The 115,343-nt window shown below is 54.5% G+C and carries 96 protein-coding genes and 1 riboswitch (2 of these 97 cut by a window edge); of the genes, 54 read left to right on the forward strand and 42 right to left on the reverse strand.

Annotated features, from left to right (window positions below; all coding sequences use genetic code 11):
- Positions 1–609: the start of a peptidylprolyl isomerase SurA gene (gene surA / locus CNE01S_RS03730; RefSeq protein WP_008461725.1), read on the reverse strand. The gene continues 684 nt to the left of window position 1, outside the view; only the first 609 of its 1,293 coding nucleotides appear in the window; it begins with the start codon at positions 607–609; its stop codon lies off the left edge, out of view.
- Positions 610–667: 58 nt separating this feature from the next.
- Positions 668–3,031, reverse strand: a complete 2,364-nt coding sequence (gene lptD / locus CNE01S_RS03735; RefSeq protein ID WP_061273571.1) for an LPS assembly protein LptD — start codon at positions 3,029–3,031, stop codon at positions 668–670.
- A gap of 181 nt (positions 3,032–3,212) precedes the next feature.
- Here lptD and djlA point away from each other — a divergent pair, with 181 nt between their 5' ends.
- Positions 3,213–4,025 carry a co-chaperone DjlA gene (gene djlA, locus CNE01S_RS03740; RefSeq protein ID WP_061273573.1) on the forward strand — a complete coding sequence of 271 codons (813 nt, stop codon included), beginning with the start codon at positions 3,213–3,215 and terminating at the stop codon, positions 4,023–4,025.
- 30 nt (positions 4,026–4,055) lie between these two features.
- Here djlA and rluA read toward each other — a convergent pair whose 3' ends face one another.
- From rluA to polB, 3 genes are all read right to left on the reverse strand, one after another.
- Positions 4,056–4,715 carry a bifunctional tRNA pseudouridine(32) synthase/23S rRNA pseudouridine(746) synthase RluA gene (gene rluA / locus CNE01S_RS03745; protein ID WP_061273575.1) on the reverse strand — a complete coding sequence of 220 codons (660 nt, stop codon included), beginning with the start codon at positions 4,713–4,715 and terminating at the stop codon, positions 4,056–4,058.
- Between the two features lie 136 nt (positions 4,716–4,851).
- Positions 4,852–7,758, reverse strand: a complete 2,907-nt coding sequence (gene rapA, locus CNE01S_RS03750; protein WP_061273577.1) for an RNA polymerase-associated protein RapA — start codon at positions 7,756–7,758, stop codon at positions 4,852–4,854.
- A gap of 222 nt (positions 7,759–7,980) precedes the next feature.
- Complete coding sequence (gene polB, locus CNE01S_RS03755) at positions 7,981–10,341, reverse strand: DNA polymerase II (protein WP_061273579.1); 2,361 nt, start codon at positions 10,339–10,341, stop codon at positions 7,981–7,983.
- A gap of 198 nt (positions 10,342–10,539) precedes the next feature.
- On the opposite strand from polB, the gene CNE01S_RS03760 reads away from it, so the two are divergent.
- Complete coding sequence (locus CNE01S_RS03760) at positions 10,540–11,307, forward strand: DedA family protein (protein WP_061273581.1); 768 nt, start codon at positions 10,540–10,542, stop codon at positions 11,305–11,307.
- On the opposite strand, the gene thiQ is transcribed toward CNE01S_RS03760, so the two are convergent.
- The 4 genes from thiQ to sgrR form a co-directional block, all read right to left on the reverse strand.
- On the reverse strand, positions 11,304–12,002 hold the full coding sequence (gene thiQ, locus CNE01S_RS03765) for a thiamine ABC transporter ATP-binding protein ThiQ (protein ID WP_061273583.1): 699 nt from the start codon (positions 12,000–12,002) through the stop codon (positions 11,304–11,306). The genes CNE01S_RS03760 and thiQ overlap by 4 nt on opposite strands.
- Positions 11,986–13,596 (reverse strand): thiamine/thiamine pyrophosphate ABC transporter permease ThiP, encoded by a 1,611-nt coding sequence (gene thiP, locus CNE01S_RS03770; protein ID WP_061273585.1) that lies wholly within the window; start codon positions 13,594–13,596, stop codon positions 11,986–11,988. The genes thiQ and thiP overlap by 17 nt, the downstream gene beginning before the upstream one ends.
- Entirely contained in the window at positions 13,572–14,555 is a 984-nt protein-coding gene (gene thiB, locus CNE01S_RS03775) for a thiamine ABC transporter substrate binding subunit (RefSeq protein WP_061273587.1), read from the reverse strand. The genes thiP and thiB overlap by 25 nt, the downstream gene beginning before the upstream one ends.
- Before the next feature lie 31 nt (positions 14,556–14,586).
- A riboswitch (TPP riboswitch) is annotated at positions 14,587–14,688 on the reverse strand.
- A 49-nt stretch (positions 14,689–14,737) separates the two neighbouring features.
- A complete protein-coding gene (sgrR, locus tag CNE01S_RS03780) occupies positions 14,738–16,396 on the reverse strand; it encodes an HTH-type transcriptional regulator SgrR (RefSeq protein ID WP_061273589.1) in 1,659 nt (552 codons plus the stop codon).
- A gap of 87 nt (positions 16,397–16,483) precedes the next feature.
- On the opposite strand from sgrR, the gene sgrT reads away from it, so the two are divergent.
- Together sgrT and CNE01S_RS03790 are read left to right on the forward strand one after the other, a co-directional pair.
- Complete coding sequence (sgrT, locus tag CNE01S_RS03785) at positions 16,484–16,663, forward strand: glucose uptake inhibitor SgrT (RefSeq protein WP_008461749.1); 180 nt, start codon at positions 16,484–16,486, stop codon at positions 16,661–16,663.
- A 113-nt stretch (positions 16,664–16,776) separates the two neighbouring features.
- Positions 16,777–17,955 (forward strand): sugar efflux transporter, encoded by a 1,179-nt coding sequence (locus CNE01S_RS03790; protein WP_061273591.1) that lies wholly within the window; start codon positions 16,777–16,779, stop codon positions 17,953–17,955.
- Between the two features lie 38 nt (positions 17,956–17,993).
- Here CNE01S_RS03790 and leuD read toward each other — a convergent pair whose 3' ends face one another.
- From leuD to leuA, 4 genes are read right to left on the reverse strand one after another with little or no spacing between them, the layout of a single operon-like run.
- The gene (leuD, locus tag CNE01S_RS03795) at positions 17,994–18,599 is read right to left on the reverse strand and encodes a 3-isopropylmalate dehydratase small subunit (protein ID WP_061273593.1); all 606 of its coding nucleotides are present in this window, start codon (positions 18,597–18,599) and stop codon (positions 17,994–17,996) included.
- Between the two features lie 11 nt (positions 18,600–18,610).
- Positions 18,611–20,011, reverse strand: coding sequence for a 3-isopropylmalate dehydratase large subunit (gene leuC, locus CNE01S_RS03800; RefSeq protein ID WP_061273595.1), 1,401 nt, complete (start codon positions 20,009–20,011; stop codon positions 18,611–18,613).
- A gap of 2 nt (positions 20,012–20,013) precedes the next feature.
- Entirely contained in the window at positions 20,014–21,105 is a 1,092-nt protein-coding gene (gene leuB / locus CNE01S_RS03805) for a 3-isopropylmalate dehydrogenase (protein WP_061273597.1), read from the reverse strand.
- Positions 21,105–22,682 carry a 2-isopropylmalate synthase gene (gene leuA / locus CNE01S_RS03810; RefSeq protein ID WP_038475613.1) on the reverse strand — a complete coding sequence of 526 codons (1,578 nt, stop codon included), beginning with the start codon at positions 22,680–22,682 and terminating at the stop codon, positions 21,105–21,107. Before leuA ends, leuB begins: the two co-directional genes overlap by 1 nt.
- A gap of 615 nt (positions 22,683–23,297) precedes the next feature.
- Between leuA and leuO the strand changes: the two genes are divergently transcribed.
- The 20 genes from leuO (at position 23,298) to lpxC (ending at position 46,469) form a co-directional block, all read left to right on the forward strand.
- Positions 23,298–24,242, forward strand: a complete 945-nt coding sequence (gene leuO, locus CNE01S_RS03815; RefSeq protein ID WP_061273598.1) for a transcriptional regulator LeuO — start codon at positions 23,298–23,300, stop codon at positions 24,240–24,242.
- A 405-nt stretch (positions 24,243–24,647) separates the two neighbouring features.
- Positions 24,648–26,372, forward strand: coding sequence for an acetolactate synthase 3 large subunit (gene ilvI, locus CNE01S_RS03820; RefSeq protein ID WP_061273743.1), 1,725 nt, complete (start codon positions 24,648–24,650; stop codon positions 26,370–26,372).
- Between the two features lie 2 nt (positions 26,373–26,374).
- On the forward strand, positions 26,375–26,866 hold the full coding sequence (gene ilvN, locus CNE01S_RS03825; protein ID WP_008461768.1) for an acetolactate synthase small subunit: 492 nt from the start codon (positions 26,375–26,377) through the stop codon (positions 26,864–26,866).
- 176 nt (positions 26,867–27,042) lie between these two features.
- Positions 27,043–28,047 carry a catabolite repressor/activator gene (cra, locus tag CNE01S_RS03830; RefSeq protein WP_061273599.1) on the forward strand — a complete coding sequence of 335 codons (1,005 nt, stop codon included), beginning with the start codon at positions 27,043–27,045 and terminating at the stop codon, positions 28,045–28,047.
- A 562-nt stretch (positions 28,048–28,609) separates the two neighbouring features.
- Positions 28,610–29,068, forward strand: coding sequence for a division/cell wall cluster transcriptional repressor MraZ (gene mraZ / locus CNE01S_RS03835; RefSeq protein WP_008461772.1), 459 nt, complete (start codon positions 28,610–28,612; stop codon positions 29,066–29,068).
- A 2-nt stretch (positions 29,069–29,070) separates the two neighbouring features.
- Positions 29,071–30,012: a 16S rRNA (cytosine(1402)-N(4))-methyltransferase RsmH gene (gene rsmH / locus CNE01S_RS03840; RefSeq protein ID WP_061273600.1), complete on the forward strand. Its 942-nt coding sequence runs from the start codon at positions 29,071–29,073 to the stop codon at positions 30,010–30,012.
- Entirely contained in the window at positions 30,009–30,371 is a 363-nt protein-coding gene (ftsL, locus tag CNE01S_RS03845; RefSeq protein ID WP_061273602.1) for a cell division protein FtsL, read from the forward strand. The genes rsmH and ftsL overlap by 4 nt, the downstream gene beginning before the upstream one ends.
- A 15-nt stretch (positions 30,372–30,386) precedes the next feature.
- Positions 30,387–32,153, forward strand: a complete 1,767-nt coding sequence (locus CNE01S_RS03850; protein ID WP_061273603.1) for a peptidoglycan glycosyltransferase FtsI — start codon at positions 30,387–30,389, stop codon at positions 32,151–32,153.
- Complete coding sequence (gene murE, locus CNE01S_RS03855; RefSeq protein ID WP_061273605.1) at positions 32,140–33,627, forward strand: UDP-N-acetylmuramoyl-L-alanyl-D-glutamate--2,6-diaminopimelate ligase; 1,488 nt, start codon at positions 32,140–32,142, stop codon at positions 33,625–33,627. Before CNE01S_RS03850 ends, murE begins: the two co-directional genes overlap by 14 nt.
- Entirely contained in the window at positions 33,624–34,982 is a 1,359-nt protein-coding gene (gene murF / locus CNE01S_RS03860) for a UDP-N-acetylmuramoyl-tripeptide--D-alanyl-D-alanine ligase (protein WP_061273606.1), read from the forward strand. Before murE ends, murF begins: the two co-directional genes overlap by 4 nt.
- Positions 34,976–36,058, forward strand: a complete 1,083-nt coding sequence (gene mraY / locus CNE01S_RS03865; protein ID WP_039290277.1) for a phospho-N-acetylmuramoyl-pentapeptide-transferase — start codon at positions 34,976–34,978, stop codon at positions 36,056–36,058. The genes murF and mraY overlap by 7 nt, the downstream gene beginning before the upstream one ends.
- A gap of 2 nt (positions 36,059–36,060) precedes the next feature.
- Positions 36,061–37,377 (forward strand): UDP-N-acetylmuramoyl-L-alanine--D-glutamate ligase, encoded by a 1,317-nt coding sequence (murD, locus tag CNE01S_RS03870; protein WP_061273608.1) that lies wholly within the window; start codon positions 36,061–36,063, stop codon positions 37,375–37,377.
- Positions 37,377–38,621, forward strand: a complete 1,245-nt coding sequence (ftsW, locus tag CNE01S_RS03875; protein ID WP_039290282.1) for a cell division protein FtsW — start codon at positions 37,377–37,379, stop codon at positions 38,619–38,621. Before murD ends, ftsW begins: the two co-directional genes overlap by 1 nt.
- Positions 38,618–39,685: an undecaprenyldiphospho-muramoylpentapeptide beta-N-acetylglucosaminyltransferase gene (gene murG, locus CNE01S_RS03880; protein WP_061273609.1), complete on the forward strand. Its 1,068-nt coding sequence runs from the start codon at positions 38,618–38,620 to the stop codon at positions 39,683–39,685. The genes ftsW and murG overlap by 4 nt, the downstream gene beginning before the upstream one ends.
- A 70-nt stretch (positions 39,686–39,755) precedes the next feature.
- Positions 39,756–41,231, forward strand: coding sequence for a UDP-N-acetylmuramate--L-alanine ligase (gene murC / locus CNE01S_RS03885; protein WP_039300422.1), 1,476 nt, complete (start codon positions 39,756–39,758; stop codon positions 41,229–41,231).
- Positions 41,224–42,144 (forward strand): D-alanine--D-alanine ligase, encoded by a 921-nt coding sequence (locus CNE01S_RS03890; protein ID WP_061273610.1) that lies wholly within the window; start codon positions 41,224–41,226, stop codon positions 42,142–42,144. The genes murC and CNE01S_RS03890 overlap by 8 nt, the downstream gene beginning before the upstream one ends.
- A 1-nt stretch (position 42,145) precedes the next feature.
- Complete coding sequence (gene ftsQ, locus CNE01S_RS03895; RefSeq protein WP_061273613.1) at positions 42,146–42,982, forward strand: cell division protein FtsQ; 837 nt, start codon at positions 42,146–42,148, stop codon at positions 42,980–42,982.
- The gene (gene ftsA, locus CNE01S_RS03900; protein WP_008461798.1) at positions 42,979–44,235 is read left to right on the forward strand and encodes a cell division protein FtsA; all 1,257 of its coding nucleotides are present in this window, start codon (positions 42,979–42,981) and stop codon (positions 44,233–44,235) included. Before ftsQ ends, ftsA begins: the two co-directional genes overlap by 4 nt.
- A gap of 63 nt (positions 44,236–44,298) precedes the next feature.
- Positions 44,299–45,450, forward strand: a complete 1,152-nt coding sequence (gene ftsZ, locus CNE01S_RS03905) for a cell division protein FtsZ (RefSeq protein WP_008461800.1) — start codon at positions 44,299–44,301, stop codon at positions 45,448–45,450.
- A 101-nt stretch (positions 45,451–45,551) separates the two neighbouring features.
- Entirely contained in the window at positions 45,552–46,469 is a 918-nt protein-coding gene (lpxC, locus tag CNE01S_RS03910; RefSeq protein ID WP_061273615.1) for a UDP-3-O-acyl-N-acetylglucosamine deacetylase, read from the forward strand.
- Between the two features lie 8 nt (positions 46,470–46,477).
- On the opposite strand, the gene CNE01S_RS03915 is transcribed toward lpxC, so the two are convergent.
- Complete coding sequence (locus CNE01S_RS03915) at positions 46,478–46,993, reverse strand: DUF721 domain-containing protein (RefSeq protein WP_061273617.1); 516 nt, start codon at positions 46,991–46,993, stop codon at positions 46,478–46,480.
- A gap of 22 nt (positions 46,994–47,015) precedes the next feature.
- On the opposite strand from CNE01S_RS03915, the gene secM reads away from it, so the two are divergent.
- From secM to mutT, 3 genes are all read left to right on the forward strand, one after another.
- On the forward strand, positions 47,016–47,522 hold the full coding sequence (gene secM / locus CNE01S_RS03920; RefSeq protein WP_072279095.1) for a secA translation cis-regulator SecM: 507 nt from the start codon (positions 47,016–47,018) through the stop codon (positions 47,520–47,522).
- Positions 47,523–47,585: 63 nt separating this feature from the next.
- A complete protein-coding gene (secA, locus tag CNE01S_RS03925) occupies positions 47,586–50,291 on the forward strand; it encodes a preprotein translocase subunit SecA (protein WP_061273619.1) in 2,706 nt (901 codons plus the stop codon).
- Positions 50,292–50,353: 62 nt separating this feature from the next.
- On the forward strand, positions 50,354–50,743 hold the full coding sequence (gene mutT / locus CNE01S_RS03930) for an 8-oxo-dGTP diphosphatase MutT (protein ID WP_061273746.1): 390 nt from the start codon (positions 50,354–50,356) through the stop codon (positions 50,741–50,743).
- On the opposite strand, the gene yacG is transcribed toward mutT, so the two are convergent.
- Genes yacG through coaE form a run of 3 tightly spaced genes read right to left on the reverse strand, consistent with a single transcriptional unit; the run spans position 50,740 to position 52,310 of the window.
- Positions 50,740–50,937, reverse strand: a complete 198-nt coding sequence (gene yacG / locus CNE01S_RS03935) for a DNA gyrase inhibitor YacG (RefSeq protein ID WP_038475555.1) — start codon at positions 50,935–50,937, stop codon at positions 50,740–50,742. The genes mutT and yacG overlap by 4 nt on opposite strands.
- A 9-nt stretch (positions 50,938–50,946) precedes the next feature.
- Entirely contained in the window at positions 50,947–51,690 is a 744-nt protein-coding gene (zapD, locus tag CNE01S_RS03940) for a cell division protein ZapD (RefSeq protein WP_061273623.1), read from the reverse strand.
- Entirely contained in the window at positions 51,690–52,310 is a 621-nt protein-coding gene (gene coaE / locus CNE01S_RS03945) for a dephospho-CoA kinase (RefSeq protein ID WP_061273625.1), read from the reverse strand. Before coaE ends, zapD begins: the two co-directional genes overlap by 1 nt.
- A gap of 275 nt (positions 52,311–52,585) precedes the next feature.
- Here coaE and CNE01S_RS03950 point away from each other — a divergent pair, with 275 nt between their 5' ends.
- Positions 52,586–53,629 carry a GMP reductase gene (locus tag CNE01S_RS03950; protein WP_061273627.1) on the forward strand — a complete coding sequence of 348 codons (1,044 nt, stop codon included), beginning with the start codon at positions 52,586–52,588 and terminating at the stop codon, positions 53,627–53,629.
- 29 nt (positions 53,630–53,658) lie between these two features.
- Here the strand turns inward: CNE01S_RS03950 and hofC are convergent, their stop codons facing one another.
- From hofC to nadC, 4 genes are all read right to left on the reverse strand, one after another.
- Positions 53,659–54,867, reverse strand: a complete 1,209-nt coding sequence (hofC, locus tag CNE01S_RS03955; protein ID WP_061273629.1) for a protein transport protein HofC — start codon at positions 54,865–54,867, stop codon at positions 53,659–53,661.
- A complete protein-coding gene (gspE, locus tag CNE01S_RS03960) occupies positions 54,860–56,239 on the reverse strand; it encodes a type II secretion system protein GspE (RefSeq protein ID WP_061273631.1) in 1,380 nt (459 codons plus the stop codon). Before gspE ends, hofC begins: the two co-directional genes overlap by 8 nt.
- On the reverse strand, positions 56,236–56,691 hold the full coding sequence (ppdD, locus tag CNE01S_RS03965) for a prepilin peptidase-dependent pilin (RefSeq protein ID WP_061273633.1): 456 nt from the start codon (positions 56,689–56,691) through the stop codon (positions 56,236–56,238). Before ppdD ends, gspE begins: the two co-directional genes overlap by 4 nt.
- 184 nt (positions 56,692–56,875) lie before the next feature.
- The gene (nadC, locus tag CNE01S_RS03970; RefSeq protein WP_061273635.1) at positions 56,876–57,766 is read right to left on the reverse strand and encodes a carboxylating nicotinate-nucleotide diphosphorylase; all 891 of its coding nucleotides are present in this window, start codon (positions 57,764–57,766) and stop codon (positions 56,876–56,878) included.
- An 83-nt stretch (positions 57,767–57,849) separates the two neighbouring features.
- On the opposite strand from nadC, the gene ampD reads away from it, so the two are divergent.
- Positions 57,850–58,413, forward strand: coding sequence for a 1,6-anhydro-N-acetylmuramyl-L-alanine amidase AmpD (gene ampD / locus CNE01S_RS03975; protein WP_061273636.1), 564 nt, complete (start codon positions 57,850–57,852; stop codon positions 58,411–58,413).
- Entirely contained in the window at positions 58,410–59,264 is an 855-nt protein-coding gene (ampE, locus tag CNE01S_RS03980) for a beta-lactamase regulator AmpE (RefSeq protein ID WP_061273638.1), read from the forward strand. Before ampD ends, ampE begins: the two co-directional genes overlap by 4 nt.
- A gap of 51 nt (positions 59,265–59,315) precedes the next feature.
- Here the strand turns inward: ampE and aroP are convergent, their stop codons facing one another.
- Positions 59,316–60,686: an aromatic amino acid transporter AroP gene (gene aroP, locus CNE01S_RS03985; protein WP_169799396.1), complete on the reverse strand. Its 1,371-nt coding sequence runs from the start codon at positions 60,684–60,686 to the stop codon at positions 59,316–59,318.
- A gap of 537 nt (positions 60,687–61,223) precedes the next feature.
- On the opposite strand from aroP, the gene pdhR reads away from it, so the two are divergent.
- From pdhR to yacL, 6 genes are all read left to right on the forward strand, one after another.
- Positions 61,224–61,988 (forward strand): pyruvate dehydrogenase complex transcriptional repressor PdhR, encoded by a 765-nt coding sequence (gene pdhR, locus CNE01S_RS03990; RefSeq protein ID WP_039290334.1) that lies wholly within the window; start codon positions 61,224–61,226, stop codon positions 61,986–61,988.
- A 120-nt stretch (positions 61,989–62,108) separates the two neighbouring features.
- Positions 62,109–64,772 (forward strand): pyruvate dehydrogenase (acetyl-transferring), homodimeric type, encoded by a 2,664-nt coding sequence (gene aceE / locus CNE01S_RS03995; protein ID WP_061273643.1) that lies wholly within the window; start codon positions 62,109–62,111, stop codon positions 64,770–64,772.
- A gap of 14 nt (positions 64,773–64,786) precedes the next feature.
- Positions 64,787–66,667, forward strand: a complete 1,881-nt coding sequence (gene aceF, locus CNE01S_RS04000; protein WP_061273644.1) for a pyruvate dehydrogenase complex dihydrolipoyllysine-residue acetyltransferase — start codon at positions 64,787–64,789, stop codon at positions 66,665–66,667.
- A 175-nt stretch (positions 66,668–66,842) separates the two neighbouring features.
- Positions 66,843–68,267, forward strand: a complete 1,425-nt coding sequence (gene lpdA / locus CNE01S_RS04005) for a dihydrolipoyl dehydrogenase (protein ID WP_008461828.1) — start codon at positions 66,843–66,845, stop codon at positions 68,265–68,267.
- A gap of 617 nt (positions 68,268–68,884) precedes the next feature.
- Positions 68,885–71,482 carry a bifunctional aconitate hydratase 2/2-methylisocitrate dehydratase gene (gene acnB, locus CNE01S_RS04010; protein ID WP_096754157.1) on the forward strand — a complete coding sequence of 866 codons (2,598 nt, stop codon included), beginning with the start codon at positions 68,885–68,887 and terminating at the stop codon, positions 71,480–71,482.
- Between the two features lie 194 nt (positions 71,483–71,676).
- Positions 71,677–72,039, forward strand: a complete 363-nt coding sequence (yacL, locus tag CNE01S_RS04015; protein ID WP_061273651.1) for a protein YacL — start codon at positions 71,677–71,679, stop codon at positions 72,037–72,039.
- 91 nt (positions 72,040–72,130) lie between these two features.
- On the opposite strand, the gene CNE01S_RS04020 is transcribed toward yacL, so the two are convergent.
- The gene (locus tag CNE01S_RS04020) at positions 72,131–72,478 is read right to left on the reverse strand and encodes a YacC family pilotin-like protein (protein WP_008461833.1); all 348 of its coding nucleotides are present in this window, start codon (positions 72,476–72,478) and stop codon (positions 72,131–72,133) included.
- 143 nt (positions 72,479–72,621) lie between these two features.
- Between CNE01S_RS04020 and cueO the strand changes: the two genes are divergently transcribed.
- Complete coding sequence (cueO, locus tag CNE01S_RS04025; protein WP_061273653.1) at positions 72,622–74,214, forward strand: multicopper oxidase CueO; 1,593 nt, start codon at positions 72,622–72,624, stop codon at positions 74,212–74,214.
- A gap of 49 nt (positions 74,215–74,263) precedes the next feature.
- Here the strand turns inward: cueO and CNE01S_RS04030 are convergent, their stop codons facing one another.
- Positions 74,264–76,669: a glucose/quinate/shikimate family membrane-bound PQQ-dependent dehydrogenase gene (locus CNE01S_RS04030; RefSeq protein ID WP_061273655.1), complete on the reverse strand. Its 2,406-nt coding sequence runs from the start codon at positions 76,667–76,669 to the stop codon at positions 74,264–74,266.
- A gap of 181 nt (positions 76,670–76,850) precedes the next feature.
- On the opposite strand from CNE01S_RS04030, the gene hpt reads away from it, so the two are divergent.
- Entirely contained in the window at positions 76,851–77,387 is a 537-nt protein-coding gene (gene hpt, locus CNE01S_RS04035) for a hypoxanthine phosphoribosyltransferase (protein ID WP_008461837.1), read from the forward strand.
- A gap of 62 nt (positions 77,388–77,449) precedes the next feature.
- Here hpt and can read toward each other — a convergent pair whose 3' ends face one another.
- Positions 77,450–78,130 carry a carbonate dehydratase gene (gene can, locus CNE01S_RS04040; protein ID WP_038475498.1) on the reverse strand — a complete coding sequence of 227 codons (681 nt, stop codon included), beginning with the start codon at positions 78,128–78,130 and terminating at the stop codon, positions 77,450–77,452.
- Between the two features lie 97 nt (positions 78,131–78,227).
- Here can and CNE01S_RS04045 point away from each other — a divergent pair, with 97 nt between their 5' ends.
- The 4 genes from CNE01S_RS04045 to CNE01S_RS04060 all read left to right on the forward strand — a co-directional run bounded on the left by CNE01S_RS04045 (position 78,228) and on the right by CNE01S_RS04060 (position 81,810).
- A complete protein-coding gene (locus CNE01S_RS04045) occupies positions 78,228–79,154 on the forward strand; it encodes an ABC transporter ATP-binding protein (RefSeq protein WP_061273657.1) in 927 nt (308 codons plus the stop codon).
- Positions 79,151–79,921, forward strand: coding sequence for an ABC transporter permease (locus CNE01S_RS04050; RefSeq protein WP_008461840.1), 771 nt, complete (start codon positions 79,151–79,153; stop codon positions 79,919–79,921). The genes CNE01S_RS04045 and CNE01S_RS04050 overlap by 4 nt, the downstream gene beginning before the upstream one ends.
- 115 nt (positions 79,922–80,036) lie before the next feature.
- Positions 80,037–80,468 carry a PTS sugar transporter subunit IIA gene (locus tag CNE01S_RS04055; protein WP_061273658.1) on the forward strand — a complete coding sequence of 144 codons (432 nt, stop codon included), beginning with the start codon at positions 80,037–80,039 and terminating at the stop codon, positions 80,466–80,468.
- 91 nt (positions 80,469–80,559) lie between these two features.
- Positions 80,560–81,810, forward strand: coding sequence for a polysaccharide deacetylase family protein (locus CNE01S_RS04060; RefSeq protein WP_061273660.1), 1,251 nt, complete (start codon positions 80,560–80,562; stop codon positions 81,808–81,810).
- Positions 81,811–81,876: 66 nt separating this feature from the next.
- Here CNE01S_RS04060 and panD read toward each other — a convergent pair whose 3' ends face one another.
- The 9 genes from panD to thpR all read right to left on the reverse strand — a co-directional run bounded on the left by panD (position 81,877) and on the right by thpR (position 88,838).
- Positions 81,877–82,257, reverse strand: coding sequence for an aspartate 1-decarboxylase (gene panD, locus CNE01S_RS04065; protein WP_008461846.1), 381 nt, complete (start codon positions 82,255–82,257; stop codon positions 81,877–81,879).
- A gap of 92 nt (positions 82,258–82,349) precedes the next feature.
- Entirely contained in the window at positions 82,350–83,204 is an 855-nt protein-coding gene (panC, locus tag CNE01S_RS04070) for a pantoate--beta-alanine ligase (RefSeq protein ID WP_061273661.1), read from the reverse strand.
- 13 nt (positions 83,205–83,217) lie between these two features.
- Positions 83,218–84,012, reverse strand: a complete 795-nt coding sequence (panB, locus tag CNE01S_RS04075; protein WP_061273663.1) for a 3-methyl-2-oxobutanoate hydroxymethyltransferase — start codon at positions 84,010–84,012, stop codon at positions 83,218–83,220.
- 44 nt (positions 84,013–84,056) lie between these two features.
- Positions 84,057–84,536: a 2-amino-4-hydroxy-6-hydroxymethyldihydropteridine diphosphokinase gene (folK, locus tag CNE01S_RS04080; protein WP_061273665.1), complete on the reverse strand. Its 480-nt coding sequence runs from the start codon at positions 84,534–84,536 to the stop codon at positions 84,057–84,059.
- Positions 84,533–85,933 carry a polynucleotide adenylyltransferase PcnB gene (gene pcnB / locus CNE01S_RS04085; RefSeq protein WP_217495806.1) on the reverse strand — a complete coding sequence of 467 codons (1,401 nt, stop codon included), beginning with the start codon at positions 85,931–85,933 and terminating at the stop codon, positions 84,533–84,535. The genes folK and pcnB overlap by 4 nt, the downstream gene beginning before the upstream one ends.
- 57 nt (positions 85,934–85,990) lie before the next feature.
- Entirely contained in the window at positions 85,991–86,875 is an 885-nt protein-coding gene (gluQRS, locus tag CNE01S_RS04090) for a tRNA glutamyl-Q(34) synthetase GluQRS (RefSeq protein ID WP_061273666.1), read from the reverse strand.
- Between the two features lie 72 nt (positions 86,876–86,947).
- Positions 86,948–87,403 (reverse strand): RNA polymerase-binding protein DksA, encoded by a 456-nt coding sequence (gene dksA / locus CNE01S_RS04095; RefSeq protein ID WP_008460361.1) that lies wholly within the window; start codon positions 87,401–87,403, stop codon positions 86,948–86,950.
- A gap of 190 nt (positions 87,404–87,593) precedes the next feature.
- Positions 87,594–88,298: a DNA/RNA nuclease SfsA gene (gene sfsA, locus CNE01S_RS04100; RefSeq protein ID WP_061273668.1), complete on the reverse strand. Its 705-nt coding sequence runs from the start codon at positions 88,296–88,298 to the stop codon at positions 87,594–87,596.
- On the reverse strand, positions 88,299–88,838 hold the full coding sequence (thpR, locus tag CNE01S_RS04105; protein WP_061273671.1) for an RNA 2',3'-cyclic phosphodiesterase: 540 nt from the start codon (positions 88,836–88,838) through the stop codon (positions 88,299–88,301).
- A gap of 73 nt (positions 88,839–88,911) precedes the next feature.
- On the opposite strand from thpR, the gene hrpB reads away from it, so the two are divergent.
- The 6 genes from hrpB to fhuB all read left to right on the forward strand — a co-directional run bounded on the left by hrpB (position 88,912) and on the right by fhuB (position 100,241).
- Entirely contained in the window at positions 88,912–91,347 is a 2,436-nt protein-coding gene (gene hrpB / locus CNE01S_RS04110; RefSeq protein ID WP_061273750.1) for an ATP-dependent helicase HrpB, read from the forward strand.
- A gap of 147 nt (positions 91,348–91,494) precedes the next feature.
- Positions 91,495–94,056: a bifunctional glycosyl transferase/transpeptidase gene (mrcB, locus tag CNE01S_RS04115; protein WP_061273673.1), complete on the forward strand. Its 2,562-nt coding sequence runs from the start codon at positions 91,495–91,497 to the stop codon at positions 94,054–94,056.
- Positions 94,057–94,312: 256 nt separating this feature from the next.
- Positions 94,313–96,520, forward strand: coding sequence for a ferrichrome porin FhuA (gene fhuA, locus CNE01S_RS04120; protein WP_061273675.1), 2,208 nt, complete (start codon positions 94,313–94,315; stop codon positions 96,518–96,520).
- A 48-nt stretch (positions 96,521–96,568) separates the two neighbouring features.
- On the forward strand, positions 96,569–97,366 hold the full coding sequence (fhuC, locus tag CNE01S_RS04125) for a Fe3+-hydroxamate ABC transporter ATP-binding protein FhuC (RefSeq protein ID WP_061273677.1): 798 nt from the start codon (positions 96,569–96,571) through the stop codon (positions 97,364–97,366).
- Positions 97,366–98,265, forward strand: a complete 900-nt coding sequence (gene fhuD / locus CNE01S_RS04130) for a Fe(3+)-hydroxamate ABC transporter substrate-binding protein FhuD (RefSeq protein WP_061273679.1) — start codon at positions 97,366–97,368, stop codon at positions 98,263–98,265. The genes fhuC and fhuD overlap by 1 nt, the downstream gene beginning before the upstream one ends.
- Positions 98,265–100,241 (forward strand): Fe(3+)-hydroxamate ABC transporter permease FhuB, encoded by a 1,977-nt coding sequence (gene fhuB / locus CNE01S_RS04135; RefSeq protein ID WP_425430194.1) that lies wholly within the window; start codon positions 98,265–98,267, stop codon positions 100,239–100,241. The genes fhuD and fhuB overlap by 1 nt, the downstream gene beginning before the upstream one ends.
- Positions 100,242–100,294: 53 nt before the next feature.
- On the opposite strand, the gene hemL is transcribed toward fhuB, so the two are convergent.
- Positions 100,295–101,575 carry a glutamate-1-semialdehyde 2,1-aminomutase gene (gene hemL, locus CNE01S_RS04140; protein WP_061273681.1) on the reverse strand — a complete coding sequence of 427 codons (1,281 nt, stop codon included), beginning with the start codon at positions 101,573–101,575 and terminating at the stop codon, positions 100,295–100,297.
- A gap of 177 nt (positions 101,576–101,752) precedes the next feature.
- Between hemL and clcA the strand changes: the two genes are divergently transcribed.
- Together clcA and erpA are read left to right on the forward strand one after the other, a co-directional pair.
- Positions 101,753–103,174, forward strand: a complete 1,422-nt coding sequence (gene clcA, locus CNE01S_RS04145) for a H(+)/Cl(-) exchange transporter ClcA (protein WP_061273683.1) — start codon at positions 101,753–101,755, stop codon at positions 103,172–103,174.
- Between the two features lie 80 nt (positions 103,175–103,254).
- On the forward strand, positions 103,255–103,599 hold the full coding sequence (erpA, locus tag CNE01S_RS04150) for an iron-sulfur cluster insertion protein ErpA (protein ID WP_038475460.1): 345 nt from the start codon (positions 103,255–103,257) through the stop codon (positions 103,597–103,599).
- Positions 103,600–103,649: 50 nt separating this feature from the next.
- Here erpA and CNE01S_RS04155 read toward each other — a convergent pair whose 3' ends face one another.
- The 3 genes from CNE01S_RS04155 to mtnN are packed head-to-tail and all read right to left on the reverse strand — an operon-like array spanning position 103,650 to position 105,784.
- Positions 103,650–104,270 carry a TRIC cation channel family protein gene (locus CNE01S_RS04155; protein WP_061273685.1) on the reverse strand — a complete coding sequence of 207 codons (621 nt, stop codon included), beginning with the start codon at positions 104,268–104,270 and terminating at the stop codon, positions 103,650–103,652.
- A 22-nt stretch (positions 104,271–104,292) separates the two neighbouring features.
- Positions 104,293–105,093 (reverse strand): vitamin B12 ABC transporter substrate-binding protein BtuF, encoded by an 801-nt coding sequence (btuF, locus tag CNE01S_RS04160; RefSeq protein ID WP_061273687.1) that lies wholly within the window; start codon positions 105,091–105,093, stop codon positions 104,293–104,295.
- Positions 105,086–105,784: a 5'-methylthioadenosine/S-adenosylhomocysteine nucleosidase gene (gene mtnN / locus CNE01S_RS04165; RefSeq protein ID WP_061273753.1), complete on the reverse strand. Its 699-nt coding sequence runs from the start codon at positions 105,782–105,784 to the stop codon at positions 105,086–105,088. The genes btuF and mtnN overlap by 8 nt, the downstream gene beginning before the upstream one ends.
- A 94-nt stretch (positions 105,785–105,878) precedes the next feature.
- Between mtnN and dgt the strand changes: the two genes are divergently transcribed.
- Together dgt and degP are read left to right on the forward strand one after the other, a co-directional pair.
- On the forward strand, positions 105,879–107,393 hold the full coding sequence (gene dgt / locus CNE01S_RS04170; protein WP_061273690.1) for a dGTPase: 1,515 nt from the start codon (positions 105,879–105,881) through the stop codon (positions 107,391–107,393).
- A 141-nt stretch (positions 107,394–107,534) separates the two neighbouring features.
- The gene (gene degP / locus CNE01S_RS04175; RefSeq protein ID WP_061273692.1) at positions 107,535–108,977 is read left to right on the forward strand and encodes a serine endoprotease DegP; all 1,443 of its coding nucleotides are present in this window, start codon (positions 107,535–107,537) and stop codon (positions 108,975–108,977) included.
- Between the two features lie 57 nt (positions 108,978–109,034).
- Here degP and CNE01S_RS04180 read toward each other — a convergent pair whose 3' ends face one another.
- The 4 genes from CNE01S_RS04180 to map form a co-directional block, all read right to left on the reverse strand.
- Complete coding sequence (locus CNE01S_RS04180; protein WP_008456913.1) at positions 109,035–109,424, reverse strand: DUF3461 family protein; 390 nt, start codon at positions 109,422–109,424, stop codon at positions 109,035–109,037.
- Positions 109,425–109,534: 110 nt separating this feature from the next.
- Entirely contained in the window at positions 109,535–110,359 is an 825-nt protein-coding gene (dapD, locus tag CNE01S_RS04185; RefSeq protein WP_016534961.1) for a 2,3,4,5-tetrahydropyridine-2,6-dicarboxylate N-succinyltransferase, read from the reverse strand.
- Positions 110,360–110,456: 97 nt separating this feature from the next.
- Positions 110,457–113,129 (reverse strand): bifunctional uridylyltransferase/uridylyl-removing protein GlnD, encoded by a 2,673-nt coding sequence (gene glnD / locus CNE01S_RS04190; protein WP_061273694.1) that lies wholly within the window; start codon positions 113,127–113,129, stop codon positions 110,457–110,459.
- 64 nt (positions 113,130–113,193) lie between these two features.
- A complete protein-coding gene (map, locus tag CNE01S_RS04195) occupies positions 113,194–113,988 on the reverse strand; it encodes a type I methionyl aminopeptidase (RefSeq protein WP_061273696.1) in 795 nt (264 codons plus the stop codon).
- 313 nt (positions 113,989–114,301) lie between these two features.
- Between map and rpsB the strand changes: the two genes are divergently transcribed.
- Entirely contained in the window at positions 114,302–115,027 is a 726-nt protein-coding gene (gene rpsB / locus CNE01S_RS04200) for a 30S ribosomal protein S2 (protein WP_008456923.1), read from the forward strand.
- Positions 115,028–115,162: 135 nt separating this feature from the next.
- Positions 115,163–115,343, forward strand: partial view of a translation elongation factor Ts gene (gene tsf, locus CNE01S_RS04205; protein ID WP_008456925.1) — the 5' end (the start) only. It continues 671 nt past the right edge of the window; only the first 181 of its 852 coding nucleotides appear in the window; its start codon is at positions 115,163–115,165; the stop codon falls past the right edge of the window.

The following is a 115,343-nucleotide window of genomic DNA, read 5'->3' on the forward strand; positions in this document are numbered from 1 at the left end:
GACAACGTTACGTGCCTGCTTTTCTGCGTCATCAACTTGAGCAGAGCTTGGGTTTTCTGGCAGAGCAATCAGGATGTGGCTCAGGTTCAGTTCCGTACTGCTGTCGTTCTGGTTGCCGACCTGCTGTGCCAGGGCATCAACTTCCTGCGGCAGGATTGAGACGCGACGACGGACTTCATTGTTACGCACTTCCGAAATCGTCATCTCTTTACGGATCTGACTGCGGTAGGTGTTGTAATTCACGCCATCATAGGCCAGACGGCTGCGCATCTGATCCATCGTCATGTTGTTCTGTTTGGCGATGTTGGCGATGGCCTGATCGAGCTCATCGTCGGTGATCTTCACGCCCATTTTCTGGCCCATCTGCAGGATGATTTGATCCATGATCAGACGTTCAATGATTTGGTGGCGAAGCGTCGCGTCATCCGGAAGCTGCTGCCCCGCGTCGCGTGAGTTCATTTTGACGGACTGCATTAAGCCGTCAACATCGCTTTCAAGGACTACGCCGTTATTGACTACGGCAGCTACTTTGTCGACAACCTGTGGGGCTGCAAAGGTCGTGTTCGCCACAAGTGCGACACCAAGAAGCAGCGTTCTCCAGTTCTTCATACTTTTTCCATTTTACTTAGCCGCAAAGCGGATTATTTAGAGTATTCGTCAAAGTGAATTACATCGAGCTTTGGTACGGCAGAATGTTTGAACGCAACATCTGCGGGATGCCCAGGCCATAGTTGGAACTCAGGCCACGTAACTCGATGTTAAAGCCGATTACGTTATCGTATTTGCTTTGGTTATTTTCCCAACCGTTGATTTTACGTTCGACGCCCACGCGAATGGCATAACAGCAAGAGCTGTACTGCACGGCGAACATAGAGTCAGCGGACTGTCGGGCATTGGTATCGTAGTAGTAGGCGCCTACAACTGACCAGCGATCCACGATTGGCCAACTGGCGACCATACCGACCTGCGAAATCCCTTCTTTATACTGTTCATAGGTCGAGTAGCTAGGCAATGTTGCCTGAATATACTCGGGACTCGCATAACGATAGCTCAACTGCGCTACACGATCGGCATCACGGCGGTACTCAATGACACCGTTACCGTTAGCCACGCTGCCCAGGCGCGCATCATACTGTACGCCACCGCGCAGGCCCCAGCGATCGGTCATGCGCCAGTAGGTGTCGCTGGCCCAAAGCATGGATCCGGTTTTCTTATCTTTCTCCCAGTTGATGTTGTCATCCCCGGTACGGGACTGGGTGAAATAGTAGATTTGACCCGCGGACACGTTAAAACGTTCAACGGAAGCGTCATCATAAACGCGAGAAGTTACGCCGGTCGTCACCTGATTGGCGGAGGCAATACGGTCCAGACCACCGTAGGTGCGATCGCGGAACAGCCCGCTGTAGTCAGACTGCAGCAGCGATGAGTCGTAGTTGTTGATAGCACTTTGGTTGCGATACGGCACGTACAGGTACTGGGCGCGTGGCTCCAGGGTCTGCGTCCAGCCGGCAACAGAGTCAATATCGCGATCGAAAATCAGCTTGCCGTCCACTTTAAACTGCGGCAACGTGCGGTTGACCGTGTTTTCTAAGGTACTGGCACTATTGATATTCTGTTTGTATTTATCAAGATTGTCCTGCTGATAATGGGTCATCATCAGCTTGGTTTCGGTGTTCAGACTTGCCCAGCCGTTGGACAGCGGCAGGTTGATGACAGGCTCAAGGTGCAAGCGTGTCGCATTGGGCATATTGCTATTCACATTAGTGAATTTCACCGCCTGGCCATAAATACGAGTATCAAATGGGCCAACGTCGTTCTGGTAGAAGTTGACGTCTAGCTGTGGCTCAGCGCGGTAAGAGCTTGCGCCGCTGTTCAGCTGATTGGCAAAGACCTGAAACTGTTTAGCCGACAGTGTGGCATCGAAGTTTTGATTCGCATAGCCGACGCTGAATTTTTGCGTGGCGTAGCCGTCGGTACCGCTACCGTACTGCGAGGTAAAATCGTTGAAGTAGCGCGAATCGCTAACCTTGGTGTAGTCAATGTTGAAACGCCACACCTGATCCATGACTCCGCTATGGCTCCAGTAGAACAACCAGCGGCGATCTTTTTCATCCGATGAAACACCAGGCTCGTTCTTGTATTCGTCGTCCGACGGCAGATAGTCAAACTCCATCAGGCCCGTACCTGCCTGAGTCAGGTAACGGAATTCGTTCTGCCACTGGATGCCGCCACGCTTATCAATATAGTGAGGTGTGATAGTGGCATCGAAGTTTGGCGCAATGTTCCAGTAATACGGCAGTGAGAACTCAATACCGTTGTTGGTGCTGTATTTAGCGCTAGGGATCAGGAAACCTGAACGGCGTTTATCACCAATAGGAAGTTGCAGATAAGGACTGTAGAAGACCGGTACAGGGCCCAGTTTAAAGCGGGCGTTCCATATTTCGGCCACTTCTTCCTGTCTATCCTGGATCACTTCAGTACCGACCACACTCCAGGTATTAGAACCCGGCAGACAGGAGGTAAAAGTCCCGTTTTCAAGAATCGTGTAGCGGTTGTCGCCGCGCTGCTTCATGAGATCCGCGGTGCCGCGACCCTGGCGGCCAACCATCTGGTAATCACCGTTCCAGACGTTAGTATCTTTGGTGTTTAAATTTGACCATGCTTTCGGACCTTTCAGGATGACCTGATTGTCGTCGTAATGCACATTACCTAAGGCGTCCACGGTACGGACAGGCTCGGGTTGACCGTCGACCTGCTTCTGATGAAGCTGAACTTCGTCTGACTGCAGGCGGCTGTTGCCCTGCTGAACGTCAACATTCCCGGTAAACACGGCATTGTCCGGGTAGTCACCTTTGGCGTGATCGGCCAGGATTGTCACCGGTTGGCTATTGCCGTCGTCCTTAACCAATGGACGATTGTAGCTTGGGATACCCAGCATACACTGCGAGGCAAGGTCGGCAGCCATACCTTGTTGGCTATAAAGGGCTGAACCAATCAGGGTGGCCAGCAAGGTGGGAATACGTTTTTTCATACGTGTTATTTGTTGTTCCGTCATCAGGGTATAGCGAAGGCAAACGGTCAGAGACTAACTTACTCATCACCACAGCGCTAGTGTTAATCCAGCCCATTAGCAGTATGCCGTTAGGCAGCGCTATCAATGGCGGGTATGATAAAGCAAATTCTAGACGACAGCATGACGATTTGGGGAGTATATGCAGTATTGGGGAAAAGTACTCGGTGTTGCTTTGGGTTTAATCTCGGGCGGCGGCTTTTGGGGCGTGGTGATAGGTTTTCTTATCGGCCATATGTTTGATAAGGCCCGCAGCCGTCGTGGGGCCTGGTTTGCTAACCAACAGCAGCGTCAGGCGATCTTTTTTTCTACCACTTTTGAAGTGATGGGCCATCTCACCAAATCGAAAGGTCGGGTAACGGAAGCCGATATTCAAATTGCTTCTTTGCTAATGGACCGAATGCAGCTTCACGGTGAGGGCCGCGCCGCAGCCCAGCGTGCATTTCGAGTGGGTAAAGAAAATAACTATCCGCTCAGAGAGAAAATGGGCCAGATGCGAAGCGTCTGCTTTGGCCGCTCTGACTTAATTCGGATGTTTCTGGAAATACAGATCCAGGCCGCGTTTGCCGACGGTTCACTGCATCCGAATGAGCGTCAGGTGCTTTATGTTATAGCCGAAGAGCTGGGTATCTCTCGCGGCCAGTTCGACCAGTTCCTGCGCATGATGGAGGGCGGTCAGCAGTTTGGCGGCGGGCAGTATCAGCAATCTCAGGGCGGCTTCGCGCAGCAGCAAAGGGGGCCTACGCTGGAGGATGCCTGCAAGGTGCTTGGGGTAAAAAGCAGCGATGAGCCCACGGTTATTAAGCGTGCTTACCGCAAGTTAATGAGCGAACATCACCCAGATAAGCTGGTGGCAAAAGGCCTGCCGCCTGAAATGATGCAGATGGCGAAGCAAAAGGCCCAGGAGATTCAGGGCGCTTACGATCTGATTAAAACTGCAAAAGGATTTAAATAGAAAAAAGCCTCTCAAATGAGAGGCTTTTCTTTAGAAGTCCGCCGGAGCTTTAAAGGTCATTGGCGTGCCGTAGTTTGGGTGCGTGATGGTGAGCATCTCGGCATGGAGCTGAAGCCTTGGTGCCATTGCCAGCGCCTCCGGCGTGGCGTAGAAGCGATCACCGAGAATCGGATGCCCAAGCGCCAGCATGTGAACGCGGAGCTGGTGCGATCGCCCGGTAATCGGCTTCAGCTGAACGCGGGCGGTATTATCCGCCGCGTAGTCCAGCACCTGATACTCGGTCTGGGCAGATTTTCCCGTTTCATAACAGACCTTTTGCTTTGGCCGGTTAGGCCAGTCGCAAATCAGCGGTAAATCAACCAAACCTTCTTCCGGCAGCGGATGGCCCCAAACGCGAGCTACGTACTGCTTTTTAGGTTCGCGTTCGCGGAACTGACGCTTTAACTCCCGCTCTGCCGCCTTGGTCAACGCCACGACAATTACGCCGCTGGTTGCCATATCAAGCCGATGGACCGATTCCGCCAGCGGGAAGTCGCGCTGAATGCGCGTCATCACGCTGTCTTTGTGCTCCTCAAGTCGCCCCGGGACGGACAGCAGGCCGCTTGGCTTGTTAACCACCATGATGTGCTCATCCTGGTAAAGGATAACCAGCCAGGGATCGAGAGGCGGATTGTAAGGTTCCATCAGCATTTACTCTGCATCCTTCAAGCTGCAGCCGCGTTGGCTGCTCTCACTTATCCCAGGCACTTACTTTAGTAAGTGACTAGGAGTTCTCTCTTTTGTCGCCTTGCTGCAACTCGAATGATTTGAGTAAAGCGACGCATATTTACTGGTGCGTCACGACAATCAGGCGCAGCGCGTCGAGACGCCAGTTAGCCTGGCTCAGGGCTTCCATCACCTGCTGGCGATTGGTTTCAATAGCCGCAAGCTCGTCGTCACGAATGTTAGGGTTAACGGCCTTCAACGCTTCCAGACGGGACAGTTCCGCGCTGAGCTTCTCATCCGCTTCTTCACGTGCCGCGTCGATCAGCGCCTGTGCCGCATCGGCAACCTTCTCTTCCGCCACCTGCAGAATAGCGTGCACGTCGGACTGCACGGCGTTCACCAACTTGCTGCCGGTATGGCGGTTAACCGCGCTGAGCTGGCGGTTAAAGCTTTCAAACTCCACCTGAGCCGCGAGATTGGTGCCGTTTTTGTCCACCAGCATGCGCACCGGCGTCGGCGGCAGGAAGCGATTGAGCTGCAGCTGTTTAGGCGCTTTGGCCTCAACAACATAAACCAGCTCCAGCAGCAGCGTACCGACCGGCAGCGCCTTGTTCTTCAGAAGAGACAGGGCGCAACTGCCGGTATCGCCGGACAGGATCAAATCCAGACCGTTGCGGATGATTGGGTGTTCCCAGGTAACGAACTGTGCGTCTTCGCGAGACAACGCGACGTCACGTTCAAAGGTGATAGTACAGCCGTCTTCCTGCAGGCCCGGGAAATCCGGGACCAGCATATGGTCGGATGGAGTAATAACGACCATGTTGTCGCCGCGATCGTCCTGGTTAATGCCGACGATGTCGAACAAGTTCATCGCAAAGCTAACGAGGTTGGTGTCGTTATCCTGCTCTGAAATGGCTTCTGCCAGCGCCTGTGATTTTTCACCGCCGTTGGAGTGAATCTCCAGCAGGCGGTCACGGCCTTGCTCGAGCTGCTGCTTCAGGGCATCGTGCTGCTCGCGACACTGTTTGATCAGGGTGTCAAAGCCTTCGGTATTTTCCGGGGCAGCGAGATATTCGATCAGCTGCGGATAGACGCTGTCGTAAATCGTGCGGCCGGTCGGGCAGGTGTGTTCGAAAGCGTCGAGGCCCGAGTGGAACCAGTCCACCAGCACTGACTGAGCGGTTTTTTCCAGATACGGAACGTGGATCTGAATGTCGTGCGCCTGGCCAATACGGTCCAGACGACCAATACGCTGTTCCAGCAGGTCGGGGTTAAACGGCAGGTCAAACATCACCAACTGGCTGGCGAACTGGAAGTTACGGCCTTCGGAGCCAATTTCGGAACACAGCAGAACCTGAGCGCCGGTATCTTCTTCCGCAAACCAGGCAGCGGCGCGGTCGCGTTCGATGATGGACATGCCTTCATGGAAGACGGCGGCACGAATGCCTTCACGCTCACGCAGAACCTGCTCCAGCTGAAGCGCAGTCGCGGCCTTGGCGCAGATCACCAGCACTTTCTGCGAGCGGTGGCTGGTCAGGTAGCCCATCAGCCATTCAACACGCGGATCGAAGTTCCACCAGGTGCCGGTATCGCCTTCGAACTCCTGATAAATTTGCTCCGGATACAGCATGTCGCGGGCGCGATCCTCAACGGACTTACGCGCGGCCATGATGCCGGAAACTTTAATCGCCGTCTGATACTGCGTTGGCAGCGGCAGGCGAATAGTATGCAGTTCGCGTTTCGGGAAACCTTTCACGCCGTTACGGGTGTTACGGAACAGCACGCGGCTGGTGCCGTGCCTGTCCATCAACATGGAGACCAGCTCCTGGCGCGCGGCTTCGCTGCCATCGCGGTCGCTGTTGGCGGTTTGCAGCAGGGGCTCAATATCCTGCTCACCAATCAGTTCACCCATGGTATTCAGCTGCTCGTCTGTCAGGCGATCGCCCGCCAGCAGCAGGGCGACGGCATCGGCAACCGGACGATAGTTCTGCTGCTCTTCAACAAACATCGCGAAATCATGGAAGCGGTTTGGATCCAGCAGGCGCAGGCGCGCAAAGTGACTTTCCATACCCAGCTGTTCAGGCGTTGCCGTCAGCAGCAGGACGCCAGGAACATGTTCGGCAAGCTGTTCAATCGCCTGATATTCACGGCTTGGCGCATCTTCGCTCCACACCAGGTGGTGGGCTTCATCGACGACCAGAAGGTCCCATTCCGCTTCGCACAGGTTTTCCAGGCGTTGCTTGTTGCGGCGCACAAAGTCCAGCGAGCAAATGACAAGTTGCTCGGTATCAAATGGGTTGCTGCTGTCGTGCTGGGCTTCTGCGTAGCGCTCATCGTCAAACAGGGCGAAACGCAGGTTAAAGCGGCGCAGCATTTCGACCAGCCACTGATGCTGCAGGGTTTCTGGCACCACAATCAGCACGCGCTCGGCGCTACCGGCCAGCAACTGCTGGTGGATGATCATCCCGGCTTCAATGGTTTTGCCCAGGCCAACTTCATCCGCGAGCAATACGCGAGGCGCGTGGCGGCGGCCGACGTCGTGGGCGATGTTCAACTGATGTGGGATCAGGCTGGTGCGCATCCCGCGCAGTCCGCTCCAAATCTGGCGAGATTGTTCGCTCTGATATTTACGGGCGCGGAAACGCAGGGCAAAGCGGTCCATGCGGTCGATTTGCCCGGCAAACAGACGATCCTGCGGCTTGCTGAAGACCAGCTTGCTGTCGAGGAACACTTCACGCAGCAGAACGTCTTGTTCTTCGGTATCGAGACGAGTGCCGAAGTAGGCGAGTAACCCCTTTTCTTCCTTAACTTCATCAACTTTCAGCTGCCAGCCTTCATGGCTGGTAATCACATCGCCTGGGTTAAACATCACGCGGGTGATTGGGGAGTCATTTCTGGCGTACAGACGATTTTCACCCGTTGCCGGGAAGAGCAGGGTAACCATACGCGCATCCAGCGCCACCACGGTTCCCAGTCCCAGTTCGCTTTCGGTATCGCTGATCCAACGTTGACCAAGTGTAAAAGGCATAAGTTTTCGGCTCTATTTCAGTGACTTAAATTTGCAGGCAATAGCATGGCAACCGCGCACAGGCGTCGCAGTTGTTTAAAATTGGGTCTAAGGATTCGAAGAAAGGGCGCTATGGTACTGGATGGCAACGGATTCGTCACGCACTCGTCATGCTTCAAATTACGGCGGCGTGGGCTGCACTCTCTTAGCGCCTTACCGTAAGCTGAGTTATGTACAGTATTTTTAAAATAGCCCCATCTGCCCCGTCATCAGTGTAGCAAAGTCGTCCTCAAGGAAGGGCAAAATCCCCTCGGCGACGGGCTGTAGCTGGCGAGTAAGGTAGTGGTCATAATCCAGCGGAGACTGCTGATAATCAACCGGCTCCGGGCCGCTCATGGTCATGACATATTTTATTGTGCCGCGATTCTGATACTGCGCTGGTCTGCCCAGACGTTGGTTATGCTCATCGGCAAGCCTTGCCGCGCGGACGTGCGGCGGGACGTTCTTTTGATATTCGCTCAGCGGCCGGCGCAGCCGCTTACGATAGACCAGCTGTGCATCAAGCTCGCCCGCCATCAGGCTGGCAATCGTGTCCCGGATGTAGTCCTGATAGGGCTCGCCGCGGAAAATCCGCAGGTAGAGCGTTTGCTGGAACTGTTGGGCAAGAGGTGTCCAGTCGGTTCGCACCGTTTCAAGCCCTTTGAACACCATACGCTGTTCTTCACCTTCCTGAATCAGCCCTGCGTAGCGCTTTTTGCTGCCCTGGTCTGTGCCACGAATGGTGGGCATCAGGAAGCGGCAGAAGTGCGTTTCGTACTCAAGTTCAAGGGCACAGTCGAGATTCTGCGTGTTTTTCAGATGCTCTTGCCACCAGGTGTTGACGTACCCAACCAGCCGTTTGCCAATCTGTGCAGCGTCCTCTTCGCTATGGGCCTTTTTCAGCCAGACAAAGGTGGAGTCCGTATCGCCATAGATGACGTCATAGCCCTGGGACTCAATCAGTGCTTTTGTCTGGCGCATGATCTCGTGGCCACGCATGGTGATCGACGAGGCAAGACGCGGATCGAAAAAGCGGCAGGCGCTGGTGCCCAGTACGCCGTAAAAGGCATTCATGATGATCTTGAGTGCCTGAGAGAGCGGTTTGTTACCCTGGCGTTTTGCCTCATCCCGGCCGTGCCATATCTGGCTGACGATCTCCGGCAGGCAGTTTTTTTCACGGGAGAACCAGCCGCCAATAAACCCTTCAACGGAGTGTGTCACGTCTGGCTGGGCAGTCCCTTCGACGAGGCCGACGGGATCAATTAAGAAAGTGCGGATAATCGAGGGATACAGGCTTTTATAATCGAGCACCAGCACCGAGTCATAAAGCCCGGGACGCGAGTCCATCACGTAGCCGCCGGGGCTTGCCTGCGGTGGAACCTCGCCCATATTAGGCGCAACGTAGCCTGCACGATGCATGCGCGGGAAATAGAGGTGGCTGAACGCGGCTACCGAACCGCCGTGTTTATCCAGCGGGAGTCCGTTGACCGTCGCGCGCTCCAGCAGGAAGGGCATCAGCTCGGTCTTGTGGAAAATACGCGTGACCAGCTCGCAGTCTTTGAGGTTATAGGTGGCCAGCGCGGGCTTGTCCTCGGCAAAGCGGCGATCGATTTCATCCATCCTGTCCCAGGGATTATCAATCGACTTTCCTTCACCGAGAAGTTCGCGGGAGACAGTTTCCAGTGAAAACGAAGAGAAATTCCAGAACGCCGATTTTAGCGCTTCAATGCCGTCGATAATCACCCGGCCGGCAAGTTGGGCAAAGAAAACGCCCTGCTTGAAGCCGTGCTCGCGCCATTCTAAAAGGCTGTTACCCCGGCCCAGACGGAGCGGAACCTGGTAGCGCTCGGCCATCTTTTGCAGCACTCGCAGGTCAAACTGCACGACGTTCCAGCCGATCAGTATGTCGGGATCGTGCTCGGCAAACCAGCTGTTAAGCTTTTCCAGCAGCAAAGGGCGGCTGGCGACATATTCCAGCGTGAAATCCAGGCCGCTGGCATCGCCGTTTTCAGGCCCCAGCATATAGACATGGCGCTGCCCACAGCCCTCAAGGCCGATGCAGTACAGCTCGCCGTGTCGATTCGTTTCGATATCGAGAGAAACCCACTTTAGCGGTGGGCGATATTCTGGCGCGGGCTTCAGGCGGGTATTCAGCAGCACGTCCCCCTGAGGATCACCGCTAAACCAGACCGGGGCGGTAATAAAGCGTTCCATCAGGAAACGCTCTGGAGGGCGAATATCCGCTTCATAGACCGTCACGCCGCCGTCACGCAGCAGTTTCTCCAGCCTCATCAGCTGGCGGTGCTGCTGGCAATAAAGGCCGGCTACCGGCTGGCGATGGAAATCTTTAAGTTCCAGAGGTGTCAGGCGAAACTGGCTTTCACTGGCCAGCAGGCGCTGGGCCTGAGCTAACTGCTGTTGGGGAATAAAGGCAACGGACTCCTGGGGCGGCAGGCGCACCTTCTGTGGGCCATCATCCGTAGCCAGCCAGAAATCGACTTCGGTACCGCGTGGGGTGTCTCGCCAGTGCCTGGTCAGCAGAAACCCCTGACGAGCTTGAGACACGCTGCATTCTCTCTCAGGAAAAGTGTTTCGATTATAGCGCAAATAACCGCTATTTACTGCATTTATATACAGTATTGTTGGCCCGGCGTGCGAATTATCCGGAACTTTACCGTCTATTCTTTATTCATAGAAATGAGACCTTGACGCCTATCACATTAATTCTGGAGAATCGCCCGCTCGCTCATCGACGGAAAGCCTATGGAATCCTTACTGGAACACTTTATTACACAGTCAGTTGCATATTCGCTTATCGCGGTGATGCTGGTGGCCTTTCTCGAGTCGCTGGCGCTGGTGGGGCTTATTCTGCCGGGCACGGTGATGATGGCCGGGCTCGGCGCGCTGATCGGCAGCGGGCAGGTTAATTTCTATTATGCCTGGGGGGCCGGAATCGTCGGCTGTTTGCTGGGGGATTGGATCTCGTTCTGGCTTGGACAGCGCTTCAAAGGTCCGCTGCACCGCTGGTCATTTATGAAAAAGAACAAGGCGCTGCTGGATAAAACCGAGCACGCCCTGCATCAGCACAGCATGTTTACCATTCTTGTTGGACGCTTTGTTGGCCCTACGCGCCCGCTGGTGCCGATGGTTGCCGGGATGCTGGATTTACCGCTGGCGAAGTTTTTGCCGCCGAATATTATCGGCTGCCTGTTCTGGCCGCCGCTCTACTTTCTACCAGGGATCCTCGCCGGAGCGGCAATCGACATTCCCGCGGACATGAAAAGCGCCAGCTTCAAGTGGCTGCTTTTGGCGGTGGCTTTACTGCTTTGGCTGGCCGCGTGGCTGTGCTGGCGCTGGTACCGCAGCGGCAAACGTGGCACGGACCGCCTGACGCGTTATTTGCCGCGTTCTCGCCTGAACGGGCTGGCGCCGCTAATGTTGGTGGTGGGCGTGGGCAGCTTTGTTGCCCTGCTGCAGCATCCATTGATGCCGGTTTACTGGGATATTTTGTGGAAGGTGCTGTCGCACTAACTGCCGATCCCCAACAGCGCTGAGGCGCTTGCCTCGCCGCTGAGCAGCGTGCCGGTTTCGCCGTCCCATGCTATGCGCCCGTCTTTTACTACTATGCTGCGGCTGGCTATGCGGGCGGCATCTTCAATACTGTGGGACACCATCAGCAGCGTCATGTTCTGTTCCTGACAAAGCTCGTCGAGCAGCTGCAGCATCTCCTTACGTAGCGCAGGATCGAGCGCGGAGAAGGGTTCATCCAGCAGTAGAACAGGCTGCTGACGAACCAGGCACCGGGCCAGGGCAACACGCTGCCGCTGGCCGCCGGAAAGCTGAGACGGTAGGCGATCCAGCATCTCCGTCATCCCTACGCGTGCCGCTATCTCCAGCAGCCGCTGCTTCTGAGCCTCATTGAGCTTCATCCCAGGATGCATTCCCAGGGCGATATTCTGCCGAACCGTCAGATGGCTAAAAAGATTATTTTCCTGGAAGAGCATAGAAACCGGGCGGTCCGAAGGCGGTGTCCGGGTGTGATCCACTCCGTTGATGATGATGTTGCCATTAGCGGGTACCAGAAATCCGGCGACCAGGCTTAGCAACGTACTTTTTCCTGCGCCGCTCGGCCCCAGAATAGCGATTCTTTCACCCGCACTCATTTGCAGGGAAAAACGCATGGGTAAGTGCTGGTACAGCCAGGTTACATCAGTCAGAGTTAGCATCTCGCCCCGGAAGTTTTTCAATCAAAGTAAACAGCATAAAACAAAGCAGCAACAGGAGCAGCGCGGTGACAGCGCCGTCCTGGCTGCGGTAGGAACCGATTTGCTGGTACAGCCAGAAGGGCAGCGTCCGGAAATCTTCGTTACCGAATAGCGCCACCACGCCGAAATCGCCAATCGACAATACGCAGGCAAAGGCCAGCGCCTGAGCTATCGGGCGTTTAAGGGCTTTTAACTCAATGAACCTCAGTCGATTGAAGCCACGAATATCCAGCGACTGACAAAGCTGCGAGTAGCGCTCGGCGATGTCGCGCATTGGGTTTTCGAGCACTTTAAGGGCATAAGGAATCGCCATCAGCGCATTGGTAAAGATGACAATGCCATCGGCGGATTGCGGCAGGCCCACGGTATTGTTTAGCAATAAGAAGAAGCCAGTGGCGAGCACAATGCCTGGCATCGCCAGAATCAACATACCGCTAAGTTCAATGGCCTGCCCGGCGAAAATACGGTTGCGCAAACGAAGCTCGCGCGAGCTCCAAAGCAGCATCAGGGTTAGCGTCACGCTAATCAGCCCGGCTGCAACGGCAATGCGCAGCGAAGTCCCAAGCGCGTTCCACAGTGCGGGCTGTTGCAGTACGTTGCCCATGCTGCCGTTAATCCCGTCGACTATCACCGCCAGCAGCGGCGGGAGCAGAATTAGCAGGGCGAATAGAATGAGCAGGCCATCGCTAACTTTTCGGCGCAGAGAATCCTGCGGATCGCGCCAACCCTGAAGCTGGCTGACGCCGACGGGGATCGCCTTGCTTAACTTCTGGCTCAGTAACACCAGGCCCAGGCAGCACGCCATTTGCAGCAGGGCTAATAGCGCCGCTTTGGCCGGATCGTAGTCGTAGCTTAGTGCCTGGAAGATGGCCAGTTCGATGGTGGTGGCCTGTGGGCCGCCGCCCAGCGAAAGCACGGTAGCGAAGCTCGCGAAGCAAAGCATAAAAATCAGCGCGCCAACCGGGAGTATTTGTCGGCGCAACCAGGGCCATTCGACAAAACGAAAGAAATGCCAGCCCTGCATATTCAGTTGAGCGGCAAGCTGGCGCTGCTCGGTGGGAATGTTATCCAGCGCCTGAAGCAGCAGGCGGGTCGCCATCGGCATATTAAAGAAGACGTGCGCCAGCAGAATTCCCTGCAGGCCATAAGGGGAAAAGTGCCATTCAAAACCGAGCCAGCCGCTGAGCGTTGCCAGCCAGCCTTCTCGGCCATAAACGGAAAGAATGCCGAAGACGGCGACCAGCACCGGCAGAACCAGCGTCATGGCGCAAAGCCGCAGCAGCGCCAGTCGGCCAGGGAAGCGACGGCGGTAAAGCGCGCGGGCTAAAAATATTGCCGGGAAAACGGAAAGCGCGGCGGAAAGAAATGCCTGCCAGAAGGAGAAGCGCAGGACATGCCAAATATAGCCGTCCTGCAAAATGGCGAGGACATCCGTCTGCGGGGCATTAAGCCATAGCGCCAGAAAAGCCGCCAGGGCTACCGCCACGACCAGCGTCGCGGCAAATAGCCCTGGATACAGCCAGCCCGGTATTAGCGACTGACGGCGCGTTGCCATTCATTGATCCATGCTGCGCGCTGGGTGGCGACCTGCTGAGGCGTAAATTCCAGCGTGGTTTGCGGTTTCACCAGATTGTCGAAGCCAGCAGGTAACGCCACATTGGTCACCGGATACATCCAGTTGCCGGTGGCAATGGTGTTCTGGAAACCCGGCGTGGTGATGAACTTAATAAACTTCTCGGCAAGTTCTGGCTGCTTGCTGTTCGCCAGTCGGCCTGCCACTTCAACCTGCAGGTAATGCCCTTCGCTGAAGTCGGCCGCGGCGTAGTTGTCCTTCTTCTCTTCAATGATGTGGTAGGCCGGCGACGTGGTGTAGCTCAGTACCAGATCGGCTTCGCCTTTCAGGAACAGGCCGTAAGCTTCGCTCCAGCCTTTGGTTACGGTGACGGTTTTCTTCGCCAGCTTTTGCCAGGCTTCCGGAGTTTTATCGCCATAGACTTTTTGCATCCACAGCAGTAGGCCAAGCCCAGGCGTACTGGTGCGCGGATCTTCGTATATCACCTTCCATTTCTGGTCGCCTTCAACCAGCTCTTTCAGGCTCTTCGGCGGATTTTTTAGCTTGTTCTTGTCGTAAACGAAAGCGAAGTAGCCGTAGTCGTAAGGAACGAAGGTGCTGTTCTTCCAGCCGCCGGGCACCTGTAGCGCGCTGATTTCGACGTTAGAAGGCGCAAACAGTTTGGTTTGCGTGGCGGCCTCTACCAGGTTGTTGTCCAGTCCCAGCACGACGTCTGCTTTGCTGTTCTTGCCTTCCATGCGCACTCGGTTCAGCAGCGAAACACCATCTTCCAGCGCCACGAATTTCAGCTCGCAGTGACAGTCGGCTTCAAAGGTTTTTTTCACCGCCGGGCCAGGGCCCCAGTCGGCGGCAAACGAGTCGTAGGTGTAGACGGTTAATACGGGTTTGGCGAAAACGGGCGCGGCAACCAGCGCCAGCAGCGGCAGAAATTTTTTGAACACTTTGCACCTCAGTAAAAGGGGGCAAAGGAATTGAGTTGAGTGTCTCAAATCCCTTCGCCGGCGTTATCCGGATCAGGTTCGACGGGTATTATCTCAGCGCGGACAAACTGTCCTGGCACCCCGTTGAGCAGGGAGGATTCTACTGATTTCCTTTGGGTTACGGAAGCGATGTTACGAAAGCGTTATGGGCCCGGAGGCGCAAACCAGGCGGACTTGAAATCAAACCAGCCTAGCGTGTTCATCCGCACCCCGCGCATGCTGCGCTGCCCTTCAATTCGTAACCAGTGGTGAATCAACGGGATAACGTCATTTCGTTCCAGCATTTGCCTGCTCCATTCCGGCAGCGCCAGCGTTTTGCTGTGCCAGCGGCGGGCATCGCCCTGCCAGTCGATGGGGATGCACTTTTGAATCAGCGGGACTTCATAGAGCTGGGCGAACAGGGAGTATTCCAGTGGCATAGTGAAGTTTACGCTGTTCAGCCAGATATCGCTTTCGGCGTCGCCCTGATGCCACTCGTCATAATTGATTTCCTGAATAATCAGCTTCACGCCCTGCTCGGCCAGTAGCTCGGTCATTATGTTACTGATCACCCGGTGTTCTACGTGATCGCGGTAGTAGGTGAGGGTAATGCTCTCTAACCCGGTGGGTTTAGCCTGCAGCGGCCCGGGCCGAGAATGGTGCCAGCGCGGGAGTAAACCATAGGCCGGGAACCAGTATTGTTGATACTGCTCGGTCGCCCGGTAGATAAGGTTTACCGGGGACAGAATATGCCCAATCCATTGGCGCACGTTTTCATTGCAACCCAGGCTGGAGCGGCTATCGAACAGCAGGTAGTAGCAACCTTCTTCCGGGCGGCTTTCTACTGCTTTCTCGCTGTCCGGCATGCCCTGAAGCTGCACGCCGCAGCTCGACTCTTCACCCACTTCGGGCAATACCCAGAAGTTGACCTCGTCTATCAGCGCCCGGAAGCCAAAGTAATCATCAAAGGCGTGGATCTTCAGCTGGTTGTGGTTATTTCGCGCCACGGAGTAGGGGCCTGTGCCGACCGGCTGGCTGGCGAAATTTGTCATCGTCGTCCATTCCCGCGGCAGGATCATGGCGTTGACGCTACCCAGCAGCCAGGGCAACCAGTCATCCGGCTGACTAAGATGAATATCCAGCGTCCAGAGCGTCGGCGAGGTAATTTGCGTGAGATGGGCAAAAAGCGGCAGGGCGTTGATGCGCTGCAGGGAAGAGATGATATCCAGCATGTCCAGCTCACGGCCATGATGGAAATGGATGCCTGGGCGCAGGAAGAAACGCCAGCGTAAAGGAGAAATTTGCTGCCAGTGATGGGCAATATCCGCTTCGAGTTCCCCGTTTTCCTCATTTATGCGCGTCAGGCCGCTGAAAATCTGGCGGGCAATGTGGGTTTCGGAGCGACGCAGCGCCGAACCGGGCAGCAGATTTAGCAGCGGGCGATAGTAAAGGACACGCAGAATATGTCGGCCCTGGCGAAAGCTACGCCCAAGATGAGAAATGAGCATCTGGCGGACAGCGGCTTTGTCGCCGACGATTTGGACCAGTTGATCTATGCGATCCTGTTCCAGCAGATCTTCCGCACGCTGCTGCTGGAGCGCCAGCCCGGTATAAAGAAACGTGAGCTGGGAACGCTTTCCTCGCCCGGCCTCAGCCTGCCAGCTTAGCCAGCCTTTTTCCTGCATGGCGTTGAGTAATGTCCGCATATGGCGGCGGGAGCAGTTGAGCAACTCCGCTAAATCATTCAGCGTGGTTTCCTGAGGCTTGCCTTCGCAGCATTGCCACAGGCGGATGAACTGTTGTTGCAGACGAGATGAGGACATAAAAGAGGAACTCCCGGCGGAAACTCATCAATTTAACTTTCCCTATATTACGTCAATAATCATCAGCGATGAAGCGAGGAGGTGTTTATGAAGCGGTCATCACCTGCGAAGTTTTTCCAACAGTACTTTGCCGCAACACAGTTTGTTTGTTCTGGATGGCTGGCTCGCCTGACGGTGGAGCAAAGACTAAGGATGCTCGAAGACTTGATGCAGTGGGAGGTTACAACCCCGATGCCCGAGAACGCCAACGCGCCGACTCATGTGTGACTGAGTATTGGTGCTTTTCACCGGCCAGCAGCTGTTTACTGCTGGCTTTTTTCGTTTAATCTTTACGTATTTAGCGAATACCTCTGACGACACTCTCCTTTTAAGGACACTCCATGCTCTGGTTTTTGACCCGCGCACGCCGTTTTAACCCTGTATACGCTGCCTTTATGGCCGTCTCCTTCATGATTGGCGTTGCCGGGGCGCTACAGGCTCCAACACTTAGCCTCTTTTTGACCCGCGAAGTTGAAGTTCGGCCCTTCTGGGTTGGCTTGTTTTACACCGTTAACGCGATAGCGGGGATCGGCGTCAGTTTGTTGCTGGCCAAAAGATCGGATAGCCGGGGCGATCGTCGCAGGCTGATTATGGTTTGCTGCGTAATGGCGGTGGCAAACTGCGTTCTTTTTGCCTTCAACCGTCATTATCTGACGCTGATTACGCTTGGCGTTATGTTTGCTTCGATAGCCAACACTGCAATGCCGCAGATTTTTGCCCTGGCGCGTGAATACGCCGACCGTTCCGCCCATGAAGTGGTGATGTTTAGCTCTATCATGCGTGCGCAGCTTTCCCTTGCCTGGGTTATCGGGCCTCCGCTTTCTTTTATGCTGGCGCTGAAATATGGCTTCACCACGATGTTCCTTATCGCTGCCGGGATATTCGTTATTTCACTGGCGCTGATTATTTTCGCGCTGCCGTCCGTGCCGAGAGTTGAACAGCCTGCAGAGGTGGCGATAACGCAGGTCAGCGGCTGGAAAGACAGCAACGTGCGTATGCTGTTTATTGCCTCAATGCTGATGTGGACCTGCAACACCATGTACATCATCGATATGCCGCTGTGGATAAGCCAGGATCTCGGGCTGCCGGATGAGCTGGCGGGCTTATTGATGGGCACGGCCGCCGGGCTGGAGATCCCTGCGATGATCCTCGCCGGTTACTACGTGAAGCGCTTTGGGAAACGTAACATGATGGTGGCGGCGGTGGCTGCGGGCGTGCTGTTTTACCTTGGGCTAATCCTGTTTCACTCTAAAACGGCGCTAGTGGTATTGCAGCTGTTTAACGCGGTATTTATCGGGATTATTGCCGGGATTGGAATGCTGTGGTTTCAGGATTTGATGCCGGGAAGGCCCGGTTCTGCGACGACGCTATTCACCAACAGTATTTCGACGGGCGTGATTCTGGCTGGCATACTGCAAGGCGCGCTGGCTGAGGGGCTGGGTCACTATTCTGTTTACTGGCTGATGGCGGCGCTTGCGGTGGTCGCGCTGTTTCTTACTAGCCGGGTTAAGAACGTTTAAGAGTTTCCCCTCGCCAGTAGAGGAGAGGGGAAAACGAATTACCGCATAAATGCAGGCAGCTTTTGCTCGTAGCCGGAAATAGCGGCTTCGTGCTGCAGCGTCAGGCCAATGCTATCCAGGCCGTTCAACATGCAGTGACGGCGGAAGCTATCCAGCTCAAACGAATAACTTTTCTCACCCGCCTGAACCGTCTGCGCTTCCAGGTCGACGACAAACTTAATGCCCGGCTGGGCGTCGACCAGCTTAAACAGTTCATCTACCTGCTCATCACTCAGGATGACCGGCAACAGCTGGTTGTTAAACGAGTTGCCGTAGAAGATGTCGGCGAAGCTTGGTGCAATCACCACTTTGAAGCCGTAATCGGTCAATGCCCACGGAGCGTGCTCACGGGAAGAGCCGCAGCCGAAGTTTTCACGCGCCAGCAGGATTGAAGCGCCTTTAAATTCCGGGTAGTTCAGCACGAACTCCGGGTTAGGCTGCTGCCCGGCATCGTCCAGAAAACGCCAGTCGTTGAACAGGTGTGCGCCAAAGCCGGTGCGGGTGACCTTCTGCAAAAACTGCTTCGGGATAATAGCATCGGTATCGACGTTTGCCGCATCCAGTGGAACGACCAGGCCGGTATGTTGGATAAATTTCTCTGCCATGGTAGTTCCCCTTATTTCAGTGTACGAATATCGGCAAAATGACCGGTAACGGCGGCGGCGGCGGCCATTGCAGGGCTAACCAGGTGGGTGCGACCCCCGCGGCCCTGACGGCCTTCGAAGTTACGGTTGCTGGTAGAGGCACAGCGCTCGCCTGGATTCAGGCGGTCGTTGTTCATTGCCAGGCACATTGAGCAACCCGGCAGGCGCCATTCAAAACCGGCTTCAATGAAGATCTTATCCAGCCCTTCTGACTCGGCCTGAGCTTTTACCGGACCAGAGCCCGGCACAACCATCGCCAGAACGCCAGGTGCGACTTTACGGCCTTTAGCGACTTCCGCCGCAGCACGCAGGTCTTCGATACGTGAGTTGGTGCAGGAGCCGATAAAGACTTTGTCGATGGCGACTTCTGTCAGTGGAATACCGGGCTTCAGGCCCATATAGGCCAGCGCTTTTTCTGCCGAGGCACGCTCAACCGGATCGTTAAATGACTCCGGGTTAGGAATATTATCGGTGACGGAAATAACCTGGCCTGGGTTGGTTCCCCAGGTGACCTGTGGCGCGATGTCGGCGGCGTCTAACGTGACGGTAGTGTCGAACTTCGCGCCTTCATCCGTACTGAAGGTTTTCCAGTACTCAACGGCTTCATCCCAATCCGTCCCTTTTGGCGCATGCAAACGACCTTTCACATAGCTGAAGGTGGTTTCATCCGGCGCAACAATCCCGGCCTTAGCCCCCATTTCAATGGCCATGTTACACAGCGTCATGCGGCCTTCCATGCTCAGGGCACGAATAGCATCGCCGCAGAATTCAACCACGTGACCGGTGCCGCCTGCGCTGCCGGTTTTGCCGATGATTGCCAGCACGATGTCTTTGGCGGTGATCCCCGGAGCTGCTTTGCCCTTCACTTCAATTTTCATGGTTTTCGCACGACCCTGTTTCAGGGTCTGCGTCGCCAGCACGTGTTCGACTTCGGAGGTACCGATGCCGAAAGCCAGCGCGCCAAATGCGCCGTGAGTAGCGGTATGGGAGTCGCCGCACACGATGGTCATGCCCGGCAGGGTGATCCCTTGTTCTGGCCCCATAACGTGAACGATGCCCTGATAAGGGTGATTCAAATCATACAGTTCAACACCAAACTCTTTGCAGTTCTTCATCAGTTCCTGCATCTGAATGCGGGCCATCTCGCCGGAGGCGTTGATGTCCTTGGTTTGGGTCGACACATTGTGGTCCATCGTGGCGAAGGTTTTCCCCGGCTGACGAACGGGTCGGCCATGGGCGCGCAGTCCGTCAAACGCCTGCGGGGAAGTGACTTCATGCACCAGATGGCGGTCGATATACAGCAGCGGCGTCTCTTCCGGGGCTTCATACACGACGTGGGCGTCGTACAACTTCTGATATAAGGTTTTGGCCATGATTACTTCCCCTGAGCTACGTAGCGGGCAATGATGTCGCCCATTTCGTCGGTGCTGACAGCGTGACCATCGCGGGCTAAATCACCGGTGCGGTGGCCTTCTTCTAACGCGCGGTTGATGGCGCTTTCGATAGCCTGGGCGGCTTCTTCGGCATCCAGGCTGTAGCGCAGCAGCAGCGCCAGGGACAGGATCTGCGCGATAGGGTTGGCAATGTTCTTACCGGCGATATCCGGCGCTGAACCGCCCGCAGGTTCGTACAGGCCAAAGCCCTGCTCGTTGAGGCTGGCGGACGGCAGCATGCCCATAGAACCGGTGATCATGGCGCATTCGTCGGAGAGAATGTCACCGAACAGGTTGGAGCACAGCAGCACGTCGAACTGAGACGGATCTTTAATTAACTGCATGGTGGCGTTGTCGATATACATGTGAGACAGCGACACATCCGGGTATTCTTTAGCGATTTCGTTGACGATTTCACGCCACAACAGTGAAGTTTGCAGCACGTTTGCTTTATCAATGGAGGTCACTTTGCTGCGGCGCTTGCGGGCAGACTCAAAGGCGATACGCGCAATACGTTCAATCTCAAAGCGGTGATAAACCTCAGTATCGAAAGCTTTTTCGTGCATGCCGCTACCTTCGCGGCCTTTCGGCTGGCCGAAGTAAATACCGCCAGTCAGTTCGCGAACGCACAGAATATCGAATCCGTTTGCAGCAATGTCGGCGCGCAGCGGGCAAAACTCTTCCAGCCCCTGGTACAGGCGAGCCGGGCGCAGGTTACTGAACAGTTTAAAATGCTTACGCAGCGGCAGCAGGGCGCCACGCTCAGGCTGCTCGGCCGGTGGCAGATGTTCCCACTTAGGGCCGCCTACCGAGCCAAACAAAATAGCATCAGCCTGCTCGCAGCCTTCGACCGTGGCCGGCGGCAGCGGGCTGCCATGGCGATCGATGGCGGCACCACCGACGTCATAGGTGCTGGTGCTGATGCGAATATCAAAACGGTGACGAACTGCATCCAGTACTTTAAGGGCCTGAGCCATCACTTCCGGGCCAATACCGTCACCCGGCAAAACTGCAATATGATAATTTTTCGACATTACACGGTTTCCTGATTTTGTTCTTTATTCTGATGTTGAGCTTTGCGTTGCAATTCTTTTTCGACTTCACCGGCGCGCCAGATGTTGTTCAGCACGTGCACCATCGCTTTAGCGGAGGATTCGACAATGTCGGTTGTCAGACCCACGCCATGGAAGCGGCGGCCGTTGTAATCCACCACAATATCGACCTGGCCCAGCGCATCTTTGCCCTGGCCTTTGGCGCTCAGGCTGTATTTCACCAGTTCAATGTTGTAATCGGTGATGCGGTTAATCGCCTGATAAACAGCATCGACCGGGCCGTTGCCGTTTGCCGCTTCGGCTTTAATCTCTTCGCCACAAACCAGCTTCACGGAGGCGGTAGCAATGCCGTTAGAGGCAGACTGCACGCTGAAATAATCCAGGCTGAAGTGTTCTGGTTCTTCCTGCTGCTTGTTGATGAAGGCCAGCGCTTCCAGGTCGTAGTCGAAGACCTGACCTTTTTTGTCCGCCAGTTTCAGGAAGGCGTCGTACAGATTATCCAGATTGTAATCGGCCTCTTTATAGCCCATCTCGTCCATGCGGTGTTTCACGGCCGCACGGCCGGAGCGTGAAGTCAGGTTCAGCTGTACCTGATTCAGGCCGATGGATTCCGGGGTCATGATTTCGTAGTTTTCGCGATTTTTCAGCACGCCATCCTGGTGGATACCGGAGGAATGAGCGAAGGCGCCGGTGCCGACGATGGCTTTGTTCGCCGGAACAGGCATGTTGCAGATCTGGCTGACCATCTGGCTGGTGCGCCAGATTTCCTGGTGGTTGATGTTAGTGTGCAGGTTCATGATGTCCTTGCGCACTTTGATAGCCATGATCACTTCTTCCAGCGAGCAGTTTCCCGCCCGCTCGCCGATACCGTTCATTGCGCCTTCAACCTGGCGAGCGCCCGCATGAACGGCCGCCATTGCATTACCTACGGCCAGACCCAGGTCGTCGTGGGTGTGCACGGAGATAATTGCTTTATCGATATTTGGCACTCGCTCGTACAGGCCGGTGATGATGTTGGAAAACTCAAACGGCATGGTGTAGCCGACGGTGTCAGGAATGTTAATGGTGGTGGCGCCTGCGCTGATAGCGGCTTCCACTACGCGGGCCAAATCGGCAATCGGCGTACGGCCGGCGTCTTCACAGGAAAACTCTACATCATCGGTGTAGTTACGGGCGCGTTTCACCATATAAATAGCGCGCTCAATGACTTCGTCCAGCGTACTGCGCAGCTTGGTGGCGATGTGCATTGGGGAAGTGGCGATGAAAGTATGAATACGGAAGGCTTCAGCGACTTTTAAGGATTCGGCAGCAACATCTATGTCTTTCTCAACGCAGCGGGCCAGGCCGCAAACACGGCTGTTTTTGATATTGCGGGCAATAGTCTGTACGGATTCGAAATCACCAGGGGAAGAGACGGGGAAACCGACTTCCATGACGTCAACGCCCATTCGCTCCAGCGCCATAGCGATCTGCAATTTCTCTTTTACACTCAGGCTTGCCTGTAAAGCCTGTTCGCCGTCGCGCAATGTAGTATCAAAAATAATGACTTGCTGGCTCATGGTTTGGTCCTTTATCTGTCTGAGCGCCTTCGCGACGAGCATAAAAAAACCCGCGCATTGGCGCGGGTTTTTTCTGTCTGAAGGCTTGAATCAACGCTGATTGTCGCCCACCAGTCTACCGCGCAAATAAGCTGCGTTTAGTAGTAGACCAAGTAGGCGGATGCTGCGATTCATGTTTCAAGCCCTGTGCAATTTCGTGTTGTATTTATTGGTACTTGATCTCCACGCAGGTGTCAACCTTTAGACAAGCAGTGGGATCGCAGGAAGGGTAAGTAGCAGGATCTCGTTCAGTGAAAAATACTGTGAAAGAAAGTTTTCTTAATATATTAATTAAGATTAAAGGAATTGATGCTATCTAATAATGTGCTGAATTATTGAAATTAATCTTATGAATATGACAGAACTCATGTATTGTTCCTCGTCTGACAGGTTTCTTATTTTCGATAAAAGCCGAGGTTCTTTATATCGGTGAGTTCTATGGAATGTTTCATCATCATCAATAATAAGCGTGCTGGTTACGCGAATTGTTAAAATCGAGTCCTGGCAGGAAATATAAAATGGAACTTCAAACTTATGTATTGTGAAATGGACCCCAATTCATTACTGGAGTAAAAAATGGATTGCAGAAGAAATAAGAGTCGGGAGGCTCTGGATACCATAAAACCCCGGCTACGTAATGTAGACTTAAATTTGCTGACTGTTTTTGATACGGTAATGAGAGCGCAAAGTATCACCGGTGCAGCCAAGTTGTTGGGGATGTCTCAACCTGCGGTCAGCAACGCTGTTTCCCGGTTGAAAACGACCTTCAATGACGAGTTATTTGTACGTAATGGGCGAACTATACAAGCAACGACAAGAGCTTTTCAGCTTTATGACGTCATTCGTGATGCCTTGCAGATGGTCCAGAATGAGCTACCTGAAGGGAATTTTGATCCCTTGAGTAGTAAGCGTCAGTTTACGCTTTGTATAGCCAGTCCTTTGGACAGTAAAATAATGTCGCGTATTTTAGATACCACTAAATATGCTGCGCCGAATGTTCAATTAATTTTTAAGTCTTCTTTTAATGGCGATATTGAACGGCAGCTACGCTATCAGGAAGTTGACTTTTTGATTTGCTATGATGAAATCATGTGCCCTGAATTTAAAAAAATATCTTTGTTCGAGGATGAGATGGTTTTAGTCACCGGCAAAGAACATCCCGGCTTTTGCTCGCCATTAACGGCGCGCGATTTCTATCATCAGAAGCATGCAGTCACTTCCCCTGAATGTTATGGCTCCTTCAGTTCGCTCTGGTATGACACGTTGAATAAGCAAAAGGCGATTGCCTATCAGGGGATGGCAATGACCTGTGTATTAAACGTGGTTTCACAAACTCGGCTGGTGGCCGTTGCACCACGCTGGCTGGTTGATTCAGTATCTACTGAATTGAATCTTAAGGTATTCCCTTTGCCTTTCATCCAGAAAGCTCGCACCTGCTATTTATCGTGGTATAGCTCAGCGGGGCAAGACAAGGGGCATTTGTGGATGCAAAACCAAATAGCAACAAGCTTATGCCAATAACATCAGCAGCATTTTGGATTTTCGGGCCTAAACAGCCCGTTTCCACTTTTTAAAATAAAAAAGCCAGTATTTTCAACTTAAGCATTTTCTGACTGTGGTCTTCTGACAGCAGCATCATGCTAAATTAATACATAACACACTGCGTTTTTCCGCATCTTTGACATATTCGTCAAGAGTCACCCCCCGTATTTAGTCGATCGCTCCGCCATGCACGATTTTTATAGCGGTGAGCGCAATTTCTTCTTTCCCGCTCGCCCTGGCGGGTAATTGCCTGACGGATCTTGAGCGGTTATGTTAATGGGCTAAACCTATAAAAACGATACAGGCAGAGACACAACCTGTCGCAACGACGGCGTGGAAATGATTTCTGCGCGCGGTCAAAAACGTGAGCCTGGAGGCAAAACCATGGAGATGTTGTCAGGAGCCGAGATGGTCGTCCGGTCGTTAATCGATCAGGGCGTAAAGCAAGTATTCGGCTATCCGGGAGGCGCAGTTCTCGATATTTACGATGCGCTTCATACTATGGGCGGAATCGATCATGTGCTGGTGCGCCATGAGCAGGCTGCCGTGCATATGGCCGACGGTCTGGCGCGAGCTACCGGAGAGACCGGCGTTGTGCTGGTGACTTCGGGGCCTGGCGCGACGAATGCCATTACCGGCATCGCTACCGCCTATATGGATTCTATTCCGATGGTCGTGTTGTCCGGGCAGGTCGCAACTTCATTGATTGGTTACGACGCCTTTCAAGAATGCGATATGGTCGGTATCTCTCGACCCGTCGTTAAACATAGCTTCCTGGTAAAACAGGTTGAGGATATCCCGGGGATTATCAAAAAAGCCTTCTGGCTTGCTTCTAGCGGCCGCCCAGGGCCAGTGGTGGTTGATTTACCCAAAGACATCATGAGTCCGTTGAACAAGCTGCCGTATACCTGGCCAGATGCAGTCAGTATGCGCTCTTATAATCCAACGACGCAGGGCCACAAAGGGCAGATTAAGCGCGCGCTACAGACGTTGATTGCGGCAAAAAAACCGGTGATGTACGTAGGTGGCGGCGCGATCAATTCGGCCTGTGAGGCAGAATTGTTCACCCTTGCTGAAAAGGTAAATATTCCGGTTGTCTCTTCGCTGATGGGATTAGGTGCGTTCCCCGCCACGCACCGGCAGTCGTTAGGTATGCTAGGTATGCACGGCACCTACGAAGCCAATATGACGATGCATCATTCGGACGTTATCTTTGCCGTTGGCGTGCGCTTTGATGACCGAACCACAAACAACCTCGCAAAATATTGCCCGAATGCGACGGTGTTGCATATTGATATTGATCCTACGTCTATCTCCAAAACCGTTGCGGCGGATATCCCTATTGTGGGGGATGCCCGTCAAGCTCTGACACAAATGCTGGACTTGCTTGCTCAGGAAGAAATTCAGCAATCCGGGGATGACATTCGGGACTGGTGGCAGCAGATTGAACAGTGGCGGGCTCGTCAGTGTCTGGAGTTTGACCGCAACAGCCCGGCGATCAAGCCGCAGGCGGTCATTGAAACAGCTTATCGCCTGACTAAGGGTGATGCTTATGTGACTTCTGATGTTGGCCAGCACCAAATGTTTGCCGCGCTTTACTACCCGTTCGATAAGCCGCGTCGTTGGATAAATTCAGGTGGCCTGGGCACGATGGGCTTTGGTCTTCCTGCAGCGCTTGGCGTGAAGATGGCGCTGCCGGATGAAACGGTCATTTGCGTCACCGGCGATGGCAGTATCCAGATGAATATCCAGGAGCTTTCCACCGCGCTGCAGTACGGCTTGTCGGTTCTGGTTTTAAACCTTAACAACCGTTATCTCGGCATGGTGAAACAGTGGCAGGACATGATTTACTCGGGTCGCCACTCCCAGTCTTATATGGAGTCGCTCCCGGACTTTGTTCGCCTGGCTGAAGCTTATGGCCATGTGGGGGTTAGCATTACTAAGCCTGAAGAACTGGAAAGCAAACTGGCTCAGGCACTGGAAACCGTGCGCGGTGGGCGACTGGTGTTTGTCGATGTGACGGTTGATGGTACAGAACACGTTTATCCGATGCAGATTCGCGGTGGCGGAATGGATGAAATGTGGTTAAGCAAAACGGAGAGAACCTGATTATGCGCCGGATATTATCTGTCTTACTGGAAAATGAATCAGGTGCGTTGTCCCGGGTCATTGGTCTGTTCTCTCAGCGTGGCTACAACATTGAAAGCCTTACCGTAGCGCCTACGGATGATCCCACGCTTTCTCGTATGACGATCCAAACCGTGGGTGATGAGAAAGTGCTGGAGCAGATTGAAAAGCAACTGCATAAGTTAGTGGATGTTCTGCGCGTCAGTGAGCTGGGGCAGGGAGCTTATGTTGAACGTGAAATCATGCTGGTGAAGGTGCAGGCCAGTGGATATGGTCGCGAAGAAGTGAAACGCAGTACGGAAATTTTCCGTGGGCAAATCATTGATGTGACGCCAACGCTTTATACTGTCCAACTTGCCGGGACCAGCGATAAACTCAACGCTTTCCTTGATACGATCCGTGATGTTGCGAAAATTGTCGAAGTGGCCCGCTCGGGTATTGTTGGCGTTTCACGCGGCGATAAGATCATGCGTTAGTCACTAATGTGATCTAATTCACATGCCCGGTAATCACTGCCGGGCTTTTTTTTGCAAATAAGAAAACAAGCGCCTGCAAAAGCGGTTGCCGGAGTTATTATTCTGCGTTTAGATGTGAATGTCGTTAACCATAACCAGGGCATGGTTATGGATCACCTGGAGAGTAAGGGGCTACAGTGAAATTGGATGAAATCGCGCGTCTGGCAGGCGTGTCGCGCACCACGGCAAGCTACGTCATCAACGGAAAAGCAAAGCAGTATCGCGTCAGCGATAAAACCGTTGAGAAAGTCATGGCGGTGGTACGCGAGCATAATTACCACCCTAATGCGGTAGCCGCCGGGCTACGTGCAGGACGCACGCGTTCTATTGGGCTGGTGATCCCAGACCTGGAAAACACCAGCTACACCCGTATAGCAAATTACCTTGAGCGTCAGGCTCGCCAGCGCGGTTACCAGCTTCTGATTGCTTGTTCTGAGGATCAGCCTGACAACGAAATGCGCTGTATTGAACATCTTCTGCAGCGGCAGGTTGATGCCATTATAGTGTCTACTTCCTTACCGCCGGAACATCCCTTTTATCAGCGTTGGGCAAACGATTCGTTCCCGATTATTGCGCTCGATCGTGCGTTAGACCGTGAACATTTCACCAGCGTTGTCGGTGCCGATCAGGACGACGCAGAAATGCTGGCTGAAGAACTGCGGAAATTCCCGGGTGACAACATCCTTTACCTCGGTGCGTTACCCGAGCTGTCCGTCAGCTTCCTGCGCGAACAAGGATTCCGCACTGCCTGGAAAGATGATCCTCGCACCGTTAATTATCTCTACGCCAACAGCTATGAGCGTGAAGCTGCCGCTCAGCTTTTTGAAAAATGGCTGGAAACTCACGAGATGCCGGATGCGTTGTTCACAACTTCCTTTGCGCTGCTGCAGGGCGTGATGGATGTAACGCTGCGCCGTCAGGGGCGATTACCTTCGGAATTAGCCATCGCCACCTTTGGCGATCATGAGCTGCTGGACTTCCTGCAGTGTCCGGTACTGGCTGTGGCACAGCGTCACCGCGATGTTGCTGAGCGTGTGCTGGAGCTGGTGCTGGCAAGCCTCGATGAGCCACGTAAGCCAAAGCCAGGGTTAACCAGAATTCGCCGCAATCTTTATCGCCGGGGGAGCTTAAGTCGTTACTGATAAAGAGATCATTATCAGCCACTTAAAGTTAATTAAGATTTTTCCCGTATATTTACCCTTATTTTTTAAGGCAATTAATTAGGCGGGAAAAATCGGGTAAAAAAATCCCCGTCGCGAAATAAATCTCTCCTTTGTATTATTTTGTTACACACCAGCAGTTAAGAAATGTTGGATTATTAATCATTAGCAACCTCTCTTTACTTCTGTCTTGCGCAGAGCCAGCGCCAGACGGGCATCTGGCGCTGTTCACCCGCCATGAAATACCTTAAAATGCCGGCCGCGTCGCAAACTGGGTACTTAATATTTCTCTAAACAAGTATTCGGTCGTTTTAACGCTGTTGATGTTTATTGGTCTTTTTCTTTCAAATATTCATAACGTTAATTTTTGCCTCGCCAATGCGGGCTTTTCACGCCAGCCATTTATCAATCGCTTAGGCGCGGGAATTTATTCCTGTAAGCGGCCTGGCTGGCTTGACAAGGTTTTCCTCCCCTCCGTAAACTCCTTTATGTGGGAATTTGTGGGTTAAAGTGGTGAAATGGGTCATTAAAGGGTGAGGCTGGCATGTTCCGTGGGGCAACGTTAGTCAATCTCGACAGCAAGGGGCGGCTCGCCGTACCTACCCGTTACAGGGAAAAGCTGATCGAAACCTCAGAAGGTCAGATGGTTTGTACCATCGACATCCATCACCCATGCCTGCTGCTTTATACCGTTCCCGAGTGGGAAATCATTGAACAAAAGCTTGCCCGTCTGTCGAGCATGAACCCTGCAGAACGCCGCGTGCAGCGTCTGTTATTGGGACATGCCAGTGAATGTCAGATGGATAACGCCGGGCGATTGCTGTTGGCGCCCGTTTTACGGCAGCACGCCGGGCTTACCAAAGAAGTCATGCTGGTCGGCCAGTTCAATAAGTTTGAGCTGTGGGATGAAGCGACCTGGCATCAACAGGTCAAGGAAGATATCGACGCTGAGCAGGGTTCGACAAATACCTTGTCGGATCGTCTGCAGGACTTGTCACTTTAGAAATGATGGAAAATTTTAAACATACTACGGTGTTGCTGGACGAGGCCGTGAACGGCCTGAATATTCGTCCCGACGGCATCTACATTGATGGCACTTTTGGTCGCGGTGGCCACTCACGCCTGATTCTGTCCCAGCTTGGTGAGCAAGGACGGCTACTGGCGATCGACCGCGATCCGCAAGCGATCGCTGCGGCTGCCGCTATCGATGACCCACGCTTCTCCATCATTCATGGCCCATTCTCTGCGCTTGCAGATTACGTTCGTGAGCGCGAACTGGACGGCAAGATAGACGGCATTTTGCTGGATCTCGGCGTCTCTTCTCCTCAACTGGATGATGCAGAACGCGGTTTTTCGTTTATGCGCGATGGGCCGCTGGATATGCGTATGGACCCAACGCGAGGTCAATCCGCTGCCCAATGGCTGATGACGGCGGAAGAAGCCGATATTGCCTGGGTTATTAAAACCTTCGGTGAAGAACGCTTTGGTAAGCGCATTGCACGCGCCATCGTTGAGCGTAACCGCGAAGAGCCGATGACCCGTACCAAAGAGCTGGCGGCCGTCGTCTCTGCCGCTATGCCGGTTAAAGATAAGTTTAAGCACCCGGCTACCCGAACATTCCAGGCCATCCGTATCTGGATTAACAGCGAGCTGGATGAAATTGAAAAAGCGTTAAACGGCTCGTTGGAAGCATTGGCGGTTGGCGGTCGTTTATCGATCATCAGTTTCCATTCTCTGGAAGATCGCATTGTTAAACGCTTTATGCGTGAAAAGAGTCGTGGTCCACAGGTTCCGGCAGGAATACCTATGACGGAAATGCAGCTGAATAAGCTGGGCGGTCGCCAGCTTAAAGCGCTCGGCAAAATGATGCCTGGTGAAGAAGAAGTCGCGGAAAACCCGCGCGCTCGTAGTTCTGTTTTGCGTATTGCGGAGAGGACTAACGCATGATCAATCGGGTGACAGAAACCCTCAGTAGAGTGACGCAGCTCGGTAGCAACGAGCGACATGCGTTGCCTACCGTGATTGGTGGCGATCTTCTGCGCCACGGGAAACTGGCACTTTGCTTGTTCGTCGCCATTATTGTGACTGCGGTTTCCGTAGTCACGACGGCGCACCATACCCGTCTGCTTACCGCGCAGCGTGAGCAGATGGTACTCGAACGTGATGCGCTGGATATTGAATGGCGCAACCTGATTCTTGAAGAAAATGCGCTCGGCGATCATAGCCGGGTAGAACGGATCGCGACGGAAAAGCTGCAGTTGCAGCATGTCGATCCTTCGCAGGAAAACATCGTAGTTCAGCAATAAGGAATCGTGCGGCAGATGAGAGCAGCGGCAAAAACGCTTAAACCAAAACGTCAGGAAGAACAGGCCAACTTTATCAGTTGGCGTTTTGCGTTGCTCTGCGGTTGCATTCTGTTGGCGCTGGCTTTCCTGCTGGGCCGTGTCGCCTGGCTGCAGATAATCAGTCCGGACATGCTGGTGCGGCAGGGCGACATGCGCTCACTGCGCGTACAGGAAGTGTCTACTTCCCGAGGGATGATAAGCGACCGCGCGGGACGCCCTCTGGCGGTTAGCGTGCCGGTAAATGCGGTTTGGGCCGATCCGAAAGAATTACACGATGCCGGCGGTGTGACGCTGGATAACCGCTGGAAGGCCCTGGCGGATGCGCTAAAAATTCCTCTCGACCAGCTTGCTTCCCGCGTGAACAGCAACCCAAATGGGCGGTTTATTTATCTCGCTCGTCAGGTTAATCCAGATATTGGCGACTACATCAAAAAGCTTAAGCTCCCGGGGATTCACCTGCGGCAAGAATCTCGCCGCTACTATCCTTCAGGCGAAGTGACTGCTCACCTCATCGGCTTTACCAACGTCGATAGCGAAGGGATCGAGGGGGTAGAAAAAAGCTTTGATAAATGGCTCACCGGTCAGCCCGGGGAGCGCATTGTGCGTAAAGACCGCTTCGGGCGCGTTATCGAAGACATTTCCTCCACTGACAGCCAGGCCGCCCACAACCTGGCTTTGAGCATTGATGAACGCCTGCAGGCGCTGGTGTACCGCGAACTGAATAACGCCGTTGCTTTTAACAAAGCCGAATCTGGCAGCGCCGTTTTAGTCGACGTGAACACCGGTGAGGTTCTGGCGATGGCAAACAGCCCGTCCTATAACCCGAACAACCTGACCGGCACGGCAAAAGACGTGATGCGTAACCGTGCCATTACCGACATTTTTGAACCGGGTTCCACCGTTAAGCCAATGGTGGTGATGACCGCGCTGCAGCGTGGTGTGGTTCAGGAAAATACCGTACTTAACACCGTGCCGTTCCGCATCAATGGTCATGAGATCAAAGATGTGGGTCGCTACAACGAATTGACCCTTACCGGGGTACTACAGAAGTCGAGTAACGTCGGTGTATCTAAACTGGCGTTAGCGATGCCCTCCTCAGCGTTAGTAGACACTTACTCACGTTTTGGACTGGGAAAAGCGACCAATTTGGGGTTGGTCGGGGAACGCAGTGGCTTATATCCTCAAAAACAACGGTGGTCTGACATAGAGAGGGCCACCTTCTCTTTCGGCTACGGGCTAATGGTAACCCCGTTACAGTTAGCGCGAGTCTACGCAACCATCGGCAGCTATGGCGTCTACCGGCCGCTGTCGATAACCAAAGTTGACCCGCCGGTTCCCGGCGAGCGTATCTTTGCCGACTCAACCGTTCGTACGGTGCTTCACATGATGGAAAGCGTGGCGCTGCCCGGCGGCGGCGGCGTGAAAGCGGCCATCAAGGGCTACCGTATCGCTATCAAAACCGGTACCGCGAAAAAAGTTGGGCCGGACGGCAAATACATCAACAAATACATTGCTTACACCGCAGGCGTTGCGCCAGCCAGCAATCCTCGTTTTGCTCTGGTGGTGGTGATTAACGATCCGCAAGCCGGTAAATATTACGGCGGTGCCATCTCTGCACCTGTGTTCGGTGCAATCATGGGCGGCGTATTGCGCACCATGAACATAGAGCCGGATGCGCTGGCAACCGGTGAAAAAAGCGAATTTGTAATTAATCAGAAAGAGGCATCAGGTGGCAGATCGTAATTTGAGCGACCTTCTTGCTCCGTGGGTAGCTGGACTCCCTGCGAGAGCGCTGCGAGAGATGACACTCGATAGCCGCGTGGCGGCTGCGGGCGATCTTTTTGTGGCCGTGGTTGGTCATCAGGCGGACGGGCGTCGTTATATCCCGCAGGCGATAGCACAGGGTGTGGCTGCCGTGATCGCAGAAGCGGACGGCGAAGCTGCGGATGGTGAAGTTCGCGAGATGCACGGCGTGCCGGTAATTTACCTGAGCCAGCTGCATCAGCGGCTGTCTGCGCTGGCTGGTCGTTTCTATCATCAGCCTTCTGAAGCTTTACGCCTGGTCGGCGTTACGGGGACTAACGGAAAAACGACAACCACGCAGCTGTTGGCGCAGTGGGCGCAATTGCTGGGTGAAATCAGCGCCGTGATGGGTACCGTGGGTAACGGCCTGCTCGGGCAGGTTGTGCCGACAGAAAATACTACGGGCTCTGCGGTAGACGTTCAGCACGTATTGGCGAGCCTGAAGGCTCAAGGCGCAACCTTTGGCGCCATGGAAGTTTCATCCCATGGCCTGGTTCAGCATCGCGTTGCAGCGCTGAAGTTTGCTGCGTCCGTGTTTACTAATCTAAGCCGTGATCACCTTGATTATCATGGTGATATGGCGAATTACGAAGCCGCTAAATGGCTGCTGTTCTCCGAGCATGACTACGGCCAGGCGATCATTAACGCCGATGACGAAGTGGGCCACCGCTGGCTCGCTCGCCTGCCGGATGCCGTTGCGGTCACTATGGAAAATAACCTTGAGCCGGGTGCTCATGGCCGCTGGTTGAAAGCTGACGAAGTGATTTATCACGACGGCGGGGCGACTATCCGCTTCAGCTCATCGTGGGGTAAAGGCGAAATTGAAAGCCGCCTGATGGGCGCGTTTAACGTTAGCAACCTGCTGCTGGCTCTGGCAACGCTGCTGGCGCTGGGTTATCCGTTCGAGGCATTAATTGAAACTGGTTCACGGCTGCAGCCTGTTTGTGGGCGAATGGAAGTGTTCAACACTGCTGGCAAACCTACTGTAGTTGTGGATTATGCCCACACGCCGGATGCGTTGGAAAAAGCCCTGCAGGCAGCTCGCCTGCATTGCTCCGGCAAACTTTGGTGCGTGTTTGGCTGCGGCGGCGATCGTGATAAAGGTAAGCGGCCAATCATGGGCGGTATTGCTGAGCAATACGCCGATGTGGTGGTGGTGACCGATGACAACCCACGCACCGAAGAACCGAAGTCAATCGTCGACGATATCCTGACCGGCATGCTGGACGCCGGGCGTGCACACGTAGTGCTGGGGCGCGCAGAAGCGGTGACCAACGCGATTATGCAGGCCAAAGAAAATGACGTGGTGCTGCTGGCAGGTAAAGGCCACGAGGACTATCAGATTGTCGGTAACCGTCGTCTGGATTACTCCGACCGTGTAACAGCGGCGCGTCTGTTGGGGGTGGTGGCATGATTCGCGTTTCTCTGAAGCAACTGGCGTCCATTCTCAATGGACAGCTACATGGCGAAGATGCGGACATTATCGATGTCACCACGGATACCCGTAAGCTGACGGCTGGTTGCCTGTTTGTCGCGCTGAAAGGCGAACGTTTTGACGCCCATGACTTTGCCGCTGATGCGGTGCAGGGCGGGGCGGGTGCGCTGTTGGTTAACCGCAAGCTGGATATTAATATGCCACAGCTGGTTGTGGCTGATACTCGTCTTGCTTTTGGCGAGCTAGGCGCGTGGGTTCGCCAGCAGGTGCCTACTCGCGTTGTCGCGTTAACCGGTTCTTCCGGCAAAACCTCCGTGAAGGAAATGACGGCATCTATTCTACGTCAGTGTGGCAATACGCTTTATACCTCCGGCAATCTGAATAACGATATTGGCGTGCCGATGACGTTGCTGCGCCTGACGCCGGAATATGATTATGCCGTTATTGAGCTGGGGGCAAACCACCAGGGTGAAATCGCCTGGACCGTGGGTTTAACCCGTCCGGAAGCGGCTCTGGTAAACAACCTGGCTGCTGCGCACCTTGAAGGCTTTGGTTCTCTGGCCGGCGTGGCGAAAGCTAAAGGCGAGATCTTTACCGGCCTGGCGGCAAACGGCACGGCGATCCTTAACGCCGATAATAACGACTGGCTTAACTGGCAGGCGATCATTGGCGATCGCAAAACCTGGCGCTTCTCACCGAATGCGTCCGGAAGTGATTTCACGGCGACGAATATCCATATTACCTCCCACGGCACTGAATTTACGCTGCATACGCCGCAGGGCAATGTCGATGTCGTTCTGCCGCTGCCGGGTCGCCACAATATTGCTAACTCGCTGGCGGCTACTGCACTGGCAATGGCCGTTGGCGCGACGCTGGATGCGGTGAAAGCTGGCCTCGCTGAGCTTAAAGCCGTACCAGGCCGCCTGTTCCCTATTCAGCTGGCAGAAAATCAGCTGCTGCTGGATGACAGCTACAACGCTAACGTGGGTTCAATGACCGCGGCAGCACAGGTGTTGTCAGAAATGCCGGGTTACCGCGTGATGGTGGTTGGCGATATGGGTGAACTCGGTGAGGAAGCTGAAGCTTGTCATCGTCAGGTTGGCGAAGCAGCAAAAGCCGCAGGTATTGACCGTGTTTTGAGCGTCGGCTCATTAAGCAAGACGCTCAGTGACGCATCAGAAGTTGGTGAACATTTTACCGATAAACAAGCCGTGGTGGCGCGTTTGAAGGCGCTTATCGCGGAACACTCAATTTTAACCATTTTGGTGAAAGGTTCACGTAGTGCGGCCATGGAAGAGGTGGTTCGCGCATTACAGGAGAAACAAGCATGCTAGTTTGGCTGGCCGAGCATTTGGTCAAATATTATTCCGGCTTTAACGTCTTTTCCTATCTGACGTTTCGCGCCATCGTCAGCCTGCTGACCGCTCTGTTTATCTCCCTGTGGATGGGGCCGCGGATGATCGCGCGTTTACAGCAACTCTCCTTCGGGCAAGTTGTGCGTAACGATGGCCCTGAGTCGCACTTTAGCAAGAAAGGGACGCCAACCATGGGCGGGATCATGATCCTGACCGCCATTGTGGTGTCCGTACTGATGTGGGCTTATCCCTCCAACCCTTACGTCTGGTGCGTGCTGTTTGTCCTGATAGGCTTTGGGATTGTTGGCTTTGTCGATGACTACCGCAAAGTGGTTCGTAAGGACACTAAAGGGCTGATTGCGCGCTGGAAATACTTCTGGATGTCGGTGATTGCACTGGTGGTTGCTTTCACCATGTATGCAGCTGGCAAAGGGACGCCTGCAACCGAGCTGGTGGTACCGTTCTTCAAGGACGTGATGCCGCAGCTTGGCCTGTTCTACGTACTGCTTGCCTACTTCGTCATTGTCGGTACCGGTAATGCGGTAAACCTCACTGATGGTCTCGATGGCCTGGCGATTATGCCGACCGTGTTCGTTGCCGCTGGTTTTGCACTGGTCGCGTGGGCGACGGGTAACATGAACTTCGCGGGCTATCTGCACATTCCTTACCTGCGCCACGCGGGTGAACTGGTTATCGTCTGTACGGCCATTGTCGGTGCTGGCTTAGGTTTCTTGTGGTTCAACACTTATCCGGCTCAGGTCTTCATGGGGGACGTGGGTTCTCTGGCTCTCGGCGGGGCGCTGGGGACTATCGCGGTACTGCTGCGTCAGGAATTCCTGCTGGTGATTATGGGCGGCGTGTTCGTCGTTGAAACGTTATCGGTGATCCTGCAGGTGGGCTCATTCAAGCTCCGCGGGCAGCGTATCTTCCGTATGGCACCCATTCACCATCACTATGAATTGAAAGGCTGGCCGGAGCCGCGCGTGATTGTGCGCTTCTGGATTATTTCGCTGATGCTGGTGCTGATTGGCCTGGCTACGCTGAAGGTTCGCTAAACATGGCAGATTACCAGGGTAAAAACGTTGTTATCATCGGACTGGGCCTTACGGGCCTGTCCTGCGTGGATTTCTTCCTTGCGCGCGGCGTTACGCCACGCGTAATGGACTCCCGCATCTCCCCTCCTGGTCTTGATAAATTGCCTGAGAACGTTGATCGCCATATCGGTTCGCTGAATGAAGACTGGTTACTGGCGGCGGATTTGATTATTGCCAGCCCTGGGGTGGCGCTTGCTACTCCGGCATTGAGCGCCGCGGCGGATGCTGGGGTCGAGATCATCGGTGATATCGAACTGTTTTGTCGTGAAGCCCAGGCGCCGATTGTCGCTATTACCGGCTCCAACGGTAAAAGTACCGTGACCGCCCTGGTGGGGGAGATGGCGAAAGCGGCCGGTGTGAACGCAGGCGTAGGCGGAAATATTGGCCTGCCGGCGCTGATGCTTCTGAACAAAGGCTGTGAGCTCTATGTTCTGGAGCTCTCCAGTTTCCAGCTGGAAACCACCCATAGCCTGAAGGCTGCGGCGGCGACCGTCCTGAACGTGACGGAAGATCATATGGATCGCTATCCGTTCGGGATGCAGCAATACCGTGCGGCAAAGCTGAGCATCTATGAAAATGCCAAAGTTTGCGTGGTTAACGCAGATGACGCGCTGACGATGCCGGTCCGTGGCGCGGACGAACGCTGCATCAGCTTTGGTGTGGACGTCGGCGATTATCATCTTAATCGTCAGCAGGGTGACACCTGGCTGCGGGTTAAAGGGGAGAAGATCCTCAACACCAAAGAAATGAAACTGGTTGGGCAACATAACTACAGCAACGCACTGGCAGCGCTGGCGCTGGCGGATGCGGTGAATCTTCCTCGCTCCAGCAGCCTGAAAGCACTGACCACCTACACTGGCCTGGCTCATCGCTTCCAGCTGGCCTGGGAACGTAATGGCGTTCGCTGGATTAACGACTCCAAAGCCACCAACGTTGGCAGTACTGAAGCCGCGTTGAACGGCCTGCATGTTGAAGGCACGCTGCATCTGCTGCTGGGGGGAGACGGTAAGTCCGCTGATTTCTCACCTTTGGCTCGCTACCTGAAGGGCGACCGCGTGCGCCTGTACTGCTTTGGTCGTGATGGCGCCGAACTGGCCGAGTTACGCCCGGATATTGCCGAGCAGACAGAAACCATGGAGCAGGCAATGAAACTTGCCGCGCGCCGTGTGGAATCTGGCGATATGGTGCTGCTCTCTCCGGCCTGCGCCAGTCTCGATCAGTTTAAAAACTTTGAACAACGCGGCGACATGTTTACTCAATTAGCGAAGGAGCTAGGCTGATGCGTTTATCTCTCCCTCGCCTTCGCGTCCCCCGCATCCCAGGATTTGGCATCCTGGCCTGGGTCGCTTCGGCGTTAAAAGGGTGGGTAATGGGCTCCCGTGAGGCTGACGCCAATAGCATGGTGCTTTATGACCGCACGCTGCTTTGGCTAACCTTAGGCCTGGCAGCTATCGGTTTTATTATGGTGACTTCGGCGTCAATGCCGGTGGGCCAGCGTCTTGCCAACGATCCGTTCCTGTTTGCAAAACGCGACGGGCTGTACATCATCGTCGCGTTTGTGCTGGCGATGGTGACGCTGCGTTTGCCGATGGATTTTTGGCAGCGTCACAGTACGGCGATGCTGCTGGCTTCTATAGTGATGCTGCTGATTGTACTGGTCGTAGGCAGCTCGGTTAACGGTGCATCGCGCTGGATTGCCTTCGGTCCACTGCGTATTCAGCCCGCTGAATTCTCCAAGCTGTCGCTGTTCTGCTATCTCGCAAACTACCTTGTGCGCAAGGTTGATGAGGTTCGAAACAACCTGCGTGGCTTCCTGAAACCAATGGGCGTGATTTTGGTGATGGCCGTTCTGCTGCTGGCCCAGCCTGACCTTGGTACCGTAGTTGTGCTGTTTGTCACCACGCTGGCGATGCTGTTCCTTGCTGGGGCAAAACTATGGCAGTTCATCGCGATCATCGGCATGGGGATTTCGGCGGTTATTCTACTGATCCTCGCCGAGCCTTATCGTATTCGCCGCGTAACCTCGTTCTGGAACCCGTGGGAAGATCCGTTCGGCAGCGGCTACCAGCTAACGCAATCGCTGATGGCTTTCGGGCGCGGTGAATTGTGGGGGCAAGGGCTGGGGAACTCGGTTCAGAAGCTGGAATATCTGCCTGAAGCACACACTGACTTTATCTTCTCGATCATCGGTGAGGAGCTGGGATATATCGGTGTGGTGCTTGCACTTTTGATGGTATTCTTCGTCGCTTTTCGCGCGATGTCCATCGGCAAACGTGCGCTGGAATTGGATCAGCGTTTCTCCGGTTTCCTGGCATGTTCTATCGGGATCTGGTTTAGCTTCCAGGCACTGGTTAACGTAGGTGCCGCGGCGGGGATGTTACCCACTAAAGGTCTGACGCTGCCGCTTATCAGTTACGGCGGTTCAAGCCTGCTGATCATGTCTACGGCGATCATGCTGCTGTTGAGAATAGATTATGAAACGCGCCTGGCTAAAGCACAGGCGTTTACACGGAGTGCCAAATGACGGGCAAAGCGAAGCGATTGATGGTGATGGCGGGTGGCACTGGCGGGCATGTTTTCCCGGGGCTGGCCGTAGCCCATCATCTTCAGGCTGAAGGATGGGATATTCGCTGGCTTGGTACTGCGGACCGTATGGAAGCCGATCTGGTCCCGAAAAACGGGATTGAGATCGACTTCATTCGTATTTCCGGCCTTCGTGGCAAGGGCGTAAAAGCCCTGTTGATGGCCCCGGTGCGTATTTTCAACGCATGGCGCCAGGCTCGCGCCATCATGAAGGCATGGAAACCTGATGTTGTGCTGGGCATGGGCGGCTATGTTTCCGGGCCGGGTGGTCTGGCTGCGTGGTCTCTTGGCATTCCCGTTGTCTTGCATGAACAGAATGGCATTGCCGGGCTGACGAATAAATGGCTGGCAAAGATCGCGACCAAGGTAATGCAAGCCTTCCCGGGTGCATTCCCTAAAGCTGACGTTGTTGGCAACCCGGTGCGGACCGATGTACTTGCATTACCGTCGCCACAGGTGCGTTTTGCCGGAAGAGAAGGCCCGGTTCGCGTGCTGGTTGTGGGAGGCTCTCAGGGGGCTCGCGTGCTGAACCAAATCATACCGCAGGTGGCTGGGCGTTTGGGGGATGCAGTGACTGTCTGGCACCAAACCGGAAAAGGCGGTCAGGCAGTCGTGCAGCAGGCTTATGCTGAAGCCGGCCAGCCTCAGCATAAGGTCACCGAGTTTATTGATGATATGGCCGCAGCCTACGAATGGGCCGACGTTGTAGTTTGCCGCTCCGGGGCGTTAACGGTGAGTGAAATCGCGGCTGCAGGGTTACCTGCATTGTTCGTTCCGTTCCAGCACAAAGATCGGCAGCAGTACTGGAATGCGTTGCCGCTGGAGCAGGCTGGTGCCGCAAAAATACTGGAGCAACCGCAGTTCACCGTGGATGCCGTTACCCGTACCTTGGCCGGGTGGGACAGAGCAACGCTGCTGGCAATGGCCGAGCGGGCGCGTGCTGCTTCCATCCCTGATGCAACTGAACGTGTAGCAAATGAAGTCAGCGCCGCAGCGCGCGCGTAATACTTGTGGGAGGCAAATTGCCCCCCGTAAATTTGATGTAATGGCGGCATGCCGCTTGCAGGTTTAGAGAATGAATACACAACAACTGGCGAAACTGCGTTCAATCGTGCCCGAGATGCGTCGCGTCCGGCACATTCACTTTGTTGGCATCGGCGGCGCCGGTATGGGCGGTATTGCTGAAGTATTGGCTAACGAAGGTTACCAGATCAGCGGTTCCGATCTGGCGCCGAACCCGGTCACGCAACAGTTGTCGGCACTGGGTGCCACGATTTATTTCAACCATCGTCCTGAAAACGTGCGTGATGCAAGCGTGGTTGTTGTTTCTACAGCGATTTCTGCGGATAACCCGGAAATTGTCGCTGCCCATGAAGCGCGTATTCCGGTAATCCGCCGAGCCGAAATGCTGGCGGAACTGATGCGTTTCCGTCACGGCATTGCGATTGCGGGTACGCACGGCAAAACCACGACAACGGCGATGGTGTCCAGCATATACGCCGAAGCGGGCCTCGATCCTACGTTTGTCAATGGCGGTCTGGTTAAAGCAGCTGGGGTGCATGCGCGTTTGGGCAACAGTCGTTACCTGATTGCCGAGGCTGATGAAAGCGATGCATCGTTCCTGCATCTGCAGCCGATGGTCTCAATTGTGACCAATATCGAAGCCGATCATATGGATACTTACCAGGGCGACTTCGAAAATTTAAAGCAGACGTTTATTAATTTTCTGCACAACTTGCCGTTTTATGGACGTGCGGTGATGTGCGTTGACGATCCGGTGATTCGTGAGCTTTTGCCTCGTGTGGGTCGTCAAATCACCACATATGGCTTTAGCGACGACGCGGATGTACGCGTTGAAAATTATCAGCAGAAGGGCGCTCAGGGCTTTTTCACCATTGTGCGCCAGGACAAGCCTGAGATGCATGTAGTGCTGAATGCTCCGGGCCGCCATAACGCGCTGAATGCGGCTGCCGCGGTTGCCGTCGCGACGGAAGAGGGTATCGAAGACGACGCCATTTTGCGGGCGCTCGAAAGTTTCCAGGGCACAGGGCGTCGTTTCGATTTCCTGGGCGAATATCCTCTGGCTCCGGTTAATGGCAAAGCGGGCACCGCGATGCTTGTGGACGATTATGGCCACCACCCAACGGAAGTGGATGCCACGATTAAGGCCGCGCGTGCCGGCTGGCCGGACAAAAATCTGGTGATGATTTTCCAGCCACACCGCTATACGCGTACGCGTGATTTGTATGATGACTTTGCTGGGGTTCTGTCCCAGGTTGACTCCCTGGTAATGCTGGAAGTCTATCCTGCAGGTGAGGCACCTATTCCAGGAGCTGATAGCCGTTCTTTGTGCCGCACCATTCGTGGCCGTGGCAAAGTTGACCCCATTTTGGTTTCCGATCACGCGGAAGTGGCGGAAATTTTGGCGCCTGTTTTGACGGGAAATGATTTGATTCTCGTTCAAGGTGCCGGGAATATCGGCAAAATCGCCCGAAACCTGGCTGAAATCAAGTTGCAGCCTCAAACTAAAGAGGAAGGGCGTCATGGCTGATAAGATCGCCGTTCTTCTGGGGGGCACCTCCGCTGAGCGTGAGGTTTCCCTGCAATCCGGCAGCGCGGTGCTGGCCGGGTTAAAAGAAGCAGGCATTGATGCTCACGCGTTCGACCCGCAAAGCCAGTCGGTGCTCGAGCTGAAGGCTCAGGGCTTTGACAAAATTTTTATCGCGCTGCACGGTCGCGGTGGTGAAGACGGCACTCTGCAGGGGCTACTGGAGTTTCTGGAACTGCCATATACCGGCAGTGGCGTGATGGCTTCGGCGATAACGATGGATAAGCTGCGCAGCAAACTGCTGTGGCAGGGCGCTGGTTTACCTGTGGCACCGTGGGTTGCCGTTAATCGCCAGGATATTGCTGCGAGCCTGAGCAGCGCGTTGGTTGAGCGTGTTACTGCGTTGGGGTTGCCGGTTATCGTCAAGCCGAGCCGGGAAGGTTCCAGCGTCGGTATGTCGAAGGTAGACAACGTAGAGGCACTGCCAGCGGCGCTTGAGCTTGCCTTTGAACATGATGAAGAAGTGCTGATTGAAAAGTGGTTGAGCGGCCCGGAGTATACGGTTGCGATTTTAGGCGATGAAATTTTACCGTCTATTCGCATCCAACCCGCTGGAACCTTCTATGATTATGAAGCGAAGTATCTCTCTGATGAAACTCAATATTTCTGCCCTGGTGGATTAATTGAACAAAGAGAGCAGGAATTACAGGCATTAGTTCTGCAGGCGTGGCAGGTTCTTGGCTGCAGCGGCTGGGGCCGTGTAGATGTGATGCTGGATAGCGACGGGCAATTTTACCTGTTAGAAGTGAATACTTCTCCAGGGATGACCAGCCATAGCCTGGTGCCAATGGCGGCTCGCGAGGCGGGGATGAGCTTCTCACAATTAGTTGTACGTATTTTGGAACTGGCGGACTGATATGTCGCAGGCTGCACTGAACGCGCGTAATCGTGCCGAGGAAAATGCCAGCTCTCGGCGCAGCAACGGGTCCCGTCTGGCAGGGATGATTTTCCTGTGTGCGGTACTGTTGAGCGTGTTTATCGGCGGCTGGATAGTGGTGGGCTGGATGGAAGATGCCCAGCGTTTGCCACTCTCCAGGCTGGTGGTGACCGGGGAGCGGCACTACACACGTAATGATGATATACGCCAGTCTATTCTGGCCCTGGGGCCTCCGGGTACTTTTATGACCCAGGATGTGAATATCATCCAACAGCAGATAGAACGCTTGCCCTGGATCAAGCAGGCAAGCGTTAGAAAGCAGTGGCCGGACGAATTGAAGATTCATCTGGTTGAATATGTGCCGATAGCACGTTGGAATGACCAGCATATGGTTGACGCGGAGGGAAATTCCTTCAGCGTACCAGCAGAGCGCACCAGCAAGCAGAACTTGCCGCTGCTTTCCGGTCCGGAAGGCAGCGAAAACGAAGTTCTGCAAGGTTACCGTGACATGGGTGTGGTGCTGGCGAAGGATAAGTTTACGTTGAAACAAGCGGCTATGACCGCTCGTCGCTCCTGGCAGTTGACGCTGAATAACGGCATTAAGCTCAACCTTGGTCGGGGCGATACGATGAAACGTCTGGATCGTTTTGTAGAACTGTACCCGGTTCTGCAGCAGCAGGCGCAGGCTGATAACAAACGGATCAGTTATGTCGACCTGCGATACGATTCAGGCGCCGCGGTAGGTTGGGAGGCTCTTCCTCCTCCGGTACCTAATCCGAATCAGCAACAGAATCAGGCACAGGCAGAACAACAATGATCAAGGCGACGGACAGAAAACTGGTAGTTGGACTGGAGATTGGCACCGCGAAGGTTGCCGCTTTAGTAGGGGAAGTTCTGCCCGACGGTATGGTCAATATTATTGGCGTGGGCAGTTGCCCTTCGCGTGGTATGGACAAAGGCGGAGTAAACGACCTCGAGTCGGTGGTTAAATGTGTTCAACGGGCGATTGACCAGGCTGAATTGATGGCAGACTGCCAGATATCTTCAGTTTACCTGGCGCTGTCCGGCAAGCATATCAGCTGCCAAAACGAGATAGGCATGGTGCCGATTTCGGAAGAGGAAGTGACGCAGGAAGATGTTGAAAATGTGGTGCATACGGCAAAATCAGTGCGTGTTCGTGATGAGCACCGCGTTCTGCATGTGATTCCACAGGAATACGCTATTGATTACCAGGAAGGGATCAAAAATCCGGTAGGCCTGTCCGGTGTCCGTATGCAGGCGAAAGTGCATTTGATTACCTGCCATAACGATATGGCGAAAAACATCGTTAAAGCAGTTGAACGTTGTGGTTTGAAAGTTGACCAATTAATTTTTGCCGGTCTGGCCGCAAGCTATGCGGTACTGACCGAAGATGAGCGCGAGCTGGGTGTCTGTGTTGTGGACATCGGCGGTGGTACCATGGATATGGCTGTCTATACCGGCGGTGCTTTGCGTCATACCAAAGTTATCCCCTATGCGGGGAACGTGGTGACCAGCGATATCGCCTACGCCTTCGGTACGCCACCGAGCGACGCGGAAGCGATTAAAGTGCGTCATGGTTGTGCTCTGGGGTCTATTGTCGGGAAAGACGAGAACGTCGAAGTCCCGAGCGTTGGTGGACGTCCGCCGCGCAGCCTTCAGCGTCAGACGCTGGCCGAAGTGATTGAGCCCCGCTACACAGAGCTGCTCAACCTGGTCAACGAAGAGATTTTGCAGTTACAGGAACAGCTTCGCCAGCAGGGTGTTAAACATCACCTGGCGGCGGGGATTGTGTTAACCGGCGGCGCGGCACAAATTGAAGGCCTGGCAGCCTGTGCTCAGCGTGTATTCCATACGCAGGTGCGTATCGGCCAGCCGTTGAATATTACTGGCCTTACTGATTATGCCCAGGAGTCGTATTACTCGACCGCAGTAGGGTTGCTGCACTACGGGAAAGAGTCTCATCTCAGTGGTGAAGCAGAAGTGGAAAAAAGGACCTCTGTTGGCTCATGGTTTAAGCGACTGAACAGCTGGCTGAGAAAAGAATTTTAATTTTTATAAGAGACCGGAGACAATTAGCGGTCTCAGGCGACAGGCACAAAACGGAGAGAAACTATGTTTGAACCTATGGAACTGACCAACGACGCGGTGATTAAAGTCATCGGCGTCGGTGGCGGCGGCGGTAATGCCGTTGAACACATGGTGCGTGAGCGCATCGAAGGCGTTGAATTCTTTGCGGTTAATACTGACGCTCAGGCGCTGCGTAAAACGGCAGTTGGCCAGACGATCCAGATTGGTAATGGGATCACTAAAGGTCTGGGCGCAGGCGCAAATCCAGAAGTGGGTCGTAATGCTGCGGAAGAAGACCGTGAAGCTTTACGCGCTGCGCTGGATGGGGCAGACATGGTGTTTATCGCCGCAGGTATGGGCGGTGGTACCGGTACTGGCGCTGCACCTGTTGTTGCTGAAGTGGCTAAAGATTTGGGTATCCTGACCGTTGCCGTTGTGACTAAGCCTTTCAACTTCGAAGGTAAGAAGCGTATGGCATTCGCTGAGCAGGGTATCGCTGAGCTGTCCAAGCACGTTGACTCCCTTATCACTATTCCGAACGACAAGCTGCTGAAAGTGCTGGGTCGTGGGATTTCTCTGCTTGACGCATTTGGTGCGGCAAACGACGTACTGAAAGGCGCGGTGCAGGGTATCGCCGAACTGATCACTCGTCCGGGCCTGATGAACGTTGACTTCGCGGACGTACGTACCGTGATGTCCGAAATGGGCTACGCGATGATGGGCTCTGGCGTTGCCAGCGGCGAAGACCGCGCGGAAGAAGCTGCAGAAATGGCTATCTCCAGCCCACTGCTGGAAGACATTGACCTGTCTGGCGCTCGTGGCGTGCTGGTTAACATCACCGCTGGCTTCGACCTGCGCCTGGATGAGTTCGAAACCGTGGGTAACACCATTCGTGCGTTCGCGTCCGACAATGCAACCGTAGTTATCGGTACTTCTCTGGACCCAGAGATGAACGACGAGCTGCGCGTAACCGTTGTTGCTACCGGTATCGGCATGGACAAACGTCCTGAGATTACCCTGGTGACTAACAAGCAGGTACAGCAGCCGGTGATGGATCGCTACCAGCAGCACGGTATGGCTCCGCTGACGCAAGAGCAAAAGCCGGCTGCTAAAGTGGTTAACGACAATACACCGCAGACGGCGAAAGAGCCTGATTATCTGGATATTCCAGCGTTCCTGCGTAAGCAAGCTGATTAAGAATAAACCGGAAGTTGGGAATATTCGCTCTTTGTGCTAAACTGGCCTGCCGTTAGTGATATACACTCTCGGCTAGCTTAGTAATTTGGCGGGATTATACGATGATCAAACAAAGGACACTTAAACGTATCGTTCAGGCGACTGGCGTCGGTTTGCATACCGGCAAGAAAGTCACGCTGACGCTGCGCCCTGCGCCGGCAAATACCGGGGTCATCTATCGTCGCACCGACTTGAATCCTCCGGTAGATTTTCCGGCTGATGCCAAATCCGTGCGGGATACCATGCTCTGTACTTGTCTGGTAAACGAGCATGATGTACGGATTTCTACCGTAGAGCACCTCAACGCTGCCCTGGCAGGACTGGGTATCGACAACATTATTGTTGAAGTCGATGCGCCAGAAATCCCTATCATGGACGGCAGTGCGGCGCCGTTTGTTTATCTGCTGCTTGATGCAGGGATCGACGAACTGAATTCGGCCAAGAAATTTATACGTCTGAAAGAGACGGTTCGCGTGGAAGATGGCGATAAATGGGCTGAAATGTCACCGTTTAATGGTTTCTCGTTGGATTTTACCATCGACTTTAACCATCCGGCGATTGACGCAAGCACCCAGCGCTACACTATGAACTTCTCTGCTGAAGCATTCATGCGTCAGATTAGCCGTGCACGTACCTTCGGTTTTATGCGTGATATTGAATATCTGCAGTCCCGCGGCCTGTGCCTGGGCGGCAGCTTCGATTGTGCCATCGTTGTTGACGATTATCGCGTATTGAACGAAGACGGCCTGCGTTTTGAAGATGAATTCGTTCGTCACAAAATGCTGGATGCGATCGGCGATCTGTTCATGTGTGGCCATAACATTATCGGCGCATTTACCGCCTATAAATCAGGTCACGCGCTGAACAACAAACTGCTGCAGGCTGTTTTGGCTAAGCAGGAAGCCTGGGAATGGGCGACCTTCGAAGACGAAGCCGAACTTCCGCTGGCGTTTAAAGCATCTAACCTGGTGCTGGCGTAACGCTTGAATTAGCGATTACGACTGGTTTTGCTGGTACCCTCTCCGGCCAGTGAAGCCAGTCGTTCTATTGTTGCTCTTAATTTCTCCGGGCTACGTTTAGCCACCTCTCTCAACGCTTCCGCACTCTGCTTACTCAGTTGGCGATTCACTTCGTATTTCTCGGTCCCCGTCTGAGTGGTGTTTTCTTGAACAATTTCCTGCCCTTTTACCGCCAGCGAGGGATTAATCCTGATGTCGATTGATGTCAATGATGGTAAGATTTGGGCGCGTAATGCACTCAGCAGCGTGGCTTGTTCATAGCGTAAGCGCATCAGCCAGCTGGCATTTGCGGTTTCAAGGACGAGAATGCCCTGACGGAAGTTGGCCACCCGGCACCAGGGATGCAGTGGAGCAGGCAAAATGCCTTTCACTGCCCGGTTAAGACGTAGCAGAGCGACGGCGCGTTGCTGAACGTTCTGCAGCATGCTTTCCTGGCCGGCATCGTCGAACAGATTTTCTAAAGATTGCGGGCGACTGTCGCGCATACATTAAGCTCCGGCGGAAAAAGTGATTGGTATTCTAAATCGTTGGCGACAATTTGGCAGACGTTATTTCTGGCCGCATCTCCTGTTGGGGATGGTCGCGGCGAGTTTTGGCATGCCTGCGCTCAACGGTAACACAGAAACCGGCGTTCCCGCTGAAGCTTCCGCCAGCCGTCACGATTCGGTGCGTCAGCTGCGTTTCGATAGCCTTGTTCAGCTGCAAGAAAGCACCCGCCGTCCTTCCTTTAGTGTGGACTATTGGCACCAGCATGCAATCCGCACCGTTATCCGCCATCTTTCTTTTGCTATGGCACCTCAGGCTTTGCCTGTAGCACAGGAAAACGTACCTCTTCAGGCACAGCACCTTGCCCTGTTGGACACGCTTAGCGCGCTGTTAACGCAGGAAAGTAAACCTCCCGTTATTGTGCGCCAGACTGCGTTTAGGGCATCTCCTGCGGGAGACGTTTTCTGTACCGTGGTGTGGATCCGTCAGGTACAGGGCATCCGAGCAGGCCCGCTTCGCCTCAGCTAATTCATCTTCCGAACTAACAACAATTTATTGACCGCACTGACGGCAGGCGTTTGAGAATTTATTATGCTAATCAAATTATTAACTAAAGTTTTCGGTAGTCGTAACGATCGTACCCTGCGCCGTATGCGCAAAGTTGTTTCCGTGATTAACAGCATGGAACCGCAAATGGAAAAGCTCACTGACGATGAGCTGAAGGCTAAAACCGGTGAGTTCCGCGCGCGCCTTGAAAAAGGTGAAGTGCTGGAAAATCTGATTCCGGAAGCTTTCGCCGTTGTTCGTGAAGCAAGTAAGCGCGTCTTCGGCATGCGTCATTTCGACGTACAGCTGCTGGGCGGCATGGTCCTGAACGATCGCTGCATCGCGGAAATGCGTACTGGTGAAGGTAAAACCCTGACCGCAACGCTGCCAGCTTACCTGAACGCACTGAGTGGCAAAGGTGTTCACGTTGTTACCGTGAACGACTATCTGGCCCAGCGTGACGCCGAAAACAACCGCCCTCTGTTTGAATATCTGGGCCTGAGCGTAGGTATCAACCTGCCAGGCATGCCAGCTCCGGCTAAGCGTGAAGCTTACGCCGCGGACATCACCTACGGCACCAACAACGAATACGGTTTCGATTACCTCCGTGACAACATGGCTTTTAGCCCTGAAGAACGCGTGCAGCGTAAGCTTCACTATGCGCTGGTGGATGAAGTTGACTCCATTCTGATCGATGAAGCGCGTACGCCGCTGATCATCTCCGGCCCGGCCGAAGACAGCTCTGAACTGTACAAACGCGTGAACAAAATCATTCCGCACCTGCTGCGCCAGGAAAAAGAAGACTCCGACACCTTCCAGGGTGAAGGCCACTTCTCCGTGGATGAAAAATCTCGCCAGGTTAACCTGACCGAACGCGGTCTGGTGCTGATTGAAGAGCTTTTGGTGCAAGAAGGCATGATGGAAGAAGGCGAGTCGCTGTACTCTCCTGCCAACATCATGTTGATGCACCACGTAACGGCGGCGCTGCGTGCTCACGCGCTGTTCACCCGTGACGTTGACTACATTGTTAAAGATGGCGAAGTTATCATCGTTGACGAACACACTGGCCGTACCATGCAGGGACGTCGTTGGTCAGATGGTCTTCACCAGGCCGTTGAAGCGAAAGAAGGCGTCGATATTCAGAATGAAAACCAGACGCTGGCGTCTATCACCTTCCAGAACTACTTCCGTCTTTACGAGAAGCTGGCGGGGATGACCGGTACTGCAGATACCGAAGCGTTTGAATTTAGCTCCATTTATAAGCTCGACACCATCGTTGTACCGACCAACCGCCCAATGATCCGTAAAGATATGCCGGATCTGGTCTACATGACCGAGTTGGATAAAATTGGCGCTATTATCGAAGACATTAAAGAGCGTACCGCGAATGGCCAGCCTGTGCTGGTGGGGACCATCTCCATCGAGAAATCTGAAGTGGTTTCTCATGAGCTGACCAAAGCCGGTATTAAGCACAACGTACTGAACGCTAAGTTCCACGCTAACGAAGCGGGTATTGTTGCTCAGGCGGGCTATCCTGCAGCGGTAACCATCGCCACTAATATGGCAGGTCGTGGTACGGATATCGTGCTGGGTGGCAGCTGGCAGGAAGAGATTGCCGAACTGGATGATCCAACGCCAGAACAAATTGCCCAAATTAAAGCGGACTGGAAGGTTCGCCACGATGCAGTACTGGCTTCTGGTGGTCTGCATATTATCGGTACCGAGCGTCATGAATCTCGCCGTATCGATAACCAGCTGCGTGGCCGTTCTGGTCGCCAGGGCGATGCCGGTTCTTCCCGTTTCTACCTGTCGATGGAAGATGCCCTGATGCGTATCTTCGCTTCAGATCGCGTGTCCAACATGATGCGTAAGCTGGGCATGAAGCCGGGTGAAGCTATCGAACACCCGTGGGTGACCAAGGCTATTGCCAACGCACAGCGTAAAGTCGAAAGCCGTAACTTTGATATTCGTAAACAGCTGCTGGAATACGATGACGTTGCGAACGATCAGCGTCGTGCAATCTACACCCAGCGTAATGAGTTGCTCGACGTTAGCGACGTGAGCGAAACCATCGCCAGCATTCGTGAAGACGTCTTCAAAGTCACTATCGATGCGCATATTCCGCCTCAGTCTCTGGAAGAAATGTGGGACGTAGAAGGTCTGGAAGAACGCCTGAAAAACGACTTTGATCTCGAGATGCCAATCAAAGAATGGCTGGATAAAGAGCCAGAGCTGCACGAAGAAACGCTGCGTGAACGTATTCTGCAGACGGCAATTGAGCTTTATCAGCGCAAAGAAGAAGTTGTCGGGGCTGAAATGATGCGCCACTTCGAAAAAGGCGTGATGTTGCAAACGTTGGATTCCCTGTGGAAAGAGCACCTGGCGGCAATGGACTACCTGCGTCAGGGCATCCACCTGCGTGGTTATGCGCAGAAAGATCCGAAGCAGGAATATAAGCGCGAATCCTTCTCCATGTTTGCCGCGATGCTGGAATCACTGAAATATGAAGTGATCAGCACTCTGAGCAAAGTTCAGGTGCGTATGCCGGAAGAAGTCGAAGCGATGGAGCAGCAGCGTCGTGAAGAAGCCGAGCGTCTGGCACGTATGCAGCAGCTTAGCCATGTGGATGATGAAACTCAGGCCGCACAGTCGCTGGCAGCAGAAACTGGCGATCGTAAAGTGGGGAGGAACGATCCTTGCCCATGCGGTTCCGGTAAAAAATACAAACAGTGCCATGGCCGTCTAAGCTAAGGTCTGACAAAATCAAAAAGGCGCAGCTTACTGCGCCTTTTTTACGCATGGAGTTTGAGAATATGAAGCAACTGCAAATCGCCGCCGGTATTATCCGTAATCAGCAAGGTGAAATTTTTATCACGCAACGCGCAGCCGATGCACACATGGCGAATAAATGGGAATTCCCCGGTGGGAAGATTGAAGCCGGTGAGTCTCCGGAACAGGCGGTGATCCGCGAGCTACAGGAAGAAACCGGTATTGTGGTGCAAAGTACCAGCCTGTTTGAAACCCTGGAATATCAGTTTCCCGATCGCCAAATTTCACTGTGGTTTTATCTGGTTGAGCAGTGGGAAGGGGAGCCCTGGGGAAAAGAAGGGCAACCTGGGCGCTGGATTGCTCAAGGGGAGCTCATTGCCGACGAGTTTCCGCCAGCCAACGAGCCCGTTATTTTAAAACTGCTGAACGCTTAGCGCTCCTGCTCTTCGCTCCAGCCTTCGCTTTCAGAGAGGTCGCCGCTGCTCGGAATACGTTTTTCCTCTGCGGCCCATTCTCCAAGGTCTATAAGCTGGCAGCGTTTGCTGCAGAATGGCCGATATGGGCTGCTCTCGTTCCAGATAACGGCTTTACCGCAGCCTGGACAATTGACGATAGTCTCTTCGCTCATGTTTATTCCTTAACAGCAGGCCAGTTCGAAATCGAGACGCTCAGGCACCAGGCCATGTTCCGAGTCCAGTGGCATAAAACGAATCGCAAAGCGGCTTTTATGGCCGGAAATCTGCGGATAAAGCTGGTCGCCAAGAGTGAGATGTAGACGAAGCAGGTCGGCATCATCGCCGTTATCCTGGTAGAAGCCATTGAGGCTGGTTTGTTTACGGAACGGCGCGGAATTGCGGATGATGTCCAGCAGAAGATTGAGCGATTGTTTCACCGGCTCGAGACTGTTCAGCCAAAAATTAACCTGAGCATCGCGTTGTTCCTGCGGTAGATAAAGCCAAATATGCAGGGTAGGCAGGTCGAAGCTACAGCAGCCGCCGGGGATGCTAAGGCGCTGGCGTACCAGCGCAATAAGCCGATCTTCTCGCAGTATCTGCCCGATGCGCGGCGCGGCCATTAACACACTGCCGCAGCTCTCCAACTGGCTTCGCAGCGAGTCGATGCGTTGCATATCAACGCCCGGAACTTCTGACCAGCTCAGCAGTTTACGCTGCTGCCGGCCTATTTCTTTGAGGATCTCGGTGCGAATTTCACCCCTCTCAAACACATCCAGCAAGTCACCGACGTTACGAAAAAAATGCAGTGCCTTTGCGCTGTCATTAATGGGAAGTGCTGACTGCATCTGTTGGATTAAAAACTCAATACGCAGCCATGTGCGCATTTTCTCATTTAATGGGTGTTCGAAAAGAACCTGAGTGTTCATTATTCTGCTTCCTGTTGTGCGGCCAGACTAGCCAGTTTCAGGTACTGGCGATGCAGGCGGTCAACATGCACGACAACGTCCTGGGGGCTGCCGTCATTATTAATTACATCATCTGCCACGGCGAGACGGGCTTCCCGGGAGGCCTGAGCGTCAAGGATTTGCCGCGCGTGTTCGCGGGAAACACTGTCCCGCAGCATAGTACGCGTAATTTGGGTCTCGGGGGATACATCCACCACTAAAACCCGGTCCGCCTTTTGTTGCAGATTATTTTCTACCAGCAGGGGGACGACCCACAACACGTAAGGTGAGGTAGCGCGGGCAATTTCATCACGGGTTTGCTGCTGTATGATGGGATGCAGCAGGTTATTAACCCATTGCTTTTGCTGCGGGGAGCTAAAGATCGTTTCTCTCAGCGCCCGACGGTTCAAAGAACCATCTTCCAGTAGGATTGTAGGGCCAAAATGTTGAGAAATAAGAGCTAACGCACGTTGGCCTGGTTCAACAACCTGGCGGGCAATCACATCTGCATCGATGACGGTGACTCCAGCACGGGAAAAGGCTTCGGCGATGGTACTTTTCCCACTGCCAATACCGCCCGTAAGTGCAACCGTATAAACCATAGATAACCGATCCTGATGCTGTATTTATCAATAAGATAAAAGCCTTTTTGCAATGTGATTTTAAGTGAGTTTGCATCACATAAAAATCAGATATGTGCTGTCTGCGGGCTTTTTACCGTTTACCAGGTAAATTTAAACGATTGTAGCGTAAAAAAGTCGGTTTTCGCAGTCTTGCGGAGTCATTATTACTGCGTATGATAGCGTCACTGGGGTTGGCCGTTGTTTCGCCGATCGTACTTATGTGTTCATCGCCATTCGACCCAGGGATTTGCAACATGCGTATTGAAGAAGATTTGAAGTTAGGTTTTAAAGACGTTTTAATCCGCCCAAAACGCTCCACTCTCAAAAGCCGTTCAGACGTTGAGCTGGAACGTCAATTCACATTCAAGCATTCCGGTATTACGTGGTCTGGCGTTCCTATTATTGCTGCAAATATGGACACCGTAGGCACATTCGCGATGGCGCAGGCGCTGGCCTCATTCGATATTCTTACCGCCGTGCACAAGCACTACTCTGTAGAAGAGTGGGGCAACTTTATTCGCTCCGTGCCTGAAAACCTGCTGTGCCATATCATGGTCTCAACCGGTACTTCCGATGCGGATTTTGCCAAAACTAAGCAGATTCTGGCTCTGACTCCTGCGCTGAAATTTATCTGCATAGACGTGGCAAACGGCTACTCTGAGCACTTCACTCAGTTCGTCAGCAAAGCCCGAGAAGCATGGCCTGACAAGGTTATCTGTGCGGGTAACGTGGTTACCGGTGAAATGTGTGAAGAGCTGATTCTGTCTGGGGCTGATATTGTGAAAGTTGGCATTGGCCCTGGTTCTGTATGTACCACGCGTGTTAAAACCGGCGTGGGCTATCCTCAGCTCTCCGCTGTCATTGAATGTGCTGATGCCGCGCACGGCCTGGGCGGGCAGATCGTCAGCGACGGTGGCTGTACCGTGCCGGGCGATGTGGCCAAAGCCTTCGGCGGTGGCGCTGATTTCGTTATGCTGGGCGGTATGCTCGCAGGGCATGAAGAAAGCGGTGGTTCCGTTGTTGAGCAGGATGGCGAGAAGTTTATGCTGTTCTACGGCATGAGCTCCGAGTCTGCCATGACCCGTCACGTAGGTGGTGTTGCACAGTACCGCGCCGCAGAAGGCAAAACGGTTAAGCTGCCTCTGCGTGGGCCGGTGGAAAACACCGCTCGCGATATCCTTGGTGGCCTGCGTTCTGCCTGCACTTATGTAGGTGCCTCACGTCTTAAAGAGCTGACTAAGCGCACAACTTTCATCCGCGTGGCGGAACAGGAAAACCGCGTTTTCAATAGCCTCTGATGAGCATCGATGACGTAGCTCAGGCTGCGTCATCCTCCTCCGCTCATAGCATCTCCCATCTGGAAAATAGGCAAATACATCGCTATTACTAGCGTGCCAATGATCAAGCCTATGACCAGCATCATTACGGGCTCCAGCGTGGCAGCAAGGTTTTCGGCGAGTTCCTGTGTTTTCTCATGATGCCAGCGTGCCAGACGCTCAAGCATGAGATCCAGAGAACCAGATTCTTCACCAATGCGAACCAACTGTTGGCAAAGTGGCGTGAAATATCCCGACTGCTCCAGCGCCTGCCATAAGGGCTTTCCTTCAGAAACCCGATCGCGTACATCAGCAATTTGCCGTTGCCAGAGGGTTTGGGTCAGCGTTTTCTCCACCGCTTCAAGGCCCTGCAACAGGGGAACGCCAGAATGCTGAGACAGCGTTAGCACGGTAAAGATCTGGCTGAGTAACTGGCCCCGCCTCAGCGGTGCAATCACCGGTATTTTTAACAGCAGTAATTGTTCTTTTTCCCGTACGCCGGGTCGAATACGGCGAAGCCACCCGCCGATAACCGCTAAAAGTACTGCGGTTAAAAACCACCATCCCCCTTGAGATGTTGCCCACTCTGAAAGGCTCATGACTGCCTGGGTGATAGCGGGCAGAGGAGCGTTAAAAGAACGATAGATATTGGCAAACTCAGGCAGAACAAACCCAACCATGCCTGCGGTTACCAGCAGTGCAACAATCAAAATAAAAAGCGGATAACGCAGGGCTTTCACAACCTTTTTGGTGAGCTGGTATTGTTGTTCTTGTTGCTCGACCAACCGCTGGCAGCACTCAGCAAGCCTCCCCGTCAATTCTCCGGTATGCAACAAGGCAATAAAAAGGGGAGGGAAGATATGGGGCCATTGCTTAAGCGCTTCCGAAAACGGTATACCCTGCGCTACCTGCCGCTCGATGTGCTGTAATAATGCAGACCATGCAGGTTTGGGATGTTGGCGGGCTATGAGCAACAGCGCGTCAGTTAAGGCAATACCGGCATGGAGTAGCGCTGCAAGTTGCCGGACAACGTCAATTTTTTGTTGAATATGCCAACCGGACCTTCCTGATAGCGATGATTTTTTAACAGAAATGAGCTGGAGTTGCTGCTGAGCAAGCTCCTCCTCAAGCGAAGTGCGTTCGCCGGCAAGTGTTTCACCACTCTTTAGTTGGCCTTCGTTGTCTATGGCCTCCCAGTGCCAGAGGAGAGGCTTAGGCATTTGGCACACCTAGCACACGGTAAACCTCTTCCAACGTTGTATGGCCTTGTTCTACGGCAACGCAGCCACTTTCGAAAAGGGTACTCATCCCTTGCTCTCTGGCGAGCATCTCAATTTTACTTGCGGGTTCGCCTTGCGTGATGGCTTGCTTTAGATCGGTGGATAGCGGCAGGATTTCAAATAAGGCTGTTCGCCCATAATATCCTCCGTAGCAACGTTCACATCCTGCTGCATGCCAATTGGGCAGCGCGGAAGGCCAAATGTGTTCAGGTAATAGTATGGCGGGTTCGTGGTGTGTTCTGCAGTGAGGACAAAGCTTTCTCACCAGTCTTTGAGCCACGATGATATTCACAGCAGACGCAATCATCCAGCGTGGAATAGCCATTTGCTCCAGGCGGACAAGCGTTTCAACGGTGGAGTTGGTGTGCAGCGTCGATAAAACAAGGTGCCCGGTCTGGGCTGCCTTGATAGCAATTTCTGCCGTTTCTCCATCCCTGATTTCACCGACCATAATGACGTCTGGATCCTGCCTCAGTAATGCGCGCAGGACGTGCTGAAAGGTGAGACCGGCCTTAGGGTTTATCTGCGTTTGATTCAGCCCTTCCTGAGGGATTTCTATCGGGTCTTCTACGCTGCAGACATTGATACCCGGCTGGTTAATCGCCGTCAGGGCGCTGTAGAGCGTAATTGTTTTTCCGCTGCCCGTTGGACCTGTTACCAAAATCATGCCCTGCGGAGCCTGGAGCGATTGCTCAAGTTGGCTGGTTTCATCCTCTGACATACCCAGAGAATGAATGTCCATATGCTGTTTACCCTGCTGAAGGAGCCGTAAAACGACCTTTTCACCATAGCGGCAAGGCAATGTCGAGACGCGGAATGACGCTTTCACGTCCTCGGTAAGGTAGTCCATTTGTCCATCCTGCGGCAGCCTCTTTTCTGCGATATCCAGATTAGCCAGAATTTTGAGCCTTGCCGTGATCGGCGCAGCCATTGCCTGAGGCAGTAACGGTTGGGATTGCAGCACGCCATCAATACGAAGCCGAATTCGATAGGCATTCTCGAAGGGCTCAAAATGGATATCGGATGCACGTTGCTGTACGGCGGCGGCAAGGGTTGTATTCAAGAGTGCGATCACTGAGCCGGTGCGGTCATGCTCCGAGGGTTGAGAAGACTCCCGTGTTTGCCATTTCTCGAGCCGCTCAATGGGCCAGATCTCTACATCGATGCGTTTATCGCAAAGAAAACGAAGTGCTTCGTACATTTGCTCGTTTGGGGCTTCTACAGTAGCAATTCGTACCGTGTCAGGCGTTTCCTCTACCAGTATGGCGTTGTAGTGCTGGCATAGGGCGTTAAGCTGTTCTTTTGTGCTCATTTGCCAGTCCCCGCTTCCGTTTCGTTAAAGCGGAATACATCTTCGCAGGCTTGTTTCAGCGGCGATCCATTCTCCGCATTGCAGACCCTTGTCCAGCCGGTTACGCCGTTTGCATCGTTCCACTGAGGCGTGAACGTTACCGCCAGCCCGTTCAGAGATTCCTGGCCGTTTAGCGTTACAATTCCGCTGGCAACGCTCATCGCGCTGATGTAACGCGTCGTTTTGGTTTCCGCGATGCCGTTACTGCCAGCATTGCAACCGGAGATCCCCCCACGCTCGATGGCACAAAGTTCGACGGCGGTACGATAGGGGAGGAAGGTTTGCAGCATATCGGTCAATGCTGCCTTACGAAGATAGTTTTGATACCCTGGAATGCCGATGGCGCTAAGAATGGCGATGATGCCTATCACCACCATAAGCTCGATTAGCGTAAATCCTTTTTGCTTGTTCATTTGTCGCTCCTTTGGTTAGAGAGCAACACTGTGCTGAACAGGCAAAGCAATAGCGAACAGGGAAACGGGTATTCAGGAAGTGCCTTCCGCGTTAGTTAACGCAGTTGTATGTATCGACAATCAAAATGGAAGTCGGCACGTAAAAAGACGGGCGCAGTACCGACTGGCCCGCCGTTGTATTGTGTTAGCGGAAACGCATCGACAAATCGAGGGCGTGTATATGTTTCGTCAGGGCGCCCACGGAGATGTAGTCCACGCCAGTATCAGCGAATGTTCTCAGGGTCTCTTTAGTGACGTTACCGGAGACTTCCAGGCGTGCTTTCCCTTGTGTAATTGCCACGGCCTCACGCATTTGCTCAACGGTAAAGTTGTCCAGCATGATGATGTCAGCCCCGGCTTTTAGCGCCAGCTCCAATTCATCCAGTGACTCAACTTCAACTTCTACCGGCACATCCGGATGCATCCAGAATGCTTTCTCCACTGCCTGACGGATAGAGCCGGAAGCAATAATGTGATTTTCTTTGATAAGGAAAGCATCGGAAAGGCCAAGTCGATGGTTGCTGCCACCGCCACATAGCACGGCATATTTCAGCGCGGTGCGCAGGCCGGGAAGCGTTTTACGGGTATCCAGCAACTGCGTTTTAGTGCCCTCAAGCAGCGCAACGTAGCTATGAACTTCGCTGGCTACGCCGGACAGCGTTTGCACAAAGTTTAGCGCGGTTCGTTCGCCGGTTAACAGAACACGTGCCGGGCCGTTAAGCTCAAACAGCGGCTGATTGCTGGTGACTTCATCGCCATCTTCAACATGCCAGGTCACTGTCACGTCTCCACCAAGCTGAATAAAGACTTCTTCGACCCAGCGTTTACCGCAAAAAATGCCATTTTCGCGGGTGATAACGACCGCATGCGACGTGCTTTCTGGGGGTAATAACTGTGCCGTGATGTCATTGTTCGGGTCGACTTCACCGCCTAGATCTTCCCGCAGCGCTTGCGATACGGCGAGAGGAATATCGAGGGTAATTCGTTCGAGCAGCTCGTCACGTCGGCGGTCAGGATTATAACGGCGGGGCGGCATGATAAAACTCCGGAATGAATAAGTTAGTATCGTTTCATGCTACTCTGAAGCGACTTCAAGTACCACTCTAAGGAGAACCTCTCATGCAGCTTAAAGACGGCTGGCTGGTGGGGGTAAAACATCTGCCATCCCCGCATTGTGACGGCCGACCGGAAGAGGAAAATCCCTCATTGCTGGTGGTGCACAATATCAGTTTGCCGCCGGGGGAGTTCGGTGGCCCCTGGATTGATGCATTATTTGCCGGAACGCTCGATCCTGAAGCGCATCCTTACTTTGCCGGTATTTCGCATTTGCGCGTGTCAGCCCATTGCCTGATTCGCCGGGACGGTGAAATTGTTCAGTATGTGCCTTTCGATAAGCGAGCCTGGCATGCGGGCGTCTCAAACTATCAGGGAAGGGAAAAGTGCAACGACTTTTCCATCGGTATTGAGCTGGAAGGTACCGATACGTTGGCTTACACCGACGCACAATATGAACAACTCACAGTTTTAGCTAACTTACTGATTCAACACTATCCTGATATGGCGAAACATATGACGGGCCACAGCGATATCGCGCCCGGGCGAAAGACCGATCCCGGCCCTTCGTTTGACTGGCCGCGCTTTTTGGGAGCGGTCCAAGAGGCTACTGACAAGGAGAGCACATGACCCTGTTTACCCTGCTGTTAGTTCTGATGGGCGAGCGATTGTTCAAAATGGGCGAGCACTGGCAGTTAGATCACCGTCTTGAAGTCCTGTTTGGACGGGTTAAGCATTTTTCTCTGTTAAGAACGCTGCTAATGACCGCTGCATTTATGGCCGTGGTTTTCCTGATCCTCCGCGCTTTGCATGGATTACTGTTCAACGTTCCACTGCTGGTATTCTGGATTGCGCTGGGTGTGCTGTGCATCGGGGCCGGCCAGGTCAGGCTGCATTACCATTCGTACCTTAAAGCTGCCAGCCACGATGATGAACATGCTCGAGATGCTATGGCTGCGGAACTGACCTTGATTCATGGTGTTCCGCCTGAGTGCAGCGAGCGTGAATACCTGCGAGAGCTACAAAACGCGCTGCTGTGGATTAACTTCCGTTTCTATCTTGCCCCGCTATTTTGGTTCGTGGTTGGCGGAGTCTGGGGGCCGGTCACGCTTGCGGGGTATGCTTTCCTGCGCGCATGGCAAACCTGGCTTGCCCGGCACCACACGCCGCATGAGCGTTTGCTCTCGGGTATTGATGGCATTCTTCACGTGCTGGACTGGGTGCCTGTTCGCCTTGTTGGGGTCGCTTATGCCCTGCTGGGTCACGGCGAGCGAGCGCTTCCTGCGTGGTTTGCTTCTCTTGCCGACAGGCATACCTCTCAGTATCAGGTCCTGACGCAGCTGGCGCAGTACTCGCTGGCACGAGAACCCCATCAGGATAAAATGAAAACGCCGAAAGCTGCGGTATCGCTGGCGAAGAAGATTTCATTGGTGATTGTAGCGGTTGTGGCGTTACTGACGATATACGGGACTTTGGTCTAGGATCAGAAGGCTTGTAACAAAACGCCCCGCATTTGCGGGGCGTTTTGTTTATCAGGCTTTAACCGTCTTCAGGTTTTTCTGCTTAAGGAAGTAACCGACGCCCAGAATCGCAATCCAGACTGGGATCAGGTAAACCGAGATGGCCATCCCCGGCGTAATCAACATGATGACCAGCACGGCAACCATGAACAGCAGGCAGACCCAGTTTCCTAAAGGATAGAACAGGGCAGGGAAACGGGTTTTGACCCCTTGCTGCTGTTTGGCGCGGCGGAACTTCATGTGCGCCAGGCTGATCATTGCCCAGTTGATCACCAGGGCAGAGACCACCAGAGCCATCAGCAGGCCGAAAGCGGATTCCGGTGCCAGGTAGTTAATCAGCACGCAGAGGGCGGTAAAGCCGGCGGAAACCAGAATCGTGTTCACCGGTACACCGCGCTTATCGACGCTTTTCAGCATTTTAGGCGCGTTGCCCTGTTGCGCCAGGCCAAACAGCATACGGCTGTTGCAGTAAACGCAGCTGTTGTAAACCGACAGGGCGGCGGTAAGCACCACAACATTCAGCGCGTTGGCAACGAAGGTATCGCCCAGCTCATGGAAGATCAGTACGAACGGGCTGGTATCAGCGGTAACGCGCGTCCACGGCAGCAGAGACAGCAGAATCGCCAGCGAACCCACATAGAAAATCAGAATACGGTAGATAACCTGGTTGGTCGCTTTTGGAATGCTCACTTCCGGGTTGTCGGCTTCGGCAGCGGTAATACCGACCAGCTCAAGCCCGCCGAAGGAGAACATAATAATAGCCATCATCATGACCAGCCCGGTGATGCCGTGCGGCAGGAAGCCACCCTGATCCCAAAGGTTGCTGACAGATGCCTGTGGGCCACCGTTGCCGCTAAACAGCAGCCAGCCACCGAACAAAATCATGGCGATAACGGCCACCACTTTGATGATGGCGAACCAGAATTCCATCTCACCAAAGACTTTCACGTTAGTTAAGTTGATGGCGTTGATAGCGACGAAGAACACTGCCGCCGTGGCCCAGGTCGGGATCTCCGGCCACCAGAATTGGATGTACTTGCCGACAGCCGTGAGTTCAGCCATGGCGACCAGAACATAGAGTACCCAGTAGTTCCAGCCGGAAGCGAAGCCCGCGAAACCGCCCCAGTACTTATAAGCGAAATGGCTGAATGACCCGGCTACCGGCTCCTCAACGACCATTTCGCCCAGTTGGCGCATAATTAAAAAAGCGATAAACCCGGCGATGGCATAGCCGAGAATAATTGCCGGACCTGCGGACTGGATGACGGATGCGCTGCCCAGAAACAGGCCCGTCCCGATAGCTCCACCCAGCGCGATAAGCTGAATGTGGCGGTTTTTGAGACCGCGCTTCAGCGTGTCGCCGTGCTGTTGACCTTCCATCATGTAACCTCGTAGTGGTTAATGTCTGCGCTACATTGACGCGGATGTAATTGTTGTGTTCCGTAACGTGTAGTATTTTTTTTACGGCTATCAATTATGAATTTTGCGGATAGGGCTACCGCATCGCAAAGAATAATGTTAAGCGCATGCCTTTGCACCTGGTTTCTGCCACTGCTCTGACGAGTTGGGCAAAAAGAAACCATTTGTAAAAAAGGGGGGAGGGAAATGTGAGTCCGGAATACTTCTTGAGCTGCCGTTTTGCGTCACAAAAATGACATACATTCACCGTGTCTCTCGGTTGTTTTTGAAAAATATATCGTTTCATAAACGTTAACTTACCGCTTTGTGGGTAAACGCGAGTTAGTGTCCAGGTTATGGTTTTGAAAACCCCTTCTTTTGTTATTGTTAAAATGTGCCTGCTTTCATGATTTCAATCAAAACCAATATGGACAGAAGGTGAATACTTTGTTACTTTTAGCCTCACGAACGTGAAATTGGTCTTACCAATTGACTCCGGGCTAATGGCAGAGATAGGGAACGATGGCCTACAGCAAAATCCGCCAACCAAAATTATCCGATGTGATAGAGCAGCAGCTGGAGTTTCTCATCCTTGAGGGCACTCTACGCCCGGGCGAAAAACTTCCACCTGAACGCGAACTGGCGAAACAATTTGATGTTTCCCGTCCTTCGCTGCGCGAGGCTATCCAGCGTCTCGAAGCCAAGGGTTTGCTGCTTCGTCGCCAGGGCGGCGGTACTTTTGTCCAGAACAGCCTTTGGCAGAGCCTGAGCGACCCGCTGGTCGAACTGCTCTCAGACCATCCCGAATCCCAGTTTGATCTGCTAGAAACCCGCCATGCTCTTGAAGGCATTGCCGCCTATTACGCGGCGCTGCGCGGAACAGAAGAAGATCTCTCGCGCATTGGTGATTGCCATATTGCCATCCAGCAGGCTCAGGAGTCCGGCGATTTAGACGCCGAAGCCGATGCCGTCATGCAGTATCAAATTGCCGTAACCGAAGCCGCGCATAATGTTGTGCTTCTGCATTTATTGCGCTGCATGGAGCCGATGCTCGAACAAAACGTTCGCCAGAATTTTGAATTGCTCTACGCGCGCCGCGAGATGTTGGCGCAAGTGAGCAGCCATCGCGCCAGCATTTTTGCGGCGATTATGGCTCGCCAGCCGGAGCAGGCGCGAGAAGCGTCGCACCGTCACCTGGCGTTTATTGAGGAAATATTGCTGGATCGCAGCCGCGAGCAGAGTCGTCGTGAACGCTCTCTCCGTCTCCTTCAGCAACGTAAGGATTAAGCGCCAAACTTTAGCGCGCGGCAACTAAACACAGAACCTGTCTTATTGTGTTTTCTCGCGAAAATACAATGGGACAGGTTCCAGATAATCAACGTATTAGACAGATAAGGAATACCCCCCATGTCAGAACGTTTCCCAAATGACGTGGATCCGATTGAAACTCGCGACTGGCTACAGGCGATCGAATCGGTTATCCGTGAAGAAGGTGTTGAGCGTGCACAGTATCTGATTGATCAGCTGCTGTCCGAAGCCAGCAAAGGCGGCGTGAAAGTCGCTGCTTCTGCAGGTGCTCGCAACTATGTGAACACCATTGCCGTTGAAGACGAACCGGAATACCCGGGCAATCTGGATCTGGAACGCCGTATTCGTTCTGCTATCCGCTGGAACGCCATCATGACCGTTCTGCGTGCATCCAAGAAAGATCTGGAACTGGGCGGCCACATGGCATCCTTCCAGTCTTCTGCGACCGTTTACGAAGTGTGCTTCAACCACTTCTTCCGTGCAGCCAACGAGAAAGACGGCGGCGATCTGGTGTACTTCCAGGGCCACATCTCTCCGGGTATCTACGCACGTGCTTTCCTTGAAGGCCGCCTGACCGAAGAGCAAATGAACAATTTCCGTCAGGAAGTTCATGGTAAAGGTCTGTCTTCTTATCCGCACCCTAAACTGATGCCAGAATTCTGGCAGTTCCCGACCGTTTCTATGGGTCTGGGCCCAATCGGTGCGATCTACCAGGCTAAATTCCTGAAATATCTGGAACACCGTGGCCTGAAAGATACCTCTGAGCAAACCGTATACGCCTTCCTGGGCGACGGTGAAATGGATGAGCCAGAATCTAAAGGTGCGATCACCATCGCGACCCGTGAGAAGCTGGACAACCTGTGCTTCATCATCAACTGTAACCTGCAGCGTCTGGATGGTCCGGTCACCGGTAACGGCAAGATCATCAACGAACTGGAAGGCATCTTCAGCGGTGCTGGCTGGAACGTTATCAAAGTGATGTGGGGCGGTCGTTGGGATGAGCTGCTGCGTAAAGATACCAGCGGTAAACTGATCCAACTGATGAACGAAACCGTTGACGGTGACTACCAGACCTTCAAATCCAAAGACGGTGCTTACGTTCGTGAGCACTTCTTCGGCAAATACCCTGAAACCGCAGCGCTGGTTGCAGACTGGACTGATGAGCAGATCTGGGCCCTGAACCGCGGTGGTCACGATCCGAAGAAAGTCTACGCTGCACTGAAGAAAGCGCAGGAAACCAAAGGTAAAGCGACCGTTATCCTGGCCCACACCATCAAAGGTTACGGCATGGGCGATACCGCAGAAGGTAAAAACATCGCTCACCAGGTGAAGAAAATGAACATGGACGGTGTGCGTTACATCCGCGACCGTTTCAACGTGCCAGTGACCGATGAGCAGGTAGAAAACCTGTCTTACATCACCTTCCCTGAAGGCACTGAAGAGCACAAGTACCTGCACGAACGTCGTCAGGCGCTGAAAGGCTACCTGCCTGCTCGTCAGCCAAACTTCTCTGAAAAACTGGAACTGCCTGCGCTGGAAGACTTCTCTCAGCTGCTGGAAGAGCAGAATAAAGAGATCTCCACCACCATCGCCTTCGTTCGTGCCCTGAACGTGATGCTGAAGAACCCGTCTATCAAAGACCGTCTGGTTCCAATCATCGCCGATGAAGCGCGTACCTTTGGTATGGAAGGTCTGTTCCGTCAGATTGGTATCTACAGCCCGAACGGTCAGCAGTACACTCCGCAGGACCGTGAGCAGGTTGCTTACTATAAAGAAGACGAGAAAGGTCAGATTCTGCAGGAAGGGATCAACGAACTGGGTGCAGGCGCATCCTGGCTGGCTGCTGCGACCTCTTACAGCACCAACAACCTGCCGATGATTCCGTTCTACATCTACTACTCCATGTTCGGTTTCCAGCGTATCGGTGACCTGTGCTGGCAGGCTGGCGACCAACAGGCTCGCGGCTTCCTGGTAGGTGGTACTTCCGGTCGTACGACCCTGAACGGTGAAGGTCTGCAGCACGAAGATGGCCACAGCCACATTCAGTCTCTGACTATCCCTAACTGTATCTCTTACGACCCGTCTTACGCGTACGAAGTGGCTGTCATCATGCACGACGGTCTGACCCGTATGTACGGTGAAGCACAAGAGAACATTTACTACTACATCACCACCCTGAACGAAAACTACCACATGCCGGCTATGCCAGCAGGTGCCGAGGAAGGTATCCGTAAAGGTATCTACAAACTCGAAACCGTTGCAGGTAGCAAAGGTAAAGTTCAGCTGCTGGGCTCCGGTTCTATCCTGCGTCACGTGCGTGAAGCAGCACAGATCCTGGCGAACGACTACGGCGTGGGCTCTGACGTGTACAGCGTAACTTCCTTCACCGAACTGGCTCGTGATGGCCAGGATTGTGAGCGCTGGAACATGCTGCACCCAATGGAAACTCCGCGCGTTCCTTACATCGCTCAGGTGATGAACGACGCTCCAGCGGTAGCTTCTACTGACTATATGAAACTGTTCGCCGAGCAGGTTCGTACTTACGTACCAGCTGATGATTATCGCGTACTGGGCACCGACGGTTTCGGTCGTTCTGACAGCCGCGAAAACCTGCGTCACCACTTCGAAGTTGATGCTTCTTACGTGGTCGTAGCAGCCCTGGGCGAACTGGCTAAACGTGGCGAAATCGATAAGAAAGTGGTTGCAGACGCAATTATCAAATTCAACATCGATGCAGAAAAAGTTAACCCGCGTCTGGCGTAAGAGGTAAAGAGACAATGGCTATCGAAATCAAAGTACCAGACATCGGCGCTGATGAAGTTGAAATCACCGAGATTCTGGTCAAAGTTGGCGACAAAGTTGAAGCTGAACAGTCGCTGATCACTGTAGAAGGCGACAAAGCCTCTATGGAAGTTCCGTCTCCACAGGCTGGCGTCGTGAAAGAGATCAAAGTCTCTGTCGGCGACAAAACCGAGACCGGCAAACTGATCATGATTTTCGATTCCGCCGAAGGTGCAGCAGCCGCTGCACCTGCTAAGGCAGAAGAGAAGAAAGAAGCCGCGCCGGCCGCAGCACCTGCTGCCGCTGCTGCAAAAGAAGTTAACGTGCCGGACATCGGCGGTGACGAAGTAGAAGTTACCGAGATCATGGTGAAAGTGGGCGACACCGTTGCCGCTGAACAGTCTCTGATCACCGTAGAAGGCGACAAAGCTTCTATGGAAGTCCCTGCTCCGTTCGCGGGCGTGGTTAAAGAGATCAAAATCAGCACCGGCGACAAAGTGTCCACCGGCTCTCTGATCATGGTCTTCGAAGTGGCGGGTGCTGCACCTGCTGCCGCTCCGGCACAGGCTCCGGCCGCTGACGCAGCACCTGCGGCTTCCGGATCTAAAGAAGTTAACGTCCCGGACATCGGCGGTGACGAAGTTGAAGTCACTGAAGTGATGGTCAAAGTGGGCGACAAAGTTGCCGCAGAGCAGTCACTGATCACCGTTGAAGGCGACAAAGCTTCCATGGAAGTGCCTGCGCCATTCGCCGGTACCGTGAAAGAAATTAAAATCAGCACCGGCGACAAAGTGTCTACCGGCTCCCTGATCATGGTCTTCGAAGTGGAAGGCGCTGCGCCTGCTGCGGCCCCGGCTGCTGCACCAGCTCCAGCCGCTGCGGCACCAGCCCCGGCTGCAAAAGCCGCGGCGCCAGCTGCTAAAGCAGAAGGTAAATCTGAATTCGCTGAAAACGACGCGTACGTTCATGCGACTCCGCTGATCCGTCGTCTGGCTCGTGAGTTCGGCGTTAACCTGGCGAAAGTGAAAGGTACCGGCCGTAAAGGTCGTATCCTGCGCGAAGACGTTCAGGCTTACGTGAAAGACGCTGTTAAGCGCGCTGAAGCAGCTCCGGCTGCAACCGGCGGCGGTCTGCCGGGCATGCTGCCATGGCCGAAAGTAGACTTCAGCAAGTTCGGCGAAATCGAAGAAGTGGAAATGGGCCGCATCCAGAAAATCTCTGGTGCTAACCTGAGCCGTAACTGGGTGATGATCCCGCACGTTACCCACTTCGACAAAACTGATATCACCGATCTGGAAGCATTCCGTAAGCAGCAGAACGACGAAGCCGCTAAGCGTAAGCTGGATGTGAAGTTCACCCCTGTGGTGTTCATCATGAAAGCCGTTGCTGCCGCGCTGGAGCAGATGCCTCGCTTCAACAGCTCTCTGTCCGAAGATGGCCAGAAGCTGACGCTGAAAAAATACATCAACATCGGTGTGGCGGTTGATACCCCGAATGGTCTGGTTGTTCCGGTCTTCAAAGACGTGAACAAGAAGAGCATCACCGAGCTGTCTCGCGAACTGATGGCTATCTCCAAAAAAGCTCGCGACGGCAAGCTGACCGCTGGCGAAATGCAGGGCGGCTGCTTCACCATCTCCAGCCTGGGCGGTATCGGGACAACTCACTTCGCGCCGATTGTTAACGCGCCAGAAGTGGCTATCCTGGGTGTCTCCAAGTCTGCGATGGAACCGGTCTGGAACGGTAAAGAGTTCACGCCGCGTCTGATGATGCCGATGTCTCTTTCCTTTGACCACCGCGTAATCGACGGCGCTGATGGTGCACGCTTTATCACCATCATCAACAATATGCTGTCTGATATTCGCCGCCTGGTGATGTAATTGAAAAGCCGGCCAATCGGCCGGCTTTTTTCTGATAATCTCATGTGGTTTGTGAGGTTATTGGCGAAAGCGACAATTCGTGAGCCGTTTGTTGTTTCAAAATTGTTAACAATTTTGTAAACTGCGGGCGGATAGAACGACCCGGTGGACGACGGGTATAAATTAAGAGGTCATGATGAGCACAGAAATCAAAACTCAGGTCGTAGTACTTGGGGCAGGCCCAGCAGGTTACTCCGCAGCATTCCGCGCCGCGGATTTAGGTCTGGAAACCGTCATCGTAGAGCGTTACAGCACCCTCGGTGGTGTCTGTCTGAACGTCGGCTGTATCCCTTCTAAAGCGCTGCTGCACGTTGCTAAAGTTATCGAAGAAGCAAAAGCACTGGCCGAACACGGCATCGTTTTCGGTGAGCCGAAAACCGATATCGACAAAATTCGTACCTGGAAAGAAAAAGTTATCACTCAGCTGACCGGCGGCCTGGCGGGTATGGCCAAAGGCCGTAAAGTGAAAGTGGTAAACGGTCTGGGTAAATTCACCGGGGCTAACACCCTGGAAGTGGAAGGCGAAAACGGTAAAACCGTGATCAACTTCGACAACGCTATCATCGCGGCGGGTTCCCGTCCGATCGAGCTGCCGTTCATTCCTCATGAAGATCCACGCGTGTGGGATTCCACAGATGCGCTGGAGCTGAAATCCGTACCTAAACGCCTGCTGGTAATGGGCGGCGGTATCATCGGTCTGGAAATGGGCACCGTATACCATGCGCTGGGTTCAGACATTGACGTGGTTGAAATGTTTGACCAGGTTATCCCGGCTGCAGACAAAGACATCGTTAAGGTCTTCACCAAACGCATCAGCAAGAAATTCAACCTGATGCTGGAAACCAAAGTGACTGCCGTTGAAGCGAAAGAAGACGGCATCTACGTTTCCATGGAAGGCAAAAAAGCCCCTGCAGAACCACAGCGTTACGACGCGGTTCTGGTGGCTATCGGCCGCGTGCCGAACGGTAAAAACCTTGATGCAGGCAAAGCCGGCGTTGAAGTTGACGACCGTGGCTTTATCCGCGTTGACAAACAGCTGCGTACCAACGTACCGCACATCTTTGCTATCGGCGACATCGTCGGTCAGCCAATGCTGGCACACAAAGGTGTTCACGAAGGCCACGTTGCCGCAGAAGTTATCGCCGGGATGAAGCACTACTTCGATCCGAAAGTGATCCCATCTATCGCTTACACCGAGCCAGAAGTTGCATGGGTTGGCCTGACCGAGAAAGAAGCGAAAGAGAAAGGCATCAGCTACGAAACCGCCACCTTCCCGTGGGCTGCTTCTGGCCGTGCTATCGCTTCCGACTGCGCAGACGGTATGACCAAGCTTATCTTCGACAAAGAGACTCACCGCGTTATCGGTGGTGCGATTGTCGGGACCAACGGCGGCGAGCTGCTGGGCGAAATCGGTCTGGCTATCGAGATGGGCTGTGACGCAGAAGATATCGCGCTCACCATCCACGCTCACCCGACGCTGCACGAATCCGTTGGCCTGGCGGCTGAAGTATTCGAAGGCAGCATCACCGACCTGCCAAACGCCAAAGCGAAGAAAAAGTAACTTTCAGCGTTTGATAAAGCGGCCCTCCGGGGCCGTTTTTTTTGCCTGTAAAAGGCCGCCCTTGCGAGCGGCCAGTAGCTTAATTGCCCAGGTTCAAAATGAACTGAATGGTAATGTCTGAAATATTCCAGCCACCCATGCCCGGCGACTGGCTGCTACGCCAGCGAAGCAGGCCAAGAGTAACGTTACGGTAAATAATCTCTTGAACAAATCAGCATGTTAAGTTTGCAGTGAGTTACATCAATTTTCATAAGACTGTACGCAAAAAATACAATTCATCTTGCCGTGATTCATTTTCAAATGCAGAATAGACAGCGTTTGAGGCTTGCCACAAAACATCTCCTGTCATCGTGTGCTACCACTTTGTCAGGGCAAACGAACCGCCGAAAGGCGGTTTTTTTGTGCCTGAACGTCATATCAAAAAGTAATCTATTCCCCCTTAACGATTCAGCAAAGTTTTAATGTTGCTTTTTTGTAAACAGATTAACACCCCCTGAAAATCCTGATATGCTGCCCGACGCGGTACCGGGCATTTACCCTACAAACTGCTGTCTCACAGGAGCGTGAAGAGAGAGATCCGGTGGCGCCAAATGACAATGAGAGCGAGGAGAACCGTCGTGCTAGAAGAATACCGTAAGCACGTAGCTGAACGTGCCGCAGAAGGGATTGTTCCAAAACCCTTAGATGCTACCCAAATGGCCGCACTGGTTGAGCTGCTGAAAACCCCACCCGCAGGTGAAGAAGCATTCCTGTTAGATCTGATTACTAACCGTGTACCGCCGGGCGTTGATGAAGCCGCCTACGTGAAAGCAGGTTTCCTTGCTGCCATTGCCAAAGGCGATGCCACTTCCCCGCTGATCTCCCCTGAAAAAGCCATTGAACTGCTGGGCACCATGCAGGGTGGCTACAACATTCATCCGCTGATTGACGCGCTGGATAACGAAAAGCTGGCGCCGATTGCCGCCAAAGCGCTGTCCCACACGCTGCTGATGTTCGATAACTTCTACGACGTAGAAGAGAAAGCCAAAGCGGGCAACACTTACGCTCAGCAGGTGCTGAAGTCCTGGTCTGAAGCCGAGTGGTTCCTGTCTCGCCCTAAACTGGCCGAGAAAATCACCGTTACCGTTTTTAAGGTCACCGGCGAAACCAACACCGATGACCTGTCTCCTGCGCCGGACGCATGGTCCCGCCCGGACATCCCGCTGCACGCCCTGGCGATGCTGAAAAATGCCCGCGAAGGCATTGAGCCGGATCAGGCTGGAGCTATTGGCCCGATCAAGCAGATCGAAGCGCTGCAGAAAAAAGGTTTCCCTCTGGCCTACGTGGGCGATGTTGTGGGCACCGGTTCTTCCCGTAAATCCGCCACCAACTCCGTGCTGTGGTTCATGGGTGACGATATTCCGAACGTGCCAAACAAGCGCGGCGGTGGCGTTGTGCTGGGCGGCAAAATTGCCCCAATCTTCTTTAACACCATGGAAGATGCGGGTGCACTGCCGATCGAAGTTGACGTTAACGATCTGAATATGGGCGATGTGATCGACATTTACCCGTACAAAGGCGAAGTGCGTAATCACGACACCAACGCGATGATCGCCAACTTTGAACTGAAAACCGACGTGCTGCTGGACGAAGTCCGCGCCGGCGGCCGTATTCCGCTGATCATCGGCCGTGGCCTGACGACCAAAGCGCGTGAAGCGCTGAGCCTGCCGCACAGCGAAGTCTTCGTTCAGGCGAAAGACGTTGCGGCCAGCACCCGTGGTTACTCGCTGGCGCAGAAAATGGTTGGCCGCGCCTGTGGCGTGGAAGGTATTCGCCCAGGTGCTTACTGCGAGCCGAAGATGACTTCCGTAGGCTCCCAGGACACCACCGGCCCAATGACCCGTGATGAGCTGAAAGACCTGGCTTGCCTTGGCTTCTCTGCCGATCTGGTGATGCAGTCCTTCTGCCACACTGCCGCTTATCCAAAGCCGGTGGACGTGACAACTCACCATACTTTGCCTGACTTCATCATGAACCGTGGCGGCGTGTCTCTGCGTCCGGGCGATGGCGTCATTCACTCATGGCTGAACCGCATGCTGCTGCCGGATACCGTTGGCACCGGCGGTGACTCCCACACTCGTTTCCCAATTGGGATTTCCTTCCCGGCAGGTTCTGGTCTGGTGGCGTTTGCCGCGGCGACCGGCGTTATGCCTCTGGATATGCCTGAGTCCGTGCTGGTTCGCTTTAAAGGCAAAATGCAGCCGGGCATTACCCTGCGTGATTTGGTGCATGCTATTCCGCTGTACGCTATCAAACAGGGCCTGCTGACCGTTGAGAAGAAAGGTAAGAAAAACATCTTCTCTGGCCGAATCCTGGAAATCGAAGGTCTGCCAACGCTGAAAGTTGAGCAGGCGTTTGAGCTGACCGATGCTTCCGCTGAGCGTTCCGCCGCAGGTTGTACCATTAAGCTGGATCGCGAGCCAATTGAAGAGTATCTGAATTCCAACATCGTGCTGCTGAAGTGGATGATTGCCGAAGGTTACGGCGACCGTCGTACGCTTGAGCGCCGTATTCAGGGCATGGAAAAATGGCTGGCCGATCCGCAGCTGATGGAAGCCGACGCAGACGCAGAATACGCGGCAGTGATCGACATCGATCTGAACGATATCAAAGAGCCAATCCTCTGCGCGCCAAACGACCCGGATGATGCTCGTCTGCTGTCCGACGTGGCCGGTGAGAAGATTGACGAAGTGTTTATCGGTTCCTGCATGACCAACATCGGTCACTTCCGTGCTGCCGGTAAGCTGCTGGACAGCCACAAAGGTCAGCTGCCAACTCGCCTGTGGGTGGCTCCGCCAACCCGTATGGACGCGGCTCAGCTGACCGAAGAAGGTTATTACAGCGTGTTCGGTAAGAGCGGCGCCCGTATCGAAATTCCAGGCTGCTCCCTGTGCATGGGTAACCAGGCTCGAGTGGCGGATGGTGCGACGGTGGTATCGACTTCAACCCGTAACTTCCCGAACCGTTTGGGCACCGGGGCGAATGTCTTCCTGGCGTCCGCAGAGCTGGCGGCAGTCTCTTCCCTGCTGGGCAAGCTGCCAACACCTGATGAATATCAGACCTTCATGACTCAGGTTGATAAAACGGCGGTAGATACCTACCGCTACCTGAACTTTGACCAGCTTTCTCAGTACACTGAGAAGGCGGACGGCGTGATCTTCCAGACCGCCGTTTAAAAGCCAAATACCTTCACTCCGTGTTCTCCCTCTCCCTCTGGGAGAGGGCCGGGGTGAGGGCACCAGACTACTCTGCGTTTCTCTTTTTTATTTCTCCTCCTTCTACTCGCCACGCTGTTTTCCCCCCACTTTGCTGCGATAATTAAGCTATAGGCGTGGGTGAGGATTTCCCCCGCGATGTAGAGGAAACAGCGATGGACTATGAATTTCTGCGTGACATCACCGGCGTGGTGAAAGTGCGTATGTCGATGGGGCATGAGGTTGTCGGCCACTGGTTTAATGAAGAAGTGAAGGGCAATATGGCGCTTCTGGATGAAGTCGAGCAGGCCGTGCTCTCGGTGAAAGGCAGCGAGCGTCAGTGGCAGCGTGCCGGGCACGAATATACCCTGTGGCTGGACGAGAAAGAGGTCATCGTCCGCGCTAACCAGCTGGAAATCTCCGGCGATGAGATGGAAGAGGGGATGAGCTATTACGACGAAGAAAGCCTCTCTTTTTGCGGTGTAGAGGACTTCCTGCAGGTGGTTAACGCTTACCGGGAATTTATGCAGCAGCGTTAACCTATGTGGAGCCGTTAGCGCTCCACATCGTTTGGTTTTAGAGCCAGTGACCGTGGTTACACGGTCATTATTCTAGCCCCGGCGGGAAACGTTATTTAACGTAGGCCAGCAGGCTTAAGGAATCGCGCGCGAGAGATTTGCATTTTGTTGCCGTGGGGATGGCAATACCGCTTAAATCTTTGTAGCTGTCTTCACCCAACGCTTTCATGTTCCAGCTATCATAGTTGCTGAGATCCCATTGATTTTGTTGGGCAAAAAACACCAGAGCGCGTCGGATCTGGCCGTTAGGGAGATTTTGGTAGCCACAATCATTTTTTAAGAACACAAATACCGCAGTCAGATCGGCCATATCTTCTGCTTCAGACTCACTCAGCGCCAGGCTGCTGGTAGAAAAAGCCAGCAAAATGCCCAGTAATAACGCCCTAACTCCCATCTTCATCACGTCTACCACTTTTTCTCAGATACGAAACGTTAACACAGTTAAATAGGCGTCGACGATATTTATTATGAGCTTAAAACTTGACCTTACCGTTAGGGAAAGGTTTATGCTCGCCACAAGTATGCCAACGAAAGGAACTGACTATGCATCGCCGTAATTTTTTAAAATATACCGCGGCGCTGGGGGTTTTCAGCGCACTGCCGCTCTGGAGCCGAACCGCGCTGGCAGCCGAACGTCCGGCGTTGCCTGTCCCACCTTTGCTTGCCCCGGATGCTAAAAATAGCATTCGCCTCACCGTAAACGCTGGAAAGAGCGTTTTTGCCGGGAAATCGGCCACAACCTGGGGCTATAACGGCGCTTTGCTTGGCCCTGCGTTAAAACTAACGCAAGGGGAAGCCGTCACGGTCGATATTCATAATAGCCTGGCAGAAGAAACCACGGTGCACTGGCATGGGCTTGAGGTCGGCGGTGAAGTTGACGGCGGCCCGCAGGGCGTTATCGCGGCGGGTGGAAAGCGGAGCGTGACCTTTACGCCGCAGCAGCGCGCGGCGACCTGCTGGTTTCACCCGCATCAGCATGGCAAAACCGGGCATCAGGTGGCCATGGGACTTGGGGGCCTCGTATTAATTGAAGATAACGAAAGCGCCCAATTGATGCTGCCGAAGCAGTGGGGCATCGATGATATTCCGCTGATTATCCAGGACAAACGTTTTGGTAAAGACGGCGAGATTGACTACCAGCTGGACGTCATGAGCGCGGCCGTAGGCTGGTTCGGCGATACGCTATTGTGCAACGGTGCCGTTTATCCGCAGCATTCCAACCCGCGCGGCTGGCTGCGCCTGCGTTTGCTTAACGGCTGTAATGCTCGTTCACTGAACATCGCTGCCAGCGACAATCGCCCGCTTTACGTCATAGCCAGCGACGGCGGGCTGCTGGCCGAGCCGGTGAAAGTCACCGAGCTGGAAATCCTGATGGGGGAACGGTTTGAGGTGCTGGTAGATACCCGTGACGGCAAGCCATTTGATATCGTCACCCTGCCGGTGAAGCAAATGGGCATGACCGTGACGCCATTTGATAAGCCGGCGCCGATTGTTCATATCCAGCCGCTGATCATCGCTGCCTCTGGCACGTTGCCTGACAAGCTGGTCAATGTGCCTGCGCTGCCGTCGCTGGAAGGCGTGACCGAACGCTGGCTACAGCTGATGATGGACCCGATGCTCGACATGATGGGCATGCAGGCGCTGATGGATAAATACGGCATGCAGGCTATGGCAGGCATGTCGATGGCCGGCCACGGTGCTATGGGCAATATGGATCATGGCAACATGAAAAATATGGACCACAGCAGTATGGGGAATATGAATCACGGCGGCATGAGCCATGGGTTTGATTTCCACAACGCCAACAAAATCAATGGCAAAGCCTTTGATATGGCAACTCCAGCGTTTGCTGCGCAAAAGGGGAAATACGAGAAATGGACTATCTCAGGGGAAGGCGACATGATGCTGCACCCGTTCCATATTCACGGTACCCAGTTCCGCATTCTGTCAGAGAATGGCAGGCCGGTAGCGGCACATCGTCAGGGCTGGAAAGACACGGTGAAGGTGGAGGGCGCGCGCAGCGAAGTGCTGGTGAAGTTCGATCATGCCGCACCGAAGGAAGCGGCCTATATGGCGCACTGTCATCTGCTGGAGCATGAAGATACCGGTATGATGCTCGGTTTTACCGTCGCGTAAAAGCAAGAGCGGGTGGCCTGAGCCACCCGCTATGCGTTACAGCAATGAGTTACTTCGCGTCGTCCGGCAGAGCGTACGCCACAATATAATCCCCCATCTTCGTGCCGAAGGATCCGTGGCCACCTGCGGAAATCACCACATACTGTTTGCCGTTAACTTCATACGTCATCGGCGTAGCCTGTCCACCTGCTGGCAGACGCGCTTCCCACAGCTGTTTCCCATCACGCATATCAAACGCGCGCAGGTAGTTATCTGCGGTTGCGCCAATGAACATCACGTTACCGGCGGTGGAGATTGGGCCACCCAGCATCGGCATCCCCATGCGGAATTTCATTGGGATCCCGGTTGGGAACGGCATGCTGTCTTCCACGGTACCAATGCGTTTCTTCCACACGATCTCGTTGGTTTTCAGGTCAACGCCGGAGATGTAGCCCCAGGCTGGCTGTTTACACGGCAGGCCGAGCGGCGACAGGAACGGGTTCAGCGTGACGCCATAAGGCACGCCGTACTGCGGCTGAACGCCGGATTCAGTGCCTGAACCCTTGGCGTCTTTTGGCGGCTCCATTGGGTTGCCAGGGCCACGTGGAATCAGCTTAGACACGAACGGCAGCGCCATCGGGTTGGTCATCGCGACCTGGTTATTCGGGTCAACGGAAATCCCGCCCCACTCGAACATACCCAGGTTACCCGGGAAGACCAGCGTTCCTTTCTCTGAAGGCGGGGTAAAGATGCCTTCATAGCGCATGCTGTGGAACATCACGCGGCACAGCAGCTGGTCAAACATGGTTGCGCCCCACATATCCGCGCCGCTCAGATCTTTCTTCGGACGGAAGGTCAGCTCGGAGAACGGCTGAGTAGGGGAAACATGGTCACCTTTAGCGGCGCCCTGCGGGACCGGTTGTTCCGGCGCAGGAACCACTAATTTACCGTCGCGGCGATCCAGCACAAAGATGTTGCCGGTTTTGGCCGGAGCGTAAACCACCGGAACTTTATTGCCGCTCTTGTCGGTAATATCCGCAAGGGTTGGCTGGGCAGGCATGTCCATATCCCACAGGTCGTGGTGTACGGTCTGATAGGACCAGGCCAGCTTACCGGTGGTGGCATTCAGCGCCACAATGCTGCTGGCGTAGCGTTCCTGCTCAGGCGTGCGGTTGCCGCCCCAGATGTCCGGCGTAGTCACGCCCATCGGCAGATAAACCAGATCCAGTTTTGCATCATAAGCCGCTGGAGCCCACGAGTTCGGGGAGTTCAGCGTGTAATGATGCCCGTCATCCGGGATAACGTTTGGATCTTTCGCGCCAGGGTCAAACGCCCACAGCAGTTTACCGGTGTTAACGTCAAAACCACGGATTACGCCGGAAGGCTCACGGGTAGAGAAGTTGTCGGTCACCGCGCCGGCAATCACAATCACCTTGTCGGTCACGATCGGCGGTGAAGTCGGCTCATACATCCCCGGCGTGGTCACCGGCTGATTGGTTTGCAGGTTCAGGATGCCTTTGTTCGCAAAGCTCTCGCACAGCTTGCCGGTGTCGGCATTAAGAGCAAACAGGCGACCGTCGTTCACCGGCAGAATAATGCGGCGAGGACAGTCGGCCACAACGTCCGCAGAGGCGTTATCCGCTGTGGCTTCGTGGTAAGAAACGCCCCGGCAGGTCACGTGCTGGAACGAAGGATCGGTATTTAACTGAGGGTCAAACTTCCACTTCTCTTTCCCGGTAGACGCATCCAGCGCGAACAGTTGTTGGTGCGCGGTACACAGGTAAAGCATATCGCGGATTTTGATCGGGGTGACTTCGTTGGTGATTTCACCAGGGTCGGTAGCACGCTTCACGTCGCCGGTCTGGAAGCGCCAGGCTTCCTTCAACTGACCCACGTTTTGCGTGGTGATCTGCTTGAGCGGGGAGAAACGCTGCCCTTCCTGATTCCGGCCATAGGCAGGCCAGTCGGCATCAGGAATTGAAGACTCGGCGGCGGCGGTGGTGTTATCCAACTGCAGCGTACCGTTGATCTCCTGCGGGTCGTTAAAGCCCGCCCAGACCAGCACGACGGCGGTAATCAGCAGAGAAACCACCAGCGATGCAGCCGCACCGCTTGCCGGAATCACCAGGCGGCGAGACACAAACGGCAGCAGGAGCCAGACGCCGAAGAACACCAGCACGTCGCAGCGTGGTGTCAGCGCCCAGAAGTCGAAGCCGACTTCCCAGACGCCCCAGGCCATAGTACATAGCAGCAGGGCTGCGTAGAGCCAAAGCGCAGAGGCTTTGCTTTTCCACAGCAGCCAGGCGACGCCGAGCATCACCAGGCCGGCGATCGGGTAATACCACGACCCGCCGATAGCCACTAACCATATCCCGCCAAAGAGTAAATAGAGCCCGCAAAGAACGGCAAAGAGGGCTGAGAGGGTCACAAATAGTTGCGATCCGGTTTTATTTGTATTCACAATTATCACACTCATAAAGGTTTGATAGCATTTAATTATAGTTATTAACAAGTGTGATGGTTGTCACATTTATGGCTTTTTTTTGAAGTGCGGATGTGAGGGCCATTTGCTGGTATACTCCTCGCCTCAATATTTTGTGTTGGCTGTAGGTTCACCAGCATTAAATGATTTGTTTTTAAATCATATGGTTAGAGATATGAAACATACTGTTGAAGTGATGATCCCGGAAGCGGAGATCAAAGCCCGTGTTGCTGAACTGGGTCGTCAAATCACCGAACACTATCGCGACAGCGGCAGTGACATGGTGCTGGTAGGTCTGCTGCGCGGTTCATTTATGTTTATGGCGGATCTGTGCCGTGAAGTGCAGGTGTCCCACGAAGTCGATTTTATGACCGCCTCCAGCTACGGCAGCGGCATGTCCACTACTCGTGACGTGAAGATCCTCAAAGATCTGGATGAAGACATTCGCGGGAAAGACGTGCTGATCGTGGAAGACATTATTGACTCCGGCAACACCCTGAGCAAAGTGCGTGAAATCCTGAGCCTGCGTGAGCCAAAATCTCTGGCCATTTGTACGCTGCTGGACAAACCAACCCGCCGCGAAGTGAACGTTAACGTTGAATACGTTGGCTTCTCTATTCCGGACGAGTTCGTGGTGGGCTACGGCATCGACTACGCCCAGCGCTATCGCCACCTGCCGTTCGTTGGCAAAGTGGTTATGCTCGACGAGTAAAAGTCGCTAGCTAACAAAAAAGGGCCTTAAAAGGCCCTTTTTGCTATCCACTTTTGCTGGGATTACTGCGAAGCTGCGCGATTCCGGTGGCTATGGTGGGTATTTTTCAGGTTGGAAATCCCGCTGCGGTAACCTTGCTCGAGTGACTCGCGGCTGGTGGCCGTTACTTCAAGGTCGCGCAGGCGCCCGTCGTGAATACCGTAGACCCAGCCGTGAACCGTGACTTTCTGGCCGCGCTTCCAGGCAGACTGCATGATGGTGGAATGGCCGATGTTGTACACCTGCTCCATGACGTTCAGCTCACAGAGCGTATCCATCCGCTGTTCCGGTGCCAGTTCCCCTAAGAGCGAACTATGCTTGAACCACAGGTCGCGAATGTGCAGCAGCCAGTTGTTAATTAAGCCCAGCTCCGGGTTCTCTACCGCAGCCTGCACGCCGCCGCAGCCGTAGTGGCCGCAAATAATAATGTGCTCAACTTCAAGCACGTCTACGGCGTACTGCACCACGGAAAGGCAGTTCAGGTCGGTATGAACAACCAGGTTTGCCACGTTGCGGTGAACGAAGAGTTCGCCTGGTTCCAGGCCGGTAAGGCGTTCAGCGGGAACACGGCTGTCGGAGCAGCCAATCCAGAGAAAGCGGGGTTTTTGTGCCTGGGCAAGTCTTTCGAAGAAACCCGGGTCTTCCTCAACCAGCATTTTTGACCAAAGTTCATTATTGCTGATAAGGGAATCAATGTCTTTCATGTGAGGTTAACGCCTGTCACCCGAGAAGTGCGATGGGGTAATATAGGGTAACTCAACGAATTTTCAAACAAGTACCGAATAAGGTAAGCGAATACCCATGACAATTGCATTGGAACTGGAACAGTTAACGAAAACCTATCCTGGTGGCGTTCAGGCGCTGCGTGGCATAGATCTTCGTGTTGAGGCGGGCGATTTCTATGCGCTGCTCGGCCCTAACGGTGCGGGCAAATCCACCACCATCGGTATCATCAGCTCGCTGGTGAATAAAACCTCGGGCCGCGTGCGGGTGTTTGGCTACGACCTGCAAAAAGATGTGGTCAACGCCAAACGCCAGCTTGGCCTGGTTCCCCAGGAATTCAACTTCAACCCGTTTGAGACAGTGCAGCAGATAGTCGTGCACCAGGCGGGTTACTACGGCGTTGAGCGCAGCGAAGCGATAGCACGCAGCGAAAAGTACTTAAAACAGCTCGATCTGTGGGAAAAACGCAACGAACGTGCGCGTATGTTATCCGGGGGGATGAAGCGCCGCCTGATGATTGCCCGCGCGCTGATGCACGAGCCAAAGCTGCTGATTCTGGACGAACCTACCGCAGGCGTAGACATTGAACTGCGCCGTTCTATGTGGGGCTTCCTGAAAGATCTCAACGACAAAGGCACCACCATTATTCTGACTACCCACTATCTGGAAGAAGCCGAAATGCTGTGCCGCAACATCGGCATTATTCAGCGCGGTGAGCTGGTGGAAAACACCTCGATGAAGTCACTGCTTTCCAAACTGAAATCAGAAACCTTTATCCTGGATTTGGCCCCTAAAAGCCCATTGCCTAAGCTGGACGGCTACCAGTATCGACTGGTGGATACGTCCACGCTAGAGGTCGAAGTTCTGCGTGAACAGGGGATTAACAGCGTGTTCAGCCAGCTAAGTGCACAGGGGATTCAGGTGCAGAGTATGCGTAACAAAGCTAACCGTCTCGAAGAGCTGTTCGTGACGCTGGTAAACGGTAAACAAGGGGATCGGTTATGATGCAGCTGTACTGGGTGGCGCTGAAAAGCATCTGGACCAAAGAGGTTCACCGCTTCGCCCGTATCTGGATCCAGACGCTGGTTCCGCCGGTCATCACCATGACCCTGTACTTTATTATCTTCGGCAACCTGATTGGTTCGCGTATCGGCGAAATGCATGGCTTCACCTACATGCAGTTTATCGTGCCGGGTCTGATCATGATGGCGGTGATCACCAACGCCTATGCCAACGTCGCTTCCTCGTTCTTCAGCGCGAAGTTTCAGCGCAATATCGAAGAGCTGCTGGTGGCGCCAGTACCCACGCACGTGATCATTGCGGGCTATGTGGGCGGTGGCGTAGCGCGTGGCCTGTGTGTGGGTATTCTGGTCACGGCGGTGTCACTGTTCTTCGTCCCGTTCCAGGTGCATTCCTGGCTGTTCGTGGCGTTGACGCTGGTGCTGACGGCTATCCTGTTCTCGCTGGCCGGTCTGTTGAACGCTGTCTTTGCCAAAACGTTCGATGATATCAGCCTGATCCCGACCTTCGTGCTGACGCCGCTGACCTATCTGGGCGGGGTGTTTTACTCCCTGACTCTGCTGCCACCATTCTGGCAGGCGCTCTCGCACCTGAACCCTATCGTCTACATGATTAGCGGCTTCCGTTTTGGTTTCCTCGGCATTACCGATGTGCCATTGGTGACTACCGTCGGCGTACTGGCAATCTTTATCGTCGTGTTTTACCTGTTGTGCTGGTATCTCATCCAGCGCGGTCGCGGACTGCGCACCTGATTTTCTCTTCTTAATCCCCCTCTTTAGGGGGATTTTTCTTACGCCAAATTGATACGCATCAGGCTACTTATTCAGCATTCTGGCACACTGTCGCTCCATAAACAGGAGAGACTTTATGCTTGGCTGGGTCATTGCCGGACACGACGACTACGCACAAAAGATGCTGGATGCCCTCGAACAGCGTTTTGGTCCACAACCGCAGTGCAGTGCGGTTAATTTCTGGAAAGGATTAAGCACCAATATGCTAAGCCGGATGATGTGCGATGCGCTCCACCACTGTGACTCGGGCGACGGCGTCATTTTTCTGACCGATATAACCGGCGAGGCGCCGTATCGGACCGCAGCGCTGATGAACCATAAGCATGAGCACTGCGAAGTCATCTCCGGCGTGACGCTTCCGCTGCTTTTAGTGATGCGGGAGCTGCGGGAAAATATCTCCAGCGAAGCCTTTCGGCAGCTAATTGTGGAGCAGGGCGGGGATACGGTGACCAGCCTATGGCATCAGCAGCAAAAGAATCCGCCGTTTGTATTGCTACACAAATATTAAGGGTATCTGTTTATTCGGGTTGGTATTCACCCGTCTTTTGCTAAAATAATGACTTCCTTCCGTCTTTCCGACAAAAACTGATTAATTTGCCATGTTAACTCGCCTTGTTTATTGCGTAATGCTGGTCATCAGCATCGGGCCTGCCCAGGCTAGCCTGCTCAGTAGTCACGACACGCCAGCTCAGTATATGCAAACCACCGAAGATGCCGATATCTGGGCGCAGGTCGGTGATGAGGTAATCTCCGTCGGTCGTATCGGTCAGGGCCAGATTCTGGCAGTGGTGCCGACGCCCGCAGATTACTATGAGTTTAATTTTGGCTTTGGCACCGGGTTTATCGATAAGGCGCACCTTGGCCCGGTAAAAGGCAAGCAGCGAGTGGAAGACCGACTGGGCGATCTCAACAATCCGTTGAGTAACCAAAATTTGATCACCTTCCGCGACGTGGCTATCTATAGCGAGCCGGCAACCTCGTCGGCGGTGTTTGGCACGCTGGCAGATAACCTGCGTTACCCGATCATCGGCAAGCTGAAGGATCGCCTGAACCAAACTTGGTACCAAATCCGCATCGGCAACCGGCTGGGCTACATCAGCAGCCTGGACGCGCAGCAGGATAACGGCATTCCGGTTCTGACCTATCACCACATTCTGCGCGATGAAGAAAATACGCGTTTCCGCCATACGTCGACGACAACCTCGGTGGTCGCGTTCAGCAACCAGATGACCTGGCTGCGTGATATGGGTTACACCACGCTGACGATGTACCAGCTGGAAGGCTACGTGCGTAACCGTATGAACCTCCCGGCTCGCTCGGTGGTGATTACCTTTGATGACGGGCTGAAATCAGTCTATCGCTACGCATTCCCGATTCTTAAACAGTACGGTTTTAAAGCGACGGCATACATCATCTCGTCACGTATTAAACGCCATCCACAGCCGTGGAATCCAAAGTCTCTACAGTTTATGAGTATTTCTGAGCTGGAGGCGATTCAGAGCGTGTTTGATATTCAGTCACACACGCATTTCCTGCATCGCGTTGATAACTATCGTCGCCCGATTCTTCTGAGCCGTAGCTACCACAATATCCTGTTTGATTTTGAGCACTCGCGCCGCGCGCTGTCGCAGTTCAATCCGCACGTGCTTTACCTGTCCTATCCGTTTGGCGGTTATAACGATATCGCGGTGAAAGCGGCGAATGACGCAGGTTTCCATATGGCGGTCACGACGGTACGTGGCAAGGTGAAACCAGGCGACAACCCGTTCTTATTGAAACGGCTTTACATTATGAGAACAGATTCGCTGGAGACGATGTCGAGGACGATTACCAATCAGCCTGAGTCGTGAGTATGTGAGCTAAAGTGGGGGTGTTCGATACCCTCTCCTACGTGAGGAGAGGGCGAGGGGCGGTGGTTATGCGACCTGAACCGGCACGGCTTTCGCGAGACGCTTCATCTCATTCTCACCGTCAAAGTAGGCCACTTTAGGCTGCCAGCTGCGGGCCTGCTCATCCGGCATGGTGACGTAGCTGGCGATAATCAGAATGTCGCCGACGTCTGCACAGTGTGCCGCCGCGCCGTTAACGGAAATGATTTTAGAGCCGCGTTCACCGGCGATAGCGTAGGTAGAGAAACGCTTCCCGTTGGTGACGTTGTAGATGTCGATGGCTTCATATTCCAGAATGCCTGCCGCCTCAAGGAAGTCCTGATCGATGGCGCAGGAGCCTTCGTAATGCAAGTCCGCCTGAGTCACTTTGACGCGGTGTAACTTGCCTTGCAGCATGGTGCGAATCATAAACTTGAACCTTTGTTACTGGGCTTAAAAAGCGCGAATACCACCCGCGCCGTGAATATTTGAGGCAGTATTGCCCTTTTTATTTGGGCTGTCTACTGCGCCAGATCGACGGTGATATTATCAATCAGTCGAGCCTGGCCAAGCCAGGCGGCCATCAGGATCACCGCTCGTTTGCTTTCCGTTGACAGCTCCAACAAAGTGTCCGCATCGCGTATTTGCAGGTCATCGGAACGGAAACCTTTTTCGTTCAGTTCGGTTGCCGCGAGGATCAGCATCTCTTCGGTATCACGATCGCCGCCGCGCAGTTTGTCCGCCAGGCTATTCATCACCTTGCTCAATCCTGGGGCGATTTTACGCTGGTCGGCGGTCAGGTAACCATTACGAGAGCTGAGCGCCAGGCCGTCTTTAGCGCGTACGGTAGGCACGCCAATAATCTCAATATCGTAACCCATATCGGCGACCATTTTGCGGATCAGCGCCAGCTGCTGATAATCCTTCTGGCCAAAGCAGGCAACGTCAGGCTGAACCAGATTGAACAGCTTGCTGACGATGGTGGACACGCCACGGAAATGCCCTGGACGGCTGGCGCCCTCCAGCATGGTGGAGATGCCTGGCACATCCACAAAAGTTTGCGTGTCGAGGCCCTGAGGGTAAACGTCAACCGGCGCCGGGGCGAAGACCATATCCACCTTGCGGCGGTTCAGTTTTTCGCAATCTTCCTGCAGGGTGCGCGGGTAGCGGGCCAAATCATCCGGCCTGTCAAACTGCATCGGATTGACGAAAATACTGACCACGACCACATCAGCAACGGCTTTGGCTTCTTCAACCAGCGTCATGTGCCCATCGTGCAGGTTGCCCATGGTAGGCACCAGAGCGATGCGCTTGCCCTCCTGGCGCCAGCGGCGAATCTGCTGACGCAGCAGCGGTAACGTTTCGATAATCAGCACAACCTTTCTCCTGTCAGTAAAAACTGTGTTCGTTGCCCGGATAACTGCCGGATTCGACTTCACTCATGTACTGGCGCACCGCGGCGCGAATATCGCCGGTCTCAGCAAGGAAATTCTTCGCAAACTTAGGAATATGGCCGCCGGTTATCCCGAAGGCATCATGCATGACCAGAATCTGCCCGTCCGTGACGTTGCCCGCGCCGATGCCAATCACCGGGATAGAAAGCGCTTCGGTTACGCGCTTAGCCAACTCGACGGGAACGCATTCCAGCACCAGCAGTTGCGCGCCAGCAGCTTCGAGCGCCAGGGCGTCGTCCAGCAGCGTTTGCGCGGCCTGTTCGTCACGGCCCTGAACTTTATAACCGCCAAAAATATTGACCGACTGCGGTGTTAATCCCAAATGGCCACAAACAGGAACGGCGCGCTCAGTCAGCATTTTCACCGTTTCAGCCAGCCAGCGTCCGCCTTCGATTTTCACCATGTTAGCGCCGGCACGCATCACCTCAGCGGAGTTGGCAAACGCCTGCTCCGGCGTGGCGTAGGCCATAAACGGCAGGTCGGCCAGCAGCAGGCAGTTTGGTGCGCCGCGGCGAACCGCGCGGGTGTGATACGCAATGTCTTCCACCGTGACCGGCAGCGTAGAGTCGTGGCCCTGAACCGTCATGCCCAGCGAATCGCCAACCAGCAAAACGCCGACGCCTTCGTCAGCAAACAGCTTAGCGAAGCTAAAATCATAGGCGGTTAGGGTGGCGAATTTCTTGTTGTCCTGCTTGAGCTTACGCAGGGTGGAGGTGGTAGTGGGTTTCATCATCATCCCCGGAGAAAGGTTTGAACAGGATACGGGCGCGCTGTTTACCAGCGAGTAATACCCTCCTGGGAGAGGTTAGCCAGTATCGCGGCAACAGATTGCCCGTCGGGAAAGCGGCATTCCGGTGCTATTTCTAGCAGAGGAACCAGCATAAACGCGCGGTTCTTCATGTCGTAATGAGGCACGGTCAGGCGTTCGGTATGCATCACTTCATCGCCAAACAGCATAAGATCGAGATCTAACGTCCGCGGCCCCCAGCGTTCTTCTTTGCGCACGCGACCATGCTCCAGTTCAATACGTTGAGTATGGTCCAGAAGGGCTTCGGCAGACAGGCCGGTATCCAGCACCACGGCAGCATTCAGGTAATCTGGCTGATCCTGTGGGCCTAGCGGGGGAGTGCGGTAAAACGAAGATGTTGCCACCATTCGACTTTGCGGAATGGTGGCCAGGGCGTCAAGGGCAGATGAAACCTGCTCCAGCGGCGACGCCTGATTACTGCCCAGCGCGATATACGCGAGGGTCATGAACTACCTTCGCGGCGTGGCGCACGTTTACGCGGGCGACGGGTACGGCGGCGAGCTGCAGGCTCATCGCCAAGGTCGTTCAGCATATCTTTTTGCATTGGCGGCGCAGCCACCTGGAATTCGCCCCACCACTTGGTCAGGCGCAGCAGTTCCTGGTTGTTCTCGACTTCCGCGCGCAGCGCCAGCAGGTCGTAAGAGGCCCGGAATTTAGGATGCTCCATCAGCTTCCAGGCTCGTTTACCCTGGCGGCGTGACAGGCGAAGCTGCAGGCCCCAGATGTCACGCACCAGCGTAGTAATGCGTTTTGGAATCGCCAGCGCGCGGCAGGCTTCATCCAGCACTTCATTCATCGCCAGCGCAAAGGCGTCGTAGTAGGCGAGGCCGCTTTCCTGGGCAATTTTTTGCGCCATTTCCAACTGCGGATACCAGAACATCGCCGCAAACAGGAACGCCGGGTTCACGCGCATATCGTTGTGAATGCGGTTATCGGTATTCTTCAGCACCAGCGCAATAATGCGCTCCATCGGACTGTCGCCCTGCTCGGTGAAGTAGCGGGTGATGATCGGGAACAGCGGCTGGAACAGCTGATATTCACGCAGCAGCTGGTAGGTTTCAAACCCGTATCCGGCCTGCAGGAGTTTGAGCGACTCTTCAAATAAACGCGCCGGTGGCACATCGTTAAGCAGCGTTGCGAGGCGGGGAATCGGTTCGCCGGTTTCCGGGCTGATGGTCATGTTCAGCTTGGCGGCAAAGCGCACCGCGCGCAGCATTCGCACCGGATCTTCGCGGTAGCGCGTTTCCGGGTCGCCAATCAGACGGATGATACCTTTGTTCAGATCGTTCAGGCCGCCGACGTAATCCCGCACGGAGAAATCGGCCACGCTGTAATAAAGGCTGTTGATGGTGAAGTCACGACGCTGGGCATCTTCTTCGATAGAACCAAAGATGTTGTCGCGTAGCAGCATGCCGTTCTGGCCACGCTGTGAGGTCTGGCGGTCGGCAGACTGCTGCTCTTCATGATGGCCGCGGAAGGTGGCCACTTCGATGATTTCTGGCCCGAACATGACGTGAGCCAGGCGGAAACGGCGGCCTACCAGGCGGCAGTTACGGAACAGTTTGCGAACTTGTTCTGGCGTCGCGCTTGTGGTGACGTCGAAATCTTTCGGTTTTTTGCCCAGCAGCAGATCGCGGACACCGCCGCCGACGAGGTAAGCCTCGTAGCCTGCTTTGTTCAAACGGTAGAGCACCTTGAGGGCATTTTCACTGATATCTTTGCGGGAAATAGCGTGCTGGTCACGCGGGATAACAGTAATGTGCGGGAGAGTTTCGCTCTCCTCGACCACGACGTCATCGCGGTTAAGCACCTTGCGGCAAAAATTAGCGACTCGGGTAAAAATAGTCCACCTCGGCAGTGTCAATCATAGGGACAAAAAAAAACAGCGGCTAATCATAGCTCAGTGTGGGGCATTTGAGAATGATGTATTCACCGGCACATTATTCAGCGACCAGTTCGTTATGGCTTGCTCAAGCAGTCTTTCCAGCGTTAGATCCTGCCAGCTGTCCGCTACTTGTTGATTTAAAAAGCGCAACGCGTCTACCAGCAGCGGGCGAGGATCGCCCTGCGGCAGCGCGGGCGCGTGATTCTGCTTCGAAAGCTTAGAACCTTGCTCGTTGAGCGCCAGCGGCAGATGAATATAGCCGGGCGCGGGCCAGCCAAATTGCTGGTATAGGGAGATTTGCCGCACCGTCGGCTCAATCAAATCTGCACCGCGTACGATCTCCGTCACGCCCTGGAAATGGTCATCCACGACGACAGCAAGATTATAGGCGAACAGGCCGTCACGGCGGTGAATGATGAAATCTTCCCGCGCCAAAGCCTCATCGGCATGCAATTGCCCACGCAGGCCGTCCTGGAAACTCAGCACCGGGTTATTTTGCACCAGACGCATTGCGGCGTTTTGTGGCCCGTTGCCAAGGGTTCTGCAATGACCATCGTAGAAACCGCCGATCTGCTGGATACGGCTGCGGGTGCAGGTACAGTAATAGCTCAGCCCCTGCTGCTGGAGCCAGGCCAGCGCGGCGCGATAGGCATCGTGACGATGAGATTGCCACATAACCTCGCCATCCCAGTGCAGGCCGTAGTGCTCAAGCTGTTTGAGAATGGTGTCTGCGGCGCCGGGAACTTCACGAGGGGGATCGATATCTTCGATGCGTACCAGCCACCGGCCCCGTTGAGCGCGAGCCTGGAGGTAGCTGCCGAGAGCGGCAATCAGTGAGCCAAAATGCAGTTCCCCGGAAGGTGAGGGGGCAAAACGGCCAATGTAGAGTTGAGCTGACATTTTTTTGGGGTGCAATAAAGTAATATGGCGGGAGAGTCTCCCGCCATAGAGGTCTGGCATTTCCGAGAGCCGTTAGCCGGCCATCTGTTTTTCGCGGATTTCTGCCAACGTTTTGCAGTCGATACACAAATCAGCGGTCGGACGTGCTTCAAGGCGACGAATACCGATTTCTACACCGCAGGATTCGCAGTAGCCGAAATCTTCGTCTTCCACTTTCTTGAGCGTTTTTTCGATCTTTTTGATCAGTTTGCGTTCACGATCGCGGTTACGCAGTTCGAGGCTGAACTCTTCTTCCTGGGCCGCACGGTCAACCGGGTCCGGGAAGTTAGCCGCTTCATCCTGCATGTGCGAAACGGTGCGATCTACCTCGTCCCTGAGCTGATTACGCCATGCTTCAAGAATAAGCTTGAAGTGCGACAGCTGGGCTTCGTTCATGTACTCTTCGCCCGTTTTCTCCTGGTATGGCTCCACCCCAGCGATGGCGAGAATACTCAGGGACGACGTTTTACGCTTTTGCCCTTCTTGCATGTTGCTTCTCCTTAACACGCACTTATCGGTCCCCTGTCGGGGTAAAATCAGGCCGCTATAAATAGCAGATGCTTTTCAGGTTGGCAATTATATAAACTCCTCTCTTGACAACCGTGTGAAGAAAAGCTTATTTGCGAAACGACCCGACTATAAAAAAGACAATACGTTATCTGTCCTTAACCAGATGCTTTCATAAAAAGACAGGCAACGGCGTAGTTAGAGTCATCCTTTCGGCAGAAAGTTCTGCTTTCCAGGCGATAATTTCAACCCCACACTGCTGTGCCTCGGTCAACAGCCGCGCATATTTCTCATCAATGTGGCGGGCTGGCGAGACGCTATTGATAGCAGAATGTAATACCGCAAACAGTAGCACCGCGCGCTCTCCTTGCTGAACCACATTCATCAACTCTCTCAAATGTTTTTGGCCCCGCAGGCTCACGGCATCGGGAAAATAGCCTTTATCCTGCTCGAGCAACGTGACTGATTTCACTTCAATATAGCAGTTAACCTTGTTACTCGCTTGTAACATAAAGTCAATTCTGCTGCGTTCTTCACCGTATTTTACTTCGGCCTGAAGGCTGTCATAGCCCGCCAGCTCTACCGGCGGCGAGGTGGTCAGCATTTCCTTGACCAGGGTGTTCGCCCGTAACGTATTGACGCAAATTATCTCACCCTTTTGCGTTTGCGTAAGCTCCCAGGTATGGGGGTATTTGCGCGTCGGGCTGGCCGATGTGGAATACCAGACCGTGTCGCCTGGCGTAGCGCAGCCGGTCATTGCGCCAGTATTGGGGCAATGCAGGGTCATGGTTTCGCCGTGGGGGGTCACAACGTCCGCCAGAAAGCGTTTATAGCGTTTAATCAGCGTGGCGGGCTGCAGCGCGGGTGAAAACTCCATTTACTCTTCCTTATTAGTCAGCGACCAGTGTTCCAGCGCCTGATAGCGGGTTCTGCCCTGTTCAAACAGGGACTCGTACAGCGAAAATTCATTAACCTGGAATTGCCAGCTAAAGCCCGGGGCGGGGAGCGCCACGGAACGTATTGCATTGCGATAAAGCGTCACGTGGGGATGAAACGGCTGTGGAGACTGATAGCAGCCGCTGCGTGCGGCCTGGGAGCGTAACATATTGGCCAACTGCAGCAGGCCGCGTGGGGCCTGGCGTGGCCCCAGCCACACGACGCTTGAGCGCAGCCATTGCCCGGCATCGTCCAGGCGTAGCGTAAATCCGGGCTGACTAATTCTTCCGGCGAGTCGGCACAGTGCCTGACGTTTTTCGTCGGATACATCCCCTAAAAATGCCAGCGTGAGATGCAGATTGGCCGCGGCTACCGGTCGGCCTGCATCTGCCGGGAACTGGGCTGCGCGCCAGTGAATAATTTGCTGCTGAACCTCGGACGGTAACGTCAGGGCAAAAAACAGGCGTCGATTTTCGGCCATGGTTGTCTCTCGGTTATGGTTTGGCGGGATGCTACAATGCGCGACTGCCGATGTTAACCCTTTGGAGCCGTTTGTGTCCTCATTACCGGTTGCGGCCGTACTGCCGGAAGTGCTGAAAGCGCTCGAGTATGCCCCGCAAGTTTTGCTCAATGCCCCTACCGGCGCAGGTAAATCGACCTGGCTGCCGCTGCAAATCCTTCAGCAGAGTAAGCTGGAAGGCCGCATTTTGCTGCTCGAACCTCGTCGCCTTGCCGCGCGTAACGTTGCTCAGCGGCTGGCTGAGCTATTGGGTGAGAAACCGGGAGAAACCGTCGGTTACCGGATGCGCGCTGATAGCTGCGTGGGGCCAAATACCCGGCTGGAGGTGGTGACTGAAGGGATTTTAACACGGCTGATCCAACAGGATCCTGAGCTGAGCGGTATAGGGCTTGTGATCCTCGATGAATTCCACGAGCGAAGCCTGCAGGCCGATCTCGCCCTGGCGCTGCTGTTGGATGTGCAGGCTGGGCTTCGCGATGATCTTAAGATCCTGATTATGTCCGCAACGCTGGATAATCAGCGCCTGCAGCAATGCCTCCCTGATGCACCGGTGATTACTTCAGAAGGCCGCGCTTTCCCGGTTGAGCGTCGCTACATGGCGCTGCCGGCACATCAGCGCTTTGATGAGGCCGTAGCGAGCGCTGTGGCGGGATTGATGCGCGAAGAGTCCGGATCGCTGCTGCTGTTTTTGCCCGGCGTGGGCGAAATTCAGCGCGTGCAGGAGCAACTCAAAGAGCGAGTGGCGAGCGATGTTCAGCTTTGCCCATTGTACGGTGCTTTACCCCTGAGCGAGCAACGTAAAGCGATTCTGCCCGCCCCTGCGGGAACGCGTAAGGTGGTTCTGGCGACTAACATTGCTGAGACCAGCCTGACCATTGAGGGGATCCGCCTGGTGGTTGATGCGGCCCAGGAGCGAGTTGCGCGTTTTGATGCTCGTACCGGGCTGACCCGGCTGGTCACTCAGCGCGTGAGCCAGGCTTCTATGACCCAGCGGGCCGGGCGAGCAGGGCGTCTGGAGCCGGGGATTTGTCTGCATCTGATCGCCGCCGACCAGGCCGAACGTGCGGCGGCCCAGAGCGAACCGGAAATCCTACAAAGCGATTTATCCGGCCTGCTGCTTGAGCTATTGCAATGGGGCTGTCAGGACGTGCGCCAGTTGACCTGGCTTGATGTGCCGCCGGAGGTTAACCTTGCGGCCGCTCAGCGGTTGTTAAGACAGTTGGGTGCCGTTGACGAGCAGCAACGCCTGACGGCAGAAGGGCAAAAAATGGCGCAAATGGGCAATGACCCGCGTCTTGCCTCAATGCTGGTGAGGGCAAAAACGCCGGATGAACAGGCCACTGCCGCATGGCTGTCTGCAATCCTCGAAGAGCCGCCGCGTACTCAGGGCGGCGGTGATTTGCGGTCTATTTTCGACAGCAGAAACGGCAACTGGCGGCAGCGCTCTTCTCAGCTGCTGAAAAGAATGAATGCCCGGGGCGGGGAACTGGATATCTTGTTAGCCATGCCGCTGCTGGCCAGCGGATTTGCCGACCGTATCGCCAGGCGGCGCGGGGCTGAGGGGCGTTATCAGCTGGCGAACGGTATGGGCGCGATGTTGGAGCAGGATGACGCCATGACGCGGCATGAATGGCTGATTGCTCCTCTGCTGCTGCAGGGCAGCCAGTCGCCGGACGCTCGTATCCTGCTGGCGCTGCCGCTGGATGTCGAAGATCTTGTCGCTCGTATGCCGCATCTGCTGACCGAAAGTGATTCGGTGGAGTGGGATGAAGAGCGCGGATCGTTAAAAGCATATCGCCGTCGGCAAATCGGCAGGCTGGTGGTGAAAACCCAGCTGTTAGCGAAGCCTTCAGAAGATGAAATGCAGCAGGCGATTTTAAACGGGATCCGTGAACGCGGGCTTGGGCTACTTGAGTGGTCCGTTCCGGCTGAGCAACTGCGGTTGCGCCTGGCCTGTGCCGCTCGCTGGCTGCCGGAACAAAAGTGGCCGGAGGTAGACGACGAGGCGCTGCTGGCGAAGCTCGAAGACTGGCTGCTGCCGGAAATGCGAGGCGTGCATTCGCTACGTGCGTTGAAAAATATCGACCTCAACCGGGCGCTGGGTAATTTGCTTGACTGGCCAATGCGTCAACGGCTGGATAGTGCCCTGCCAACTCATTACACTGTGCCGACCGGAAGCCAGATTGCGATTCGCTACGACAGCGAAAATCCGCCAGTACTGGCGGTACGTATCCAGGAAATGTTTGGTGAAGCACAGACGCCTTGCATCGCCGATGGGCGCGTTCCGCTGGTGCTTGAGCTATTATCTCCGGCGCAGCGGCCGTTGCAGATCACCCGCGATTTAACGGCGTTCTGGAACGGAGCCTGGCGAGAAGTGCAGAAAGAGATGAAGGGACGTTATCCGAAGCACGTCTGGCCGGACGATCCGGCGAATACTGCCCCGACGCGCCGGACGAAAAAGTATTCCTGATACCCTCTCCCAATGGGTGAGGGAGCAAACACGAAAAGGCATTCTTGATAAGAATGTCTGGTTGTTTTTTGAGAGATTTCTTCTTTCGCATTACGCGGAAGAACGGAGAATCGGGCCTTTGCGCCTGAACTTTTGTGGAGAAGATGCATGGCGGGGAATGACCGCGAGCCTATTGGACGTAAAGGAAAACCAACGCGTCCGGCGAAAGAGAAGGTGAGCCGTCGTCGACTCAAGGAAGAGGAGTATGACGACGAGTATGAAGACGATGATTACGAGGACGAAGAACCTATGCCGCCGCGTAAGGGAAAAGGTAAGGGGAAAGGCTCGGGCCGCCCGTCGAAAAAACGCCGTTTCTTCTGGCTGTTGGTGAAGCTGGCGATCATCTTCTTTGTGGTGCTGGTTATTTACGGCGTGTACCTCGATCAGCAGATCCGCAGCCGCATTGACGGCAAAGTCTGGCAGCTTCCGGCGGCGGTCTATGGCCGTATGGTTAACCTTGAGCCGGATATGCCTTACAGCAAAGCGGAGATGGTGAAGCTGCTGGAAGCGACTCAGTACCGGCAGGTGTCGAGCATGACGCGTCCGGGTGAGTTCACCGTGCAGGGGAACAACATCGAGCTGATTCGCCGCCCGTTTGACTTCCCGGACGGTAAAGAAGGGCAGATTCGCGCTCGCCTGGTGTTCGACGGTGGTCATCTGGAATCTATCCAGAACATGGATAATAACCGCAGCTTCGGTATTTTCCGCCTCGACCCGCGTCTGATCACCATGCTTTCTTCGCCAAACGGCGAGCAGCGCCTGTTTGTGCCGCGTTCCGGCTTCCCGGATCTGCTGGTCGACACGCTGATTGCTACCGAAGACCGCCATTTCTACGAGCATGACGGGATAAGCATTTACTCCATTGGCCGCGCCGTTGTCGCTAACCTGACGGCCGGGCGAGCGGTGCAGGGCGGCAGTACGCTGACCCAGCAGCTGGTGAAAAACCTCTTCCTTAGTAACCAGCGTACGCTGTGGCGTAAAGCCAACGAAGCCTACATGGCGCTGATCATGGATGCACGCTACGACAAAGATCGCATCCTTGAGCTGTATCTGAACGAGGTATACCTCGGCCAGAGCGGCGACGATCAGATTCGTGGTTTCCCGCTGGCAAGCCTCTATTACTTCGGCCGCCCGGTGGAAGAGCTTAGCCTCGACCAGCAGGCATTGCTGGTGGGGATGGTAAAAGGCGCGTCGCTGTATAACCCGTGGCGTAATCCGAAGCTGGCGCTTGAACGTCGTAACCTGGTCCTGCGTCTGCTGCAGGAACAGAAAGTTATCGATCAGGAGCTGTATGACATGCTGAGCGCGCGTCCTCTGGGCGTGCAGCCTCGCGGCGGCGTTATCTCTCCTCAGCCTGCCTTTATGCAGATGGTGCGTCAGGAGCTTCAGGACAAGCTGGGCGACAAGGTGAAAGACTTATCCGGCGTGAAGATATTCACCACCTTTGACTCCGTGTCTCAGGATGCGGCAGAGAAAGCTGTGACCGAAGGCGTGCCGGTGCTGCGTGCATCCCGTAAGCTGAACGATCTGGAAGCGGCAATGGTCATTGTTGACCGCTTTACCGGTGAAGTTCGCGCGGTCGTCGGCGGTGCGGAACCGCAGTTTGCGGGCTTTAACCGTGCGCTGCAGGCTCGTCGCTCCATTGGCTCGCTGGCAAAACCGGCCACTTACCTGACGGCGCTGAGCCAGCCGGATAAGTTCCGGCTGAATACCTGGCTTGCCGATGCCCCGATTGGCATCAAACTGTCAAACGGCCAGGTCTGGTCGCCGCAGAACGATAATCACCAATACAGCGGACAAGTAATGTTGGTGGATGCGCTGACGCGCTCGATGAACGTGCCAACCGTAAACCTGGGGATGACGCTGGGCCTGCCGGCTATTACCGATACCTGGACCAAGCTTGGGGTACCAAAAGACCAGCTTAATCCGGTGCCGGCGATGATTCTGGGGGCGCTGAACCTGACGCCTATCCAGGTAGCGCAGGCGTTCCAGACTATTGCCAGCGGCGGTAACCGCGCCACGCTCTCCGCGCTGCGTTCGGTGATTGCCGAAGACGGCACCGTGCTGTATCAGAGCTTCCCGCAGGCGGAACAGGCGGTGCCTGCGCAGGCCGCTTATCTGACGCTGTTTGGTATGCAGCAGGTGGTGGCTCGCGGTACGGGCCGTGCCCTGGGCGGTAAATACCCGAACCTGCACCTGGCGGGGAAAACCGGGACCACCAACAACAACGTCGATACCTGGTTTGCCGGGGTTGATGGCCGCGAAGTGACCATTACCTGGGTTGGCCGCGATAACAACCAGCCGACTAAGCTGTACGGTGCCAGCGGCGCAATGTCTCTGTACCAGCGTTATCTGGCGAACCAGTCCCCGATCCCGCTGGATCTGACTCAGCCCGAAGATATCGTGGATATGAGCGTCAACGGCGCGGGCTACTTCCAGTGCAGCGGCGGTGGCGATCGCGTTCTGCCGGTCTGGACGACGAACCCGAGCGCGCTTTGCCAGCAAAGCCAGCAGGAAGAGCAGTCGGCTAACCCGTTCAGCCAGACGCCAGCAGGCCAGCAGCCGCAGCAACAACCGCAGCAGCAGCCTCAACAGCAGCAACAGCCCGCTCAGGAACAGAAAAGCGATGGTGTTGCAGGCTGGATTAAGGACATGTTCGGCAGTAACTAACCACGCTTCACTTATAAACCTCTCCCTGAATGGGGGAGGTTTTTTTTCGCCTGCTTTTTCCCGCCGAAACGCGTTCCTTATCTTAAATTTCACACGCCAATAACACCTCATAAACCATCAGGTTATTTCTTATTCCCTTAGTATTCGCGCGGATGTGAAGCACTTGCTATGCAGCAAACGTTTCGTCTATTATCCTGCGGGCATAATAATAATTATCGTTTACGTTATCATTTACTACTTCACCAGAGAAAATATCATGGCGCGTTCACTCCCTGGTCAGCCAGCCAAAAACCCTGTCCGTAAGCTTGCCCTTTTCGTGGCGGCGGCGGTGGGCACCGTCAGCGCAAATAGCTTCGCGGCGGATACCGGCACGACCAAAAAAGAAGACACAATTACCGTTTCAGCCGCCGCGGTGCCGGCCGAAAGCGCATGGGGGCCATCGCCAACCATCGCCGCCAAGCGCAGCGCCACGGCGACCAAAACCGATACCCCGATTGAAAAGACCCCGCAGTCTATTTCGGTGGTGACCCGCGAAGAGATGGATACCCGTCAGCCGCAGACGGTGAAAGAAGCCCTGGATTACACGCCTGGCGTGTTCTCTACTCGCGGAAGTTCTTCAACTTATGACGTGGTCTCCATTCGTGGTTTCACGACATCTTCGACCGTTAACACTAACCAATATCTGGATGGCATGAAGCTGCAGGGAGATAACTACTCTGAAGCTTCTATGGATCCTTATTTCCTGGAGCGTGTTGAGCTGCTGCGTGGCCCTGTGTCTGTGCTTTATGGTAAAAGCCATCCAGGCGGCGTAGTGAGTATGGTCAGCAAGCGCCCAACGACCGAGCCGCTGCACGAAATTCAGTTTAAGATGGGCACCAACAACCTGTGGCAAACCGGTTTCGACTTCAGCGATGCGCTGGATGATAACGGTGAATTCTCCTACCGCCTGACTGGCTTAGGCCGCAGCGAAAATGCCCAGCAAGAAATGGTCAAATCAAACCGCTACGCTATTGCTCCATCCTTTAGCTGGCGCCCTAATGACAAAACAGATTTCACCTTCCTGAGTAACTTCCAAAGCGATCCTAACGCGGGTTATTACGGCTGGCTTCCTCGCCAGGGCACGGTTGTTCCTTACGTTGATGCCAACGGCAACTCTCACAAATTGCCTACCGATTTCAATGAAGGTGAGAGAGACAACAAAATGTCTCGTCGCCAGCAAATGGTTGGCTATAGCTTCGCGCACGAGTTTAACGACACCTGGACCGTTCGCCAGAATCTTCGTTATACGCGCGTTCACACGCTCTATGATTCCGTTTACGGAAATGGCTATGTCTCTCCTGGACAGATTAGCCGGGCCTACGTTCGTTCTGACGAAGACCTTAATAACTTCTCTGTAGATACTCAGGCGCAGGCTAAATTCGCCACCGGGGCGGTTGACCATACCCTGCTGACCGGCGTTGATTACATGCGTATGCGCAACGACATTGATGCTATGTATGGCTCTGCAGACCCACTTAGCATGAGTAATCCGCAGTACGGCAACGCGAACGTTGTGACTAACTTCCCTTATGCAGTCATTAACCGTCAGCAGCAGACGGGGCTTTACATGCAGGATCAGGCGGAGTGGAACAGGTTCGTTCTGACGCTGGGTGGCCGATATGATTTTGCTAAAACGTCTACGTTTACTCGCTCCTTAGGAACATTGGCTGAAGTTAGCGATAACCAATTCACGTGGCGCGGTGGCCTGAATTATCTGTTCGATAATGGTATTTCCCCTTACGTGAGCTACAGCGAATCCTTTGAACCGGTGTCAGGCTCTACCAAGCAAGGTAAGCCATTCGATCCGTCTAAAGGTAAACAGTACGAAGCTGGCGTGAAGTACGTACCTAAAGACATGCCGGTCACTGTTACCGCTGCCGTTTATCATCTGACGAAAGACAAGAACTTAACTGTCGATCCGAACGATAATGCCTTTAGTGTTCAGGGGGGAGAAATTCGCTCCCGTGGCCTGGAGCTGGAAGCCAAAGCTGCCGTTAGTGCGAATATTAACCTGACCGCTTCTTACACCTACACAGATGCTGAATATACCCATGACACGCTGTATCAGGGTAAACGTCCGGCAGAAGTGCCACGTAACATGGCCTCCCTGTGGGCTGATTACACCTTCCACGAAACCGCGCTGAGTGGATTCACCTTCGGGGCTGGCGCTCGTTATGTTGGCGCAACGTCCAGCTTCTATGCTTCTGGCCCTCAAGTGAACGAAACGTTTAACGTGCCGAGCTATACCGTTGCCGATGCTATGGTTAAGTACGATCTGGCTCGATTCGGCTTGCCTGGCTCTTCCGTGGCTGTGAACGTCAACAACCTGTTCAACCGTGAGTATGTCTCAAGTTGCTACCGTGACTATGCATGCTACTGGGGCGCCGAACGTCAGGTGGTTGCTACCGCGACCTTCCGCTTCTAACTTGTCTCCCGGGCACGGTTCGCCGTGCCCTTCACTAAGATGGCTACCATGCAGGATAAACAACTTCATCCCGACACGACTTTTAGCCTCACCGATGTCACGTTCCGCGTGCCAGGCCGCACGCTACTCCATCCGCTGTCTATCACCTTCCCGGTGGGCAAAGTTACAGGCCTGATTGGCCATAACGGCTCAGGTAAATCGACGCTGCTGAAAATGCTGGGCCGTCACCAGAAACCTTCTGAGGGTGAAATTCTGCTGAACTCACAGCCGCTGGATAGCTGGAGCAGCAAAGCTTTTGCCCGTCAGGTCGCCTATCTACCCCAGCAGCTCCCGGCCGCTGAGGGAATGACGGTGCGTGAGCTGGTGGCGATTGGCCGCTATCCGTGGCATGGGGCGTTGGGGCGTTTTGGCGTGGCTGACCGCGAGCTGGTGGATGAGGCAATTAGCCTGGTTGGGTTGAAGCCGTTCGCGCATCGCCTGGTGGACAGCTTGTCCGGCGGCGAGCGCCAGCGGGCGTGGATTGCCATGCTGGTGGCGCAGGATAGCCGCTGTTTATTGCTTGATGAACCCACCTCTGCGCTGGATATTGCCCACCAGGTAGATGTGCTGGCGCTGATTCATCGTCTTAGCCAGGAGCGCGGCCTGACGGTGGTTGCCGTTCTGCACGATATCAATATGGCTGCACGCTATTGTGATAACCTGGTGGCGCTGCGCGGCGGGGAAATGATTGCTCAGGGTACGCCAGAGACGCTGATGCAAAGCGATACGCTGGAGCACATCTACGGTATTCCGATGGGCATCCTGCCGCACCCGGCGGGGGCTGCGCCGGTAAGTTTTGTTTATTGATGAGCCGTATGAATGACTTTCTGTTGACCCGTCGCCGCCTTCTGGCGGCGATGGCGCTTTCACCGCTGCTGCTAAAGCTTCCAGCGGCGCAGGCGGCGGTGCCGGATGCAAAACGCATCATCGCGCTGGAGTGGCTGCCCGTTGAGCTGATGATGGCGTTGGGCGTGACGCCGATGGCCGTCGCCGACATTCCTAATTACCAGATTTGGGTTAACGAACCTAAGCTGCCGGAAGGCGTGGTGGATGTTGGCCTGCGCACCGAGCCTAACCTTGAGCTGATGGCGCAGCTAAAACCGTCTCTAATTCTCTATTCCGCAGGCTACGGCCCTTCGCCAGACAAAATCACCCGTATCGCGCCCGGACTGGGATTCAATTTTAACGATGGTTCCGGCAAGCCGCTGGAGATTGCGCGTAAATCACTCATTCAGTTGGGGGATACGCTGGGCATGCAGCAGGCCGCCAGTGACCATCTGGCCAAATTTGATGCGTTCATTGCCAACATGAAGCCCCGCTTTGCCGCTCGCGGCAACCGCCCGGTACTGCTGATGTCATTTTTGGATAATCGTCATGCACTGGTGGTGGGCAAGCACAGCTTATTCGAACAAGTGATGGATCTGCTGGGGGTGAAAAATGCCTGGCAAGAAGAAACGAATTTCTGGGGAACGGCGGTCGTCGGGATTGAACGCCTGGCCGCGATAAGAGACGCCGATGTGCTGTGCTTCGACCATAAAAACGAAGCGGTTGCCCGCCAGGTGACGGCCACGCCGCTGTGGAAAGCAATGCCGTTTATCCGCCAGAACCGTTTTCAACAAGTTCCCGCCGTCTGGCTTTATGGCACGACGATGTCGGCGATGCACTTTGCCCGCGTGCTGGACGACGGCCTGAGGAGCCTGGCCTGATGAGACGTCACGTTATTTTCCCTGCCAGCCTGCTGCTGGTTCTGTTTATCTGCGCGCTTTGGCTGACGCTGCATAACATGAATGGCGTCTTACCTTCCTCGCAGTGGCGCAGCGCCTTTGTCGCGCCGGACATCGACCATGTTCAACAGATGCTGTTTCACTTCAGCCTTCTGCCGCGCCTGGCGATATCTCTCCTGGTGGGGGCCGGGCTGGGACTAGTCGGCGTCCTGTTCCAGGAGGTGCTGCGAAATCCGCTGGCGGAGCCGACAACGCTTGGCGTAGCCAGCGGCGCCCAGCTTGGCGTCACGGTCGCCACGCTTTGGGTGTTGCCGTTGGCAGCCCAGCCGTTTGCGGCGCTGATAGGTGCGGCGGTTGTTGGCCTGCTTGTCTTCGGCGTAGCCTGGGGTAAACGGATGTCGCCGGTCACGCTGATTCTTGCGGGCCTGGTGCTGAGCCTTTACTGCGGGGCGGTCAACCAGCTGCTGGCTATCTTCCACCACGATCAGCTGCAGAATATGTTCTTGTGGAGTACCGGGTCACTCAATCAGCAGGACTGGAGCAGCGTTGAAAGTCTGTGGCCGCGTTTGCTGGGCGGCCTGCTGCTAACGCTGCTGTTGCTGCGCCCTTTGACGCTGATGGGGCTGGACGATGGCGTAGCCCGCAATCTCGGTCTGGCGCTTTCTCTGGTACGGCTGGCGACGCTGGCGCTGGCGATTGTGATCAGCGCTCAGCTGGTCAACGCGGTCGGTATTGTCGGTTTTATCGGGCTGTTCGCGCCTTTGCTGGCAAAAATGTTAGGCGCTCGCCGCCTTGCGGCTCGTTTATTCCTCACCCCGCTGATTGGGGCGCTGATCCTCTGGCTTTCCGACCAGGTTGTGGTCTGGCTCTCCAGCGTGTGGGGCGAAGTCTCTACCGGAACGATTACCGCACTTATTGGCGCACCTATCTTGCTGTGGCTGCTGCCGCGTCTGCGTACCAGCGGTGCACCGTCCATGAGCGCAGGAGACCACGTTCAGGCTGAACGCCAGCGTGTACTGCTTTGGGTTGCCGCAGGTCTTGGTGTTCTGCTACTGGTGATTGCTGCCGCGCTGGCTCTGGGGCGCGATGCTCATGGCTGGCGCTGGCTGAGCGGCGCGCTCTTTGATGATGTGCTGCCGTGGCGCTGGCCGCGAGTTATGGCTGCTCTGACCGCAGGCGTGATGCTGGCGGTTGCGGGCTGCCTGATCCAGCGGTTAACCGGCAATGCGATGGCAAGCCCGGAAGTGCTGGGGATCAGCTCCGGTGCGGCCTTTGGCGTGGTGCTGATGCTGTTTATTGTCCCGGGGAATGCTTTTGTCTGGCTTCTGCCAGCAGGCAGTCTTGGCGCGGCGGTGACGTTGCTGATCATCATGATCGCTGCCGGGCGCGGGGGCTTTTCACCTCAGCGTATGTTGTTGGCCGGGATGGCGCTCAGTACCGCCTTTACCATGCTGCTGATGATGCTGATGGCAAGCGGCGATCCGCGTATGGCGACGCTGCTGACCTGGATTTCTGGCTCGACGTATAACGTAACCGGTGATCAGGCCGTGAGGACGCTGGCGGTGATGATTGTGCTGTTAGCGATCACGCCGCTGCTGCGCCGCTGGCTGGTGATTTTACCGCTGGGTGGTGCGACGGCGAGAGCGGTTGGTATGGCATTAACGCCCTCACGCTTTGCGCTGTTGTTACTGGCTGCAACGCTGACCGCCACGGCAACGTTAATCGTGGGCCCATTAAGCTTTGTCGGGCTGATGGCGCCGCATATCGCTCGTATGCTTGGTTTCCGCAGGGCAATGCCGCAGATAGCGATGGCCGGGGTTTTTGGCGGAATGCTAATGATTCTGGCTGACTGGTGCGGCAGGATGATTCTGTTCCCGAATCAGGTGCCGGCGGGGCTGCTGGCGACGTTTATCGGCGCGCCTTACTTCGTTTATCTGCTGAGAAAGCAGGGAAGGTAACTCTCACTTAGCCCTCTCTCAATATCAAAGAGAGGGCAGAGTGAGGTGAAAGATTACAGCTTCGCAAACACGCGGCGCGCCGCGTCGATGGTTCTCTGAATATCTTCTTTACTGTGTGCCACTGACATAAAGCCCGCCTCAAAGGCTGACGGCGCAAGGTACACGCCTTCTTCCAGCATCAGGTGGAAGAAGCGCTTGAAACGCTCTACGTCGCACGCAACCACGTCTTTATAGCAGGTCACGGTTTCTGCATCGGTGAAGAACAGGCCGAACATGCCGCCGACGTTATTCACCACCAGCGGGATGTTTTCTGCTTTTGCTGCATTCAGCAAGCCATTAGCCAGCATTTCCGTCAGCTCGGTGAGGGTCTGGTGAATGCCAGGCTGCGACACTTCAGTCAGACAGGCAAAGCCCGCCGCCATTGCGATAGGGTTACCGGAGAGCGTGCCCGCCTGGTAAACCGGGCCGGTTGGCGCCAGGGCGTCCATGATTTCGCGGCGGCCACCGAACGCACCGACCGGCATCCCGCCGCCGATGATTTTGCCGAGGCAGGTCAGGTCTGGCTCTACGCCGTAGTATGACTGAGCGCCCGCCAGCGCCACGCGGAAGCCGGTCATCACTTCATCGATAATCAGCAATGCGCCGAATTCGTCGCATAGCGCGCGTAGGCCTGGCAGGAAGTCTGCGTTAGGCGGAATGCAGTTCATGTTGCCAGCGACGGGTTCAACAATGATACAGGCGACATCCTGCGGATATTGCTCAAAGGCTTCGCGCACGGAGGCCAGATCGTTATAGGTGCAGGTCACGGTGTGTTTCGCAAAGTCTGCCGGCACGCCCGGAGAGTTCGGTTGGCCGAGAGTCAGCGCGCCGGAGCCGGCTTTCACCAGCAGGCAGTCCGCGTGGCCGTGGTAGCAGCCTTCGAACTTGATGATTTTATCGCGGCCGGTGTAGCCGCGAGCCAGGCGGATTGCGCTCATGGTGGCTTCGGTACCGGAGTTCACCATACGAACCATATCCATTGTTGGCACGAGCTCACAAACCAGCTCCGCCATTTTCACTTCCATTTCGGTTGGTGCCCCGAAGCTCAGGCCGCGCTCAACGGCTTCGATAACCGCATTGCGGATCGCCGGATGGTTGTGGCCGAGCACCATTGGGCCCCACGAGCCGACATAATCAATATAGGCTTTACCGTCTGCGTCATACAGGTAAGCCCCGTCCGCACGCTCGATAAACAGTGGCACACCGCCCACGCCGGTAAAGGCGCGTACCGGTGAGTTAACGCCGCCGGGAATGACCTGGCGGGCTGCGGCGTACAGGTTTTCAGACTTACTCATGAATCGGCTCCTGATTCGTGGAAATGGTGACAGCGGGCTATTCTATGTGAAACCAGCGCTGCGTTGAAATATTTGCCCAAATCAAACGTTACGGTTTATTAGCTAATTTAATAAGACGAAGGTCTTATCTGTGGGTAAAATGCCCGCCTTATTTGTATGACTAAACGGTTTGAACCCATGAATTTAGCCCATGATGCTCTCGACCCGGCGCAAAGCGTAAGCCAGCGTCGCGGCGCTATTCTGCGTCGCCTGATTGGCCAGGATAAAATGCCGCTAATGATTCTATTGATGGCTGCCATCGTGGGAACCCTGGCGGGCCTGGTCGGCGTGGCGTTTGAGAAATCGGTCAACTGGGTGCTTCAGCACCGTATCGGTATGCTGGCGCAGGTCGCCGACAGCGCCTGGCTGGTGTGGCCGCTGGCGTTTATCAGCTCCGCGCTGCTGGCGATGGTGGGTTATTTCCTGGTGCGCCGTTTTGCGCCGGAGGCCGGTGGTTCGGGCATTCCTGAAATAGAAGGTGCGCTGGAAGATTTGCGGCCAGTGCGCTGGTGGCGGGTGATCCCGGTGAAATTCATCGGCGGGATGGGTACGCTGGGCGCGGGAATGGTGCTGGGGCGCGAAGGGCCAACGGTGCAGCTCGGCGGCAATATCGGGCGAATGGTCACCGACATTTTTCGCATGAAAGGCGCAGAAGCTCGTCACTCACTGCTGGCAACCGGCGCTGCGGCCGGGCTATCTGCGGCGTTTAATGCGCCGCTGGCCGGGATTCTGTTTATCATCGAAGAGATGCGCACCCAGTTCCGCTACAACCTGATTTCGATAAAAGCGGTGTTTATTGGCGTGATTATGTCGAGCATCGTGTTCCGCATTTTTAATACCGAAACCACGGTGATTCAGGTGGGCAAACTGGCGGATGCGCCGGTCAACACGCTGTGGCTGTATCTGATCCTCGGCATGATTTTTGGCATTGTCGGCGTGGTGTTTAACCGGCTGGTGATCGGCGCTCAGGATATGTTCCAGCGCATTCACGGCGGCAACATTAAGAAGTGGGTGCTGATCGGCGGGCTTATTGGCGGGCTTTGTGGCGTGCTGGGGCTTATCCAGCAGGCGGCGTCCGGCGGTGGGTTTAGCCTGATCCCGATTGCGGCGATGGGGAACTACACCATCGGTATGCTGCTGTTCCTGTTTGTGGCTCGCGTTATCACGACTCTGCTGTGTTTTTCCTCCGGCGCACCCGGCGGTATTTTTGCCCCGATGCTGGCGCTGGGCACGCTGTTGGGCACGGCTTTCGGCACGGCCTGCGCGGCCTGGTTCCCCGCGTATCATTTGGATATGGGCACCTTTGCGATTGCCGGAATGGGGGCGTTGTTGGCGGCCTCGCTGCGTGCTCCGCTAACCGCTATCGTGCTGGTGCTTGAGATGACGGATAATTACCAGCTCATTCTGCCAATGATTATCACCTGCCTTGGGGCGACACTGTTGGCACAATTTCTGGGCGGGAAACCGCTATACTCGGTAATTCTGGCAAGAACCCTGGCAAAACAAGAGGCTGAGAAGGCTCGAGCGAACGAGCAGGCTTCCGCCGGGCAGAATACTTGAACGAATTACTCGGGTATTAGATAATGCCGCAAAAGTGCGGGTTGTTTTCTGCCCGACTTGTTAATTGTTGGGAGCAAAAAATGAGTGATGACGTAGCGCTGCCGCTGCAGTTTACCGAAGCCGCAGCCAATAAAGTGAAAAGTCTGATTGCAGACGAAGAGAACCCTGATCTGAAACTTCGCGTCTATATCACCGGTGGTGGTTGCAGCGGCTTCCAGTATGGCTTCACCTTTGACGACCAGATCAACGACGGCGACATGACCATCGAGAAACAGGGCGTTGCTCTGGTTGTGGATCCGATGAGCCTGCAATACCTGGTCGGCGGCGCGGTAGATTACAGCGAAGGCCTGGAAGGCTCCCGCTTCGTGGTGACTAACCCGAACGCGAAAAGCACCTGCGGGTGTGGTTCCTCCTTCAGCATCTGATGAGCTGCTGAAACAAAAAAGCCGCGTTTGATACGCGGCTTTTTTTATGGCTATTGTCGGTCAGTTAGCGCAAAGGTCGGCAGTTTAAGGTGCCAGTAGATGGCCGCCAGGCGAATCACCAATGTTACCACCATCCCAATCATACTGGCCTGATCCAGCGGGACGTTAAAGGTATGGTAAGCCGTGGCGTGGACGATACCGCCAATAATACAGGCGGTGGCGTAAATTTCGGTGCGCAGAATCATCGGGACTTCACGGGCCAGCACGTCGCGGATGATCCCGCCGCCTACGCCGGTGATTACGCCCATGCAGATTGCAACCAGCGGGCTGGCATGCGCGAGAAAAGCTTTATTGACGCCAATACCCACGAACACCGCCAGGCCGACGGCATCCAGCACGGGAAGCACCCATTTGGGTAAACGTCGCGGCTGTCGCACCAGGACTATCGTCAGCATGCAGGTCACCATGGCGACCACAAGGTCTGTGGGATCTTTTACCCAGAATACCGGGCCGTTGGCTAACGCCATATCGCGAATTGTTCCTCCGCCTACCGCGGTAACCACCCCAAGCACCAGCACGCCAAAGGGATCCATCCGCAGCTTTCCGGCCAACAAAACGCCGGAAATAGCGAACACGGCGGTACCGACAATATCCAGCCAATAGACCAGCATTTATGACCCTCAGAGCATGACGTTAAGCTTTCGCCAGCTCTTCACAGAGCTGTTTTGCGGCGAGGATAATACGCGGGCCTGAGCGAGTAAACCAGTCATCATTGACGGCAATAACCGGAACTTTCAACTGATTACTCCAGAACTGTTGTACCGACGGAATATTGCTCGCATCGCCAGAAATAATAATAGCCTGCGGTTTGCGCGTCAGCACCTGTTCACGGCTGACCTGTGGCCAGGGTACCCGGCTGTCGGCAAAGATATTTTGCCCGCCGCAAAGTTCAACGACTTCGTTCTGAATGGAATCTTTGCTGGTGGTAAACAGGGGCTGCTGGCTGAACTGCAGGAATACTTTTTTGCTTTGGCTATGGCCGTAGCGAGATTTTAGCTCGGCAAACTGTCGGGATAACGTGTCAGCCGCCTGGATTGCTTTTTCAGGTGTCGGACTGAACGGCGCGAGCTGGCGCAGCGCAGCCTCAACGTCAGAGACACTTTTAGGATCCAGCCAGATGACCTTGATCCCCAGCGAAACCAGTTGGTTCACCTGCCTGTCAGGATTACCGCCGCGCCAGGCCAGTACCGCATCCGGCTTCAGGGCGACGATGCGCTCGAAATTGACGCCTTGCCAGTTAGCTAACTGTTCAATCTGCTTTGCCTGAGGCGGGTAATCAGAGTAAGCGCTCACCGCAATAGGGGTAATACCGGCGGCGAAGGCCAGTTCGGTATTTGCCGGGGAGAGGGAGATGACCCGGGGCGCCGCAAACAGCAGCGCCGGGAGGCAAAGGAGCAGGGCGGTGGCCCCGCGCCAAAGGATGAGCTTAGCCACAAGCCAGGTGCTGAACCAGTTTTTCCACCATCAGAGTGGATTGCTTCGCGGCAACGGCCAGGAACTCTTCAAAGCTGAGGTGAGACTGCTGATCGGCTACGTCGGAGATGGCGCGAACCACCACAAATGGCGTATTGAAGTTATGGCAGACGTGGCCGATAGCTGTTGCTTCCATTTCTACCGCAACGGCCTGCGGGAAGTTGTGGCGAATTTTTGCCAGCGCGACGGAGCCGTTAATAAATGCATCGCCGCTGACGATCAGGCCGCGAACCGCGTGCAGATCCAGCTCTTTAATGCAGGTTTCTGCCGCGTCGATAAGCTTTTTGTCGGCAACGAAAGCCGCCGGGCAGCCCGCCATCTGGCCATACTCGTAACCGAAAGCGGTGACGTCAGCATCGTGATAGCGCACTTCGTCGGATACCACGATATCGCCTACTTTCAGCGTTGGCGCCAGGCCACCCGCTGAACCGGTGTTGATGATCACATCTGGCTTGCAGTGTTCCAGCAGCAGAGTAGCACCCATGGCCGCAGAAACTTTGCCGATGCCGGACTTCAGCAGCGCCACTTCAACGCCGTTCAGCGTCCCGGTATAAATTTCACAACCGGCGATGCTCAGAGTGTGACGGTTTTCGATTTTGTCACGCAGCAGCGTAACTTCTTCTTCCATTGCACCAATAATGCCTGCTTTCATAGAGATACTCGCTAATGTGGTGGAACATGACTCGATTTTCGGGGCATAGTCTATCATGGCAAACAGTCTCCTTATCAACGGAACAGGAGTGGGCATGAGCGAAATAGACTTCCGCAAAAAAATTAACTGGCATCGACGCTTCCGCTCGCCCGAAGGAGAGAAGAGCGAACTGGAGATCCTGCGTATCTTCGAAAGCGACCGCGGCAGGATCATTAATTCTCCCGCAATCCGCCGCCTGCAGCAGAAAACGCAGGTCTTCCCGCTTGAGCGTAATGCTGCCGTGCGTACTCGTCTTACCCATTCGCTGGAGGTGCAGCAGGTCGGGCGCTACATTGCCAAGGAGATCCTCAGCCGCCTGAAGGAGCAGAAGGCGCTGGAGAAATATGGCCTTGATGAGCTGACCGGCCCGTTTGAAAGCATAGTGGAAATGGCCTGCCTGATGCATGACATCGGTAATCCGCCGTTCGGTCATTTTGGCGAGTCGGCGATTAACGACTGGTTCCGCCAGCGTCTGCAGCCGAAAGATAGCGGCGGGCAGCCCCACAGTGACGATCGCTGCAAGGTGGACGTTTTAAGGCTGCGCGAAGGAGAAGAGGGATTAAATACTTTACGCAGCAAAGTGCGTCAGGACTTATGCCATTTTGAAGGGAATGCGCAAGGTATTCGGCTGGTACACAGCCTGTTGCGGATGAATCTGACCTGGGCGCAGGTTGGCTGTATCCTCAAGTACACCCGCCCGGCCTGGTTTGCTCAAACGCCGCCGGCCAGCCATGCTTATTTAATGAAAAAACCGGGCTTTTACCTGTCGGAAGAAGGGTATATCGCCCGCCTGCGCAAAGAGCTGGATCTTGGCGAATACAGCCGTTTCCCACTCACCTGGATAATGGAAGCGGCGGACGATATTTCTTACTGTGTGGCCGATCTGGAAGATGCCGTCGAAAAACGTATTTTCAGCGTCGAGCAGCTGTATCAGCATCTTTGCGATTCATGGGGAGAGCAGGCCAAGGGCGATCTCTTTGAGCTGGTGGTGAAAGATGCCTGGGAGAAATCCCGCACCAACCAAATGCGGCGCAGTGCGGAAGATCAGTTCTTTATGTACCTGCGTGTCAATACGCTAAACAAACTGGCGCCGTATGCCGCCCAGCGTTTTATCGACAATTTGCCTGAGATTTATTCCGGCGAGTTCAATCATGCGCTGCTGGAGGACGACAGCCCGTTTGCCCGGCTGCTGGAGCTGTATAAGCAGGTGGCCGTTCGCCAGGTCTTCAGCCATCCGGATATTGAGCAACTGGAACTGCAGGGATACCGGGTTATCAGCGGTTTACTGGATATTTACAGTCCCTTACTCGAGCTTTCAACGGAGGACTTCACGGAGCTGGTGAGTAAGGAAAGCCTGCGTCGCCTGCCTATTGAATCACGCCTTTTCCATAAACTTTCGACCAAACATAGGCTTGCCTATGTGGAAGCGGTGAACGCTTTGCATCCGGCAAGTCTTGATTTTTCCGTGTGGGAATACTATTTCCGTGCAAGGCTTATCCAGGATTACATCAGTGGAATGACCGATTTATATGCCTGGGATGAGTATCGACGCCTGATGGCGGTGGAGTGAGGTTTTCGCGAGTTTTGTAAAGATGACCAATAAATTTTTACTTTTTCCATGCACTTAAGCGCTGAACTTAGCGCGTAAACTTCACTCTGAATGGTGTACCAACACAGCAATTTTGCGTTATTTGAAAGTTGAGATGATTCCATGAAAAAAACCACGTTAGCAATGAGTGCGCTGGCTCTTAGTCTGGGTTTGGCGCTGAGTCCGATGTCTGCCTCCGCCGCTGAGACGGCCTCTTCCGCATCTGCTGCGCAGCCGCTGCCAAGCCTTGCGCCGATGCTGGAGCAGGTAATGCCTTCAGTGGTGAGTATCAACGTTGAAGGGAGCACAACGGTAAATACTCCGCGTATGGGGCGTAATTTCCAGCAATTCTTCGGTGATAACTCGCCATTCTGCCAGGACGGTTCGCCGTTCCAAAGTTCACCTTTCTGTCAGGGCGGTGGCGCCCAGGGTGGGGGTGACGGCGGCAGCCAACAGCAGAAATTTATGGCCCTGGGTTCTGGCGTCATTATTGACGCAGCGAAAGGCTATGTCGTCACCAATAACCACGTGGTGGATAACGCCAGCGTGATCAAAGTTCAATTGAGCGATGGCCGCAAGTTTGACGCCAAAGTGGTGGGTAAAGACCCGCGCTCAGATATTGCGCTTATTCAGCTGCAGGATCCTAAAAACCTGACGGCGATTAAAATTGCCGACTCCGACGCGCTGCGCGTAGGGGATTACACAGTAGCCATTGGTAACCCGTATGGCCTGGGCGAAACCGTGACCTCCGGTATCGTTTCTGCGCTGGGCCGTAGCGGCCTGAACGTTGAAAACTACGAGAACTTTATCCAGACCGATGCGGCGATTAACCGCGGTAACTCCGGAGGGGCGCTGGTTAACCTGAACGGTGAGCTTATCGGCATCAACACCGCGATTCTGGCACCGGACGGCGGCAACATCGGTATCGGCTTCGCTATTCCGAGCAACATGGTGAAAAACCTGACCGCTCAGATGGTGCAGTACGGCCAGGTTCGTCGCGGCGAGTTGGGGATTATGGGCACCGAACTCAACTCCGAGCTGGCGAAAGCGATGAAAGTCGACGCTCAGCGTGGCGCGTTTGTCAGCCAGGTCATGCCGAACTCTTCCGCGGCTAAAGCCGGGATCAAAGCAGGTGATGTGATCACCTCTCTGAACGGGAAGGCGATCAGCAGCTTTGCGGCACTGCGCGCAGAAGTTGGTTCTATGCCGGTGGGCAGCAAAATCTCTCTGGGCCTGTTGCGTGACGGCAAGCCGGTGACGGTCAGCCTGGAGCTGCAGCAAAGCACTCAGAATCAGGTTGATGCCGCCACTATCTTTACCGGTATTGAAGGCGCTGAGATGAGCAATCGAGGCGGAAAAGACCAGAAAGGTGTACAGGTCACCAGCGTGAAGCCAAATACCCCGGCAGCGCGTATTGGCCTGAAAAAAGGTGACATTATCGTCGGCGTGAACCAACAGGCGGTGAACAATATCGCCGAACTGCGTAAAGTGATGGACAGCAAACCGTCGGTGATGGCGCTGAGCATTCAGCGTGGTGATTCGCAGATTTACCTGTTGATGCAGTAATCTTCGTGTAGAGCTGAAAAGGGCCGCGTTTGCGGCCCTTTTTTATAGGTTACTGGACTACTTGTTGCGGGTCAGTTTTTCCAGATCGGATTCAATTTCGCTGATCTTGTTGGTCACAACGGACTCGAGGTGGCGCAGATCGTCGAGGATCTTACGCTTCAGATCGACTTCGGTGCGATCGCGCTGGCAAAGCTGATCGAGTTCATCGATGACATAGCGCAGGTTGGGGCTGATCTCCTGCACTTCTTTGTAGCCCTGGCCTACGCCATCGGCCACCACGGTTTTGCGCTGGCGTGGGTATTTAAACTTCACGCTTTTGGCAAAAAACTCGCCCTTATCCTTCTGGAAATAGACTTTCAGGATATCGTTGTTGGCTTCCTGCCGGAGGCTGTAACGATCGATTTCATCAGGATTGGTAATACCCAGACTTTTTAAATTATCGTACATAAGCGGTACCCTTCAATATCAATAACCATTAGAGAATTAACGGAAAATTCCTTTTCCGCTAGTGCCAGATGCAAAAAAGGCGGGATAACCCGCCTTTTGGTGCAAAAAACTTAGTCGATGGTACGCAGCAGTTCGTTGATGCCCACTTTACCGCGGGTTTTGGCATCCACTTTCTTCACGATCACCGCACAGTACAGGCTGTAAGAGCCGTCTTTAGAAGGCAGGTTGCCGGAAACGACAACGGAGCCTGCTGGTACACGGCCATAGTGGACTTCACCGGTTTCACGGTCATAGATACGTGTGCTCTGGCCGATGTAAACGCCCATGGAGATCACGGAACCTTCTTCAACGATAACGCCTTCAACCACTTCAGAACGCGCGCCGATAAAGCAGTTGTCTTCGATGATAGTTGGATTGGCCTGCAGCGGCTCCAGCACGCCACCAATACCGACACCGCCGGACAGGTGAACGTTTTTACCGATCTGCGCGCAAGAGCCTACGGTTGCCCAGGTGTCGACCATGGTACCTTCATCAACATAGGCCCCGATATTGACGTAGGAAGGCATCAGCACGGTATTGCGTGCAATGAAGGCACCCTGGCGAACTGCCGCCGGCGGCACAACGCGGAAACCTTCTTTCTGGAAACGCGCTTCGTCGTAGTCGGCGAATTTCATCGGGACTTTATCGAAATAGCGGCTTTCAGCACCTTCGATCACTTTGTTGTCGTTAATGCGGAAAGAAAGCAGCACCGCCTTCTTCAGCCACTGGTGGGTGACCCACTGACCATCAATTTTTTCAGCAACGCGCAGCGCACCGCTGTCGAGCAGGGCAATCACCTGATTTACCGCTTCGCGGGTCACGGTATCAACATTTGCCGGGGTGATCTCGGCGCGACGCTCGAAAGCGGATTCGATTACATTTTGTAGCTGCTGCATGATGAACATTTCCTGATTGTGACTTACCTTTCAACTTTTGGGCGACAATCAGCTTGACTGTCGCTCTCGGGCTAAAAAGGTAAAAAATAAAAGACCGTTATTTATCGTTTGGATTAAGGGCCGCTGTCAACCGTTGCTGCACTTCCTGCTGGAGCACATTATTAAGCGCACGCCGGTCTGCGGTCGCGATTATAAATAAATCTTCTACTCGCTCACCAATTGTCGTAATTCTTGCCCCATAGAGCGAAATGCCCAGGTCGGCGAACACTTCGCCCACCCTGGCCAAAAGGCCTGGCTGATCGAGCGCAATCAGCTCAAGGAACGTTCGCCGGTCGGTATGAGTTGGCAGGAAATTGACTTCGGTATCGACGGTAAAGTGGCGCAGTTTTGCCGACTGACGGCGTGGCTGTGGCGGCTGCCAGGTCGTCTGAGTAATTGCCTGTTCGAGACTGTGGCGAATAACATTGTGTCGGTCAATCGACAGCGGGCTGCCGTCGGGCTCGAGCACGATAAAGGTGTCCATCGCCATGCCGTCGCGGGTCGTGAAGATCTGCGCGTCGTGCACGCTGAGATTACGGCGATCCAGTTCGGCACAGACGGCGGCAAAAAGATAAGGCCTGTCCGGGCTCCAGATAAAAATCTCCGTGCCACCGCGCGTTGCCTGCGGGCTAAGCAGGATCATCGGCTGGCTGAGATCGTGCTTCAGCAAATGCCGCGCATGCCACGCAATCTGGTTTGGCGTGTGGCGAACAAAATAGTTCGCCCGGCAGCGCGCCCAGATGTGGTGCAGGGCTTCCTCATTAATGTTGTCCATCCGCAGCAGCGCAAGCGCCTGAAGCTGGTGGTGGCGAACGCGTTCGCGCATGTCCGGGCTGTTCTGCATCCCTCGGCGCAGCTGTTTCTCGGTGGCGAAGTACAGTTCACGCAGCAGGCTTTGCTTCCAGCTATTCCACAGCGTTTCGTTGGTCGCACAGATATCCGCCACCGTCAGGCAGACCAGATAGCGCAGGCGATTTTCGGTCTGAACCTCTTCGGCAAACTGTTTAATCACTTCAGGATCCTGAATATCACGGCGCTGGGCGGTGACGGACATCAACAGATGCTGGCGGACCAGCCACGCAACCAGCTGGGTTTCCCGCGAGTTCAGCCCGTGAAGCTCGGCAAACTTCAGCACGTCCTGCGCGCCCAGCACGGAATGATCGCCGCCTCGCCCTTTGGCGATATCGTGGAATAGGGCGGCGATTAAAATCAGCTCCGGGTGCGACAGGCGAGGCCAGAGATCGACGCACAGCGGATGCTTCGAGCGAGTTTCTTCTTTAGCGAAGCTTTCCAGTTTTTGCAGGACGCGGATGGTGTGTTCGTCCACCGTGTAGGCGTGGAACAGGTCGAACTGCATCTGGCCAACGATGTGCGACCACTGTGGCATATAGGCCCACAGCACGCTATGCCGGTGCATCGGCACCAGCGCACGGCTTACCGCGCCTGGGTGACGCAGCATCACGAGGAACAGCTCGCGGGCTTCCGGAATGTAGCAAAGCGGCTGGGTCAGGTGACGGCGGGCGTGGCGTAGATGGCGCAGGGTGGTTGAGTAAATGCCGGTGATGTCGCGATTACGCACCATCATGTAGAACATACGCAAGATAGCCTGCGGCTCGCGCATAAACAGGGTTTCGTCCCGCAGATCGATAAGCGTGCCGCGTAGCTGGAAGTCATCGTCCAGCGGGCGCGGTTTTTCGCTGGCGTCCAGCGCCAGAATGGCTTCGTCGAACAGCTGCAAAAGCATCTGGTTCAGCTCGCCCACGCGGCGGGTAACGCGGTAGAAATCCTTCATCATGTGCTCGACCGGCTCGTTGCCTTCGCCGCTGTAGTGCAGGCGCTGGGCTACGCTAAGCTGGCGGTCAAACAGCAGGCGGTTGTCGTAGCGGTTAACCTCGAGGTGCAGAGCAAAGCGAATGCGCCACAGCAAATGCTGACATTCATCGAGCTCTTTGCGCTCCGCTTCGGTCAGGAAGCCAAAGTCGACCATTTCCCCCATGGAGGTAGCGCCGAAGTGACGGCGGGCCACCCACTGCAGCGTGTGAATATCGCGCAGGCCGCCGGGGCTGCTTTTGATGTCGGGTTCAAGGTTGTAGCTGGTGCCGTGGTAGCGCTGGTGGCGCTCGTTTTGCTCTTCAACTTTGGCGGCAAAGAACTTTGCTGATGGCCAGAAGCCTTCGCTGAAGATATGTTTTTGGAGTTCAAGGAACAGAGCTACGTCGCCAATTAACAGGCGAGACTCGATAAGGTTAGTGGCCACCGTCAGGTCTGATAAGCCTTCCAGCAGGCATTCTTCCAGCGTACGTACGCTGTGGCCGACTTCCAGCTTCACGTCCCAAAGCAAGGTCAGCAGCTCGCCGATTTTTTGCGCCTGGGCGTCGGTCAGCCGCTTGCGGCTTAGGATCAGCAGATCGATATCCGACAGCGGGTGTAGCTCGGCGCGACCATAGCCGCCCACGGCAACCAGCGCGGCTTCCGGAACATCGGCAAAGCCGTAAGCTATCCACAGCCGCTGTAGCAGCTGATCGATAAATTCGGTGCGGGCTTCAATGAGCCGTTCAGCGGAAATGCCGCTATCGAAGGCCGTGCCCAGCCATTTCTGGAAAGTATCTAAGTGCGACTTGATATCCGCGCAATTAAGTTCGGCTTCCTGCCAACTGTTTGGATAGTCCGGCTGGCCGGCGATCTCGGGTTCGGTGGTGTTGGCAAACTGCTCTGGCAAAGCTGGACTCATAGTGCGCTACCCATAAAAAAAGCCGGCTCAGGGCCGGCTTAGATTGCTGACTGACGTCAGGGCATCATTCGTTATGCGAAATCACTGCAGGGATGGTGTCATCTTTACGCAGGGTCATAATCTCGCAGCCGTTCTCCGTCACCACAATAGTATGCTCGTATTGAGCAGACAAGCTGCGATCTTTGGTTTTCACCGTCCAGCCGTCTTTCATGGTGCGAATGCGGTAATCACCGGCGTTGACCATAGGTTCGATGGTGAAGGTCATGCCTGGCTGAAGCACTACGCCGCCGTCATCTGCGTCGTAGTGAAGAACCTGTGGTTCTTCATGGAACACGCGGCCAATGCCGTGACCGCAGTACTCGCGCACAACGGAGAAACCTTCAGCTTCAACGAACTTCTGGATAGCCGCGCCAAGGGTGCGCAGACGGATGCCCGGCTTCACCATGCGCAGAGCCAGATAAAGGCTTTCCTGGGTGATACGGCACAGGCGTTCGCCAAGAATCGTTGGGTTACCTACGATGAACATCTTTGAGGTGTCGCCGTGGTATTCGTCTTTAATAACGGTAACGTCGATGTTGACGATATCGCCGTCTTTCAGCACTTTTTCATCGTCCGGAATGCCATGGCAAACCACTTCGTTGATAGAGATACAGACGGATTTTGGGAAGCCGTGATAGCCCAGGCAAGCGGAGATAGCCTGCTGTTCATTCACGATGTAATCATTACAGATGCGATCCAGCTCGCCGGTGGTGATACCCGGTTTTACGTGGGATTCGATCATTTCCAGCACTTCGGCAGCCAGGCGGCCAGCGACGCGCATTTTTTCGATTTCTTCAGGTGTCTTAATTGAGATAGCCATATCAGATCCGCAGATGTCGATAACGTCGACATGAAATGAGCAGGGGAGTTGCTGTAATGGTATCAGGGGGGGCGTCTCCCTGCAAAATTGAGAATCATCGAGTGCGCATCACGGCAACAACTATTGGAGTCTGAGCGCCGTTTATGGTATAAAGCGCGCCGGACTTGTATTCCGATTTTTCGGGTACAGCCAAATACGCTCACTTTGTGTAAATAACACACACGTATCGACACATATTCCGGGGTGCCCTTTGGGGTCGGCAATATGGGATACGTGGAGGCATAACCCCATACTTATATAGAGGTTTTAAAACATGGCTACTGTTTCCATGCGCGACATGCTCAAGGCTGGTGTTCACTTCGGTCACCAGACCCGTTACTGGAACCCGAAAATGAAGCCTTTCATCTTCGGCGCACGTAACAAAGTTCACATCATCAACCTTGAGAAAACTGTACCAATGTTCAACGAAGCTCTGGCTGAACTGAACAAGATTTCTTCTCGCAAAGGTAAAATCCTTTTCGTTGGTACTAAACGCGCTGCAAGCGAAGCGGTGAAAGACGCTGCTAACAGCTGCGATCAGTTCTTCGTGAACCATCGCTGGTTGGGCGGCATGCTGACTAACTGGAAAACCGTTCGTCAGTCCATCAAACGTCTGAAAGACCTGGAAACTCAGGCTCAAGACGGTACTTTCGACAAGCTGACTAAGAAAGAAGCGCTGATGCGCACTCGTGAGCTGGACAAGCTGGAAAACAGCCTGGGCGGTATCAAAGACATGGGCGGCCTGCCGGACGCACTGTTTGTTATCGATGCCGATCACGAGCACATCGCTATCAAAGAAGCAAACAACCTGGGTATCCCAGTATTTGCTATCGTTGATACCAACTCTGATCCGGACGGTGTTGATTTCGTTATCCCTGGTAACGACGATGCTATCCGTGCTGTTAGCCTGTACCTGGGCGCTGTAGCTGCAACCGTTCGTGAAGGCCGTTCTCAGGATCTGGCTTCCCAGGCGGAAGAAAGCTTCGTAGAAGCAGAATAATAAGGCACGCTCGCTAGAGCCCTTATTTAACCAGGTAGTATCTCGTTTGGTTAGGGGCCTTTTTATGGCCCCTTTTTCACTTTTAAGCCCGTCTGGCCACCGTGTCGGGCAGGCCACATCTCCGAGGATTTTAGAATGGCTGAAATTACCGCATCCCTGGTAAAAGAGCTGCGTGAGCGTACTGGCGCTGGCATGATGGATTGTAAAAAAGCGCTGACCGAAGCCAACGGCGACATCGAGCTGGCAATCGAGAACATGCGTAAATCCGGTGCGATCAAAGCAGCTAAAAAAGCAGGCAACGTTGCTGCTGACGGCG

The organism is Cedecea neteri NBRC 105707 = ATCC 33855, assembly GCF_001571265.1.
Taxonomy (GTDB): Bacteria; Pseudomonadota; Gammaproteobacteria; order Enterobacterales; family Enterobacteriaceae; genus Cedecea; species Cedecea neteri.

Excerpts from the sequence above, each read along its gene's own strand:
- lptD (WP_061273571.1), bottom strand. The coding sequence starts at position 3,031 with ATGAAAAAACGTATTCCCACCTTGCTGGCCACCCTGATTGGTTCAGCC.
- djlA (WP_061273573.1), top strand. The coding sequence starts at position 3,213 with ATGCAGTATTGGGGAAAAGTACTCGGTGTTGCTTTGGGTTTAATCTCG.
- rluA (WP_061273575.1), bottom strand. The coding sequence starts at position 4,715 with ATGCTGATGGAACCTTACAATCCGCCTCTCGATCCCTGGCTGGTTATC.
- rapA (WP_061273577.1), bottom strand. The coding sequence starts at position 7,758 with ATGCCTTTTACACTTGGTCAACGTTGGATCAGCGATACCGAAAGCGAA.
- CNE01S_RS03760 (WP_061273581.1), top strand. The coding sequence starts at position 10,540 with ATGGAATCCTTACTGGAACACTTTATTACACAGTCAGTTGCATATTCG.
- thiQ (WP_061273583.1), bottom strand. The coding sequence starts at position 12,002 with ATGCTAACTCTGACTGATGTAACCTGGCTGTACCAGCACTTACCCATG.
- thiP (WP_061273585.1), bottom strand. The coding sequence starts at position 13,596 with ATGGCAACGCGCCGTCAGTCGCTAATACCGGGCTGGCTGTATCCAGGG.
- sgrR (WP_061273589.1), bottom strand. The coding sequence starts at position 16,396 with ATGTCCTCATCTCGTCTGCAACAACAGTTCATCCGCCTGTGGCAATGC.
- sgrT (WP_008461749.1), top strand. The coding sequence starts at position 16,484 with ATGAAGCGGTCATCACCTGCGAAGTTTTTCCAACAGTACTTTGCCGCA.
- CNE01S_RS03790 (WP_061273591.1), top strand. The coding sequence starts at position 16,777 with ATGCTCTGGTTTTTGACCCGCGCACGCCGTTTTAACCCTGTATACGCT.
- leuD (WP_061273593.1), bottom strand. The coding sequence starts at position 18,599 with ATGGCAGAGAAATTTATCCAACATACCGGCCTGGTCGTTCCACTGGAT.
- leuC (WP_061273595.1), bottom strand. The coding sequence starts at position 20,011 with ATGGCCAAAACCTTATATCAGAAGTTGTACGACGCCCACGTCGTGTAT.
- leuB (WP_061273597.1), bottom strand. The coding sequence starts at position 21,105 with ATGTCGAAAAATTATCATATTGCAGTTTTGCCGGGTGACGGTATTGGC.
- leuA (WP_038475613.1), bottom strand. The coding sequence starts at position 22,682 with ATGAGCCAGCAAGTCATTATTTTTGATACTACATTGCGCGACGGCGAA.
- leuO (WP_061273598.1), top strand. The coding sequence starts at position 23,298 with ATGGATTGCAGAAGAAATAAGAGTCGGGAGGCTCTGGATACCATAAAA.
- ilvI (WP_061273743.1), top strand. The coding sequence starts at position 24,648 with ATGGAGATGTTGTCAGGAGCCGAGATGGTCGTCCGGTCGTTAATCGAT.
- ilvN (WP_008461768.1), top strand. The coding sequence starts at position 26,375 with ATGCGCCGGATATTATCTGTCTTACTGGAAAATGAATCAGGTGCGTTG.
- mraZ (WP_008461772.1), top strand. The coding sequence starts at position 28,610 with ATGTTCCGTGGGGCAACGTTAGTCAATCTCGACAGCAAGGGGCGGCTC.
- rsmH (WP_061273600.1), top strand. The coding sequence starts at position 29,071 with ATGATGGAAAATTTTAAACATACTACGGTGTTGCTGGACGAGGCCGTG.
- ftsL (WP_061273602.1), top strand. The coding sequence starts at position 30,009 with ATGATCAATCGGGTGACAGAAACCCTCAGTAGAGTGACGCAGCTCGGT.
- CNE01S_RS03850 (WP_061273603.1), top strand. The coding sequence starts at position 30,387 with ATGAGAGCAGCGGCAAAAACGCTTAAACCAAAACGTCAGGAAGAACAG.
- murF (WP_061273606.1), top strand. The coding sequence starts at position 33,624 with ATGATTCGCGTTTCTCTGAAGCAACTGGCGTCCATTCTCAATGGACAG.
- mraY (WP_039290277.1), top strand. The coding sequence starts at position 34,976 with ATGCTAGTTTGGCTGGCCGAGCATTTGGTCAAATATTATTCCGGCTTT.
- murD (WP_061273608.1), top strand. The coding sequence starts at position 36,061 with ATGGCAGATTACCAGGGTAAAAACGTTGTTATCATCGGACTGGGCCTT.
- ftsW (WP_039290282.1), top strand. The coding sequence starts at position 37,377 with ATGCGTTTATCTCTCCCTCGCCTTCGCGTCCCCCGCATCCCAGGATTT.
- murG (WP_061273609.1), top strand. The coding sequence starts at position 38,618 with ATGACGGGCAAAGCGAAGCGATTGATGGTGATGGCGGGTGGCACTGGC.
- murC (WP_039300422.1), top strand. The coding sequence starts at position 39,756 with ATGAATACACAACAACTGGCGAAACTGCGTTCAATCGTGCCCGAGATG.
- CNE01S_RS03890 (WP_061273610.1), top strand. The coding sequence starts at position 41,224 with ATGGCTGATAAGATCGCCGTTCTTCTGGGGGGCACCTCCGCTGAGCGT.
- ftsQ (WP_061273613.1), top strand. The coding sequence starts at position 42,146 with ATGTCGCAGGCTGCACTGAACGCGCGTAATCGTGCCGAGGAAAATGCC.
- ftsA (WP_008461798.1), top strand. The coding sequence starts at position 42,979 with ATGATCAAGGCGACGGACAGAAAACTGGTAGTTGGACTGGAGATTGGC.
- ftsZ (WP_008461800.1), top strand. The coding sequence starts at position 44,299 with ATGTTTGAACCTATGGAACTGACCAACGACGCGGTGATTAAAGTCATC.
- lpxC (WP_061273615.1), top strand. The coding sequence starts at position 45,552 with ATGATCAAACAAAGGACACTTAAACGTATCGTTCAGGCGACTGGCGTC.
- CNE01S_RS03915 (WP_061273617.1), bottom strand. The coding sequence starts at position 46,993 with ATGCGCGACAGTCGCCCGCAATCTTTAGAAAATCTGTTCGACGATGCC.
- secA (WP_061273619.1), top strand. The coding sequence starts at position 47,586 with ATGCTAATCAAATTATTAACTAAAGTTTTCGGTAGTCGTAACGATCGT.
- mutT (WP_061273746.1), top strand. The coding sequence starts at position 50,354 with ATGAAGCAACTGCAAATCGCCGCCGGTATTATCCGTAATCAGCAAGGT.
- yacG (WP_038475555.1), bottom strand. The coding sequence starts at position 50,937 with ATGAGCGAAGAGACTATCGTCAATTGTCCAGGCTGCGGTAAAGCCGTT.
- zapD (WP_061273623.1), bottom strand. The coding sequence starts at position 51,690 with ATGAACACTCAGGTTCTTTTCGAACACCCATTAAATGAGAAAATGCGC.
- coaE (WP_061273625.1), bottom strand. The coding sequence starts at position 52,310 with ATGGTTTATACGGTTGCACTTACGGGCGGTATTGGCAGTGGGAAAAGT.
- CNE01S_RS03950 (WP_061273627.1), top strand. The coding sequence starts at position 52,586 with ATGCGTATTGAAGAAGATTTGAAGTTAGGTTTTAAAGACGTTTTAATC.
- hofC (WP_061273629.1), bottom strand. The coding sequence starts at position 54,867 with ATGCCTAAGCCTCTCCTCTGGCACTGGGAGGCCATAGACAACGAAGGC.
- gspE (WP_061273631.1), bottom strand. The coding sequence starts at position 56,239 with ATGAGCACAAAAGAACAGCTTAACGCCCTATGCCAGCACTACAACGCC.
- ppdD (WP_061273633.1), bottom strand. The coding sequence starts at position 56,691 with ATGAACAAGCAAAAAGGATTTACGCTAATCGAGCTTATGGTGGTGATA.
- nadC (WP_061273635.1), bottom strand. The coding sequence starts at position 57,766 with ATGCCGCCCCGCCGTTATAATCCTGACCGCCGACGTGACGAGCTGCTC.
- ampD (WP_061273636.1), top strand. The coding sequence starts at position 57,850 with ATGCAGCTTAAAGACGGCTGGCTGGTGGGGGTAAAACATCTGCCATCC.
- ampE (WP_061273638.1), top strand. The coding sequence starts at position 58,410 with ATGACCCTGTTTACCCTGCTGTTAGTTCTGATGGGCGAGCGATTGTTC.
- aroP (WP_169799396.1), bottom strand. The coding sequence starts at position 60,686 with ATGATGGAAGGTCAACAGCACGGCGACACGCTGAAGCGCGGTCTCAAA.
- pdhR (WP_039290334.1), top strand. The coding sequence starts at position 61,224 with ATGGCCTACAGCAAAATCCGCCAACCAAAATTATCCGATGTGATAGAG.
- aceE (WP_061273643.1), top strand. The coding sequence starts at position 62,109 with ATGTCAGAACGTTTCCCAAATGACGTGGATCCGATTGAAACTCGCGAC.
- aceF (WP_061273644.1), top strand. The coding sequence starts at position 64,787 with ATGGCTATCGAAATCAAAGTACCAGACATCGGCGCTGATGAAGTTGAA.
- lpdA (WP_008461828.1), top strand. The coding sequence starts at position 66,843 with ATGAGCACAGAAATCAAAACTCAGGTCGTAGTACTTGGGGCAGGCCCA.
- yacL (WP_061273651.1), top strand. The coding sequence starts at position 71,677 with ATGGACTATGAATTTCTGCGTGACATCACCGGCGTGGTGAAAGTGCGT.
- CNE01S_RS04020 (WP_008461833.1), bottom strand. The coding sequence starts at position 72,478 with ATGAAGATGGGAGTTAGGGCGTTATTACTGGGCATTTTGCTGGCTTTT.
- cueO (WP_061273653.1), top strand. The coding sequence starts at position 72,622 with ATGCATCGCCGTAATTTTTTAAAATATACCGCGGCGCTGGGGGTTTTC.
- CNE01S_RS04030 (WP_061273655.1), bottom strand. The coding sequence starts at position 76,669 with ATGAGTGTGATAATTGTGAATACAAATAAAACCGGATCGCAACTATTT.
- hpt (WP_008461837.1), top strand. The coding sequence starts at position 76,851 with ATGAAACATACTGTTGAAGTGATGATCCCGGAAGCGGAGATCAAAGCC.
- can (WP_038475498.1), bottom strand. The coding sequence starts at position 78,130 with ATGAAAGACATTGATTCCCTTATCAGCAATAATGAACTTTGGTCAAAA.
- CNE01S_RS04045 (WP_061273657.1), top strand. The coding sequence starts at position 78,228 with ATGACAATTGCATTGGAACTGGAACAGTTAACGAAAACCTATCCTGGT.
- CNE01S_RS04050 (WP_008461840.1), top strand. The coding sequence starts at position 79,151 with ATGATGCAGCTGTACTGGGTGGCGCTGAAAAGCATCTGGACCAAAGAG.
- CNE01S_RS04055 (WP_061273658.1), top strand. The coding sequence starts at position 80,037 with ATGCTTGGCTGGGTCATTGCCGGACACGACGACTACGCACAAAAGATG.
- CNE01S_RS04060 (WP_061273660.1), top strand. The coding sequence starts at position 80,560 with ATGTTAACTCGCCTTGTTTATTGCGTAATGCTGGTCATCAGCATCGGG.
- panD (WP_008461846.1), bottom strand. The coding sequence starts at position 82,257 with ATGATTCGCACCATGCTGCAAGGCAAGTTACACCGCGTCAAAGTGACT.
- panB (WP_061273663.1), bottom strand. The coding sequence starts at position 84,012 with ATGAAACCCACTACCACCTCCACCCTGCGTAAGCTCAAGCAGGACAAC.
- folK (WP_061273665.1), bottom strand. The coding sequence starts at position 84,536 with ATGACCCTCGCGTATATCGCGCTGGGCAGTAATCAGGCGTCGCCGCTG.
- gluQRS (WP_061273666.1), bottom strand. The coding sequence starts at position 86,875 with ATGTCAGCTCAACTCTACATTGGCCGTTTTGCCCCCTCACCTTCCGGG.
- dksA (WP_008460361.1), bottom strand. The coding sequence starts at position 87,403 with ATGCAAGAAGGGCAAAAGCGTAAAACGTCGTCCCTGAGTATTCTCGCC.
- sfsA (WP_061273668.1), bottom strand. The coding sequence starts at position 88,298 with ATGGAGTTTTCACCCGCGCTGCAGCCCGCCACGCTGATTAAACGCTAT.
- thpR (WP_061273671.1), bottom strand. The coding sequence starts at position 88,838 with ATGGCCGAAAATCGACGCCTGTTTTTTGCCCTGACGTTACCGTCCGAG.
- mrcB (WP_061273673.1), top strand. The coding sequence starts at position 91,495 with ATGGCGGGGAATGACCGCGAGCCTATTGGACGTAAAGGAAAACCAACG.
- fhuA (WP_061273675.1), top strand. The coding sequence starts at position 94,313 with ATGGCGCGTTCACTCCCTGGTCAGCCAGCCAAAAACCCTGTCCGTAAG.
- fhuC (WP_061273677.1), top strand. The coding sequence starts at position 96,569 with ATGCAGGATAAACAACTTCATCCCGACACGACTTTTAGCCTCACCGAT.
- fhuD (WP_061273679.1), top strand. The coding sequence starts at position 97,366 with ATGAGCCGTATGAATGACTTTCTGTTGACCCGTCGCCGCCTTCTGGCG.
- fhuB (WP_425430194.1), top strand. The coding sequence starts at position 98,265 with ATGAGACGTCACGTTATTTTCCCTGCCAGCCTGCTGCTGGTTCTGTTT.
- hemL (WP_061273681.1), bottom strand. The coding sequence starts at position 101,575 with ATGAGTAAGTCTGAAAACCTGTACGCCGCAGCCCGCCAGGTCATTCCC.
- clcA (WP_061273683.1), top strand. The coding sequence starts at position 101,753 with ATGAATTTAGCCCATGATGCTCTCGACCCGGCGCAAAGCGTAAGCCAG.
- erpA (WP_038475460.1), top strand. The coding sequence starts at position 103,255 with ATGAGTGATGACGTAGCGCTGCCGCTGCAGTTTACCGAAGCCGCAGCC.
- CNE01S_RS04155 (WP_061273685.1), bottom strand. The coding sequence starts at position 104,270 with ATGCTGGTCTATTGGCTGGATATTGTCGGTACCGCCGTGTTCGCTATT.
- mtnN (WP_061273753.1), bottom strand. The coding sequence starts at position 105,784 with ATGAAAGCAGGCATTATTGGTGCAATGGAAGAAGAAGTTACGCTGCTG.
- dgt (WP_061273690.1), top strand. The coding sequence starts at position 105,879 with ATGAGCGAAATAGACTTCCGCAAAAAAATTAACTGGCATCGACGCTTC.
- degP (WP_061273692.1), top strand. The coding sequence starts at position 107,535 with ATGAAAAAAACCACGTTAGCAATGAGTGCGCTGGCTCTTAGTCTGGGT.
- CNE01S_RS04180 (WP_008456913.1), bottom strand. The coding sequence starts at position 109,424 with ATGTACGATAATTTAAAAAGTCTGGGTATTACCAATCCTGATGAAATC.
- dapD (WP_016534961.1), bottom strand. The coding sequence starts at position 110,359 with ATGCAGCAGCTACAAAATGTAATCGAATCCGCTTTCGAGCGTCGCGCC.
- glnD (WP_061273694.1), bottom strand. The coding sequence starts at position 113,129 with ATGAGTCCAGCTTTGCCAGAGCAGTTTGCCAACACCACCGAACCCGAG.
- map (WP_061273696.1), bottom strand. The coding sequence starts at position 113,988 with ATGGCTATCTCAATTAAGACACCTGAAGAAATCGAAAAAATGCGCGTC.
- rpsB (WP_008456923.1), top strand. The coding sequence starts at position 114,302 with ATGGCTACTGTTTCCATGCGCGACATGCTCAAGGCTGGTGTTCACTTC.